Genomic DNA, 113,787 nt, shown 5'->3' on the forward strand with positions numbered 1-113,787 from the left:
AAAGCAACCTTGAGCAGTGTCGATCCGGTCAGCACCAGCGTGCTCTCGTCCATGCGCCAATTGGGCACCGACAACCTGCGCGCGCGCAATAATGCACCACGGGTGGCGGCCGGCAGCGAAGACAATGGCCGGCTCTGGCTGCAGGCACTCGGCCACGGCGGAAAACTGGATCGCGATATTGAGCCCATGCAACATTCGACCAAAGGCCTGCTCATTGGCGCGGATTGGAACATCGACGAGGAATGGCGCCTGGGGGTGATGGGCGGCAAATCACGGACTCAACTGGATAGCCGCGAACTCGATGGCGATCTCGACAGCTGGCACTTGGGTGCCTATGCATTGCGGCAGAACGGCCCGATGTCGTTTCGGCTGGGCGCGACTTATAGCAATCACGACGGCAGCACAGCACGCCGGGTAGCTTTCACAGGTTTCAGTGACCGCCCGAAAGGTCGTTATGACGCCAGCACCCAGCAAGCTTTCGCTGAAGTGGGATACAACCTGGGCCGAGCCAATGTCAGCATCGAGCCGTTTGCCAGCCTTGGGTTCCAGCGCTATCAGCGCGATGGCTACACCGAAAAAGGTGGAGCGGCGGCGTTGAAAGTCCATGAGCAAGCCCAAAGCAACCTGAACAGCACTTTCGGCCTGAGGCTGGCGAAAGTCGAAACCCTGGATAACGGTATGCGCCTGACGCCACGATTCAGTGCCGGGTGGAAACACACTTACGGTGACACCTACACTTCCACGCGCCAACGACTGGTCACTGGCGGCAACAACTACACCGTTTACGGTGCGGAGTTGGATCGCAACAGCCTGCTAGTGGATGCCGGCTTGGATCTTGGGGTTTCGGCCAGTCACAGCGTAGGCGTTGGCCTCAGCGGTGAGATCGGCAGTGACAGCCGCAATCACGGTGTCATGGGTCAGTGGCGGATGGCGTTCTGATTAACGACTGACACCACAATCCCTGTAGGAGCAGAGCTTGCTCGCGAAAGCGGTGGTTCTATCGCCATCAGTGCAGCCTGTTCCACCGCCATCGCGAGCAAGCTCTGCTCCAACGGGGGTCGAGGTGGATCATGTACAGGCAAAAAAAAAGGGGAGCACATGCCCCCCCGAGGTTTAAAGCGTTGTATCGAGGCTGTTAAATCAGCCTTCGATCTCGATCAGGATTTCGCCCGGGTTCACCCGGTCGCCCTTGGCCACGTGGATGGCGGTGACTTTGCCGGCGATGGCTGATTGGACTTCGGTTTCCATCTTCATCGCTTCGGTGATCAGCACGGCTTGCCCTGCTTTCACGGTGTCGCCTTCCTTGACCAGCACATCGACGATGTTGCCCGGCATGGTGGTGCTGACGTGACCCGGCGCGGTGGCTTGCTTGCGCTTGCTGCTGCCGCCGCTGACGAATTCGTTGAGCGGTTCGAACACCACTTCTTCCGGCATGCCATCGATGGACAGGTAGAAGTGACGCTTGCCTTCCGCCTTCACGCCGACACCGGTGATGTCGACGCGGTAGGTTTCACCGTGGACGTCGATGACGAACTCGGTCGGCACGCCTTCGCCACCGGCCGAGGCCACGCCGCCGGCTTCTGGAATCGGCAGCAGCACTTCAGGTGTCAGGGTGCCGGCAGCGCGTTCTTCGAGGAACTTGCGACCGATGTCCGGGAACATGGCGTAAGTCAGCACGTCTTCTTCGGACTTGGCCACAGCGCCGATTTCAGCACGCAGTTTGGTCATTTCCGGCTTCAGCAGATCGGCTGGACGAACGTCGATCACTTCTTCGCTACCGATGGCCTGGCGACGCAGTTGTTCGTTCACGGTGCCTGGCGCCTTGCCGTAGCCGCCTTGCAGGTAGAGCTTCACTTCGTTGGTAATGGTCTTGTAGCGCTCGCCGGCCAACACGTTGAAGAACGCCTGAGTGCCAACGATTTGCGAGGTCGGGGTAACCAGCGGCGGGAAGCCGAGGTCTTCACGAACCCGCGGGATTTCTGCCAGCACCTCGGCCATGCGGTTCAGGGCGCCCTGCTCTTTCAACTGGTTGGCCAGGTTGGAAATCATCCCGCCCGGTACCTGGTTGACTTGAACACGGGTGTCGACGGCGGTGAATTCGCTTTCGAACTGGTGGTACTTCTTACGCACGGCGTAGAAGTACAGGCCGATCTCTTGCAGCAGTTCCAGGTTCAGGCCGGTGTCGAACTCGGTGCCTTTAAGGGCCGCAACCATCGACTCGGTGCCTGGGTGGCTGGTGCCGGATGCGAAGCTGGAGATCGCGGTGTCGATGTGATCGGCGCCGTTTTCGATAGCTTTGAGTTGGCACATGGTGGCCATGCCAGAGGTATCGTGCGAGTGAATGAACACTGGCAACGACTGCTCGGATTTCAACGCATTGACCAATTCGCCCGTGGCGTATGGCGTCAGCAGGCCGGCCATGTCCTTGATCGCCACCGAGTCGCAACCCATGGCTTCCATTTGTCTGGCTTGCGCCACGAACGCGTCGATGGTGTGCACCGGGCTGGTGGTGTAAGCGATGGTGCCCTGAGCGTGTTTGCCGGCCGCTTTTACCGCTTCGATGGCCACGCGCAGGTTACGCACGTCGTTCATGGCGTCGAAGATGCGGAACACGTCGATGCCGTTAACCGCGGCCTTGGCGACGAAGGCTCTGACCACGTCGTCACTGTAGTGGCGGTAGCCCAGCAGGTTCTGGCCACGCAGAAGCATTTGCAGACGCGTGTTAGGCAGCGCCGCGCGCAGTTGGCGCAGACGCTCCCACGGGTCTTCTTTGAGGAAGCGGACGCAGGCGTCGAAGGTTGCGCCGCCCCAGCATTCCAGCGACCAGTAGCCGACTTTGTCGAGCTTGTCGCAGATCGGCAGCATGTCTTCAGTGCGCATACGGGTGGCGAGCAGCGATTGGTGGGCGTCGCGCAGGATTGTGTCGGTAACGTGGATTTGCTTGCTCATTGTTATATTCCTCACAGGCCTGCGTGGGCGGCGATGGCGGCGGCGATGGCCAGGGCCAGCTCTTCGGGTTTGCGCTTGATCGAGTAGTTGGTCAGTTCAGGGTGGCTTTCAACGAAGCTGGTGTTGAACTGGCCGCTACGGAATTCCGGGTTTCGCAGGATTTCCTGGTAGTACGCGGCGGTGGTCTTGACCCCTTGCAGACGCATGTCGTCGAGGGCGCGCAAGCCACGGTCCATCGCCTCTTCCCAGGTCAGCGCCCACACCACCAGTTTCAGGCACATGGAGTCGTAGAACGGTGGAATGGTGTAACCGGTGTAGATCGCCGTGTCGGTCCGCACGCCTGGACCGCCGGGCGCGTAATAACGGGTGATCTTGCCGAAGCTCGGCAGGAAGTTGTTTTTCGGGTCTTCGGCGTTGATCCGGAACTGCAACGCAAAACCGCGGTGCTGGATGTCTTCCTGTTTCACCGAAAGTGGCAGGCCGGACGCGATGCGGATCTGCTCACGCACGATGTCGATGCCGGTGATTTCTTCGGTGATGGTGTGTTCCACCTGCACCCGGGTGTTCATCTCCATGAAGTACACCTCGCCCTCGGCGAGCAGGAACTCCACGGTACCGGCATTCTCGTAACCCACGGCCTTGGCTGCACGCACTGACAGATCACCGATGTAGGCGCGCTGTTCCGGGGTCAGTTGTGGGCTCGGGGCGATCTCGATCAGTTTCTGGTTGCGTCGCTGGATCGAGCAATCACGCTCGAACAGGTGCACCACGTTGCCGAAGCTGTCGCCGAGAATCTGCGCTTCGATGTGCTTTGGATTGACGATGCATTTTTCCAGGAACACTTCTGCCGAGCCGAATGCCTTGGTGGCTTCCGAGATCACGCGAGGGAACGCTTGTTCGAGTTCTTCGCGGCTGTCGCAGCGACGGATACCACGACCACCACCACCGGAGGTTGCCTTGAGCATCACCGGGTAACCAATACGGTCGCCTTCGACCAAGGCTTCGGCGATGTCCGCGACGTTGCCTTCGGTGCCCGGCGTGACCGGCACGCCGGCCTTGATCATGCTGCGGCGGGCTTCAGTCTTGTCGCCCATGCGGCGTATGACTTCAGCCGATGGACCAATGAACTTGATGCCGCGCTCTGCGCAGATATCGGCCAGTTCAGCGTTTTCCGAGAGGAATCCGTAGCCGGGATGCAACGCATCACAACCGGTTTCCACCGCCAGGTTCACCAGTTTTCGCGCATTCAGGTAGCCAGCCAATGGCTCGGCACCGATGCTGTGGGCCTCGTCCGCGCGCTTCACATGCAAGGCATGACGGTCGGCGTCGGAATAGATCGCGACCGAGCGAATGCCCATCTCGGCGCAGGCACGCACGATTCGTACGGCAATCTCACCACGGTTGGCGATCAGGATCTTTTTTATCACTTTTGGAGGTTCCCTTGAGCCGGTGGTAACCACGACCCGGTAGACCAGGTCGACGCGTGACCAAATGTTTCAATTCAGTCGCAGGGCCACACTAGCCCCCGCAAGGGATTAACAAAAATGAATAATTATTGGGTTAGGCATAAGTAAAGACTTATAGTCGTGGCATCAGCCCGTGCCGAGAGTGACTAGATAATGCGTAAGTCATTGATGCGTATGACATTGCGTCAATTGCAGATTTTCAATGAAGTCTGTGATTTGCGGTCCTACAGCCGGGCAGCCGACGAAATGTCGCTCACACAACCGGCCGTCAGCCTACAGATCCGGCAACTTGAGGAGCTGATTGGTCAGCCCTTGTTTGATTACGTCGGCAAAAAACTCTACATGACTGAGGCCGCCGAAGCACTCCAGCGCGCCAGCCGGGATATTTTCGGGCGCCTGGAAAACCTCGACATGCAGCTTTCGGACATGCAGGGCTCACTGCAAGGGCAGCTGAAACTGGCGGTGGAGTCCAGCGCCAAGTATTTCGTCCCGCACCTGTTTGCCGCCTTTAAACGCCAACATCCCGAGGTTAATCTGCAACTGACGGTCGTCAATCGGGGGCAAGTGATTCGACGCCTGTCAGATAACCGCGATGACTTGGTCATTATGTCGATGGTGCCGCAGGACATGGGGTTGGAGTTCCTGCCGTTCCTCAACAACCCGATTGTGGCGGTGGCGCCGCCGGATCATCCGCTGTGCCACATGGGGCCGCTGCGCCTGCAAGACCTTGAGCCTTACACCCTGCTGATGCGCGAATCCGGTTCCGGGACGCGACTGGCGTGCGAAGAGTATTTCAAGGAAAAGCGCGTGCACTTCAACCAGACCCAGGAAGTCTCGTCAGCCGAAGCTCAGCGGGAATGTGTGCTGGCGGGTCTGGGCGTAGCGCTGTTGACGCGGCACGCCCTGAACCTTGAGTTGGCGACCGGCGGCTTGATTGAGTTGCCGGTCGAAGAGTTGCCGCTCTACCGCAGCTGGTGCCTGGTTCAAGCCAAGGCCAAACGGCTGTCACCGGTGGCGCACGCGTTCCTTGCGTTTATTCGTAGCGAGCGGGTGCAGATCAGCGCGCTGGTTGAGCGTTTCGACGGGAAGTTGTCGGTGCCGCCTGCCAGTAATTGAGTTCCAGCTCTGGGAAATCACCAATCTCGGCCAGCAGTTGGCGGCGTTCGCAGCGATCTTCGATGGCGCGACGGAATTCCATGCGGCGTTGATCTTCTTGCTGACGACGGGTTTTGGCGGCGCTGTTGCGTTCTTCGTAGGGCTGGGCCATTTCGAGTCTCCCAAGGCGATTACGGGAGTTTCAAGATAGGCGCGAGGGATGACGGTTTGGCGGCGGGTGGGTTACAGGGATGTGAACATTACCCAAGGATGTGGCGAAGCTGAAGACGCCTTCGCGAGCAAGCCCGCTCCCACATTTGAAATACATTCCAATGTGGGAGCGGGCTTGCTCGCGATTAAGGTCGGAACGACCTTACGACGACGTCAGTCGTCCAGCGCTTTCACCGATTTGGGCGACAGCCGCAAGCTGCGAAGGCTGCGTTTGACGCTCTTGAGGTGATTGACCAGGCTCGGTCCGCGCGCCATGGCCACGCCCATCGCCAACACGTCGATCACCACCAGGTGAGCGATACGCGAGGTTAGCGGGGTATAGATTTCGGTGTCTTCGTGCACATCGATTGCCAGGTTGACGGTCGACAGTTCAGCCAATGGCGTCTGACTCGGGCACAAAGTGATCAGCGAGGCGCCGCTTTCACGCACCAGATTCGCCGTGATCAGCAGATCCTTGGAGCGCCCGGACTGGGATATACAGATCGCCACGTCGGTCGGCTTCAACGTCACGGCCGACATCGCTTGCATGTGCGGGTCGGAATACGCCGCCGCGGTCAGCAGCAAACGGAAGAATTTATGCTGGGCATCGGCTGCCACGGCACCCGACGCACCAAAGCCATAGAACTCGACGCGCTGGGCCTGGGACATCAGCGACACAGCCCGCTGCAACTCCACCGGATCGAGCTTCTCGCGAACTTCCATCAAGGTATGCAAGGTGGTATCGAAGATTTTCAGGCTGTAGTCGGCGACGGAATCGTCTTCATGGATCGCAAACTGACCGAAGCTGGCACCGGCGGCCAGGCTCTGCGCCAGCTTCAGTTTCAGGTCCTGAAAACCGGAACAACCGATGGCGCGACAGAAGCGCACGATGGTCGGCTCGCTGATGCCGACGCTGTGGGCCAGGTCGGCCATGGAGCTGTGCATCACCGCCGCAGGATCAAGCAGCACGTGGTCGGCGACCTTGAGCTCCGACTTGCGTAAGAGATGGCGTGACTGGGCGATGTGTTGCAGCAGATTCAAAGGGCTGGACTCTTTGTTATTGGCAGTTGCCGGGGATGTAGCAAGCTTGTAGTTATACTACAAGAATTCGCTTTTTGCCTGCTCAATGCGTAACTCCATGTCCCCATTCCACGCCACATGCGCTCCATGTAGCCCCTCGGCAGCTGCTACAAGGAGTTTGTGTCGTGACGTAAAAGTACAGCCAGATCATTGGCCTCGACCGGCCGACTAATCAAATAGCCTTGCACTTCATCGCAGCGCTCGGCTTTCAAAAACTCCAGCTGCTCCTGCCGCTCAACGCCTTCGGCCACCACTTTCAGCGACAAACCATGCGCCATCGCAATGATCGCCCGGGTGATCGCCGCATCCACAGTGCCCTCCCCCAGCCCACGGATAAACGCCTGATCGATCTTCACGTAGTCCACCGGAATACGCTTGAGGTAGCTCAGGGACGAATACCCGGTGCCAAAATCGTCGATCGCCAACTTCACCCCCAGATCCCGCAGCTGCTGGAAGGTCGCGATGATGTGCTCGACGCTGTCCAGCAATTGGCTTTCGGTGAGCTCCAGCTCCAGGTAGTGCGGCGCCAGGCCGGTTTCTTCCAGCACCTGACGCACCAGGCTGACCAGCTTGCCCTGACGCAATTGATGCACCGACAGGTTGACCGACACCCGGATCGGTTCCAGCCCCTGCCGCTGCCATTCACAGGCTTGCCAGCAGGCTTGGCGCAAAACGAATTCGCCAATCGGGCCGATCAGCCCGGTTTCCTCGGCCAGACCGATAAAGTCCCCTGGCGGCACCCGGCCCATGGTCGGATGATCCCAGCGCACCAGCGCTTCGGCGGCATTCAAGCGGCCCGTGGCGAGGCAGCGTTTGGGCTGGTAATAGACTTTCAGCTGCTTTTCTTCGATGGCTTTGCGCAGCTGGTTTTCCAGCTGCAAACGCTCCAGTGTGCTGGCTTGCAGGCTTTCGGTATAAAACTGAAAGTTGTCGCCGCCCAAGTGCTTGGCGTGCTGCATGGCCATGTTCGACTGACTGACCAGCGCGGAAATTTCCCGCGCGTTATCCGGCAACATGCTGATGCCCATGGACGCACTGATGACCAATTCATGGCCATCGACGGAGACCGGTAATCGCAGCTTGGTCGACAACCGCGTCGCCACCCGCGCCAGGCTCGACAGGTTGCCATAGGTATCAAACAGCACCGCAAACTCGTCGCCGGAAAGCCTGGCGATCGTGTCGGCCTCTGGCAGCGCGTTGACCAGACGCCGGGACATCTTTTGCAGCAGTTGGTCGGCGACGTCATGGCCCAGGCTGTCATTGAGCAGTTTGAAACGATCCAGATTGATGTGCAGCAACGCCAGGCTACGCCCGCCCTGGCGCACCCGCTGATGCGCCTCGCGCAACCGTTCCCGGAACAACGAGCGGTTCGCCAGGCCCGTCAGTTCGTCATAGTGGGTCAAATAACGCATGCGCTCTTCGGATTCGCGGCGAGCCGACAGATCGGCGAAGAAGCCGACAATATGGCTCACATTTCCTCGGGTATCGCGCACTGCGTTCAGTTGCAGCCATTGCGGATAGAGCTCGCCGTTTTTACGGGTCTCGACCAATTCGCCTTGCCACGTCCCGTGCTGCGCCAGCGCCTGATGGATAGCGCCGTAGTGGCGGCGAGCATCGCGACTGCAGGGGAGCTCGACGACGTTGCGTCCCAGCATGTCACCGATGTCATAACCGGTGACTCGACTGAAGGCCTGATTAACGGCGATCAAGGCGTAATCGGGATCGAAAATCACGATGCCTTCGCTGGCGGCTTCGAACACGGTCGCGGCCAGTTGGCGTTGTTCTTCCTGGCCTTTGCTCGCGCTGATGTCGCGACGGGTGCCGACCATGCGGATCACCCGACCCGTTTTGCTGCGCTCGACGGCCCGGCCGCGGTCCTCGATCCAGACCCAGTGGCCGTCGCCATGCCGCACACGGTACTCGATCTGGTAATCCTCGCTGCGCCCCTTCAAATGCTCGACCAGCGCGCGCTTCAGCGCTGGCAGGTCTTCGGGGTGCAATCGCGGTCGAAGGTGGCGGAGCATGGCTGTCACATATTCCGGCGCGAGGCCGAACAATTCCTGGATCTGCGTGTGATGGACTTCGTCGGTTTGCAGGTTCCAGTCCCACAGCCCCAGTTCGCTGGCCTTCAACGCCAACGCCAGCCGCGCTTCACTCTTACTCAGAGCCTGGTTGGCGACGTCGAGCTCCAGGCTGCGCTGGGCGACACGGTTTTCCAGCTCGACCTGGGCTTCACGCAGTTTTTCTTCGGCGCATCGACGGTGATCGATCTCTTTGGCTAACTCGTGATTGAGCTGGTCGCCGCAGCTTTGCGCTTGCTGCAAATGCTCGATCAACGCCTGATTCTGGAAACGCCGCAGCAATCCGCTGTCGATCAGTCGGTTGACCTGCCAGGCAATCACGCTGAGTGCGCCCAACAAAATCAAGCCGAACCAGCCCCAGCCATGGTCCTGCGCATCGCCGCCCCAGAATAAATAGGCGATGGCCGGCAACAGGCAAGGCAAGGTAAAGGACAGAAACGCCGGCAGGCTGACAGCGTAGGCCACGCTGGCAGAAAGGCCGGCCGCACCAATCAGGCCGAATACCCAGGCTTGCTGCATGAAATTGTCGGCGGGCACCAGGGCAATACCGGCACCGGCGAGGGTAAGGCCAGTGAGGCCAGAGCCGAGCAAAAACATGCGACGCCAGATCGGATGCGCCTGGCGGTTGGGAATCGCAGAATCGAAGGCCGCGACTTGAATCACCCGCAACGCCACCAGCGACAACAGCCACACCAGCCAGACGCTGACCAGGAAATAGCGCTGCGGGCTCCAGAGCAAACCGGCGCAGACCAGACCATTGATCAACATGAATAATGTGGGCAGCAGTGACCCCTGATAGAGCAGGCGCGTGCGTTCGACCGCCATTTCCATGGCGTACTGCTTGCGGATAACCCGCGGCTCCACCGTGGGGCCCGACAGGTCGGTGCTGAGGGTCATAGGCAATGTTCTTGTTCTTATAATGATGAGCATGAGCCCGAAACGTCGACGGAGCATACACAAGCCAATGCCCTTACCAAACTGCCCCAGATCATTAATTCGACAATATTTACGCCGCCCGTGACCCTACCAAAACCCTTGGAGCGCGGCCCGCCAACGGCTGCGACCAGTGACTGACCGGTCGTCCTTCGTGGATCTTTCATCGGCTAATGCAAAGCTCGGTTTGCCCGGTGTCTCGGCGCACCCTAGAATGCCCCGATGCGCGATGATCTCTCCCTTCTGCTGAACTCCCTCAACGATGCCCAACGCCAGGCCGTAGCTGCCCGCGTGGGTCGTCAGTTGGTCCTGGCCGGTGCTGGTTCCGGTAAAACCCGAGTGCTGGTGCACCGTATCGCCTGGTTGATCCAGGTCGAAAACGCCTCGCCGCACTCAATCCTGTCGGTGACCTTCACCAACAAGGCCGCGGCTGAGATGCGTCAACGCATCGAGCAGCTGATGGGGCTCAACCCCGCCGGCATGTGGGTCGGCACCTTCCACGGCCTGGCGCACCGCTTGCTGCGGGCGCACTGGCAGGAAGCCGGGCTGAGCCAAACGTTCCAGATTCTCGACAGCGACGACCAGCAACGTTTGGTCAAACGCGTGATCCGCGAGCTGGGCCTGGACGAGCAACGCTGGCCGGCCCGTCAGGCCCAGTGGTTCATCAACGGGCAGAAAGACGAAGGTCTGCGTCCACAACACATTCAAGCCAGCGGCGATCTGTTCCTGGCGACCATGCGCAGCATTTATGAGGCCTACGAGGCTGCCTGCCTGCGCGCTGGCGTGATCGACTTCTCCGAATTGCTGCTGCGTGCCCTTGACCTGTGGCGCGACCACCCGGGCTTGCTGGCTCATTATCAGAAACGCTTCCGCCACATCCTGGTAGACGAATTCCAGGACACCAACGCCGTGCAGTACGCCTGGTTGCGCTTGCTGGCCAAGGGCGGCGACAGCCTGATGGTGGTCGGTGACGACGACCAGTCGATCTACGGCTGGCGCGGGGCGAAAATCGAGAACATCTATCAGTACTCCGACGACTTCCCTGACGCCGAGACCATTCGCCTGGAGCAGAACTATCGCTCCACCGCCGGTATTCTCAAGGCCGCCAACGCCCTGATTGCCAACAACACCGGGCGCATGGGCAAAGAGCTGTGGACTGATGGCGGTGAAGGCGAAGCGATCAACTTGTACGCCGCGTTCAACGAACACGACGAAGCACGTTACGTGGTGGAAACCATCGAAAGCGCGCTGAAAACCGGCTTGGCTCGCAGCGATATCGCGATTTTGTACCGCTCCAACGCCCAATCCCGCGTTTTGGAAGAAGCCCTGCTGCGTGAACGCATTCCGTACCGCATCTATGGCGGTCAGCGCTTCTTCGAGCGGGCAGAAATCAAAAACGCCATGGCTTACCTGCGCTTGCTGGAAGGCCGAGGCAACGATGCGGCACTGGAACGGGTGATCAACGTCCCGGCCCGTGGCATTGGCGAAAAAACCGTCGAAGCCATCCGCGACCATGCCCGTCATAGCGATGTGTCGATGTGGGAAGCCATGCGCCTGCTGGTCGCCAATAAAGGCCTGACCGGCCGCGCGGCTGGCGCGCTCGGTGCCTTTATCGAGTTGATCGAGAACCTCGCTGCCAAGTGCATGGAAATGCCCCTGCACCTGATGACCCAGACGGTCATCGAGCAATCCGGGCTGATCGCCTATCACCAGGCGGAAAAAGGCGAAAAGGGCCAGGCTCGGGTAGAAAACCTTGAGGAACTGGTCAGCGCCGCGCGCAACTTCGAAAACGCCGAAGAAGACGAAGACCTGACGCCACTGGCGGCGTTCCTTGGCCATGCGTCGCTGGAGGCCGGTGATACTCAGGCCGAAGAGCACGAAGACAGCATTCAGCTGATGACCTTGCACAGCGCCAAGGGCCTGGAATTCCCTTACGTGTTCCTGGTGGGCATGGAAGAAGGCCTGTTCCCGCACAAGATGAGCCTGGAAGAGCCCGGCCGTCTTGAGGAAGAACGCCGCCTGGCCTACGTCGGCATCACCCGGGCGATGCAGAATCTGGTGATGACCTATGCTGAAACCCGACGCCTGTATGGCAGCGAAACCTACAACAAGGTCTCGCGTTTCGTACGGGAAGTGCCGAAAGGTTTGATCCAGGAAGTACGTCTGTCCAACAGCGTCAGCCGTCCTTTCGGCGGCAATCAATCGATGAGCGGCAGTAACTTGTTCAGCGGCAGCGAGATTCCGGAAACCGGCTTCAGCCTGGGTCAGACGGTAAGGCACTCGATCTTTGGTGATGGTGTGATCCTGAATTTCGAAGGGGCCGGGGCTCAGGCGCGGGTGCAGGTGAACTTCAGTGAAGGCAGCAAGTGGCTGATGCTGGGTTACGCGAAGCTGGAAGCTGTTTAGGGTTTACTGATCGTTCCCACGCTCTGCGTGGTAACGCCGCCGTGGACGCTCTGCGACCACTGTGACGCGGAGCGTCACTGGATGCATTCCCCCGCAGAGCGAGGGAACGATTATCAGAGGAATATGTATGGGCTCAGGCTTCTTTTCTTCCTGGACATTCTGGGCCCTGATGTCGGCGGCGTTTGCCGCCATGACCGCGATCTTCGCCAAAATCGGCATCGAAAACGTCAATTCCGACTTCGCCACCCTGCTACGCACCGTAGTGGTATTGGTCAGCCTGGCCTTGATTTTGTACGCCACGGGCCAATATCAGTCATTAGGATCGATCTCGGCGAAGAGCTACCTGTTCTTGCTGCTGTCGGGACTGGCCACCGGCGCCTCGTGGATCTGCTACTTCCGCGCGCTGAAACTGGGGCCGGCCTCGCTGGTGGCGCCGGTGGACAAGCTCAGCGTGGTGCTGGTGGCGGTGCTCGGCGTGATCCTGCTGGGCGAAAAACTCGACCTGCGCCAATGGGGCGGAATCGGCCTGATCACGGCCGGTGTGGTCATGCTGGCGCTGCGACGCTAGGCATCCTTCCTACAGAAGCTATCCACTCGTCCCACGGACCGAAATCAAAAGGCCTTATTGCGCTGACTGAAGCTGAACGCAACCTGTCAGGCAAAAGCCCGAAACACTCTGCCGCTAGCCAGTAACACTTCAGCTGTGCAACATGGCGCGCGTGCCATCCACAAATGGGATTACCCTTTATGAAACGTTTTCTTAGCATCGCCATGGCGCTGTGCATCGGCCTGACGATGAGCCTCGACGCCAACGCCAAGCGCTTTGGTGGCGGCAAAAGCGTCGGCGCTGCGCCGACCCACCAGACCAGCCAAATGGCGCCTTCTTCTCCAGGCATGGGCGGCGCTGCGGCGACCGCTGGTGCTGCCGGTGCCGCGGGCGCTGCGGCCAAGGCTGGCGGTGCTTCGCGCTGGCTCGGCCCTCTCGCCGGCATCGCTGCCGGTGGCCTGCTGGCCTCCATGTTCATGGGCGGCGGCTTCCAGGGCATGCAGATCTTCGACATCCTGATCATGGCGGTCATCGCCTTCCTGATCTTCCGCTTCATCGCCGCTCGTCGTCGCAAGCAACAGGAGCACATGGCTCCAGCTGGCCACGCGCCAATGCAACGTGAAGCGTTCGATCAAAAGCCTGCTGGCGGTTCGATCTTCGGCGGTTCGGCTGCACCGGTTGCCGCTCGTCCGGTCATCAATGCGCCGGCCTGGTTCAATGAACAGAACTTCATTGAAGCGGCCCGCAACCACTTCCAGTCCCTGCAGCAGCATTGGGACGCCAACGAAATGGACAAGATTGCCGAGTTCGTGACCCCGCAAATGCTCGAGTTCCTCAAGCGCGAACGCGCTGACCTGGGCGAAGGCTTCCAGTCCACCTACATCGATAACCTCAATGTACAACTGGACGGCGTGGATGATCGTGCCGACAAGACCATCGCCACCCTGACCTTCAGCGGCGTGTCGAAAACTTCGCGCTTCGACCAGGGCGAAGTGTTCAGCGAAAGCTGGAACATGGAACGGCCACAGGGCGAAAACCAGCCTTGGCTGGTCGCTGGTATCCGCCAGAACGGCTGATCCCAAGGCGTTAAGCATGTTGTAATAAAAACCCCAGCCTCGGCTGGGGTTTTCTATTTCGCGGTTGCATCTATAGCGAGCTACTGTATAAACCGCCCCAACTAAACCGCGCCATCAAGCAAGAGGATCCCGGACGTGGAAGAAATCATCGAACAACTGCGTGAAGCCAACGAACCGGTACCGGTCCCCTTGGAGCTGCCCGACGAAGACCAGATCGTGGAAATCGAAGAACAACTGTTCATCGATATTCCATTCGTCTTCAGAGAATTTTTGCTGACCGTCAGCGACGTGGTCTACGGCAGCCTGGAGCCGGTGACTGTCACCGACCCGCAATCCCACACCTACCTGCCAGACGTTGCCGCCAACGCCTGGGACGCTGGCGTTGACCGCAGCATGATCCCGATCTGCCAGGACGGTGACGACTACTACCTGGTCGAAGAAGACGGCACCGTGGTGCTGTGGCAAGCAGAAGAAGAACTGATCGCCGAGGAAACCTGGGAATCTGTGTGGCACTGGGCGCGGGACGTCTGGCTGGAAAGCTGAGTCGCCTCGGCTTTGTAGCAGGTGTAGTGTCAGTGGCCGGATGCATCGTTGTGGTTGTCTAACGTTTCGAGCAGGGCTACCTGCATCCGCGTGTGCACGCGGATGAACCAGCGCCAGAGCAATGCGGCCACGGCGGCGGCGACCACGATGATCAATACCAGCAACTTGTTGGTCGGCAGAATACTGGCCGACAAGGCTGCCAGTAGCAGGAAAATCACCAGCAGCGAGAGGATCGGAATCACTTCGGCGATCACCCGACGCACTCGCTGCGTGTGGCGCCCGGCCATTTCCGGCTTCACGCCCATCTCCGCCAACAGCAGCGATAGCGCCTTGAGCTTGCGATAGGCGGCGATCAGGAACGGCAGCGACACCAGCAGCGCCCCACCCCAAATCAATGCTTTCTGCCAGCTCGGGTCGTTGATCCAGTCTTGAAAATAGACGGACACGCGCTCGGCGAAGAATGCCCCCGAGAAGAAAATCGCAATCACCAACGCCAGATTGACCCCCACCTGCAACAAAATCCGCCGAATCATCGACGCCAGCAGCGCGCCCTCGCCCTGCGGCTGAATGCTGCGCAGCCATTCGCCGTACATCCCAAACACCCTGCCCAGCCGTTGCGGCATCACCGCAGCCAGCTTGATCGACAGCGGATCGGCCGCGCGAATCAGGTACGGAGTCAGCAGCGTAGTGATCACCGAAACCGCCACGGCGACCGGGTAGAGGAAATTGCTGGTGACCTGCAGCGTCATGCCCAGCGCGGCGATGATGAAAGAAAATTCGCCAATCTGCGAAAGCCCCATCCCCACGCGCAGTGAGGTGCGTCCGTCATTGCCGGCGATAAACGCACCGAGTCCGCAGGACAGCATCTTTCCAAGCACCACAGCCACGGTGATCACGGCGATTGGCCAGGCGTATTGCAGGAGGATCATCGGGTCCAGCATCAGGCCGATGGCGACGAAGAAGATGGCGCTGAACAAGTCGCGAACGGGCTCGATCAGGCGCTCTATTTTCAACAGTTGCCGAGACTCGGCCATGATCGCGCCAATCAAAAACGCGCCGAGCACCATGCTGTATTCCAGCTTCACCACCAACAGGCAGAAACCGAAACACAACCCCAGCACGGTGATTAGCAGCATCTCGTTGCTGTCGAATTTGGCCACGTAAGCCAACAGCCGCGGCACCAGCAAAATCCCGATGACCAACGCGACAATCATGAACAGCGAGAGCTTGCCGACCGTGGAAAACACTTCGCCGGAGCTGACTGTGCCGCTGACGGCGATGCTCGACAGCAACGCGATGATGCCGATGCCCAGGATGTCTTCAACGATCAGCACACCGAAGATCAACTGCGCGAAGCGCTCGTTTTTCATCTTCAGGTCGTTGAGGGCCTTGACGATGATGGTGGTCGAGGAAATCGCCAGGATCGCGCCGAGGAACAGCGAATCCATGGTGTTCCAGTCAAACCAGCGACCGATCTCGTAGCCGATCCAAATCATCAGCACGATTTCAAGGAACGCTGCGATGAATGCCGTGGCGCCAACCTTGAATAACTTGCGCAGACTGAATTCGAGGCCGAGGCAGAACATCAGGAAGATCACCCCAAGCTCCGCGAGGGTCTTGATGGTCTCTTCGTCGTGGATCAGGCCGAACGGCGGTGTGTGCGGGCCGATGATGAAACCGGCAACGATGTAGCCCAGCACCACCGGCTGCTTGAAGCGATGGAATAGCACGGTCACCACGCCCGCGATCAACATGATCACTGCCAAATCCTGAATGAAACTGATGGCATGCATGGCGTGTGCTCCTTAAGGGGGGGACTTTTGGAGGTTAACACCGGGACTTGCGCCGCAAAGGCGGTGCAATATATGGAAACAGATCGAAACAGGCGTGACGGCAGCCACCTGCCCGGCGTCCCGATAACTGTTGGTTTTGAAAAGCTGACAAGGCACCCGCAGAGGTGCGCCCCTGAAATTCTGCCTTGAACCGTGAGAACGCTATGGAACCCGGAAACGCACAACTGTCGATGACGGTATTGATGACCCCCGACATGGCCAACTTCTCTGGCAATGTCCACGGCGGTACTTTGCTCAAGTACCTCGACGAAGTCGCGTATGCATGCGCCAGCCGTTATGCCGGTCGCTACGTGGTGACGCTGTCGGTGGACCAGGTTATTTTCCGCGAGCCGATTCATGTCGGCGAACTGGTGACCTTCCTGGCTTCGGTCAACTACACCGGCAACACCTCCATGGAAGTGGGGATCAAGGTGGTGACCGAAAACATCCGCGAGCGCTCGGTGCGCCACACCAATAGCTGCTTTTTCACCATGGTCGCGGTGGATGACGACCGCAAACCGGCTGTTGTCCCGCCACTGCAACCGCAGAACAGCGAAGACAAACGCCGCTTCATGCAGGCCCAGCAGCGTCGGCAGATTCGTCAGGAACTGGAAAAGCGCTATCAGGAAATCAAGGGTGATGCCTGATAGTTGTGACCTGTTTTAGATAGCCATCGCGAGCAAGCTCGCTCCCACATTGAATTTGTGAACGGCACAGATCAAGTGTGCGAGCGAGCCTGCTCGCGATTGGGATCAACGCCGAATCAGAGACTGATCGCCGTCGCCTCAAACCGCACCCGCGGATGAGCAATCCGGTCCTGCGCCCGCACCAATTCGAGCTCATAGCTGGCACAGGCCTGAGTCTCCAGCAGCACCTCATGAACCGCTGCGGCCGTAAACTCAAACGCAGCGACCAGACTGTCGCCCAACAACACCCGCGCCAGAAACAGCCCGGACGTCAGGTCCCCCACGCCCACCGGCTTACGCGGAAACGCCAGCAGCGGGCGACGCAGGTGCCAGCTGCCTTCAGTGGTCACCAGCAACATCTCGAAGCCATCCGCCGGTTTACCGGGATAGTCCAGATGCTTGACCAGCACCGCCTTCGGCCCGCGCGCCAACAGTGCTCGCGCCATGGCCAGACAATCGAATAGTGACTGTGGTTTACGTCCAGAGAAGCTGTCCAGTTCCAACTGGTTCGGGCACATGAAGTCAGCCACAGACGCCGCTTCTTCCAGCAGGAAATCGCTGACTTCGGCCGGTACGCTACAACCTTTCTCCGGATGGCCCATCACCGGGTCGCACAAATACAGTGCTTTGGGATTCACCGACTTGATGCGCGCCACGCCGGTCAGGATCGCCCGGCCCTGCGCAGCACTGCCCAGGTAGCCGGACAGCACCGCATCGCAGTTGCCCAGCTCGCCAATCGCGGCAATGCCTTCGACCAACTCAGGGATATGGTGCGGCGCCAGCACTTCACCCGTCCACTGGCCGTACTGGGTGTGGTTGGAGAACTGCACCGTATTGAGCGGCCAGACATTCACCCCGACCCGCTGCATCGGGAAAACCGCGGCGCTGTTGCCAGCGTGGCCGAACACCACGTGGGACTGAATGGCGAGCAGATGGGGCGTACGTTTCATGCGGTGAGTTTTCCGTAAAACGATTGAAATTCAAGTCGCGCAGTATGCGACGAAACGCAGCCTGTACGACAGACCGGCGACGCAGTTAAGCTGACACTATCTAGTTGGAGCACCCTGTTAATGCTGACCCTCGGAAATATCTTCGTGCTAATGCTGCTCGCCACCGGTGGCGCGTGGTTGTGGCATAACCACGGCTTGCGCGAGCGCGCGCTGGAACGGGTCAAGCAGCATTGCGCCAAGCTCGGTATCGAGTTGCTGGACGGCAACGTGGCCCTGAAAAAGATCGCGTTCATCAAAGACGCCAACGGCCGGCGGCGCCTGGCTCGCGTGTACAACTTTGAGTTCACCGTGACCGGCGAAACCCGCCACAATGGCACCATCACCCAATTCGGCGCCCACAGCGCGCAGATTGAACTGGCGCCCTACCCGATGCCGTTCGACGACACGCCAGCGGTCGTCGATGTGGTGAAGCCCCGCGCCGAGGTGATCGAGTTGAGCCAGTGGCGGCAAGAACACACCAAGTGGCGCCCTTAAACTGACCGACAGCCGGCCAGAGCGCTTTGCAGTGAATCAACCTCCTGCAGCTCGCTGAAAATCAGTTCTATCCGCGAATCCTGGCGCCATTCGCTGGGCTTCCATTCCAGTTCCGAATTATCCAGCGCATTGGCTGACACCCAACCGTCGACGCTGTGGATAACCAGCTTCGCCCGCCGCCAGGACAGGCTTTCAAGCCATTGGCCGATTCGAGCCTTATCGAACCTCTGGCTTGGGTGCCAACGCCAGCCGATGCTCCAGCCCCCCTCCTGTTCCTGACTCAAGCAAATCGGCAGCGCGGGATCGGTCCAGATGGCCGGCATTTGCGCCAGCCCCTTGGGCACGATGAAGTTATCCACACCCGCTACCGCCTGAGCCTGGAACCCCGGCAAGTTGCTCAATGGCAACTGAGCGTGCTGCGTCCAGTACAGAGGACGAGGCAGTAACTGCGCGGCGATACGCTGGCGATCATCGACGTCGAGATCTTCTGCCTTGTTCAACACCAACAAGCCGGCACTGTTCAATGTCTCCCGTTGCGCGGCAGGTAGCGGTTTGCCAGCCGCGAGCGCTTCAGCATCCAATACCAGTACGCAGGGTTGTACCGCCAGTACACCGACCCACGGCGCCTCATTCAACTGCTCAAGCAGCCGGGCCGGATGTCCAAGACCGGAGGGTTCGATGAACAGCCGATCCGGTTTCGCCTTGCGCAGCAAGCGCCCGAGCCCGATCTGAAACGGCGCACCATTGACGCAACACAAACAGCCGCCGGCCACTTCGCCCAGTGCGATACCATCGGCATCCGAGGTCAACAGCGCAGCGTCGAGGCCGATCTGCCCGAATTCGTTGATCAGCACCGCCCAGCGCTCGCCCACCGGCCGCTGCGTCAACAGGTGCTTGATCAGGCTGGTTTTGCCGGCGCCCAAAGGACCCGCAATGACGTGAGTGGGAATGTTCTGCAACATGGTCGGCACTTTCTGAGGAGGTAAAAGATGCGGTGGATGGGATTGTCGTTACTGCTGGCGCTGGTTTCCGGCGAGGTGTTTGCCCAGGCTTGCGTGGTACATACCACATCCGCGAGATTAGACGTAAAAGTTTGCCAGCAAAACCGCAACATCCCGGAAAAGCTCTTCGCCGACGGCTTCTGCCAGCCGAACCTGGCCGGGCAAACAGTCGACGTGCAGTACGTTGACCAATGCCCAACCGGCGCATTCGGGGTGTGCAGCAACGCTCAAGTCGCCAATATGCCTTACCGGCAGGACATTCACTATTACGGCGTGGCCACCGATGCGGCCTATTTGAAGCCGTTTTGCGAAACGCAGAGCCAGGGCATCTGGCTCAAGCCTTGAGGCGTTAGCCGAGCCAATCGAGGGTCAGGATCAAACGACACTCGCCCGGAGCCGGTTGCGGCGAGCGATGGATCAGGCCAAACCCTTCGTTGCCGTGCCACTTCTCACCTTTGAACAGCGCCACGTCCCCGCTGGCGAGCTGCTCGATCAGCGAATTCTGTACCGGCTCAGCCTCAGGTTGGCCCAATTGGCGACGGTCCATAACGCCCTCTCGCAGCCACTGACTGCCGATGCCGGAATACGTAGTGATCAACCGCACCGGCACATGATCGACGTGGAAACGCGGGCACATGGCCGTGTCCAGCGCCCGCATACGCAGGCCGATGCGCTTGGCGCCCAGCAAACAGGCAAACGCACTGACCAGCCACGACACATCGGCAACGAACCCCTCATACCCTTGTAGATCGCTGAAACCTGGAACCAGCCCCCCGCAAATCGGGTTCTACGTCATCGCTGGGCAGCTCCAGGACCAGCGACTCGGCTAACGGTACGTTGAGGGACAGCAACAGCTGGCCGAAATCTGCGATATGCACCGGAAGCTGGCGCTGCCAAATGGCGAGGTTTACGTCGTCATCGAGGATTCTGGCGAGTGTTTGCGGCGATTCGCCCTGGACAGGATGAACGACCGAACGCTGCTTCAGACTCGGCGCCAACATCAGGCGGCGGCCTCTTCGTGCCACGGGCCAAACGGGTCTGGCAGCAATCGCCAACCTTCGACACCCAAGGCCATTTCGGCCTCCGTCAGCAGACAATCGTCCAGTTCGGCAGTGAGTTGCGCGAAGTCGATGTTTTGACCGATGAACACCAATTCCTGACGGCAATCACCGGTGGCGGCGGTCCAGTTCTGCATGATCCCGGCGGTGCTTTCTTCGTTCTGCGGCCACTGGGTTTTCGGCACAAAACGCCACCAGCGCCCCGCGAAACCATGACGCATCAAGCCACCCGCCTGGGACCAGCTGCCGGCGTCCATGGGCTTACTCGCCAGCCAGAAAAAGCCTTTGGAGCGCAGCAATTTTCCATTCACCCAAGGGCGGTCGACGAAACTGAAAAAGCGTTGCGGATGAAAGGGTCGGCGGGCCCGGTAAGCGGTCGAGGCGATGCCATATTCCTCGGTTTCCGGTACGTGCTCGCCACGCAATTCCTGCAACCATCCCGGCGCCTGAGCGGCTTTCTCAAAGTCGAAGCGACCGGTATTGAGGATTTTTTCCAGGGGCACCTCACCCATGACCATGGGGATAATGTCCGCCTGCGCGTTGAGGCGTTGAAGAATCGCGATCAGCTCCTCGCGTTCGCGGCGGCTGATCAGGTCGATCTTGCTGATCAGGATGACGTCGGCGAATTCGATCTGCTCGATCAACAGGTCAGTGATTGAGCGCTCATCCTCCTCACCCAACGTTTCGCCTCGGGAAGCGAGGCTTTCGGCAGCCTGATAGTCGAGCAGGAAGTTCATGCCATCCACCACCGTGACCATGGTGTCGAGCCGCGCAATGTCGGCCAGGCTTTGCCCTTCTTCATCACGAAAGGTAAAGGTTTCCGCCACGGGCAGTGGTTCGGAGATGCCGGTGGATTCGATCAACAGGTAGTCGAAACGTCCGTCCCTGGCGAGTTTGCCGACTTCTTCGAGCAGGTCTTCGCGCAAGGTGCAGCAAATGCAGCCGTTGCTCATTTCGATGAGTTTCTCTTCGGCGCGGTTCAGGCTGACATCACGCTGGACTTCGCTGCCATCGATATTGATCTCGCTCATATCGTTGACGATGACGGCGACCCGCAGGTTGTCGCGATTGCGCAGGACGTAGTTGAGCAACGTACTTTTTCCGGCGCCGAGAAAGCCCGACAAAACGGTTACGGGTAGACGATTGGGCATCAGGTATTCCTCACAAGGATGCCCGGTCGCAGTGTCGGGCTTGATATGATGTTATAGTATAACAATGCAATCAAGCCACTCTCCTCTTGCCCATGACGACAAAGCGTCCGATGCTGAAGGCCGTTCAGTCCTCGAGAAATCCCATGCGAACTGCCCTGAAACTGGCGCTGATAAGTCTTTCGCTGCTGATGGCTTCACAGGCCTGGGCGCAGATTCCGAACCTGGCCCAATGTACCCGTAGCGCCAATCTGCTGGCCTGTGTGGATGTCGACGGCAATGCCTACAGCGTCAACACCGCTGGCAGCACGATCTATCTGCGCGGCTTCGAAATGGCGGGTAAGCGCTACTGGGCACAGACCAACAGCCGCTACGGGCAACTGACCTTTTTCACCGGCATCGCTTCCGACGGCGAAGCCTGGGTTGGCTACAACCGTCGGGTGGGCTGGACCACCATCAATCGCTTCTCCAGCTCGGGCGGCAGCAGCGCCAAATTCACCTGCAGCCGGATTACCGGCTGTTAGACCTGCGCTTTTTTCTGCGCTTGTTGCCAGGCGATGTAGCTGTTGGTGGGCGGATTTTTCTGGAAATAGCGCTGCAACCCTTCGAATAAACCGTTCGCCACGGCCTGTTGATGACGTGCAGTGACCAGTCGCTGACTGTCGCGCGCATTGGAAATGAAGCCGGTTTCCACCAAAATCGACGGCACGTCCGGCGACTTCAACACCGCAAATCCGGCTTGTTCCACGCGCTTTTGATGCAGCGTGGTGATCCCCGCCAAGCTGCCGAGGACCGTGCTACCCAACTGCAAACTGGCGGCCAGGGTGGCGTTCATCGACATATCGAGAATGACCCCGGCGAGCATCGGGTCCTTGTCCTTGAGATTGAGCAAACGGGTGGCGCCCAGCAGGTCCGCGCCGTTCTCGCGTTGCGCCATGAAACGTGCCGTGGCCGAGGTCGCACCGCCTTCAGACAGGCAATACACCGAGGCGCCGGACGCGGTCAGACGCGGGGCGGCGTCCGCGTGCACCGAGATGAACATGTCAGCGTTGTGCTTTCGGGCGATCTCTACCCGTTTGCGCAGCGGAACAAAGAAGTCGTCGTTGCGCACCAGCTTCACGTCAAAGCCCTTCTCGCGTTTCAGACGCTTGGCCAGCAGCTGAGCGATGGACAACACCACGTCTTTCTCTCGCTCCCCCTTGGCGCCGACCGCGCCAGGGTCTTTCCCGCCGTGACCAGGGTCGACCACCACGATGATGTCGCGTTTGGGGTGCGTCGTGTCCTGGATCGCCTCGGAGGGCAGCGCAACGGGCAATGACGCAACGGTCTTCAGATCGAGCACCAGCCGATGGCCTTGGCCCTCCTGCGGTGGGAGCAAGAAGCTGTTGAGCTGCACCGGGCCGCTGAGGTCGAGGACGATTCGCGTATCCCCCAGACCAAAATGCCCGGAGCGAATTGAGCGGATCACCGTATTGGCGAGGGATAGCTGACTGAAATCGCCACTGAGGTTGGCGCCACTCAGATCAATGATCAGCCGCTCCGGCGCACTGAGGGAAAAGGTTTTGTAGTGCACCGGCCCGCTCAGATCAAACACCAGTCGCAGCTTGTCATCCGACCGCCACAGCCGTGCGTTGCGAATTTGCGTGGCCGAGACACCAAAAGGCAACGCGAAGGCTGCGCTGGCCAGAATCAGATTGAGCAAGTGACGTCTGTGCATGAAAAGAACCGCTCGAGAAAAAGGCGTAGTCGAATTTAATGTAATAACATAACATGCCGAATCGATTCCCACGATGGACCTGCTCATGAATGCGCTGACTCTGCCGGATATCGCCGCGCAAGCCTCTCGCCAAGCCCTGCCACTCGATTGGGTAGGCATGTGCGGCATCGCTCTTCCTGTTCTGTTCGATGGCCAACGTCTGAGCGCAAAAGCTGATGCGGGTGTGAGCCTCGATGAAGGAGAGGCACGCGGGATTCATATGTCGCGGCTGTATCTGGCGCTGGAAATGCTTGAGCAGGAAAACCTGACACCGGCTTTGTTGCGGAAAATCCTGCAGAGTTTTCTCGACAGTCATCAAGGACTGTCCCGCAGCGCTTACTTAAAAATTCACGCTGATTTACTGCTCAAAAGGCCTGCGCTAATCAGCCCGTTGGCTGGCTGGAAAAGCTATCCGGTGAGCATCGAAGCACGACTGAAAAACGCAATGTTCCACGTGGAACTAAAAATCGACATTGCTTATTCTTCGACGTGCCCGTGTTCAGCCGCACTGTCCCGGCAGCTGATTCAGCAGCAATTCGTCGATGACTTTGCCAATCGGTCACTGCAGCACGCCGATGTATTGGCGTGGCTCGGTTCAACCAAAGGCATCGTTGCGACGCCCCACAGTCAACGCAGCACAGCGCATCTAAGCCTGCGTCTAGACGATCATCTGGATGACCTGCCACTGATGGCTCTCATCAATGACGCCGAAGCCGCACTCGGCACCCCCGTCCAAACCGCGGTCAAGCGCGCCGACGAACAAGCTTTCGCCTTGGCCAATGGTCAGAACCTGATGTTCTGCGAAGACGCCGCGCGCCGCCTGAACCCTGCCCTGAAACGCTCACCTGGAATCCACGCCTTCCACATCCGAGTCGTCCACGCCGAAAGCCTGCACGCCCACGATGCCGTTGCAGAGAGCCGCTGGAATGGGGAGGCCGCATGATCCGCTGCCAGGCATTGCGCTGGGGCGCCCCCGGCCAACCACTGACACCTCCCGTGGATTTCGAACTGCTCAAGGGAAGCCTGACCGCCGTGATCGGTGCCAACGGCTCGGGCAAAAGCAGCTTGCTGAAAGTCATCGCCGGCCTGCAAAAACAACTCACAGGCAAAGTCTTCCTCGATGTTCCACGCAAGGGCTCGCTGTCCTTCCTCCCCCAGCAACAACACCTGGACCGGCAATTTCCCATCAGCCTCCAAGAGTTGGTAGCCGCCGGATTTTGGGGCAGCAAGCAATCACCCGAACTGCGCAGTCAACGCCTCAACACCGCGCTGGAAGATTGGTGCCTCAGCGGGCTGGAACACCGCCCATTGATGGCCTTGTCCGGAGGAGAACTACAACGCGCCCTGCTCGCCCGATTGAGCCTTGCGCAAACGCCACTGCTGTTGCTCGACGAACCGCACGCGGCGCTCGATGAACTCGGTCAATCGCTGCTCTGGAAACACATCCACCAATGGCATGCCGAGGGTCGAACGTTGGTTGTGGTGTGCCATGACCTGGCCGCCGTTCGCCAACACATTCCACACACGCTACTGATCAAAAGCAGCGGCTGCCTGTTCGGATCGAGTACCGAGTTGATCGACCCACAACCGCTAACGCAGGTGGCCTGATGCTCGCCGCCACTCAGCTTTGGCAACCCTTCCACGAGTTTGTGTTCATGCGTCGGGCACTTATCGGCGGTCTCGTCCTGGCGTGCAGCACAGCACCGCTGGGTGTGTTTCTGATCTTGCGGCGCATGAGCCTGATCGGCGATGCCGTCGCTCACGGCATCTTGCCCGGCGCCGCACTCGGCTTCTGGTTCGCAGGCTTGAGTTTGCCGGCATTGACCTTCGGCGGCTTGGGCGCAGGTTTGAGCATGGCCGGACTGGCAGCGTGGATCACCCGCCGCACCGGATTGCGAGAAGACGCCAGTCTTGCCGCGATCTACCCGATCTCCCTCGCCAGCGGTGTCCTGATCCTCGGCATCGCCGGCAAACGCCTGGACCTTTTGCACTTGCTGTTTGGCTCCGCTCTGGCGGTCGATGGCCCGACGCTGACCGGCATGTTGTGGGTCTCGGGCATCAGCCTGATCGCCATGGCGCTGATCTATAAAGCGCTGTTGCTGGACACCCTCGACCCTCTCTTCCTGCAAACCGTCAGTCGCCTCGGGCCGCTGGTCCATGGCGTGTTCCTGACACTCGTGGTGCTGAATCTGGTGATCGGTTTCCAGGCCATTGGCGCACTGATGGTGGTCGGTCTGATGATGTTGCCCGCCGCCGCATCGCGTTTCTGGAGCCGTCGTTTACCCGTGTTGATTGCCATTGCCGCCATGCTCGGCTGCCTCTCGGTGTGGCTCGGATTACTGCTGTCGTTCTATTACTCGCTGCCCAGCGGACCGGCGATTGTGCTGGTTGCCGGCGGCTTTTATTTGTTGTCCGTAGTGTTCGGGCCAGTGCACGGCTTGTTGCGCCGCCCGCCTTTGCTCACATCCCAATGAGGTGTTTCCCGATGCGCGCTTTACTCGTGCTGTTCAGTTTGATGCTGTCGATGTCGCTGTCTGCGGCGGAAAAACTTCGGGTGGTGACGAGCTTCAGCATCCTCGCCGACATGACCCATCAGGTCGGCGGCGAGCATATCCAGATCACCAACATGGTCGGCCCGGACGCCGATGCCCACACCTACGAGCCGACACCGGACGACGCCAAGGCGCTGCTCAGCGCCCAACTGATCATCAAGAATGGATTGGGTTTTGAGCCATGGCTGGATCGTCTGGTGAGCAGCACCGAAACCAAAGCGCCGGTGATCAGCGCCAGTCACGGCGTCATCCCGCGCTCGCTGGATGAAGACGGTGAGACCATTCCTGACCCTCACGCCTGGCACAACCTGGCGAACACCGAGCTGTACATCGCCAACATCACCAAGGCGTTGATCGCCGCCGACCCGGCGAACACGGCCGACTACCAACGCAACAGTCAGGCCTACCTGAAACAAATCTACGCCCTGCTTGCCGAAGCCAAGGCCAAGCTCGGCTCGCTGCCACCGGGCAATCGCAAAATCGTCACCTCCCATGACGCCTTCGGCTATCTCGGCCAGGCCTACGGGATCGACTTCATGGCCCCTCAAGGGTTGTCCACCGAACGTGAACCGTCGGCTGCCGAAGTCGCTGCGCTGATCACGCAGATTCGCCAGGCGAAGGTCAAAGCGGTGTTCATGGAAAACATCAAGGACGCCCGCTTGCTGAAACAGATAGCCGACGAAAGCGGCGCGCAAATCGGTGGCACGCTGTACTCAGACGCACTCTCCGCCACCGGGCCGGCCAGCACTTTTGCCGGGCTGTTCAAATACAACCTCAACACCCTCTACCAAGCGTTGAGCAAGCCCTGATCCGCAAGAACCCTTCAGGGGATTTACCGCAGGTCGCGGAGTCCGCCTGTAAAGCGCTGCAAAAAAAGTTCTGACCATGAGCCGTGTGCGGATGGCCGTCTTGCTGGGATTAATGGCAAACGAAGTCCTGCCGATAACCACCCTCATGGCCAAAACCTGGCGCGCGAACAGAAGCACTCGAGAGCATCACAATGATTCAGATCCGCCTCCCCGATGGTTCATTGCGTGAATACAACCAGCCGTTGTCCGTGTATGAACTCGCCGCGAGTATCAGCATCGGGCTGGCCAAAGCTGCGGTGGCCGGTCGGGTGGACGGAGTGTTGGTGGACTGCGAATACGTGATCAGGGGTGATGCGCGCGTGAGCATCGTCACGCCTCAAGAGCCCGACGGCCTGGAGATTCTTCGACGCTCCTGCGCGTTGATATTGGCAATGGCGATCAAGCAACTGCATCCCCATGTTCGGTTGCAGTCTGGATCGTCGCTGGGTGACGGATTCTTTTATGGATTTAGCGTCAAGCATCCGTTCACCCGGTCCGACCTGCCCCTCATCGAAGCCCGCATGCAGCTGCTGGCCGCGACCAACCACTCGATCCGTCGACAGACAATCAAGTCAGCAGAGCAGTTGTCGCTGTATCGCCTGGGAGACTTCGAACACTTGACGACAGGTCCACAGGTTCCAGCCACGAAGGTGTTGCAGGCGTTCTCCCTCGACCACATCAACGGTACGTTTGAGCAGCGGATCTACGGCACGTGCTGGTCTTGCCAACAGGAACTGGACAGCTGGCGAGCACCGCCCCTGGTCATGATTGTCAGCATGGCGGAGCGCCAGGCGAGTTATGTCCAGTCGGTGACCGAGGCATTGCGTCGAAGCGGTGTTCACGTCCATGTGGATCTGCGGCATGAAAAGGTCCGCCACAAGATTCGCGAACACGGTCAAAAAGTGCCGTACCTGATGGTCGTGGGCGAGAAGGAACAGGAAGGGGAGTTCGTCAGTTTGCGCAGCGGTGCCGGTGAGGATTTTGGCAGGATGGGGGTTGAGGCGGCGTGTCAGTGGCTGAATCAGACCCGCTCCCACACGAATGTATAGGGAGCGGGAGCGGGTCTATCGCTGAAGGTCTTTAAGCGCGAGGCTTGACCGTCCCGCAATCCTGTCCCAGCCAGACGGCGCGACTTTCCAGGCTGCCCTTTTGCTGGATGCCGGTGGCGTTGAAGGTGCCGTTGACCTTGGTGGTGAACTCACGGTCGCTGAGGAACGTAGCAACACCCGCCCCTTGCGCCTTCGGACAGCTGAAACGGAATTTCCACTGGTTGCCAGTACGGTCGGTGATTTCCTGTTTGCAGCCCGATTGCGGGTCGGTCAGAGGAATGTTGTCGGTCTTCACCTGTTCGGGCGTCAGGCACGCCCGAATCCCTTTGCCGCCCATAGTGATCCCCTGCTTCTCCAATTGCGCGCGCTGTTGCGGGGTCATCTGGCTCTGCAACTGTCCAAGGATCAGCTGCAAGTCCGGCAGATTCTGGTTATCGACCTGCATGTTGCTGGTGGTCAATTCCCACAACCCGGGTTGCAGCATCTGTGCCTGAGCCGCCACAGGAAGTGACACACCAATTGCCATGGCCAAACCCAGCAGACGAACGTTCATCGAGTAACTCCTGATCAGTTGTGGCCGTTAGACGCCGAGCATCGGCTTCAGTTCATGGGCCAATTAAATAGCGACATTTTGCACGGAACATGGTCTGTTAAGCACTGAATCTTCAGGAGCAAGGCTGCCCCCATGGATTACTTTGGACCGCACATTTTCGGCTACACCATTGCACTGCTTCACACACTGGGCCTGATCGCTGCCATCCACGCGGTGCTCACCGTCCGCACCGCCCAGGGATCGATCGCCTGGGCGCTTTCGCTGGTGTTCATGCCTTACCTCACGCTCATCCCGTATCTGGTCTTCGGCCGCAGTACCTTCGATGGCTACATCAAGGCGCGGCGCCAAGCCAACGAAGAGATGCGCAAGGCCATCTCCGAGCTCAACTGGCGCCCCTGGGTCGAGGAGGCACTGACCGCTCGCGCCTCCAATGCCTACGCGTCGTTACGGGCGATGCCGAAGCTGGGCCGAATGCCATGCCTGGCGAACAACGAAGTGCACTTGTTGATCAACGGCCAAGCCACGTTTGATTCGATTTTCGACGCCATCAGCCAGGCGAAAGAGGCCGTGCTGATTCAGTTTTTCATCATCCACGATGATCGTCTCGGCCAGCGCCTGCAAAATCTGCTGCTGAAAAAAGCGGCCGAGGGCGTCGCTATTTACCTGCTATATGACCGCATCGGCAGCCATACCCTGCCCCATAGTTATGTGCAGTCGTTGCGCGATGCCGGCGTCGAAGTCAAAGCGTTCGCCACTCGCAGTGGCTGGCTTAACCGCTTCCAGGTGAATTTCCGCAACCACCGCAAGATCGTGGTGGTCGATGGCGTGCTGGGATTCGTTGGCGGGCATAACGTTGGCGACGAGTACATGGGCGAGAAACCACCGCTGGCGCCTTGGCGCGATACCCATGTTCGAGCGCGCGGCCCGGTGGTCGCCTGCATGCAGGAGTCTTTTGCCGAAGACTGGTTCTGGGCTGCACGCTCATTGCCGCCGCTGATCCTCCCGGACGTCTATCCAGACGACGGCGTACTGTGCCAATTGCTGGCGAGCGGCCCGGCGGATTCCTACGAAACCTGTTCGTTGTTCTTCGTCGAAGCCATCCATGCCGCCACCGAACGGGTATGGATCACCAGCCCCTACTTCATCCCCGACGAAGCGGTGTTCGCCGCTCTCAGGCTGGCAGTGCTGCGAGGTGTCGATGTGCGGCTGCTGCTGCCCTCGCGCCCGGACCACCGTATCGTCTACGCCGCTTCCAGCCTGTACGCCTTCGAAGCCGTACGTGCCGGCGTGCGGGTGTTCCGCTACGAGCCCGGTTTCCTGCATCAGAAGGTGGTGTTGATCGACAGTGAAATCAGCGCTATCGGCAGTGCCAACATGGACAACCGCTCATTCCGGCTCAACTTCGAAGTGATGTTGTTGACGGTCGACAGCGCGTTTGCCGCCGAGGTGGAACAGATGCTGAACGATGACTTCGATCAGGCTCATGAAATCGCCAAAGAAGAAAGCCGGGAGACCCACCGCCTGCAACAAGTGGGCATGCGGGTCGCCCGGCTGATTTCACCGATTCTCTAAGGGTTGTAGATGTCGTCGCGGGTCCATGGCAATTCATGGCTGCCATCGGGATGAGCCTTGACCGCGAGGATCTGGTGCAGGTTGATCCACCCTCGGGCAAACGCATAAGCGCATCCCGCCAGGTACAGCCGCCAAATCCGCAAGGCTTGCTCTGGCACTTGCCTGGACGCCGCCACCAGATTGTCTTCCAGACGCTCGCTCCAGTGGTCCAGGGTGCGCGCGTAATGCAGGCGCAGGCTTTCGACGTCGACAATCTCCAGACCTACTTCACTGATTTCGGCCGAGATCATCGACAGGTGCGGCAGCTCGCCGTTAGGGAATACGTATTTCTCAATGAAGTCGCCGGCACCACGTCCCACCGGACGGCCATCGATGTGCTTGGCGGTGATCCCGTGGTTCATCACCAGCCCGCCCTCTTTTACCGCGCCGAACAGGGTTTTGCAGTACGCAGCGAGGTTGGCATGGCCGACGTGTTCGAACATGCCGACACTGACCACTTTGTCGAAGCGCCCGTCTTGAGGCAGGTCGCGGTAGTCGAGCAACTGAAGCTCGACCAAATCCTCCAGGCCTTCCTCTTTCACGCGTTCACGGGCCAGGGCGAGTTGCTCCTTGCTGAGCGTAATACCGAACACTTTCGCGCCGAACTCTCGTGCCGCGTAGCGCGCCAGTCCGCCCCAACCGCAACCGACGTCCAGCAGGTATTCACCCGGTTGCAACCGCAACTTGCGGCACAAGTGACGGAATTTGGCCTGTTGCGCCTGCTCCAGAGTTTCACTGCCGGTCTCGAAGTACGCGCAGGAATACGCCATGTCACTGTCGAGCCACAGCTGGTAAAACTCATTGGACAGGTCGTAGTGGTAGGAGATGGCTTTGGCGTCGGTTTCCTTGTCGTGGGCGGTACGAACCGGCTGATCGTCGTCGTTTTCGTTCAACATCGCCTGGCTCCACTCATCGCAGACGCGGATAACGTCGCTGATGGAGCCTTCCAGCTCAAGCTTGCCCTCGACAAACGCCGCTCCAAGCGCGTCCAGGCTTGGATGGGTGAACTGGGTAACCATTTGTGGATCCTTGACCACAATCGTGACGCTGGGCGTCGGCCCCAGATTGAACTCATGGCCGTCCCAGAGTCGCAGGCGTAACGGTAACTGCAGATTCTGTAAGGCCGGTGGGAGATGCGCGAGCATGGAGTGTTCCCCTGGTTTCAGACGTCTGATGTGAGGGTAGACGATTCTGAAAAATTAGCTGGCTATCGAATTAATAGCCATTTCCTATGATTTTCCACGCTGCAACCAACCGTCGTGAATCCACTGCTTGAGCCAGGTCACAGCTTGAAGTGGTGCGCCCTCTCCATAGATGACTGTCAATTCAGAGCACAGTTCAGCAAAGTTCCAGTCCCGTTCAAACAGGCCTTTTATTGCATTGGCTTCTTCAGGCTCCAGGCTTCGATATTGGCAAACGAGCTCGTTCCGACAGATCACCACAACGCAGGGAGTGTTGAGTCCCGTACTGCCAGGGAACGGTGTTTCTTCCTTGGCCGATCGCCAAAGCGCCACACTGTTGAAAGCACACTCAAGCCATTGCAGCGAAGGGCTGGGGCTGACCTTCAGAGTCGGCCAGTCGTGCGGTGCCAGTTCCGCCATGTCCTGCACACTCAACGGCGTTCCCGGTGGCGCATCGAATGCCAGTGTGAAAGCCCACTCCAGGGCGGCGAGTTCGGCCAGTGGTGCACTTTGCTCAGGCACCAGGTGCTGGCGAATAAACGCTTCGAAGCCTTTGCCGAACCAGCGAAGGCTGTAGTGAACCGAGGGATTCTGGCGGATGTACGCGGCGGCAAGCCGTTCGAACTCCTCGTCACCCAGCCAGTTAAGGACGGCGGAATAGTCGCCGCGCAGCACTTCCTGCAGACGGGCTTGATAAGCATTGTGATAAATCGCCAGCCCGGTGCGGACGTTCAGCGTCGGTCCGCCGATGAGGCTGGCGCCAAGCGCCACATTCGCCGCCGAAGACGCTCCCGACAGATAACGTTCAAAGGACTGTTGCCATTCGTTCAGGCGCATTTCTGTCTCCGGGCCAGCACACTCTCGCCCAACTCCCGGGCTTTTTGCAGCTCAGTGAGCAGTTCTTCAAACGGCGGAAAATGGTCATCGCGCTCCAGCAGCGTGGCGACCGGGCCGAGGTAATCGAGGGTTTTTTGGTAAAGCGCCCAGACCGGATCGCTGACGGGATGGTCATGGGTGTCGATGACGTAATCGCCGTAATCGCTATGGCCCGCCAGGTGAAGTTGGCGAATCTTGTGTGCCGGCAAACCTTGAATGAAGGTCCACGGATCGAAGCCATGATTGCGTGAGCTGACATAGACATTGTTGACGTCCAGCAACAGCTCGCAATCGCTCAGCCGACTCAGGGCTTCGAGAAACTCCCACTCGCTGAAATCATCGCCAGCACTGCGCACATAGCTGGAGACATTCTCCAATACCAATGGACGCTGCAATACGTCTTGCACCTGGCGCACCCGGCCAGCCACGTAATGAAGACTTTCTTCGGTGTACGGTAACGGCAACAAATCATGAAGCTGGTGGGCGTTGCCACGGCTCCAGCACAAGTGATCGGAAATCCACGCCGGTTTGACGCGATCAGCCAGCCGCTTCAGCTGTTGCAGATAGTCCGGATCGAGGGCATGCGGCCCGCCGATGGACAGCGACACGCCATGCATCACCAGCGGAAAACGCTCGGCGATGGCGTCAAGGTAGTAGAGGGCTTTGCCGCCCGGCACCATGAAATTTTCGGAGACGACTTCGAACCAGTCCACGGACGGCGACTGATCAAGAATCTGTTGGTAGTAAGCACTGCGTAAACCCAGGCCATAGCCCAGACAAGGAAGGGATGCAGACATTTGCGGACTCCTCGCAAAAAGGCCGCAGTGGCCAAGGGTAAGCCACTGCGGCGCCAAGCAGCGGTCGGTTATTCGCCGACCTTGCCACCGGCTTTCATGCACTCGGTCTGAGTCATCGCCTTGAAGCCGTGACCTTTGCAAACGCCCTGACCTTTACAGGCGTGTTCTGCGGTTTTGCAATCGTTCATGCCTTTGCACGAGGTCACGCCGTAGCAGTGAACCTGAGGCGCGTCGGCCGCCTGAGCCTGGGTGGCAACACCGGCAAACATTGTTGCAGCGGCGAATGCGAGAGCGGCGCCAGCGGTAGCGGATTTGAAGTTCATTTTTGTATCCTCGGTGATCGTCAGGGTTGTCGGCTGGAACGTTGTTCAGTCCCGACACAGCACTAGAGAGCGCTGCCCCCAACGGCGTTACAGAGGCCTGCAAAAAAGTTTTCGATGGGTTCAGCTGTCGTCTTTGAGCTTGAGCAAAGGCTCCTGAAACCTCAGTAAACGCCCGGCGTTGCCCAGCACCAGCAATGTGCTCAAGTTATGCAGCAACGCTGCAATCATCGCCCCTGCCGCACCGAGCCAGCCAAAAGCGGCGAAGGCCACAATCGCCAGGGTCCAGCCCAAGCCGATGATCACATTGACCTGCAAGGTCTGGCGGCATTGGCGACTCAAACGCACACAGGTGCCGAGCCGACGCAGGTCACTGCCAATCAACACGATGTCAGCCGAGGCCAATGCGATGTCCGCCCCGCCCGCGCCCATCGCGACACCGACGACACCGGCCTTGAGCGCCAGGGAGTCGTTGATCCCGTCCCCCACCACCATCGGCCGAAAGCCCCTGCCGATTTCCTTAAGCACGCGGTTGAGTTTGTCCTCCGGCAACGCCTGCGCCTCGACATCGCTGATGCCGACGTCGCGCGCCAGCGTGTGCGCGACGCTCTGCCGATCCCCGGTGAGCAGCAACTGCCGACCCAGACCCAATTCACGCAACTCACTCAAGGCAAATCGCGCCTCGGGTTTGACACTGTCAGCCAGCAACAGCCAGGCGAGAAATTCACCGTCAAGCGCCAGCCCGGCAATCGGGCCGTCATGTTCAGGAACCGCCGACGTGGCGATGCCCAATTGCGCGAACAGCTCCGGACGACCGAGGGCGGCCTCGCCCTGCTCGGTCATCGCTACCACGCCCAATCCCTGTCGCTCGTGGATGTCCGACAGCAATAGAAAATGTTCCTGCGTGACCAACCCGGCGAGCGCACGACTGACCGGATGACTGCTGGCAGAACCGAGGCTGGCGGCCAGTTTCAGGACATGACTGCGGTCTTCCAGCGGACTGTCGATCGACTGCAAGCGCAGGGTGCCGAACGTCAGCGTGCCCGTCTTATCGACCACCAGCGACGTCAGGTCCGCCAGCTCTTCAAGGAACGCCGAACTGCGAATCAGAATGCCGTGCCGCGCCGCCACCGCCACCCCGGCAATAGCTGTCGCAGGAGCCGACAGCACCAGCGCACAGGGACACGCCGCGACCAGCACCGCGAGCATGGCCTGCGCGTCATTGGTGACAAACCAGGTCACCGCCGCCAGCAGTAAAACCAGCACCATGTAGCTGCCGGCATAACGTTCCAGCAAGCGAGTAATCGGCGGCTTCGAGCGCTCGGCGCTTTGCATCAACGCGATGACTTTGCCCAACGTCGATTCGTTGCCGGTGCGGGTCACTTCAATGCGCAGCAGACCATCGAGGTTAATCGCCCCGCCGAATACCGTCATGCCCACGCCTGCTTCGACAGGCACCGACTCACCGGTAATCGACGCGGTATCGAGGCTCGCCTGACCGGACAACACCCGACCGTCCGCCGGCACGCGATCACCGGCTCGCACCTCAACCAGGTCGCCGGCCTTGAGTGTGCTGTTGTCGACTTCGAGAATCGAACCATCCGCCTGCACCTTGCGCGCATGGCTGCGGGTCAGTTTGCCAAGGGCATGAATCGCCTCCTGAGAACCGATCACGCTGCGCTCTTCCAGCACGTGGCCGAAGATCATGATGATCGGCAACAACGCGGCGGTCAGCAGATCACCTGTGGCCCAGGCGCCGAGCATGGCGAGCGCGATCAACTGGTCGGTGATCCCGTGCAAACTTGGGTAGCGCAGGCTGTACCACGCCGAGCGCATGACCGGCACGGCCACCAATAGCGAAGCAAAGCCGAGCAGCAATTGACTGACGCCGGTCTGCTCCGGTGACAGCCAGCGCCAGATCAGACCGAGCCCGAGCAGGCCCAGTGCGAGCATCGCCAGCGTCAGTTGGCGAGCAGCGCTGCGTTGTTCGGCCGAGGACAACATGCTCGGTGCAGCGGCGGATTGCGCGGTCATTGTGCAGCTCCCTGAATGATCAGGCGGGAATCGTCTTTCGGATCAACCGTGGTCACGGAGCCGGCCTGGCCGAGAATCTTCGGCATCCGTTCGCGGTAAATGCGCAGTAGCATTTGCGGGTCGGTGCCCTGCTGTTGCGCCGTGGCCAGGCTCAATACGGTGGCCGTATCGGCAGACGCTTTCGCCAAACGTTCGCTGGCCTGGGCATGGGCCACTTGCAGCGTTCGATCCGCTTGTTCGTTGGCGGCCTGGGTGGCCTTCTCGGCTTCGGTACGCGCGTTCGCCACGGCTTTGTCGGCCTGCTGACTTGCGGTCAGTACTGCGTTGAAGGCGTTCACCGCAGGACCGGGCAAACTCGATTGCACATCGACTCGCGCGACTTCGATACCCAACCCCTGCCCTGTTGCTTTCAGTTCGGCCAACCGTTGATTGATGCCCTGCACCAGATCACCGCGCAGACGTTCACGGCGTTCGGCCGCCTGATTATCGGCGCCTATCAGTTCCGGACGCGCCACCAGAATGGTGTCCAGATCCCGCGCGGCGGTCAGGGCCACGGCACTGCGGGTGACCAGCCGATCCAGCGCCGGCAGTACATGTTCACCTTGCAGTACGAACGCGTAGGGCTCGGTGACTTTGTAGAAAACCCGCACATCGAGTTGCACCACGCCGGCGTCGCCCGTCAGTAAATAACCGGAACCGGCGAGTGCATCACTGAGCGGTGTGGCGAACGTGGCGACGCGATCAGCCTGCAAGGCGACATCGCTGCGCAACAGATTTTCCACCCGACGCTCGATGACCCTATCTGCCGAGGGCAGTAAAACCACCTGCTCAAAAGGTCGCGGCCAAGCCAATAACAACCCGGCATTCTGAATGCGATCCAGCGCACCGAAATGCAGGACTACCGCGCGATTCTGCGGATCAATCTGCCGCACATTGGAGAACGCCCAGGCTAACGCAGCCAGAACGGTGACGGCATACAGGGCCAAAAAAGCCAGGCGCCCGGCCTGAATCCAGGGGCTGCTTAACTCATGTGTTCCACGTGGAACTAAATTCATGGCTGCGACCCGAACTTGTTTTCGAGGGTCGGCGGTCCGTCAACCAACACCCGGAATGGCGCAGCATCGGTGCGCAATATCAATTTGGTGCCCGGCGAAACGATGGTGCCCAAGGTGTCGAGGGAACGCAGCAAGTTGTAAAGCTGCGGAGAGCCGGCGTACGCACGGCCGTAGATCTGCGCTGCCTCAACCCGCGATTGGGCTTCGATATCAGCGGCTTTCACCGTGGCATCGGCTTGCACGATTCGCGCATCTCGCTCGGCAGCGGAACGAATTTGCGCAGCTTCACGTTTGCCAATGGCGGTGCGTTCTGTCGCAATGGTTTCACGCTCGGCGCGCATGCGATCAACCGTGGCGGTCAAGGTTACCGACGGCAGGGTCAAACGCTCGATCCCGACTTGCAGCACGCGCACGCCATAAGTGGTGAGCAATTGCTGATCAATCTGATGACGAAGTTGCGCCTCAAACTCGGCAATGTGTACTTGATTGGCGTCGGTGTTGACCAGGTTCGCCAAGTCAAAACTGGCGGCCGTCGTTTCCAGCGCAGAGCCGACAAACGTGCGGATCTGCCGTGCCGCTTCATCCGGCTGGTTCTGCACCGCGCGCATGAAGCGTTGCACATTGTCCGGATCGCCCTGCACCTGCCACGCCACGTAAGCCTGAACAATGATCCGCAGACCGTCGCGGGTGCCGACATCCTGCAAACCACTGGAGGTGGTGCGCAGCCGCAAGTCGACAGGAATGGCCGCTTCAAACGGTGCCGGCCAGCGCCAGCCAAGCCCCGGCTCCAACAAAACCCGCGATGGATTGCCGAAGCGCGTGATCACGGTGGCCTCCCCCGAGCGCACTTGGACAAGGCTTGCGGCAGCTATGGCAAAGGCCACGAGCAACGCCGCCCAGCCCATGCGCCGCCAAGGAAATGATCCGGCCTCTTGTGGATCACCGTGGTGGTGATGATGGTGACCGTGGTGATGCCCATGTCCGGCATGACCGTGATCGTGGCCGGCGAGGTCATCGTGATCGTGTGTGTGCGACTGGCTCAATGGGTAGCTCCTGGCTGGGCGCTCGTACGCGGCGACGCAGGATCAGCCGGCAACGTGAAAGTACGGAGGTCGATGGTCGGCGCATTACTGCTGCCACCCAGACGATGATCAAGAATCAGCAGCTTGGCGTTGGCCAGGCCTTGGCTCAGTTGGCTGAGGTATTGCTCCAGCACAAACGCCTGGCCGGCGCTGGCGTAGGCTTTCCGTTCAGCACTGAACTTCAGGTCTGCCGCCTGTGCCGTGGCGTTGATTTCATGGGCGCTGGCCGTTGCTTGATCGCGCGCAATGCTCGCCTGCATTTGCGCCTGATTGGTCGCCTCCGCAGCCGCACCGCGTTCCCGCGAGATCAATGCTTGCGCGCCAATCTGCGCAGCCTGCACGCCGTGATAGGCATTGGCGGCACCGGCCGGTGGATGAATCGCTTCGACCACGGTGGCAAGAATTTCCACACCGCTGTTGAGTTTCTGCAAGTCGGCTTGCACCGCCCGGCCAATCTCTTCAGCAAGCCCTACCCTGTCCTCGCCAAGCAAACCGTCAAGGGTTCGCGAAGCGAAGTCATGCACCAGAATCCGGCTGGCGGTGCTGCGAATCAGCGTCGGCAGGTCCGCGCTGTTGTAGGTCGCCGCCAGCGCCGCTTGATCGGTCAGGCCGATGCGATAGACGAAACGCACGTCCATGTTGACGATCTGGAAGCTCTGTTCGTCGGCGCGGCTGCTGGCAATGACCTGGGATTTATCGTTAACGTGGCTCGCGTCCCATAGCCGATTGGCAATCGCCGGCGCCGGGCCTTCGGCAGGCTCGGGTACGACCGGGGCCGATGCTTCGCCAACACTGGTTGCCAACTCGTGAACCACGCCATTTTCAATATTCAGCACACGGCCCAACGGCCACGGTAAACCCGCGTGCAAACCAGGACCCAACACCTCCACCGGTTTGCCGAATCGTTCATAAATGCCCCGCCCTTGCAATGGTATTTCGTGAATGCCGGTGAGTGACCAGCCGACGAAGGCAACCACCGCCAGCACCGGCAAAAACGCTCGACGCATGTAAGTGAAAGCCCAGATCTGCCGCAAGTCGATGCCAAAGCGGTTGTGCAATTCGTGCTGCAACGCGAGCAGCGGTTGTGGCGGCCAGCGCAGCATGTCGGCGACAAAACTGCGCGCCAGCAACGTCGGTTCCAGTTGATCGCGCTGCGGGCTGAACAGCGACAGCACCGCACGCAGCAGCAACTCGACGGCGACCAAGCCCGGCAGCAAACCAATCAGCACCGCCAGACGCACCGGCCAGACCGAGGTTTCACTGGCGAACAACAGGCACAACGCACCGATCACCAGGCAAATGATTGCCACCCGCGTCAGTTGCGCCAATGCGCCGGCTTCCGGCCATTGGGCGACGTTTTCCTGGGCCAGTTGTCGCTCGACCACCAGCAGACCAAACGCCAGCAGCAACGCCAGCGCCGCGCCGACACTGGCCGATAACCCCAACGCGGCGGGCGGTAACGCGAGGTTCCAGAACTGACTGATGCTGAACAGCGTCAACAGCGCCCAGCCGCCGAGCCAGAGTGTCGGCGCGCCGATCTGGCCAAGCATGCTCACCGAGCCCTGACTGAGTCGCTCCAGCAGTCGCTCATACCACCCTTGCGGCGCAGCGGGTTCTTCAACAACGACCACGGGCAGCGGCGGGTTCATCGCTTGTGCGCGCCAGCGGGTCACCCACCAGGCGGATTGCAGACCGGCGACCAGCACCAGTAAAGCGGCGCTCTGACTCACCAATAACGCGCCCCACAATGACTGCGGCGCAAACAACCCGACAAACAACGCCAGCACCAGCCCGGACGCCGCCAAAGCACTCAGGCCAATGGCGAACTGGCGCAATCGCCGCCCCTGAAAGAGCGCCTGTTGAAAGCGCGGCAGCCCTGCTACCTGCGCGCCATCGACTTCGAGATCGACTTGCATACCACCCCAGTGCTTATTCAATGCGGACATCGCGTTTCGTTACGATATAACGAAAGCGGTGAAATTTTTGTACGAAATCCTTCTATCTAAAGACGCGGAACCTGTCGCTAGGCTGAAGGCTTGACCGAAACCGCGCGATACGCACATATTACGTTCGTAATTTTTACCAACTACTATTTTTAACCAGCCCGATCCCTTCACTTCAGGAGTACATCCATGAGCAGCTACGACGTCGTGATTCTTGGCGGTGGGCCCGGTGGTTATAACGCCGCAATCCGTGCCGGCCAGCTGGGTTTGAAAGCGGCCTGCGTCGAAGGTCGCGTGACCCTCGGCGGCACTTGCCTCAACGTCGGCTGCATGCCGTCCAAGGCGCTGTTGCACGCATCCGAACTCTACGACGCGGCCATGGGCGCGGAATTCGCCAACCTGGGCATCGAGGTCAAACCCACCCTCAACCTCGCCCAGATGATGAAACAAAAGGATGAAAGCGTTACCGGGCTGACCAAGGGCATCGAGTTTCTGTTTCGCAAAAACAAAGTCGACTGGATCAAGGGCTGGGGCCACATCGACGGGCCGGGTAAAGTCACGGTCACCGACAGTGCCGGCGGCAAGACCGAGCTGAGCGCCAAGGACATCATCATCGCCACCGGCTCCGAGCCCACTCCCCTGCCGGGCGTCGACATCGATAACCAACGCATCCTCGATTCCACCGGGGCGCTGTCGCTGGCCGAAGTGCCCAAGCACCTGGTGGTCATTGGTGCCGGCGTCATCGGCCTGGAGCTGGGCTCCGTGTGGCGGCGCCTGGGTGCTCAAGTCACGGTAGTCGAATTTCTCGATCGCATCTGTCCGGGGGTGGACGTCGAGGCTGGCAAAACCCTTCAGCGTTCGCTGAGTAAACAGGGCATCACCTTCAAGTTGAGTTCTAAAGTCACCCGCGCCACGTCAACGGCGAGCGGTGTTCAGCTCAGCATCGAACCGGCGGCCGGCGGCACCGCCGAGTTGCTGGAAGCCGATTACGTGCTGGTCTCGATCGGGCGCCGGCCGTACACCCAAGGCCTGGGTCTTGAAAACGTCGGCCTCGCAACAGACAAGCGCGGCATGCTCGCCAACAAGGGTCACCGCACCGAAGCGCCAGGCATCTGGGTGATCGGCGACGTCACGTCCGGGCCGATGCTCGCCCACAAGGCTGAAGACGAGGCCATGGCCTGCGTGGAACAGATTGTCGGCAAGGCTGGCGAAGTGAATTACAACCTGATTCCCAGCGTGGTCTACACCAAACCGGAGCTGGCCAGCGTCGGCAAGACTGAAGAGCAGCTCAAGGCCGAAGGTCGCGCGTACAAGGTCGGTAAATTCCCGTTCACCGCCAACAGCCGGGCCAAGATCAACCACGAAACCGAAGGCTTCGCCAAAGTGCTGGCGGATGAACGCACCGATGAAATTCTCGGCGTGCATCTCGTAGGCCCGAGTGTCAGTGAAATGATTGGCGAGTATTGCGTGGCGATGGAATTCAGCGCCTCGGCCGAGGACATTGCGCTGACGTGCCATCCGCACCCGACACGGTCCGAGGCGTTGCGCCAGGCGGCGATGAATGTGGAGGGGATGGCGACGCAGATGTAAGGCTTTGAGTCTTGCGTAATCAGGTCTGGCCTCTTCGCGAGCAAGCCCGCTCCCACATTTGATTTGTGGCGTTCACAAAACCAGTGTGGGAGCGGGCTTGCTCGCGAAAGGGTCGAATCGGTTTAAGGCAAATGCCCCAACGGCAACACCCCCGGCGTCTTCACCGTGTGAATCGCAAAGTTGCTGCGGATATCGCTCACACCCGGCAACTTCAGCAGCCGCTCGGTCAGAAATCGGTCATACCCACGCAAATCCGGCACCACCACCTGCAGTAGAAAATCCGATTCCCCCGACACCAGAAACGCCGAAATCACTTCCGGCAGCGCCGTCACCGCCACGCGGAACGCTTCGGCTTGCGCATCGTTGTGACGCTCGACCTTGACCCCGACAAACACCGTCAGCCCTAGCCCCACTTCGTCGCGATCCAGATTGGCCTGATACCCGCGAATCACCCCGGCTTCTTCCAGCATCCGCACTCGACGCAAACAGGGCGAAGCAGACAAACCGATTTCATCGGCCAGTTGCACATTGCTCAGTCGACCGTCCCGTTGCAGGGCCGCGAGAATCTTGCGGTCGTAGGCGTCCAGTTTCATGGTTTGGCAGATCCTGATGGTTCGATCGTGTGAAGCAGCAGGTTATGCCAATTTCTCCTGCTTTAGAAGCTGACTACGCAACCACCTGCCCTGCCCTTGCGCCCTAGACTGAGCCACCGAATCGACAACGAATGGGGCGCAACATGGCAGGACTCTGGCTGTTTTTCATGGCATTGGCGGTGGTGTATTTGTTGCCCGGGCCGGACATGATCCTGCTGCTGCAAACCGGCGCCCGTCAGGGAAAAGGGGCGGCATTGGCAACGGCAGTTGGTTTGGGTATTGCCCGTGGCTGCCATGTGGCGTTGGCCGCGTTGGGGTTGGCGGCGTTGTTCAAAGCGGCGCCCTGGACGTTCGATGTGGTACGTCTGGCCGGGGCCGCGTATTTGCTGTGGATTGGTATTCAATGCCTGCGGACTACGATGCTGCCGAACCTGAATGGCACTGACGCCACAACCGCAAAACTTCGCTGGGCGTCGTCGATCAAACGCGGTCTGTTTACCAACCTGCTCAACCCCAAAGCATTGCTGTTTTGTTCGGTGCTGCTGCCACAGTTCATCGACCCACACGCCGGATCAGTCCTCACCCAATTCGCAATCCTGGGCATGGCGCTGGTCAGTGTCGGCTTCCTCTTCGACAGCGCCTATGCGCTGGTCGGCGCGGCGCTGGGCCGTTGGCTGCAACGCAGTCCTTCGGCCCAGCGGCTCCAGCAGTGGCTGTTTGGCAGCCTGTTGATCGGCTTCGCCGTGCGGCTGACTTTTGTGCAACAGGCGTAAGCCTTACTGCGTCCGACGGCGACGACGGTTGATCAGCAGCAACGCCACCGCCGTCACGCCGACGACACCGCCGATCTGCAGCGGCCACTTGTAGGGCCGCAGCACCGCACGCGTCGCGTCAGCAGCCTGGGTGACATAACGCTTGCTGGCGTTCTCAAAGTCGGGATAAGGGCACTGGTGACCAAAATCCACCGCCCAATCCACATAAGGCCCCTCTTTCACATAGCGTTGGTACAGAGCGCTTTGATCTTCAAGGCTACTGTTCCAGCCCGCCGCCGAGCACAGCACCGCCGCAAAGGCCTGACTGGTGTGCGGCAAGTTATCGGCGGCACGATTGGCCAAGGCCGTGGCCACAAACCGATAGTGATAACGCTCATCGGGTTTAGCGGCGCTGGCTTGCTGGCGCAGGACTTCACCTTCAGCGACTAACGGCCCGACCTTCAGCTCCGTGGTTTCGAGGCTGTAATTGCCGCCAAACGTGGCGTAGTCCGGAGCCATTTCATAGCCGAGAATGTCCATCCCCCACTCGCGCGCCGTCCAGGCAGCATTGAACAGGGCGGCGGCGCGTTTGGTCGGCCACCACGCTGCATCGGCCAGCTGACGCTGTTGCGCGTACAACCGGGCTTTTTTCTGCAGATCGGGATTGTCGAAGTACGCCAGCGCTTCGTCGTAACGCTCTTCGCGCAACAATCGACGACCGAGCAGATTGCGCAGTTGCGCCGCCACCGGCAGTGGCACGTAATTGTCACGATCCTGCTGGGTCAACGGCGGTGGCGCGGGCACCTGCGTGTCGACGTAATGCTTGAGTTCATCGACGGTCAGTACCCGTTCGGCCACCGTCGCGGCATCGAACCAATAGAGGCTTTGGCTGCGAAACAGCTGATCGAACGCTTGCAGATAATCCCCGCGTTGCAGCGCCAGAATCGCACTTTCGCCTTCGACCCGGCACTTGGGCTGAAGCGTTTCGTAGTCGTAGTCCGGCGTGCGCCGCTCACCCCACGATTCATTCTGCGGGAAGGCCTGAGCCGCTTTGGCATACGCTGCAGCCGCCGCGTTTTTATCGCCATCGCGCAACGCCAGTTTCGCTCGCAACCACCACGCCAGGCCGCCGTCCCCGGCGTGTTCAAGGAAGGACTTGGCGCTGGCGTAGTCGCCTTGTTGATAATTCATCGCGGCCAGTCGATCCGCGTTATCGAGGCTGCCGCGGGTGCTGCTTTGCAGCAGTTTGATCAGTTTCAATTCGTTCGGTGGCTGATCACCAAATGACCAGCCCAGGCGGCTGATCAAGGACGCGGTGACCAGTTGTTGCACCGGTTTACCCTTGAGCAACGCGGTCAATTGATCGTCAGGCATCGCCAGCAGATCGGCCATCAGCAGCTTCAACGAGGTGTAACCGACCGCCGAACCGTGGAGGTTTTGCGTGGCGTAGAGATCGATGGCGCTGTCCCAGTCGCCAGCAGTACGGGCCACGCGCGCTTCTTCGCCGAGGCTGGCGACACCCAGTTCCAGCGGATCGCTGAAGCCATCGATACTCAGCTGACGCGTCTGCCCGAACGCCTTGCGCGCCTGCGCCAGCAGATCGGGTGATGTGCCCGCCTCGCTGCTGATGGCGAACAGCGCCCGCCCCAGCGAATACGCGGCCCAGGTGCTGCGCAAGGCGCGTTGATCGGCCGGCAGCGCCAGCACTTTTTCGAAGTATTCGGCGGCCAAACGATGATCGCCCGCACTGAACGCTGCAGCGCCCGCCAGATACAGCGTGAGCTCGGCGGGCAGGCTCGCGCCTTGTTCTTCGACCTGATGCGCGTCCGTCAGGCTGCGCAGTTGTTTCACCAGCGCCTGCTGCTGCGCCGTCAGCCCGGCCTGCTCAGCAGCGTCTCGCTGTTCTGCGTAATCAGTCGCTTCCATGCTGTAGGTCGACTGCGCGACATTCTTGAGCCCCGCGATCGCATGGCCGAGACGGTTGATCTCAAACTGGAAGTTGCCTTCCGGCAGCTCCGCCAGCGACTGGCCGCGGTTGTCCAGCAGACGCATCGGGAAGTCCGGCCCGCAAGCCAGCGCCGAACCCAGCGGCAAGCTGAGGCTCAGGCAGAGCAGATTGCGGGGCCAGTTACGGGTGAACATTCGAACCTCCTTGATCAATTTTTGTGCAGCGTGCCCAACCGATTGCGCGCTGCCCACCGGCGGCTATTCGGCCGGCGCTTAGGCGGGTGAAGGTAAGCAGATCGGGGCTTTGTTGCAACGCATAACCGGCCAGCGCATCAGCGCCGTCACAGCCCTGCACGGCCAGGGTCACGCGTTCGGGCCATGGGCTGTCGAGGTTGCCCTGGTTGCTGACGCTGATGTCATAGAGGCCGTCTTGCGCACTAAATTTCACGCTCAAGCGGCTGTCGAGCGTGTCACCGCGAGCTACCGCCCCCAGGGTTGTCAGGCTCCAGGCCCGACGGTCCCCCGCCAGCGGCAGGCGAAACCAGATCAGGCCGGCCAGATGAGCAGGCGGGTCGGCGCGTAAATCCATGGCGAGTGTGCGCAGTTGCAGTGGATCCGCCAGCAATTCCCGGCGTTCGCCGCCGCGTCCCACCGGTACTTCGCTTTCCACCACCGGTGCGCCACTGGTGCCGGGCAGCAAAGCCACGCCGTAGGCCGGGAGTGCCAGGTAGAAAGGCTTCGTTGTGATGCGCCCCCAGCCCTTGGCCCACTTTCGCGCCTGATCCGGATCGAACAACCCGTGCCGAGGATCGCTCACCGCGTGCACTTGCAACACGCTGCTGTCGACGGTCGATAACAGCGATGACAGTTCGGGGCTGTCCAGCCAGGCGGGCAGCGCGGTGATGCTCAGCGGTAACGTCGCCGGTAAAACCGCGCGCAGGTGCGTTAGAAATGCTCGATAAGCCGGTAACCGGGCGTTGCCCGCATCGTGGTCAATTTCCACACCGGCCAGCGTCAGCCCCTTGCCTTGCCAGTCGCTGAGCAGCTGTTGGATTTGCGCCGTGACTTCATCCTGGTCCAGCGACTGGAGCTGACCATCCAGGCGAATCACCGCAATCAGCGGCCGACCATCGCGTTTGAGCAGCGCCGGATCGATCCGCGCACGCCGCCATCCGACCTGGGGGAATGCCTGCAAGGCCAACACCCGTAACGTCGAAAAGTCCGCGCGACTGTCGCGCAGGGCGGCGTCGTGGGCAGGCGTCCATTGCCGTTGCCAGACGTAGAGTTGCTGATCGAGCGGCGGCGCGTCCTGTTGCTCGCAGCCGTTGAGCAGCACTGCAACAAGCAGGGCCGAGAGACGAACGAAAGACACCATGAAATCCCTGATCCCTACAAACACAGGGCTACAGGGTACACAAAACCTGTGGCGAGGGAGCTTGCTCCCGCTAGGCTGCGCAGCCGCCTTAAACCTGTGCATGAGGTGAGTCTGAAAGATCGAGGGTTGCCTACTTGGGGCTGCTGCGCAGTCCAGCGGGAGCAAGCTCCCTCGCCACAGGGAATCTTCCAGGTATTGATTAATCAGCCATAGGCTTGCGGGCAATGATCACCTGACTTTTCGCCACGACGGCGTCCAGCGCCTGTTTGATCTGCGCACCGCGAGGGGAAGCCAGAACGGCCTGCCAGGTGTCGGCCCAGTGGTTGAGCAATGGGTGGTCGGCATTGCTGAAGTCGACCTTGGCTTCCCAGAACAACAACATCCACATCGACCAGTAAAACCCGTACTGGCTGTGGCTGAGCACTTCCAGGCCGGCGTCGCTGACCATCGCCTTGAACTGCTCTTCGCTGATGATGCGAATGTGGTTGGGTTTCTGGAAATACTCCGGTGCGGCGATGTCCTTTTGCAGGTCTTCGGAGCTCGGGTGCGGAACGCTGAGCAAATACAGCGCGCCCGGCTTGCCGACTCGCACCAGTTCGCTGAGGAACTGCGCCGGATCGTCCACATGCTCGATGACTTCGGTGGACACCACGCGGGTGGCCGTGGCGTCGGCAATCGGCAGCGGATTGCAGTCGGTGACGTGGCATTCGATGTCGCGTGCCGGCGTGTCACCCAGGCGCTGACGGGTGGCTTCGACCTTGGCCGCGTCGATGTCGGCGATGATGATCTTCGCCCCGCGCATGCCGCAGAAATGCACGTTGCCGCCGTCACCACAGCCCACGTCCAGCAGCGTGTCTTCGGCTCTCACTGGAAAACCGGTGAACAGCTCGCCGGTTTGCTGATTGAACCAGCCACTGAGCATCGCGTCGTGCAGGCCGAGCATGTACGGGTCGACTTTCTCGACCTTGTCTGCCGCAGGCGTCGCGGGAGCGGGCGCGCCCGCCGTGAGTTTCTTCAAAAGTCTCAGCATGAGGTAGCTCCAGAGGATGGGACGGCTGTTCGGGACGGGCTCAGGCGTTTGACCAGCGAGGCGCCGCGGTTGCGCATGGGCATTTCGATGTAGCGGTAGTTGAGTTCACTCAGCAGCACGATCAGGCCACCAGCCATCAGCAACGTCAGGATCGGATGGCCTGCCGGACTGGGCAGGCCGGCAGCCTGTAAACGAAAGGTGAATTCGCGCACCAGCAAGTAGGCCGGAATGTGGATCAGGTAAATCCCGTAGGAGCGGCTACCGACCCAGGTCATCAGATTCTTCAGCAGGCCACGAGGCAACAGATAATCACGGTTGTAGGACGCGACCCAAACCAGCACCGCGCACAACACGGCAATCACACCGATGCGGTATTGAGTGAACGTGAAGCGATCAGTCGCCATGAAACTGAGCGCCAGCGATAGCACAATCAGCGCCGAAACTCCGGCCCATGGGCGACGCAAAAACGTCGGTTCCCAACGCAGGTACGAAGGTTGCGCACTCCACATTGCCAACAACACGCCGAGGGCCAGCGCATCGGTGCGAACCACCATCAGGATCGGCGTGCGCAACGTGAACAATTGCACCGCGACCAGCGCCAGCAAGGCCCAGACCAGGTGCTTGCGGCAGACCAGGATCAGCAGCGGAAACAGCAGGTAGAACTGCTCTTCCAATGACAGGCTCCAGTACACAAAACTGGTGCCGTATTCGTAGTGATAGAAGCTGTCGGCGAAGCGGAAGTTGGCGTATTGCGCCACACCGGCCAGCGTTGCCTGTACGTTGGCGTGCAGCGTACCGAACGCGCCGGAGCGGTTTAGAAAGAGACACGCCAGCAACATCAGCGCCAGCCACAACCAGGCCGAAGGCAACAATCGAAAGGCCCGGCGCAGCCAGAAATTACGCGTCTGCTGCCAGTACTCCTGACGGGTGCTACAACCCTGCAACGCCGGAATCAAACTGCGCGCGATGACAAATCCCGAGATCGCGAAAAACAGATCGACGCCCCACCACGGCTGGCCGAACGCGGTGATGGTGTGCAGCAACGGCACCGAGGCGGCAAAGAGGCTGTCTTGCAGGTGATGAAACAGCACGCCGAGTACCGCAATGCCGCGCAACAACTCGATGTCCATGATCCGTCTGTCAGTACTCATGCCGTCCTCCTGGACGCTGCATCGGCATCCATCGGTTTGCGCGCGATGATCACCTGACTCTTGGGCATGAACTGATCGAGCATCTGCTTGATCGCCAGGCCGTCGGGTTGCGCCAGCAGGTCCTGCCAGGTTTTTGCCCAGCTCTCCATCAGTGGCGGGTACGGTGCCTGGATGCGGTCACGCACCGCGCCGCCCAAATCCCGACCGGCAGCGCGCTCACTGGCCCAGAAAAAGATCATGCCCATCACCCAGAAAAACCCGGTGGCCTGGCGATGCTCAATCACCAGCCCAGCGTCCTCCACCAGTGCGGCGAAGCGTTCCTCGGTGAAAATCTGTACGTGATTGGGCGATTGGAAGTAGCTCGTCGGGGCGATGCCCTTTTGCAAATGTTCGCCCACCGGCGCTGGAACGCTGAGCAGATACAACGCGCCGGGCCGGCCCATGCGCACCAACTCGGCCATGAACGGCTCGGGTTGATCGATATGCTCCAGCACTTCCATGCACACGACCTTGCTCGCACAACCGTCTGCCAGCGGTAAGGGCAGGCTGTTGCTGACCAGACCGAGATTGGCTTTATCCGACTGCGCTTCCACCTGCCGCGCCAGGTCGCGGACCTTGTCGTGCTCGCTGTCGGTGAAGATTACCGACGCGCCCTGGCGCACCGCGAACAACGTCGCGACCCCTTCGCCACAGCCGACATCCAGCAAAGTGTCGTCGGCGGTAATGGCGAACCCCTTGAGCAATTCGCCGCTGTCACCCGAAAACCATCCGTCATGAATTGCATCGTGCAAGCCCACGTCTCTTGGCGACACCCGGGTGGGCTCAACCGGCAGCGGCGCGGGTTCTGGCTTCGCTTCAGGAAAGAAACGTCTGACCAATGCGCGGATCATGCCTCGAGGGTTTCCGCGGCGCGGGTTTCGAGTAGCCGGGCAAAAAAGGCCGTCAGGCGCTGCTCGGCAGTGGCCTGGCTGCAGAATTTTTCCAGGCTGGCCACGGCGTGAGTGGACATCTGCGCGTAACGTTCGGGGTCGTTCATGGCCACGTCGTAGCTTGTCCGGTAAGCGCTGCACAATGACGCCCAGTTGGTCACGTAACGCAACGTCCGGAACGCCCGGCGCGGGTCGTGGGGCCAAGCGGTCAGTTCATCCGTGGAGTCGATGAGAAACGCATTATCGGCATCCAGGTAATCGATCATTGCTGTGGTCCGTGGCGCCACGGCCGGTTTGCCGCAGGACATGAATTCCATCAGCGGCAAGCACTGGCCTTCGCCGTAGGACGTGTTGACCACGTAACTCGTCGCCTGCACCAGACGCTCGTAGTCGGCATCCGCCAGGTAGCCGTGAATCAGCACGATGCGGCAGCGATAAGACTGGTTTTTGTACAAGTGGTGAAGGATGTCGGTCAGCGCGGCTTCGGCATCGTGGTGAGTCAATTTGAGCACCAGCGTCGCGTCGTCCACCTCGCGGAACGTCACGCAAAAAGCGCTGAGCATGTCTTCCCAGTTCTTGCGCCCGTCGCCGGGGTTGAACACCGAGGTGTAGATCACCCCGTCGAGGACCAGCTCGTGATCACTCGGCGGGGCTTCGAAGTCGATGCCCACGCCTTCGCGCGATGACGCAGGCCCGAAGGCCCGCAAGTCGAGTTCGCGGCTGTCTGCCAGCAATCCTTTGATCTTCAATCGCACCTGACTGGCCAGGGGCTGACGCTGCAATTGCGCACCGCGCTCGCAAAACCTGTCCCACACTGGGGCCGGCACCGCGACGATCGGGTAGTCGGCTCCCATCGCCTCGCGCACCGCCGTCACGGTGTAGCTGGAATGAGTAATCGCCGCACCCGCTGCCCGCAACACCGTGCGCCAGTCATTGAGCGGGTCACCGGCAAAGGGTTCGTTGGGGATAGTGCTGAATTCCCAGGCGAACACCGGCAGCGTCGGGCAAGCAAGATTGACCGGCGTGCGATGAGGTGGCGAGAACGACAGGAACACGCAGTCTTCGCCTCGGGACAGGCACTCCCGGTACAAGGCATCGACTTCGGTCTGCGGATCACGGACTTCCACCACTCGCCCCAGCCGCTCCAGCACGGGGCGGTATTCCTTGAGCACGAAGTAGTAGCTGTATTCCGCACGGCCCAGGTTCTGGGCGATGGTGTGCTGGTTGGTTTCCGAATGAATGATGATCAGCATGCGGCGTTATCCGTTGCAGTCGCTGCCGGCAAAGCCTGTGGCGCCAGCCCGAAAAAATCCGCCAGGCGCTTTTGCACCGGGGAGAAAGCGCAGTAGTCGTGCATGCGCTCGACGGCGGCGAGGGACATGCGCTGATAGTCCTGCGGCTGCGCCTTGGCTATCCGGTAGCTGTTTTCATAGGCGGTTTTTAGTGAACCCCAGTCCGGTCGATAGCGCAGGGTACGGTAAATGATCCGGGTGTCCTGCGGCCAGATGGTCAGCTCTTCGCTGGACTTGACCACAAACGCCACGCGCTCATCGATGTAGTCCTCCATGGCCGTGTGGTCCGGGGCGATCACCGGTTTACCGCTGGCCATGAACTCCATCAGCGGCAGGCACAGCCCTTCGCAGCGCGAGGCATTGACGTAGTAACTGGCGGCTGCATAAAGCCGGGCGTATTGCGGATCGTCCAGGTAACCATGCATCACCACCACCCGACAGGCGAATGGCGAGAGCTGCGCGAGCAAGGTCATCAACTCGTCGTAATAGGACGACAGGTCGCTTTGGGTAATTTTCAGCACCAGCGTGGCGTCGGACGTTTCGCGAAAGGCCCAGCAAAACGCAGTGATCAATTGATGCCAGTTCTTGCGCCCGTCACGTGGGTTGAACACGGTGACATAGACCACACCGTCCACCGTGGTTTCAACCAATGAAGAGGTGTCTGGCCATTGGCGCGGCTCAGGCTCTGGCACCTCCACCGTTTGCGGGCCGGCGATGGCTGGCAGGTATTCGGCGAGACGCGCATGTGCCGCGTCCGAGAGCAAATCGCGAATGCCTTCCAAGTACCACTGCCTCAGAAAGTGCGTGCGATGCACCGGAACCGGCAACGTTTTGCCCATGTCCCGGCGCCACATGTGCAGGAAATGGCGGGCAATCACGAAGCGGCGTTTCAGTGTCAGTGGTGGTGGCTTCAACGCCTCCAGCTCAGCCTCGCGCGCGGCCAGCTCCTCGGCGGTCGGCACCACGGGAATCAGCGCATCGGCGCTGAGCCCGAGGGTACGCGTATCGAAAATGCAGCCCTTGATGTCCAGCATCGAACCGGCATTCACCGGGACGCTGGTGTGCTGACTGCGGATGGCCGCAAAGTTTTCCCACAACGGTGTCGGCAACACCAGCACCGGGAAGTCTTCACCCATGGATCGACGAATTGCCCGGGCGGTATGACTGGAAAGCGTGATCACCCGGCCCTGGCGCGCGAGCATCTGTGTCCAGTCCTGACGCGGGTCGTTGTCCCACTGTTCATCGGGAATCGAGTCGAACTCCCAGGCCACCACACAGATCGTCGGGCACTCAAGGTCGTTCGGGGTTTTCTGTGGCGGCGTAAAAGACAGGAACAGACTGTCCTCGCCAGCGGCCAACAGTTTTTTGTAGAGGGGATCGACCTCGGCGGTGGCGGTCACCACATGCACGCGCCCAAGGCTTTCGAGCACTGGGCGATACGCCTTGAGAACGAAGTAGTAACTGTATTCGGGACGACCGAGACTCTGGCTGATGGAGCTGTCGTTGACGTCCGAGTAAAGAATGAAATTCATGGCATCCCACGATGAAACCGCCATCCCGGCGGCCCCACTCTATGACGGCAAAGCAAACGGAGAGCCGGTGTTTGCCGGTCATCGTCCATCGTCTTTTTGCTCGTCTACGTTCTTGTTTTAATGGTCAGCTTCGTAGGGTCCGGGAACAACCCGCACGAACGCTGGATAATCGTGACGAGGGGCATTCTAAACACATCCGCCGAGGATTCGTGAACCGCCCGGCGAGAATAATTCAGGCTACGCTAACGAGAACTGACCGGTCACGGTTGGACCTGTTGAAATTGCCGAGCAATTGGCACAGATTGGCTACCAAACAACTACAACAAAATATTTCGCCTGTCTTTCGACCAACAAATCCACTCGGTCTGTCAGACATCTCCTTAAAGCCTGTGGGGAAACGGACGAAATGAATGACCAAGGGGCCTCTGTTTGAAAAAGCGTCTGTTCGTGACGGGTCTCAGTGGATTCGTCGGGCAACACATCCAATCTCGCCTGAACGCTGATGCCTCGGAATGGGCGCTTCTGCCTGCCAATTCCCGTTACGATCTTGCTGAGCCCGGCAGCCTCGAAGGCCTGTGGTCCGAGATGCCCGACGCGGTCATTCACCTGGCCGGCCAGACGTTCGTGCCCGAAGCCTTCCGCGATCCGGCGCGCACGCTCAGCATCAACCTGCTCGGCACCCTGAACCTGCTGCAAGCGCTGAAGGCCCGCGGCTTCAGCGGTACGTTTCTGTACGTCAGCTCTGGCGACGTCTACGGTCAGGTCACCGAAACCGATCTGCCCATCACCGAACACCAGCCACCCTGCCCGCGCAATCCTTATGCCGTGAGCAAACTGTCGGCGGAATTCCTCAGCCTGCAATGGGGCCTGAGCGAAGGCTGGCCGGTCATGGTCGCCCGCCCGTTCAACCATATTGGCACCGGCCAGAACGAAAGCTTTGTGATTGCCAGCGCTGCGCGGCAAATCAACCGAATCAAACAAGGCCTGCAAGCGCCGCAACTGGAAGTCGGTGACATCGACGTCACGCGCGACTTCCTCGACGTTGACGACGTGATTTCGGCCTACCTGGCGCTGCTGGAGAAGGGCGTGCCGGGACAGGTCTACAACATCTGCTCGGGGCACGAGCAGAGCATTCGCAGTTTGATCGAACAATTGGGGGACCTCGCCCAGGTCGACATGCAATTGATTCAAGACCCCGCGCGCCTTCGTCGCGCGGATCAGCGTCGCGTTTGTGGCAGCCATGCCAAGCTCGCCCAGACCACAGGATGGACGCCGCAAATCACAACACAACAATCCCTGCGGGCGATCCTGTCCGACTGGGAGAAGCGAGTACGACAAGAATGACTAAAAGTGCACTGATCACAGGGATCACCGGCCAGGACGGCGCGTATCTGGCCAAACTGCTGCTCGACAAGGGGTATAAAGTCCACGGTCTGGTGGCGCGGCGCAGCAGCGATTCGCGCTGGCGCCTGCGTGAGATGGGCGTCGAGGGCGACATCGTTTACCTGGATGGCGACATGGCCGATGCCTGCTCGGTGCAGCGCGCGGTCATCAAGTCGGCCCCGGACGAAGTCTATAACCTGGCCGCGCAAAGTTTCGTCGCCGCCTCCTGGGACCAACCGGTCACCACCGGCATCGTCGACGGTCTGGGCGTGACTCACCTGCTCGAAGCCATTCGCCAATTCAGTCCGCACACGCGTTTTTACCAGGCGTCCACCAGCGAAATGTTTGGCCTGATCCAGGCCGAGCAACAGGACGAGAACACCCCGTTCTATCCGCGTAGCCCGTACGGCGTGGCCAAGCTGTATGGCCACTGGATCACCGTGAACTACCGCGAAAGCTTCAACCTGCACGCCAGCAGCGGGATCCTGTTCAACCACGAATCCCCCCTGCGTGGCATCGAGTTCGTGACCCGTAAAGTTACCGACGCAGCCTCCCGTATCAAGCAGGGCAAACAACAGGAACTTCTGCTGGGCAACATCGATGCGAAACGTGACTGGGGGTTTGCCGGCGACTACGTCGAAGCCATGTGGCTGATGCTGCAACAGGACAAGCCCGATGACTTTGTGGTTGCCACCGGCATCACCACCACCGTGCGCGAGATGTGCCGGATCGCCTTCGAACACGTCGACCTGAACTACCGCGACTTTGTAAAAATCGACCCGGCGTTTTTCCGCCCGGCCGAAGTGGAAGTATTGCTGGGCAACCCGGCCAAAGCCCAGCGCGTGCTGGGCTGGAAGCCGAAGACCGATCTGGATACCTTGATCCGCATGATGATGGATGCGGACATGAAACGCGTCGCCAAGGAGTAGGCCATGCTGATTCCTGTGATTCTCTCCGGCGGTGCCGGTACTCGCTTGTGGCCGGTGTCCCGCGAGGGCCATCCCAAGCCGTTCATGACCCTGCCCGACGGCCAGTCGCTGCTGGGCAAGACCTATCGGCGGGCCGCCGGCCTGCTCGATGGCCGGGGCGATATCGTCACGGTGACCAACCGCGACTACTACTTCCAGAGCAAGGATCACTATCACGAGGCGCAGCTCAGCCGTCATCGCGGGCACTTCATGCTGGAACCGACGGGCCGCAACACCGCCCCGGCCATTGCGGCGGCAGCGCTGTCGCTGCAAGCGCTGCACGGCGATGACGCGATCATGTTGGTGATGCCCGCCGACCATTTGATCCTCAACGAAGATGCGTTAAAGACCGCCGTGGAACACGCCGTGGCGCTGGCCAAGGATGGTTTCCTGGTGACCTTCGGCGTGGTGCCGACCGCGCCGGATACCGGTTTCGGCTACATCGAAACCGGCGCTGCGCTGGACGGAAAAGGCGCGGCCAAGGTGCAGCGTTTCGTCGAAAAGCCTGATTTGCAGACCGCGACGCATTACCTGGAGAGCGGCAATTTCCTGTGGAACTCCGGGATGTTCTGCTTCTCGATCGGCACCGTGTTGGCCGAATTGCAGATCCATGCCCCCGAGTTACTTGAGCAGACGAGAATCTGCATGACGGCCAGCAGCCCGGTGGAAACCGTCGGCTGCCTGCAACAGGAATTGTCCCCGACGCTGTTCGCCGAGATCACCGACATTTCCATCGACTACGCCTTGATGGAGCGCTCGGACAAAGTGGTCGTGGTGCCCGCCCAATTCGACTGGAGCGACATCGGTTCCTGGGGCGCAGTGGCCGCGCTGGTGCCGGCCGATGCACAGAACAATCGCGCCAGCGGCGATGCCGTGTTCGTCGACAGCCACAACAACTTCGTCCAGAGCGAAGACCGGCTGGTAGCAGCCGTGGGTGTGGATAACCTGATCATCATCGACACCGCCGACGCCGTGTTGGTCGCCCATGCCGATCGCGCGCAGGACGTGCGTCGGGTGGCCAAGCAGCTCAAGGACAAGAAGCACGAAGCCTATCGCCTGCACCGTACGGTCAGCCGGCCTTGGGGCACCTACACCGTGCTCGAAGAAGGCCCGCGCTTCAAAATCAAACGCATCGTGGTCAAGCCCGGTGGTAAGTTGTCGCTGCAAATGCACCACCATCGCAATGAGCATTGGGTCGTGGTCGAAGGCATGGCCAAGGTCACCAACAACGGCACCGGTACTCATCTGGTCGCGAAGAACGAATCCACGTTCATTGCCGCTGGCCACCGGCATCGCCTGGAAAACCCCGGCGTAATCGACCTGGTGATCATCGAAGTGCAAAGCGGCGAATACCTGGGAGAGGACGATATCGTTCGCTTCGAAGACCAATACGGCAGGACGGTTTGAATGCTGCTTTCTTTGTACCGCGCGCTGTGGGGCTATCGAGGGTTCATCCTCGGTAGCGTCAAGCGAGAATTCCAGGCGCGTTCCCGCAATTCGTTGTTCGGTGCCCTGCTGATGTTGGAAAACACACCATGACGCGCCTTCTGGTCGAATGCACCCACGTCTTCCAGCACCCCAAGGTCAACTCGGGTATTCAGCGCGTGGTGCGTAACGTCATCAACCAACTGCCTGAATCGGTCGAGGGTGTCGAATGCATCCCGGTGGTGATGCTCGAGGGCAAACTCTATCGAGTGTTGATGCTCGGCGCGCTGAACATCCCGTTTTTCGATCACCTGATGATCTTCGGTGGACGGCTGGGACGCCTGGCGCACCGTTTCTGGCAACTGCATCAACGCCTGCACAACCACAGCAACTCACGAGTGATCAAGCGATTGCTGCACGTGGCCTACCGGGTGACGGCAATCACCTGCTTCAGTTTTCCGCTGCGGATAATCGATGGCATCAACCAGTATCAACTGCCCAAACGCTGCACGCCGTTGCAGCATCAGGCGGGGGATCAACTGGTGTTGCTGGATTCGTCCTGGCACACCGACTTTTTCCCGTTTGCCGAACAGCTCAAACGCGACGGCGTGGGCATCGTTTCAGTGATCTACGACCTGATTCCCGTGACGCATCCGCAGTTCTACGACACCCGGCTGGTGCAGGTTTTCAACGAGTGGTTCGACTGGATCACCCGAACGGCCGATGGCTACGTGGCGATTTCTGCCACCGTGCGTGATCAGGTACGCGAGGAATTGCAGCGCCGCCTCGGTCCGGCCAAGGCCAATGAATTGTGGTTTGATTATTTCCACCTCGGCTCCGAACTCGACCTCAGCGAAGCCACCGCCGCCGTAGAGCCGCGCCTTTCCAAGCTGTTCGAGGCGCCGGAGCCGGTGTTCTTGATGGTCAGTACCATCGAGCCGCGCAAGAACCATGATTACCTGCTGGACGCCTTCGAACGGGCCTGGGCGGCGGGTTCCAAAGCCCGGTTGTGCATTGCCGGTCGAATCGGCTGGAAGTGCGACGCACTGCTCGCCCGGGTACGCAATCACCCGCAACTGAATCAGCGTCTGTTCATGTTCAACGACCTGAGCGACACCAGCCTCGAACACGCTTACAGCCATGCTCGCTCGCTGGTGTTTCCGTCCTATGTCGAAGGCTTCGGCCTGCCGCTGGTGGAAGCCATGCAGCGCGGACTGCCGGCGATGGGCAGCGATATTCCGGTCTTTCGCGAAATCGGCGGCGACTTCATGGCGTATTTCGATCTGGCCGAGCCACAAAGCCTCGCTGATCTGGTCGTGGGTTTCGAGCGCAGCGGTCAGTTCCCGGCCACCCGTGACGTCGCGGACTGGCGCTGGATCGGCTGGCGTGAAGCCAGTGCGCAACTGGCCGAACGAACCCTGCGCAATCTTGTAGAAGCGCCGGTCATGCCAGAGAGGCAACATGCGAATTGCCCTTAATGCCCGGATCCTCCAGGCACCGCGCACCGGCATCGGCCACTACGTCGCCGAACTGGCGAACGCCCTTGCCGCAGAGCCGGATATTGAACTGGCGCTGTTTCATGGCTGGGGCTGGAGTTCGACGCTGCCGGAAGCGGCCATGCCCGGTTATTCGCGACTGACACCGTTGCTGCGACAAATTCCGGGGGCCTATCAGGCCCGGCGCTGGCTGGAGCAAAAGCGTTTCGATCAAGGCCGTGCGCATTCCATCGACCTCTACCACGAGCCGAGCTTGTGGCCACTGTCGTTCGATGGCCCGACAGTCATCACCTTGCATGACCTGACTCACCTGCATTATCCCGACACACAGCCGCCCGCACGCTTGCGGGAAATCGAACGGCGGCTGGCCGACGGCGTGCGCCAGGCGAACCTGATTCTCACTGACTCGCAGTACATTGCTGACGAAGCCCAGGCACATTTCGGGTTACCGGCCGAGCGATTTGTCGTTGCACCACTGGGCGTAGCGGCGCGATTCCACCCGCGGGCGCCCGAGGCCATCGACGCCGTGCTCAAGGCTCATGGTGTCGAAGCGCGAGAATATTTTCTCTGCGTCGGCACCCTGGAGCCGCGCAAGAACCTGACCTTGGCCCTGCGCGCCCACGCTTTATTGCCGGAAGCTGTGCGCCAGCGTTTTCCGCTGCTGATCGTCGGCATGGCTGGCTGGCAACGCGAACAGTTCAGCGAAGAACTGCAGCAGGCCCTGGCCAGCGGTCACGTCTGTTTGCTGGGTTACCTTCCCGACGAGCAAGTCGCGCAGCTGTTGGCCGGCGCTCGGGCGTTGATTTTCCCATCGCTCTACGAAGGCTTCGGCCTCCCGGTGCTGGAAGCCATGGCCTGCGGCACACCCGTCATTCTGACCCGGCGTTCGGCCATGCCCGAGGTGGCAGGCGCTGCGGGCAACTATATTGAACCTGACGAACCCGAGGGCTTGCGTGATGCCATGAACCGTCTGATCGAAGATCAAGCGCATTGGCAGACATGCACGGACGCAGGATTACTTCAGGCAAGGCTTTTTACCTGGGAGCGTTGTGCGCAGGTCACGGCACGCGCCTACCGCCAGGTCATGGGAGGTTGAATGCGAGTTCTTCATTTTTTCAAGACGTACTTGCCGGATTCGGTCGGCGGGATCGAACAAGTGATCTTCCAGTTGTGCGAAAGCGGCGCCCAGCACGGTGTTGAAGGCCAGGTGCTGACGCTCAGTGCCGATCCGACACCACCGGTGGTAAAGCTCGGCCAACACGAAGTCCATCGGGCCAGACTCGATATCCAATTCGCTTCAACGGGTTTTTCCTGGAGTGTCTTCAAACAGTTTCGTGAGTTGGCGGCAGAAGCCGACGTGGTCAATTACCACTTCCCATGGCCGTTCATGGACCTGGTGCATTTCGCCAGCGGCATGAACAAACCGAGCGTGGTGACGTACCACTCGGACATCATTCGCCAGAAACACCTGCTCAAACTCTACCGGCCGCTGATGAACCGCTTTCTGGCCAGCGCCGACAGAATCGTCGCCGCCTCGCCGAACTATTTGCACACCAGCGATGTGTTGCAACAGTTTCAAGACAAGACCCGAGTGATTCCCTACGGCCTGAACAAGGCCGGTTATCCACAGGCCGACAATGAGCGGATGGCGCATTGGCGGCAGAAGCTTGGGGATAAGTTTTTTCTGTTTGTTGGTGTGATGCGTTATTACAAGGGTTTGCACATCCTGCTCGACGCCTTGAAGGACCTGGATTACCCCACGGTGATTGTCGGGGCCGGTCCTCTGGAAGCAGAGCTTCACGCTCAGGCGATGGCCTTGGGGCTGCGCAATATTCACTTCCTCGGGCGTCTGGGGGACGAAGATAAAGTGGCGCTGCTGGAGCTGAGCTACGCCATCGTGTTCCCGTCGCACCTACGCTCCGAAGCGTTCGGCATTTCACTGCTGGAAGGGGCAATGTACGGCAAACCGATGATCTCCAGCGAGATCGGCACCGGCACCAGCTACATCAATATTCACAATGAAACCGGGCTGGTGGTGCCTCCCAGTCATCCACAGGCGTTTCGTGAAGCGATGCGCACGCTGTGGGAAAACCCGACGCGGGCGGCAGAAATGGGCGTCAAGGCTGAGGCGCGTTATCGGCAGTTATTCACCGCTGACGACATGGGCCGCAAGTGGACCGAGTTGTACGAAGAGCTACTTGAAGAAAAGTCCCTGTCCTACGCGTAAATGCTTTTCTGTAGGAGCCGGGCTTCCCCGCGATGGCGGCGTGTCAGTCAACATGAATGTTGAATGTTAACCCGTCATCGCGGGCAAGCCCGGCTCCCACAGGGGTTCAGCCGCAGGACCAGCGGTTACAGATCCAGCACCAACGGCTGCGATCCCTGAGCCGGCACTGCACAACAGATCAGCACCTCACCTGCACCCGGGATTTCTGCCGGCATCTGTGGATAAGTTACTTCGCCGCTGATCAGGCGCGTCTTGCAGGTCCCGCAGGAACCGCCACGGCAACTGAATTCCGGGCGCAAGCCACGGCTTTCAGCCAACTCCAGCAAACTGCCGCTATCGGGTTTCCAGCGCGCTTCTTTGGCTGAGCGCTCGAACACCACCGGTACCGACGTCGTGGCGGCCGGTGGTTGCTCGATGACCACCGCATCCGGATCGAGTACCCGGCGCAACGTCGACGGACCAAAGGTCTCGGCGTGAATTCTTGAATCGCGGATATCCATGTCACGCAGGCTGTCGTAAATCGCCTGGGTAAATGCGCCGGGACCGCAGAGGACGAAATCCAGCTGATCGTAGTCTTCCACCTCCAGCATGTTCTTGAGCAGGTCGGCGTCGATGCGCCCGGTCAGGTCGAAATCTTCACCTTCGCGCGCCTCGGGCTCCGGCTGACTGAGCAAACGCAGGACTCGCACCGCGTCACCGAGCCCGTCCAGCAAGCGGTTCAGCTCAGGGCGAAACGGTTGATCGGCCAGGGTTCGCGAGCTCTGGATGAACCAGGTCGGGCGGATGCTCCGCGTGCGCAAGCCTTGATAAACCACCTCGCGCACCATCGACAGCAGCGGCGTGATGCCCACGCCAGCCGCCAGCAACACCAGCGGTCGCCGCTCATGCGGTGCCACCGTGAAATGCCCTTGGGGCGCACGGGCTTCCAGCACATCACCGACACGAATCCGCTCATGCAGGTGGGATGACACCAACCCGTCACGCTTCACGCTGATACGGAAAAAGTCATCGGACGGCGCACTCGACAGGCTGTACGTGCGGATATGCACGTCACCGTCAATGTTGAACCGCAAAGGCAAATGTTGCCCGGCCTGAAACACCGGCAACCCGGCGCCATCGGCAGGCTCTAAATAAATCGAACGGATGCCTTGGCTTTCCTGTTCGATGCGCGTCACCCGCAGCGACCGCCAGTGATCGCCCAAGGCCTTCGCTTGCAGGCGTGCATTGGCCTGCGCCCAGGTGCCGGTCAACAGACTGGTGGGCGACACGCCGTCAAAGCGCCAGCGCAAGGCCAGTGCCGCAGGACGGCGCACCACGTGCTCGACCTCAAAGGTCCACAGTCGCTCGGCACCTTGAAAGGCTTCGATTAGCGGGCCGTCGAGGATGATTTCAGTGCGCCCGCTGAGGTGCAGCAGGTCGCCTGAATTGAAATCGATGAACAACAAACCGGCGCGGGGATTGATCAGCAGATTGCCCAGCGTATTGAAATGCAGGTTGCCGGCGAAGTCCGGGATCGTCAGGCGATTACCTTCCACTTGTACGAAACCGGCCTGGCCTCCCCGGTGAGAAACATCCACCGAACGTTGGCCATCGACGTCCACATAGCTGGCGACAAAGAACGTGTCCGCCTCGACGATCATGGCCCTGGCCGTGTCATCCAGTTCCGTCAGGTGCTGTGCAACGCGATTCGCTGGGTCCGCCAAGGGCACCGAGCGAAACTGGCGCAATTGAATGTACTGCGGGCAGTTGCCGAACGATTGCTCCACCGTCACGCCGAATCCGCTGGCCGTAACGGCACTGACTCGGCCATTGAGGCGATTGCGACGCCGCGTGTGCAACTCAATACCGAGCAGACCGATGGCAGCACCGTCCTGCAGTTGTGCGGGGTCATCGGCACGCGGCAGGTGGTCGAACTGCAACAGCGATGGGTCGGGGGAATGAGCGAAGCCCGGTTCCCCTTCAAGAATGCTCGCCCAGGGGTTGCCATCGGCATCAACGGCGCCGTACAGCATGAACGGCAGTTGCTGATAGAACGTGCGGTGTTGATCCGGCATCTGACTGCGAATCACCTTACGTCCGAACGCCTCCATTCGCTCGGCAACACCCACATGAGCCTGCAACTGTTTCTCGCCAGCGTGCCAAGGTGAATGTTCCATAACGACTTCTCCCCTGCGCCCATTGCGCATCGTGAACGGCCCGACTGAATCGGGCCGTGAGCATCAGGCAGTTTTTTGCAGGCCTGCGACGGTCCGCGGCATGCCGACAAACCCTGGCAAGGCTTCGATGCGCGCCAGCCAGGCGCGGATATTGGTGTAGTCGTCGAGCGAGACATTACCTTCCGGCGCATGGGCGATGTAACTGTAGGCCGAGACATCGGCGATGGTCGGCTCGGTCCCAACCAGATACGGCGTGTCGGACAGTTCCTGATCGATGATTTTCAGCAAGGCGTGGGAATTGGCGATCACCTCTTCAGCGTTGTAGGACGCGCCGAACACGGTGATCAACCTGGCTCTGGCCACACCAAAGGCAATCGGCCCGGCAGCAATCGATAACCAGCGCTGAACCTTGGCGGCGCCGACAGGATCAGTCGGTAGCCAGCGACCGTTGCCATACTTCTGCGCCAAATACACCAGGATCGCATTGGAGTCGGCCAACACGACACCTTGGTCATCAATGGCAGGTACCTGACCCATCGGGTTGATCGCCAGGTAATCCGGCTGCTTGTGCGCCCCCTTGGCCAGATCGACAAAGATCAGCTCGGTCGGCAATTGCAGCAGGGAGAGCATCAGCTCCACACGGTGAGCATGGCCAGAGCGTGGGAAGTTGTAGAGTTTGATCGCTTGCATGGTCGACTCCATTGGGTGGTGGCGCCGATCAGGAAAGATCAGCACCGATGGCCGCTATCTTCCACTCTCAACCAAAACAACAGAATAACCAGCAAACGCAATCCATTGTTTCATCCAGCGCAATAACCAACTAACGGCTCAGGGCTGGATGCTCCCTTAACGTCTTCACCGCGAAGTCGACAAAACTACGGACTCGCACTGGTGCCTTGCGGCCCCCTTGGTAGACCACATGAATGGGCAGTGGAGGCTGTTCGAAGTCAGCCAGCACGACTTCCAGTTCTCCGGCGGCTACCTTGCTCGCCACTTGATAAGACAGGACCCGGGTGAATCCCAGGCCCATGGAGGCCGCCGTGATCGCAGCCTGATTGGCGGTGACCACAAGACGCGGCTCCGGGCGAACACTCAACGGCTCGCCCGCTTCAAGAAATGGCCAGGCTCTGAGCTGCCCGATGGACGACGTCGCGATAATCGGGGCACCGCTGAGCTCATTCGGGTGCAGTGGCCTGCCACGGGCCGTCAAAAACGCCGGGGACGCACAGATCACTCGCCGCACCTCGCCCACGCGAATCGCGTGTTGATTGCTGTCAGGCAGCTCACCGATTCGCACCGCCACATCAATGCCCTCTTCAACCATGCTCACGACTCGGTCGACCAATAAGGCATTGATGCTGACTTCAGGAAATTGGGTGAGATAACCGACCATGGCCGGCGTGACGAACAGCTCACCGAACAACACCGGCGCCGTAATCGTCAGTTGCCCACGGGGTTGTGCGTGACTGCCCGCCGCCGAATCCTCTGCTTCCTGCACCTCGACAAGAATCCTCCGACAATCCTCCAGATAACGCTGCCCCGCTTCGCTCAAATGCACGCTGCGGGTCGTCCGGGTGATCAACTGCGTGCCAATGCGCTGCTCCAGCGCCGCGACGGCCCGGGTGACGCTCGCCGCCGACATCCCCAGGCTTCGCGCCGCCGCCGAGAAACCTTGCGCCTTGGCGACGGCGGCGAAGACCTGCATTTCCTGGAATCGGTCCATGGGTGTGTCCTCATTAAAAATCAAAAGATCGGCGCTGCGGCAGCTTCTTACAGGTTAATTCTGATTCAGCGTCAACCAGGAAGCAGAACTCTATAGCCTTGAGGGTGGGATCGAACGATATCTGGCGATCTACCCTGATGAACAACAGATCGTAGTTTCTTTATCGCCCCTGCTCTTGCAGTAACCCCTATCTGGATCAAAGGCATATCAATGACTCCAAATTTTTCAGGTATTACGTGGGGATTTCCCGGCATCGACCGGCGTCTGTTGAAAGTGCAATTCAGCTTTTTGCTGATGGTTCTGGGGGGACGGTGCAATCAACTGGCGGTGGCGTGGTGGGCCTTGCAGGAAACAGGCTCTGCGCTCTATTTCGCCAACATGATTGCCTGTTCCATTGCGGCGGAGGTATTAGCCAAACCCCTGTTGGGATGGCTGGGGGATAAGTACAACAAAATCCTGATCATCAAGCTGGCCTCATGGATCAGCCTGCTGACGGCGCTACTGATGGTGGTGCTGTCCGCCATGGGGGCATTCAACCCCTGGACGGTGGGCGCGCTGATGATAATCAGCAGTGCGATTGTCGGCGTGCGCGACCCTCTCCAAGCGTCGATCATTCCACTGTTCGCAGACGACGATAAAGTCTCCCTGGCCTTTCGGACCAAAAGCGTGATGTCGTCCTTTTCGATTCTGCTGGGACCGGTACTGGCCAGCGGGTTGATTTATAAGTTCGGTATCACATTCGCCTTCGCTGCCGATTTTTTTGCAATTCTCATCGCCGGGGCACTGATCGCGACCATCCCGAGCCGCATCGGTGCCACTGGACAAGGCGAAAAAGCCTTGAAAGCCAGCGGCTTCAGCATGATTTATTCCGGCTTCAAAGTTGTTTACAGAGTGAAAGTCGAATTTTACCTGGCCATCATTGCGATGCTTATCAACTTCGCCCTGTTTCCGTTCTTCACCATCCTGATTCCACTGTACGTAAAGGACGTGGTTCAGTACCCGGTCACTTACATTGGTCTTCTGGATTCTTGCTTCGGACTGGGCATTCTGGCGGGCAGTTACAAGATCATCGGCTGGTTATCCGACCGTGTCCCCCGGGACATGTGTGTGTCCGCAGGTTTTGCATTACTGGGGTGCAACCTGGTGGTGGTCGGCACCGTTTCATCCTCGATCATAGTTCCCGTGGCCTTTTTCTGCGGCGGCATAGGCCTGATGTTGATCAACATCCCCACCTGCGCAGTGAGGTTGCTTGCGACGCCCAAGCTCCATCGCAACCGGATTTTTGCCACAGTTTCATTTTTGTCTGCGGCGGCCAGCCCCTTGGGCAGTTTTGCGATGAACACCCTGATTGCCTATCTAGGAATCGCAATGACAATCACGCTGCTGGGCGTGATGGTTCTGCTGTTGTCTCTGCTGGTTTTTCTGGTACCCGATTTCAAAACTTTCATGCGTTCTCCGGATACGCAGCTCAATGATGCCTACCTGGCCAAATACCCTGAGGCGTTTGCGCACTGACGTTTTATCTGGCTTTCAGCGTTTTCCAGTTTGTTTATTACGGGGGTATTTCGCGGATTTTTTCGGGGATTTTTCTACAGCGTTTGAGTGCATAAATAGAAAAACAGGGGCACGGTTCGTGCCCCTGCGTCTTTCGACTTATTCCACCGTCACCGACTTCGCCAGGTTACGCGGCTGGTCAACGTCCGTGCCTTTGAGCACAGCAACGTAGTACGACAGCAACTGTAGCGGGATGGTGTAGAGGATCGGCGACAGAATGTCGTGGATGTGCGGCATGTGCACAACGTGCGTGCCTTCACCATTGGTCATGCCAGAGCGTTCGTCGGCGAAGACGATCAGTTGGCCGCCACGGGCGCGGACTTCCTGGAGATTGGATTTCAACTTCTCCAGCAGCTCGTTGTTTGGCGCCACGGTAACCACGGGCATGTCGTTATCCACAAGCGCCAACGGGCCGTGTTTCAGTTCGCCAGCCGGGTAGGCTTCGGCGTGGATATAGGAGATTTCCTTGAGTTTCAGGGCGCCTTCCATCGCTACCGGGAATTGCGCACCACGGCCGAGGAACAGCGTGTGGTTTTTCTCGGCGAACAGCTCGGCGATTTTCTCTACGGTGCTGTCCATGGCCAGGGCTTCGCCCAAGCGGGTTGGCAGACGACGCAGTTCTTCAACCAATGTGGCTTCTACGCCCTTGGCCAAGGTGCCGCGAACCTGACCCAAGGACAGGGTCAGCAACAGCAGGCCTACCAGTTGAGTGGTGAAGGCTTTGGTCGAGGCCACGCCGATTTCGCGACCGGCCTGGGTCAGCAGGGTCAGGTCGGATTCACGCACCAGCGAACTGATGCCGACGTTGCAGATCGCCAGGCTTGCGAGGTAGCCCCCTTCTTCTCTTGAAAGCTCCTTGGCGTTACGCAGGGCAGCCAAAGTGTCGGCGGTTTCGCCAGACTGGGAAATGGTCACGAACAGCGTGTCGGGTTGCACCACGACTTTGCGGTAGCGGAATTCGCTGGCAACTTCGACCTGGCACGGGATTCCGGCCAGTTCTTCGAGCCAATAACGGGCCACCATCCCGGCGTGATAGCTGGTGCCGCAGGCAACGATCTGCACGTTGCGCACTTTGGCGAACAGTTCGGCAGCCTGTGGACCGAATGCCTGTACCAACACGCCGTTCGGGCTCAGACGACCTTCGAGGGTGCGCTGAACAACAGACGGTTGCTCATGGATCTCCTTGAGCATGAAGTGGCGGAACTCGCCCTTGTCGGCGGCTTCGGCACCGTCGCGGTACTGCACGGTTTCGCGCTCGACAGCTTTGCCGTCAACGTCCCAGATATGCACGCTGTCGCGGCGAATCTCGGCGATATCACCTTCTTCCAGGTACATGAAACGGTCAGTGACCTGACGCAGGGCCAGTTGATCGGAAGCGAGGAAGTTTTCACCCAGGCCCAGACCAATCACCAACGGGCTGCCACTGCGAGCGGCGACCAGGCGATCCGGCTGCTTGGCGCTGATGACCGCCAGGCCGTAAGCACCGTGCAACTCTTTGACGGTGGTTTTGAGGGCCGCGGTCAGGTCGGGCAAATCCTTGAGTTTGTGGTTCAGCAAGTGAGCGATGACTTCGGTGTCGGTATCCGAGGTGAACACGTAACCCAGGGCTTTCAGCTGCTCTCGCAAGGCTTCGTGGTTTTCGATGATGCCGTTGTGCACCACAGCCAGGTCGCCGGAGAAATGCGGGTGGGCGTTGCGCTCGCACGGTGCGCCGTGTGTGGCCCAACGGGTGTGGGCGATGCCGAGGCGACCGACCAGAGGCTCGGCTTCGAGCGCGTTTTCCAGCTCGCTGACCTTACCCGGGCGACGCATGCGCTCGAGTTTTTCGTCGTTGGTGAAGACCGCCACACCGGCGCTGTCATAGCCACGGTATTCCAGGCGCTTGAGGCCTTCGAGCAAGATGGCGGTGATGTTACGTTCTGCGACTGCGCCGACAATTCCACACATGCTATTTCTCCTGACTGACAGCCGCGCAAATCAAATTGATGCCGCGGGCCTGAATCTGATCGCGTGCCTCCAGCGGCAAGCGATCATCGGTAATAAGGGTATGGACGCTGCTCCAGGGCAGTTCCAGGTTGGGGATTTTGCGGCCGATCTTGTCGGCCTCCACCATCACGACGACTTCACGGGCGACTTCGGCCATGACCCGGCTGAGCCCCAGCAATTCGTTGAAGGTGGTGGTACCGCGGACGAGATCGATGCCATCGGCACCGATAAACAACTGATCAAAGTCGTAAGAGCGTAGTACCTGCTCAGCGACCTGCCCCTGAAAGGACTCCGAATGCGGGTCCCAGGTGCCACCGGTCATCAACAGCACCGGTTCGTGCTCGAGCTCGCTCAAGGCATTGGCCACGTGCAACGAGTTGGTCATCACCACAAGTCCCGGTTGCTGACCGAGTTCCGGAATCATGGCCGCCGTGGTACTGCCGCTGTCGATAATGATCCGCGCATGCTCGCGAATCCGCGTGACGGCGACGCGAGCAATGGCTTGTTTGTATTTGGAGACGGGTTGGCCGATGTCAGCCACCAGTTCCTGAGGCATGGTGATCGCTCCGCCGTAACGACGTAGCAGCAGGCCATTACTCTCGAGCGCCGCCAGATCCTTGCGAATCGTAACTTCCGACGTCTCGAAGCGCTTTGCTAGCTCATCCACACTGACTTCGCCCTGCTCGTTGAGCAAGGTGAGGATATTGTGGCGGCGTTGGGGTGTATTGCGCTTCGACATGGGCTAGTAAGTTTCGATTCGAAAGATAACGGAAGCAATCAAAACCTATCGGCGAAAGTTCGTCAAGCGTGTTGCGATAAAAAGGCCTGTGTATAACCAAAAAAATCGCAGCCTGGGGTTAGGGCTCTGAAGGCCTGTCTCAGACTACGATTTTTTAGTTTGGAAGGGCTGTGGATAACTCAGCTCTTCTTGACCTTCTCCGGCCGCTTCCAACCGTCGATATTCTTCTGCCGTGCCCGGCCTACCGCCAACTGTGCGTTATCCACATTTTGCGTAATGGTCGAACCAGCAGCCGTGGTCGCACCGGAAGAGATATCCACAGGCGCTACCAACGAGTTGTTGGAACCGATGAAGACGTCTTCACCCAGCACGGTTTTCCACTTGTTGGCGCCGTCGTAGTTGCAGGTGATGGTGCCCGCGCCAATGTTGGTACGCGCACCGACCTCGGCATCACCCAGGTAAGTCAGATGACCGGCCTTGGCGCCTTCGCCCAAATGCGCGTTCTTCAGTTCAACGAAGTTACCCACATGCGCGCGCGCCTCAAGCACGGTGCCCGGACGCAGGCGTGCAAACGGGCCGGCATCGCTGCCTTCTCCCAGAATGGAACCTTCGATATGGCTGTTGGCCTTGATCACCACGCCTTTGCGCAAGGTGCTGTCCTTGATCACACAGTTCGGGCCGATCACCACGTCATCTTCGATGACGACGTTGCCTTCGAGGATCACGTTGATGTCGATCAGCACATCGCGGCCGACGGTGACTTCGCCGCGCACATCGAAACGGGCCGGATCGCGCAGGGTTACGCCCTGGGCCATCAAACGGCGACCGGCGCGCAACTGATAGTGACGCTCGAGTTCGGAAAGTTGCTTGCGGTCGTTGGCGCCCTGCACTTCCATGGCGTCGTGCGGCTGCTCGGTGGCGACGACCAAACCATCGTTGACCGCCATGGCGATCACGTCGGTCAGGTAATACTCGCCTTGGGCATTGTTGTTGGAGAGACGGCTCATCCAGCCACCCAGTTGGGCGAAAGGCAGGGCGAGAATCCCGGTGTTGCCTTCAGTGATTGCACGCTCGACTTCGTTGGCATCTTTCTGCTCAACGATGGCCGTGACCTTGCCAGCGGCATCGCGGACGATGCGGCCATAACCGGTCGGGTCGTCCAGCTCAACAGTCAACAGGCCCAGTTGCTGCGGCGCGACTTTCTTGAGCAAGCGTTGCAGGGTGTCGACTTCAATCAGCGGCACGTCGCCGTAGAGAATCAGTACGGTATCGGACTCAATGAACGGCACGGCCTGAGCCACCGCATGACCGGTACCCAATTGTTTGTCCTGAAGAACGAAATTCAAGTCGTCTGCCGCCAGGCGCTCACGTACGGCTTCGGCACCATGGCCGATCACCACGTGGATGCGCTGTGGATCAAGTTGGCGGGCGCTGTGGATAACATGGCCAAGCATCGAGTTGCCGGCAATCGGGTGCAGCACTTTCGGCAGTGCCGAACGCATGCGAGTGCCTTGGCCGGCAGCGAGAATAACGATTTCTAGAGACATGACTGGCTACCAATCCTGGGTGGTCAGCGGATGCGACCAGGTTATGAAAATCGAAAAAGAAAAAAGGGTAGCCGAGGCTACCCTTTTTAATCAATCGCGCAACAAGTCGATGACGGATTAACCGCCGAACTTTTTGCGGATCTGCTGGACGGTGCGCAGCTGAGCTGTCGCCTCGGCCAGACGTGCAGCAGCAGAACCGTAATCGAATTCTGCGCCACGTTCATGCAAGGCCTTCTCGGCAGCCTTAACGGCTTCCTGAGCGGAGGCTTCATCCAGGTCGGCAGCACGTTGCACGGTATCGGCAAGAACCTTGACCATGTTCGGCTGAACCTCGAGGAAACCACCCGAGATGTAAAACACCTCGGCTTCCCCGCCCTGCTTGATCAGGCGGATCGGACCCGGCTTGAGATTAGTGATCAGCGGCGCGTGACCCAGGGCGATACCAAGATCACCCAGTGCACCGTGCGCAATCACCATCTCGACCAGGCCGGAAAAGATTTCCCCTTCCGCGCTGACGATATCGCAATGGACTGTCATAGCCATCTGATTGCCTCAACCTAAATTAGCGCCCGTTTCCGGGCGCCGGGATTACAGTTTCTTGGCTTTCTCGATCGCTTCTTCGATGCCGCCGACCATGTAGAACGCTTGTTCTGGCAGGTGGTCGTAGTCACCGTTGAGGATGCCTTTGAAGCCAGCAATGGTGTCTTTCAGGGAAACGTATTTACCCGATGCACCGGTGAAGACTTCAGCCACGAAGAACGGCTGCGACAAGAAACGCTGGATCTTACGAGCACGGTTTACCAACTGCTTATCGGTTTCCGACAGCTCGTCCATACCCAGGATCGCAATGATGTCCTTCAGTTCTTTGTAACGCTGCAGAACATACTGTACACCGCGAGCAGTGTCGTAGTGGTCCTGGCCGATTACGTTCGGGTCCAGCTGGCGCGAAGTCGAGTCGAGTGGATCGACCGCTGGGTAGATACCCAGGGAAGCGATGTCACGGGACAGAACGACGGTGGCGTCCAAGTGGGCGAAAGTGGTCGCTGGCGACGGGTCAGTCAAGTCATCCGCAGGTACGTATACCGCTTGGATCGAGGTGATCGAACCGTTTTTGGTCGAAGTGATACGCTCTTGCAGAGTACCCATCTCTTCGGCCAGGGTCGGCTGGTAACCTACTGCGGAAGGCATACGGCCCAGCAGTGCGGATACTTCAGTACCGGCCAGGGTGTAACGATAGATGTTGTCGACGAACAGCAGAACGTCGTTACCTTCGTCACGGAACTTCTCGGCCATGGTCAGGCCGGTCAGTGCTACGCGCAGACGGTTACCCGGCGGCTCGTTCATCTGACCGTAAACCAGTGCCACTTTGTCCAGAACGTTGGAATCCTTCATCTCGTGGTAGAAGTCGTTACCCTCACGAGTACGCTCACCCACACCGGCGAACACGGAATAACCGCTGTGCTCGATGGCGATGTTACGGATCAGTTCCATCATGTTTACGGTTTTGCCTACACCGGCACCACCGAACAGACCGACTTTACCGCCCTTGGCGAACGGGCAAACCAAGTCGATAACCTTGATGCCGGTTTCCAGCAGGTCGTTGCCGCCCGCTTGTTCAGCGAAGGTTGGCGCAGGACGGTGAATGCCCCAGCGCTCTTCGGTGTCGATCGGGCCAGCTTCGTCGATCGGGTTACCGAGGACGTCCATGATCCGGCCCAGGGTCGCTTTACCGACTGGTACGGAGATGGCTGCGCCAGAGTCAGTGACTTCCAGACCGCGCTTCAAGCCTTCGGTGGAACCCATCGCAATGGTACGAACCACGCCATCGCCCAGCTGCTGCTGAACTTCCAGGGTGGTTTCAGCCGCGCTCACTACTTTCAGCGCGTTGTAGATGCTCGGTACGCTGTCGCGTGGAAATTCCACGTCGATAACGGCGCCGATGATTTGAACGATACGTCCGCTACTCATAGCTGGATCCTCTGAATATTTGAACCGTTAAACCGCGGCAGCGCCGCCGACGATTTCCGAGATCTCTTGGGTGATCGCAGCCTGACGCGCCTTGTTGTAGATCAGCTGCAAATCGCTGATCAAATCACCGGCGTTGTCGGTAGCGTTCTTCATCGCGATCATCCGCGCAGCTTGTTCAGCCGCGTTGTTCTCGACCACCGCCTGGTAGACCTGCGACTCCACGTAGCGAACCATCAAGCCGTCAAGCAGCTCTTTGGCGTCCGGTTCGTAGAGATAGTCCCAGTGGTGCTTGAGTTCTTGATCCGGGGTTGCCACCAATGGAATCAACTGCTCCACGGTAGGCTGCTGCGTCATGGTGTTGATGAACTTGTTGGACACAACGCTCAGACGGTCGATACGACCATCCAGGTAGGCATCCAGCATCACCTTGACGCTGCCAATCAGATCATTGATCGACGGCTCTTCACCCAAGTGGCTGATAGCTGCTACGACGTTACCGCCGAAGTTGCGGAAGAAAGCCGCACCCTTGCTACCAACAACACACAGATCGATCTCGACGCCGTTTTCACGGTTTTTCGCCATGTCCTTGACCAAGGCCTTGAACAGGTTGGTGTTCAAGCCACCACACAGACCACGGTCACTGCTCACGACGACATAACCAACACGCTTGATTTCACGGTCGATCATGAACGGGTGGCGATATTCCGGGTTAGCGTTGGCCAAATGACCAATAACCTGGCGGATGCGCTCCGCATAAGGACGGCTAGCAGCCATGCGCATTTGTGCCTTGCGCATTTTACTGACCGCCACTTTTTCCATGGCGCTGGTAATCTTTTGCGTGCTTTTGATGCTCGCAATCTTACTGCGAATCTCTTTTGCGCCTGCCATGTAACACCTATCAGGTTAGCAAGCGGGAGCCTTGCGGCTCCCGCTGCGGCTTACCAGGTTTGGGTGGCCTTGAACTTCTCGATACCGGCTTTCATGCCAGCGTCGATTTCGTCATTGAAGTCACCCTTCACGTTGATCTTCGCCATCAAATCGGCGTGATCGCGGTTGAAGAAAGCAATCAGCGCTTGTTCAAAGCTGCCGATCTTGGTGATTTCGACGTCAGTCAGGAACCCGCGCTCAGCGGCATACAGCGACAGCGCCATGTCAGCGATCGACATTGGTGCGTATTGCTTCTGCTTCATCAGCTCGGTAACGCGCTGACCATGCTCAAGTTGCTTACGGGTCGCTTCGTCCAGGTCAGAAGCGAACTGGGCGAATGCCGCCAGTTCACGGTACTGAGCCAGAGCGGTACGGATACCACCGGAGAGCTTCTTGATGATCTTGGTCTGAGCGGCACCACCCACACGGGATACCGAAACACCGGCGTTCACAGCAGGACGGATCCCGGAGTTGAACATGGCCGATTCCAGGAAGATCTGACCGTCGGTGATGGAAATCACGTTGGTCGGAACGAACGCGGAAACGTCGCCAGCCTGGGTTTCGATGATCGGCAGTGCGGTCAGGGAACCGGTTTTGCCGGTCACTGCGCCGTTGGTGAACTTCTCTACGTACTCTTCCGAAACGCGGGATGCGCGCTCCAGCAGACGGGAGTGGAGATAGAACACGTCGCCTGGGTAAGCTTCACGGCCTGGTGGACGGCGCAGCAGCAGGGAAATCTGGCGGTAAGCCACTGCTTGCTTGGACAGATCGTCATAAACGATCAGCGCGTCTTCACCGCGGTCGCGGAAGAATTCACCCATGGTGCAACCGGAGTACGGTGCCAGGAATTGCAGTGCTGCAGATTCCGAAGCGCTCGCAGCCACGACGATGGTGTTAGCCAGTGCGCCGTTTTCTTCCAGCTTGCGAACCACGTTGGCGATGGTCGATTGTTTCTGACCAATGGCTACGTAGACGCAGAAAATGCCGCTGTCTTTCTGGTTGATGATCGCGTCGATCGCCAGAGCGGTTTTACCGATCTGACGGTCACCGATGATCAGCTCACGCTGGCCACGGCCGACTGGGATCATGGCATCGACAGCCTTGTAGCCAGTCTGTACAGGCTGGTCTACCGACTTACGCCAGATCACGCCTGGAGCAACTTTCTCGACCGCATCGGTCAAGGTGTTGTTCAGCGGACCTTTGCCGTCAACCGGGTTACCCAGTGCGTCGACTACGCGACCCAGCAGTTCCTTACCAACCGGAACTTCGAGGATGCGGCCGGTGCACTTGGCGCTCATGCCTTCAGCCAGAGACTGGTAGGAGCCCAATACAACGGCGCCTACAGAGTCTTGCTCAAGGTTGAGGGCCATGCCGAAGACGCCGCCCGGAAACTCGATCATCTCGCCGTACATGACGTCGGCCAGACCGTGAATCCGCACGATACCGTCAGATACGCTGACGACAGTGCCTTCGTTACGGGCTTGGGAGGTCACATCGAGCTTGTCGATGCGGCCCTTGATAATTTCACTTATTTCGGAAGGATTGAGTTGCTGCATTGCTCTGCTGCCCCTTCAAACTCAAGATTTCAATGCTTCGGCAAGGCTCGCGAGTTTGCCGCGAACCGAGCCATCGATAACCAGGTCGCCGGCGCGGATGACAATGCCCCCAATAAGGGATTTGTCTTCCTCGACTTGCAGGCGCACTTCCCGGTTGAGTCGTGCACTGAGAACCTTGGCGAGTTTGTCTTGCTGTTCTTGGTTCAATGCAAAAGCACTGGTCACTTCAACGTCTACCGACTTCTCTTGTTCAGCCTTGTACAGGTCGAACAGAGCGGCGATCTCCGGCAACAGCGGGAGACGGTCGTTTTCGGCAACGACGTGGATGAAGTTCTGTGCCTTGGCATCAAACTTGTCGCCGCACACGTCAATAAACGTGGCGGCCTTGTCTGCGCTCGTCAGTCGCGGGGCCTTGAGCACGCGCTGCATGGTGTCGTCTTGCGACACTGCTGCAGCCAGGCCGAGCATGGCTGACCAAGAGGCCAGTTGCTGGTGGGCCTGGGCGTGCTCGAAGGCTGCCTTAGCGTAAGGTCGGGCCAACGTGGTCAATTCTGCCATGATCGCCCTCGCTTAAATTTCAGCAGCCAGTTTGTTTACCAGCTCCGCGTGCGCGTTTTGATCGATTGTGGAACCCAGGATCTTCTCGGCGCCGGAGACTGCCAGGCTACCCAATTGGGCACGCAGCGCGTCTTTGACACTGTTCAGTTCCTGCTCGATCTCGGCCTGAGCCTGAACCTTCACACGGTCAGCGTCGATACGGGCTTTTTCAACAGCCTCTTCAACGATCTGGTTACCGCGTTTCTTGGCTTGCTCAATGATTTCGGCTGCCTGAGCTTTAGCTTCGCGCAGTTGTTGACCCGCTTTATCTTGGGCCAATTCCAGGTCGCGAGCTGCTCGGGCGGCAGCGTCCAGTCCATCCGCAATCTTCTTCTGACGTTCGTGCAAAGCCGCGATGACCGGAGGCCACACGAACTTCATGCAAAACAGTACAAAAATGAAGAACGCAACGGACTGGCCAATCAGGGTTGCATTAATGTTCACGCCAACACCTCGCTCGTTCGTTACACATCACACCAATTACTCGAAGGTTCGAGTAATTAGCCAGCGAGTTGACCAACGAATGGGTTCGCGAAGGTGAAGAACAGAGCGATACCAACACCGATCATGGTTACGGCGTCGAGCAGACCGGCAACGATGAACATTTTAACTTGCAGCATTGGAACCATTTCTGGCTGACGCGCTGCGCCTTCCAGGAACTTGCCGCCCAACAGGCCGAAACCAATTGCGGTACCCAGTGCGCCCAGGCCGATCAACAGTGCAACAGCGATAGCGGTTAGACCAACTACAGTTTCCATCTTTCCTCCCGACTTTTACGTCGTATGGTTTAGGTTTTTTAGATTTTAAAGCGGTAAAACAAATCGTTTCATAGCCCTGTTCGGGCACCCAATCGTTTGACCGAGTGGGACATCAGACTAGTCGAGACTGGCCTTAATGGTTCTCTTCGTGCGCCATCGACAAGTAAACGATGGTCAGCATCATGAAGATAAACGCCTGCAGGGTGATGATCAGGATGTGGAACACAGCCCACGCCCACTGCAGAACAATGCCCAGGCCGCTAAGCCAGAGCAGACCGCTGCCGAACATCACAGCAATCAGAATGAAGACCAGCTCGCCGGCGTACATGTTGCCGAACAGACGCAGTGCCAGCGAGATTGGCTTGGCGATCAGGGTGACGAATTCCAGCAGGAAGTTCACCGGGATCAGCAGCGCTTGCAGGAAAATGTTCTTGCTGCCGAACGGGTGCAGGGTCAGTTCGCCGATGAAGCCGCCGATGCCCTTGACCTTGATGCTGTAGAAAATGATCAGCGCGAACACCGACAAGGCCATGCCCAGGGTCGCGTTCGGGTCAGTGGTCGACACTGCACGGAACGGAATGTGATGGTCGCCAGTGATCAGGATGGCCAGTTGAGGAATCCAGTCGACCGGGATCAGGTCGACGGCGTTCATCAGGAACACCCAGACGAAGATGGTCAGTGCCAGCGGTGCAATCACCGGGCTACGGCCATGGAAGCTGTCTTTCACGCTGCCATCGACGAATTCGACCAATACTTCAACGAAGTTCTGCAAAGCACCAGGCTGACCTGAAGTCGCCTTCTTTGCCGCCATGCGGAAAAGAAGTACGAAGATCAGACCCAACGCGACCGACCAGCCGAGGGTATCGACGTGGAAAGCCCAGAAGCCCATTTCCTTGGCTTCTGCTGCGGTGTGGGCAAAACCCCACCCGCCAGTTGGGAGCTGACCGAAAGTCAGGTTCTGCAAGTGGTGCTGGATATAGCCCGAAGCGGTTGTTTCTGCCATGGTTGCCTCAAACGCCCTAAGGTCTCGAAAGTCTTGTTCTCATCAGCAGGGGCGCGAACCAGCTGACCAGTTGGGTCAACACGAAGACGCCGAATACAGCTAGCGGCGCCAATGGCTTCACACCTGCAAACGTCAATGCAAAGAGCACTGCCGTCAAAATCAGTTTGCCCGCCTCGCCGGCATAAAATGACCGGACGATGGCTTGAGCTGCTCGGGCGCCGGAAAACCGAAATGCCCTGTGAGCGAAATAAACATTGGGAAGCAAGGCTATCAGGCCTCCGCAAAGTCCTGAGTACCCGGCAACGACTCCATGCCATTGCCAAAGCGCCAAAGCAGCTATCAGCAAAACGACAAATTGAGCCATTAACACCGGAAAAACTGCCAGGCGATGGAACGGCAAGCGGTTTGGCGTGCGTCTTTCCATCACGTTTACTCTCCAATGGTCGGCTGCCAGAAATCAATAACTTGGCATAATTTGTGCCGACAAAATGCGCGCAGAGTATAGGGGCGGTTCAGCCCCTATTCAACTGTCAGGTAGTGATTTCCGACTGCACGCTACATGAGGAAATGTTTCAACGAATGTGTGCGAGCACACCTTGGAGTTCGTCGAGGGAGTTGTACCCAATGACCAACTGCCCTTTCCCCTTCTTACCGTGGCGAATCTGCACCGCAGAGCCTAGGCGTTCGGCCAGGCGCTGTTCGAGTCGGGCTATATCCGGGTCCGGTTTTACCGGTTCGGCAGGCTCCTGTTTACCACTCAACCACTGGCGAACCAGTGCTTCAGTTTGGCGCACTGTCAGCCCCCGTGCGACAACATGTCGCGCCCCTTCTACCTGTTGATTCTCCGGCAAACCGAGCAAAGCACGCGCATGACCCATTTCCAGGTCACCGTGCGACAGCATGGTTTTGATAACTTCCGGCAACGCGATCAAGCGTAGCAGGTTGGCCACGGTCACGCGGGATTTGCCCACCGCTTCCGCAACCTGTTGCTGAGTCAGCTGAAATTCCTGCTGCAAACGCTGCAACGCGACGGCTTCTTCGATCGGATTGAGGTCTTCGCGCTGGATGTTCTCGATAAGCGCCATGGCAATAGCCGTTTCATCCGGCACATCGCGAACCATCGCCGGGATGGTTTCCTGGCCAGCCTGCTGGCTCGCGCGCCAGCGGCGTTCACCGGCAATGATTTCGAAGCGCCCGCTGCCAATCGGGCGAACCACGATCGGCTGCATCACGCCCTGGGCCTTGATCGACTGCGCCAACTCTTCCAGCGCTTGAGGATCCATATCCCGGCGGGGTTGGTACTTGCCGCGCTGGATCAGGTCCAGGGGCAGGTGCTGCAGCTCACGCTGGTCAGCTTGCACCGCTTGTTCTTCCAGCGAGCTGACTGTCGGACCACTCAGCAGTGCATCCAGTCCACGTCCGAGACCTCGTTTCTTGACGGCCATGGGGATTCCTTAAGTTGCCTGAGCGGCGGCGGTGCGTGAGTTTTTGCGCTGACGGCGAACCATTTCGCCTGCCAAGGCGAGATAGGCAATGGCGCCCCGTGATGTTTTGTCGTATGCCAATGCCGGCATACCATAACTTGGCGCTTCGGCCAGGCGAATGTTGCGCGGAATCACGGTGTCGTAGAGCTGCTCGCCAAAGTGTTCCTTAAGCTGCGCAGACACATCGTTCATCAGGCTCAGGCGTGGGTCATACATGGTCCGCAGCAGGCCTTCGACTTTCAGGTTCGGGTTCAGCAGTTCGGCGATGCGCTTGATGTTATCCACAAGGTCGCTCAAACCTTCGAGCGCGAAGTATTCGCACTGCATGGGGATAATTACCCCATCGGCGGCTACCAGTGCGTTCAGCGTGAGCATCGACAACGACGGTGGGCAGTCGATCAAAATGTAATCGTAGTTTTCACGGATCGGCGCCAATGCACTGCGCAGGCGGCTTTCCTTCATCTGCATTTCCAGCAGAACAACTTCGGCCGCCGTCAGGTCGCGGTTGGCCGGCAACAGCTGGTAACCACCGTGCTCGGAGTAGTGCATGGCCTGGGCCAGGTCGCATTCGCCGATCAGCAGGTCGTAGACCGAATTTTCCAGACCGTGTTTATCCACACCGCTACCCATGGTGGCGTTGCCCTGTGGATCGAGATCGATCAGCAACACCCGACGCTTGGTAGCGACCAGGGAAGCTGCGAGGTTGATGCAGGTGGTGGTTTTACCCACACCACCCTTTTGGTTCGCAATCGCGAATACCTTAGCCATTCTTGCTTGTGTTCCCAATCATGCCGTGCGGCGCAGTATCAGCAGATGGCGTTGGCCTTGGCAACCAGGGACGGCCAGGGCATGTTCGCTATCGAGGTGGAAGTCTGCCGGCAATGCTACCAGCTCATCGGCCGGATGAACGCCCTTCATTGCCAGCCAGCGTGTATTGGCATCGCCGAGGTGGCGAGTCCAGTTACTGAAGTTTTCCATGCTGCTGAACGCCCGGGAAACAATCCCGTTGAATGGCTGTGCAGGCTGGAAGGCTTCGACGCGACTGTGGATAACTTGCAGGTTATCCAGTTTGAGTTCGAGTTTGACCTGGGTCAGAAAGCGGGTTTTCTTGCCGTTGCTGTCCAGGCAAGTCACTTGGGACTCGGGAAACAGGATGGCCAACGGAATACCCGGCATGCCGCCACCGCTGCCAACGTCCAGCCAGCGACCGTTTTCAATGAACGACATCACGCTCAAACTATCGAGCAGGTGGCGAGAGACCATTTCGTCCGGATCGCGCACGGCGGTCAGGTTGTAGGCCTTGTTCCATTTGATCAACAGGGCCAGATAACCCAGCAATTGCGCGTGCTGGGTTTCTGTCAGTGTGACACCGAGCTGGCGAGCACCTGTGGATAACTCTTCGGCGTGTTGCGAGGTGACCAACGAACTCAAGCGCTTTGCTCCAACTGACGGCCCGCGCCGCGTTTTTTCAAATGAATCATCAACAGCGAAATGGCCGCCGGGGTGACGCCCGGGATACGTGACGCCTGGCCCAAGGTTTCAGGACGGGTCGCGCCGAGCTTGCTCTGGATCTCTTTGGAGAGACCGGAAATGTTTGTGTAATCGATATCCACAGGCAGTTTGGTGTCTTCGCTGGCTCGAAGGCGTGCGATTTCATCCTGCTGACGGTCGATGTAACCGGCGTACTTGGTCTTGATTTCGACCTGTTCGGCGACCTGTTGATCTTCTGCGCCCCCACCGGTCACGGCAATCAGGCCAGCGTAGTCGATTTCAGGACGGCTCAGCAGGTTGAGCAAATTGTATTCGTGGGTCAGCGGCGTACCGAACTTCTCTGAAATCGCGTCGCCCTGCTCGGTGCCCGGGCGAACCCAGGTACTTTTCAGACGTTGTTCTTCCAGGTCGATGCTTTCGCGCTTCTTGCAGAACGCCGTCCAACGCGCGTCATCGACCAGACCCAACTCGCGACCTTTTTCGGTCAAACGCAGGTCGGCGTTGTCTTCACGCAGGATCAGGCGGTACTCGGCACGGGACGTGAACATCCGGTACGGCTCTTGAGTACCGAGGGTAATCAGGTCGTCGACCAATACGCCGATGTACGCCTCGTCGCGACGCGGGCACCAGGCGTCTTTGCCCTGTGCACGCAGTGCGGCGTTGGCGCCGGCCAGCAAACCCTGGGCGCCGGCTTCTTCGTAACCAGTGGTGCCGTTGATTTGACCGGCGAAAAACAGCCCGCCAATCACTTTGGTTTCCAGGCTGTATTTCAGGTCACGTGGGTCGAAATAGTCGTACTCGATGGCGTAGCCCGGACGCACGATGTGCGCGTTTTCCATGCCACGGATCGATTGCACGATCTGCAATTGCACGTCGAACGGCAGGGATGTGGATATCCCGTTCGGGTACAGCTCGTGGGTGGTCAAACCTTCCGGCTCGATAAAGACCTGATGGCTTTCCTTGTCGGCAAAGCGGTGAATCTTGTCTTCGATCGACGGGCAATAACGCGGGCCGATGCCTTCGATCAATCCCGCGTCGGAATACATCGGCGATCGATCGAGGTTCGCGGCAATGATTTCGTGGGTTCGGGCGTTGGTGTGGGTAATCCAGCAGCTCACCTGTTTCGGGTGTTGCTCTTTGGAGCCCATGAACGACATCACCGGGATCGGGGTATCGCCTGCTTGCTCGGTCATTACCGAGAAATCCACAGAACGACCGTCGATACGCGGCGGCGTACCGGTTTTCAAACGACCCACACGCAACGGCAATTCACGCAGACGGTGAGCCAGGGCGATCGATGGCGGATCACCGGCGCGGCCGCCGGAGTAATTCTGCATGCCGATGTGGATAAGTCCGCCGAGGAAGGTGCCAGTGGTCAACACCACGGAATCCGCGAGGAAACGCAGACCCATTTGGGTGACAACACCGCGCACTTGTTCCTGTTCGACGATCAGGTCATCAGCGGCTTGTTGAAATATCCACAGGTTCGGCTGGTTTTCCAATGCTTCGCGGACAGCGGCCTTGTACAGAACCCGGTCTGCCTGAGCGCGAGTTGCACGCACGGCCGGGCCTTTGCGGCTGTTCAACACGCGAAATTGAATACCACCTTTGTCGGTGGCCATGGCCATCGCGCCGCCAAGGGCGTCGATTTCTTTAACCAGGTGGCTTTTACCGATCCCACCAATGGCGGGGTTGCAACTCATTGCTCCGAGGGTTTCCACGTTATGCGTCAGCAACAGGGTTTTTGCACCCATACGTGCTGAGGCCAGTGCTGCCTCGGTACCGGCATGACCGCCGCCGATGACGATCACTTCAAAACGGGAAGGGAAATCCACCACGCACCTCGTGCCTGCTTCAGTTAGGTAATCAGGAATAGTTTGAGCTCAGGTTTCTGGACCTGGTCGACAAGTATAGGGACTTCGCCCTTCCTAAAGAACCCTTTGCACAAAATTTAACCAGCTGTGGAGAAGTCGGGGTTATAGAAATTAAAAAGAGAGAAATTTATTAAATCTTTGTTTTTATGTTTATTTCTACTGAGCCACCTTTCTGTGGATAGATTGCTACAGACCTTTAAATTCAATGTGTACAGAGATTCAAAACCCTGTGGTCATATGGCAAAGAGACCCTTGGATAACCGGTTTAAGCCTGTGGATGAAAGGCATGGTTATCCACAGAGACGGTTATCTTCAGTTTTCAGGCCCTGTTATCAACTGCCCTTAGAGGCACTTATTCACAGGGCTTAATCCACAGAAAAGCGCCCATAAGGTAAATTCCGGACAAAGAAAAACCGCTGAAGCAGAAATTATCTGCTCGGCACTGAGGGAAGATTTTTCAAAAAGAGGGGACAGACAGGCGCGAATGGCCTGTCTGTGGACAACGGAAGGGTTATTTACCGATGCAGAAGCTGGAAAAGATTCGTCCCAACAGGTCATCGGAGCTGAATGCACCGGTGATTTCACCCAGCGAATGCTGAGCCTGACGCAAATCCTCGGCCAACAGCTCGCCGGCACCTGCCAGGGTCAATTGCGCGCGGCCATGCTCAAGGGATGCACTGGCATGACGCAGGGCCTCAAGGTGACGCCTGCGTGCGCTGAAGCTGCTTTCCGACGTCTGCTCGTAACCCATGCAGGCCTTCAGATGGTCGCGCAGTAACTCCAGGCCTTCGCCTGCTGACTTGGCACTCAAGCTAATGGTGACGTGGCCATCTTCACTGACTTCCAGGGCAATCGCTTCCCCCGTCAGATCAGCCTTGTTACGAATCAGCGTGACTTTCGCGGGATCCGGGCGGATTTCGAGGAATTCCGGCCACAACGCGAAAGGGTCCAAGGCTTCAGGTGCCGTCGCATCGACGACCAGCAACACGCGATCCGCTTCGCCGATTGCTTTCAGTGCGCGTTCTACGCCGATTTTTTCCACGTGATCGTCGGTATCTCGCAGACCAGCGGTATCAACGACGTGCAGCGGCATGCCATCAATGTGGATATGTTCGCGAAGAATGTCCCGGGTAGTGCCGGCAATTTCAGTCACGATCGCTGCTTCCCTACCCGCCAAGGCATTCAACAGGCTGGATTTACCAGCATTCGGCCGACCGGCAATCACCACAGTCATGCCGTCACGCAGCAATGCGCCTTGCCCGGCTTCGCGAAGTACTGTGGATAATTCATCGCGCACTTTGTCGAGCATGGCCAAGACATGACCATCGGCAAGGAAGTCGATTTCTTCCTCTGGAAAGTCGATGGCGGCCTCGACATAGATACGCAGGCCAATCAGTTGCTCGGTGAGGTTATGCACACGCAGAGAAAATGCACCTTGCAAGGAACGCAGCGCGTTTCGAGCCGCTTGTGCAGAACTCGCCTCGATCAAGTCGGCGATGGCTTCTGCCTGAGCCAGGTCGAGTTTGTCATTGAGGAAGGCCCGTTCACTGAATTCGCCGGGACGGGCGAGACGACAACCCAGTTCCAGACAACGCTTGAGCAACATATCCAGAACAATCGGCCCGCCATGTCCCTGCAGTTCCAGCACGTCTTCGCCGGTAAAGGAGTTCGGTCCCGGGAAATACAGCGCAATGCCTTCGTCCAGCACCTCTCCGTTACCACTGAGGAACGGGCCGTAATGGGCAAACCGCGGTTTCAACTCCCGACCGCTGATGGCCTTGGCCGCAAGGCTCGCCAACGGTCCGGAAATACGGACGATGCCCACACCGCCGCGACCTTGGGCGGTGGCGACAGCTGCGATGGTTTCACGAGGAACGCTCATAAACCGGTATCCAGACAAAAGTGACAGATAGCAAAACGCCCCACTAGGGGGCGTTTTGAGTGGTTATCCACAGTGTAAATCAAGCGGCTGCTTTGGTAGCCCGTTCGATTTTACGAGTGATGTACCACTGTTGAGTGATGGACAGGCAGTTGTTCACTACCCAGTACAGCACCAGACCAGCCGGGAACCACAGGAAGAAGAAGGTGAAGATGATTGGCATCAGCTTCATCACCTTGGCCTGCATCGGATCCGGAGGTGTCGGGTTCAACTGCTGCTGGATGAACATGGTGGCGCCCATGATGATCGGCAGAATGAAGAACGGATCCTTGATCGACAGGTCAGTAATCCACAGCATGAACGGCGCTTGGCGCATTTCAACGCTTTCCAGCAGAACCCAGTACAGCGATAGGAAAACCGGCATCTGCACGAGGATTGGCAAGCAACCACCCAGCGGATTGATCTTCTCTTTCTTGTACAGCTCCATCATGGCTTGCGACATTTTCTGCCGATCATCGCCATGTTGCTCTTTCAGCGCGGCCAGTTTCGGTGCCACTGCACGCATGCGTGCCATGGATTTGTAGCTGGCGGCGGACAGAGGGAAGAACAAACCCTTGATCAGCATGGTCAGGAAAATGATCGACCAGCCCCAGTTACCGACGATGGCGTGGATATGTTGCAGCAACCAGAAGATGGGTTGGGCAATAAACCACAGGATGCCGTAGTCGACGGTCAGTTCCAGACCTGGGGACAACTCTTTCAGCACTGCCTGGCTTTTCGGGCCGGCGTACAGAACAGCGCTGACTTCAGCTTTCGCACCTGGCGCAACAGTCAATGCCGGGGCGGTGTAGCCGATGATGTAGTTGCCTTTGCTGTCTTTACGGGTCTGGACGACATTGTTTTCGCCCTTCGCCGGAATCCACGCGGTCACGAAGTAGTGTTGCAACCAGGCAACCCAACCACCGTTGACGGTTTCTTTCAGCTGAGCCTTGTCCATGTCCTTCATCGACACTTTCTTGTACGGCTCGTTACTTGTCCACAGGGCGGCGCCCAGGTAAGTCGCGGTGCCGGTGGCAGTGCTGGAAGAAGGATCGGAGCTGGCGTCACGCTTCAGCTGGGCGAACATCGCGCCTGACCAAGGCTTGGCGCTTTCGTTGTCGATCAGGTAGGAAACGGTTACGTCATACAGGCCGCGTTTCAGTGTGAAACGCTTGATGTAGTTGACGCCGTCCTTGCTGAACTTCAGGTCTACGACCAATTGGTCCTGACCGTCAGCCAGCTGATAAACCTTCTTCTCCGAGGAGTAAACCGGACGACCGGCAGGACTTGCGTCCGGACCGTCGGTGCCGATCAAACCGCTTTGAGCCAGATAAGTCCGCTCGTTGCCGTTATCGAACAACTGGAACGGGATTTCCGGATGGTCCTGGCGACGTGGATACAGCGGCAGCGTCAGCTGGGCAACATCACCACCTTGTGGATCGATGGCCAGGTTGAGCACATCCGTTTTGATCTGGATGAGGTCTTTGCTTGCAGCTACTGGCGTTTCAGCAGGTGCAGCGGCACTGGTATCGCTTGCGGCGCGTGGAATGTCGTCACTGACAGAAGCATTATTGCCAGTAGCCGTATCCGGTAGGCCCGGTGCGGTAGTACTGGAAGCAACATTCTGAGTCGGCAGGGCAGCCTGGCCATAGTCCTGGTTCCATTTAAGAACCATAACGTAGGACACGATTGCCAGGGCGACGATCAGGATCGTGCGTTTGATATCCATGATTACTCGGCCATCGAAGAAGAACGGGAGGTAGGGATAGGTGGAACCGGGTCATAACCACCGGGATTCCACGGATGACAGCGACCTAAACGACGAAAGGCCAGCCAGCCACCGCGCAGAAGACCATGATTTTCTATGGCCTCTAACGCGTAGCAGGAACAACTGGGGTAGAAGCGACAGTGGTTGGCCATCAGGGGACTAATGGCATAGCGGTAAAACTGGATCGGAACGAGTGCCAGTTTACGCATCGGGACTGTCTACCCCTACAGTTTCGGTTTTGACTGCTGGTACTGGCGTGCTGCGTGCCAGACGCTTCCAGAGTTTGCCGAAATGCTGAATCAATTCGGGGTTTTCTACGTCACCCAAACCTTTGCGCGCGACGATAACGATGTCCCAGCCGACCAGTGAATCCTGGTGCAGACGGAACGATTCGCGCATCAGACGTTTGAGGCGATTGCGCTCGACGGAGAGCTTTACGCTCTTTTTCCCGATAACCAACCCGAGACGGGGGTGATCAAGATCGTTGTTGCGCGCAAGGAGCAGGAGATTTTTCCCCGGAACCTTGCCGGTAGGGGAGTCAAAGACTGCCTTGAAATGCCGGGGAGTAAGCAGACGCTTTTCCCGACTGAAGTCCTGACTCACCTCCAGTGCCGGCTTATCAAACTGCCAGACGCGCACGACCTTTGGCGCGGCGACGCGACAGAACGGCACGGCCGTTCTTGGTAGCCATGCGAGCACGGAAACCGTGGGTACGAGCGCGTTTGATAGTGCTTGGTTGGAAAGTACGTTTCATTGTCGTGTTACCTGGTTCGTCCACAACGGGCCGGAATGGCCCCCGTTTTAAGAGACCGGGGATTCTAGAGAAAGCAAGCCTCTAGGTCAATTTCCAACCAGCGTTTCCTTATAAATAGATCTGAGGAGGTTTTGTTCGTGATTAACCCTTCGTTAGAAATAGAAATAAGAAAGGAATTATTTAAAGCTTTTCTGTAAAGCTTATAAAAGCTAGGCAGGCGACCATCTGTGGATAACTAGCTCCAGGCCTTATATTACGGGCTGTACAGAGAATGACAACTACCGTGGAAAACAGGGGGCAGCCTGTGCTGCGCTGTCGGATAACCTGTGGGTGAAAGGGCTTGTTATCCACAGGCTGGTTATCCACCGAATTTCCCCCCTACTTGTGCAACGACCTTAGACCCGGTTATCCACAGGGCTTATGCACAGACCGCTGGTCGTCTTTTTTGCGTATAAAACATTGATTCTTCTTGTTCAGTGCTCCAGCTACGTGTGGATAAGTCAGCGTCTGGTCGCTACAATGGCCGCTTGTTTTTGCCTCACCGGCTTTCAACTTAGGGGATATCCGTGTCAGTGGAACTTTGGCAGCAGTGCGTGGAGCTTTTGCGCGAAGAGCTGCCTGCCCAACAATTCAACACTTGGATCCGTCCACTACAGGTCGAAGCCGAAGGCGACGAGCTGCGTGTCTACGCACCGAATCGTTTTGTTCTCGACTGGGTCAACGAAAAGTACCTGGGCCGCGTTCTTGAACTGCTGGATGAGCATGGCAACGGCTTGGCGCCGGTGCTGTCCTTATTAATAGGCAGCAAACGCAGTTCGGCACCGCGCGCCGCGCCAAATGCGCCGTTGGCTGCCGCTGCCTCTCAGGCCCAGGCTGCTCAAGCACCTGTCAGCGCTCCGGCGCCAGCGCCGACTGCCAGCGCACCGACCAAGCGCGCGACGCAAAAAGTGGCCGAGATCAATGAAGAGCCGTCTCGCGACAGCTTCGACCCGATGGCCGGCGCCAGCTCGCAGCAAGCTCCGATTCGCTCCGAGCAACGCACGGTGCAGGTCGAAGGCGCGCTCAAGCACACCAGTTACCTGAATCGCACCTTCACCTTCGAAAACTTCGTCGAAGGTAAGTCGAACCAACTGGCCCGGGCCGCAGCCTGGCAGGTGGCGGACAATCCCAAGCACGGTTACAACCCGCTCTTCCTTTATGGTGGCGTCGGCTTGGGTAAAACCCACTTGATGCACGCTGTGGGTAACCACCTACTAAAGAAGAACCCGAATGCCAAGGTCGTTTACCTGCATTCGGAGCGTTTCGTGGCCGACATGGTCAAGGCACTGCAACTGAACGCCATCAACGAATTCAAGCGCTTCTACCGTTCGGTGGATGCGTTGCTCATCGATGACATTCAATTCTTCGCCCGAAAGGAACGTTCGCAGGAAGAGTTTTTCCACACCTTCAACGCCCTGCTTGAAGGTGGCCAGCAGGTCATTCTCACCAGTGACCGCTACCCGAAAGAAATCGAAGGCCTTGAAGAGCGCCTCAAATCCCGCTTCGGCTGGGGCCTGACGGTTGCCGTCGAGCCGCCGGAGCTGGAAACCCGCGTGGCGATCTTGATGAAAAAGGCCGACCAGGCCAAAGTCGATCTGCCACATGACGCGGCGTTCTTCATTGCCCAGCGTATTCGCTCCAACGTCCGAGAGCTGGAAGGCGCGCTGAAACGCGTGATCGCCCACTCGCACTTCATGGGCCGCGACATCACCATCGAGCTGATTCGTGAATCCCTGAAAGACCTGTTGGCGCTGCAAGACAAATTGGTCTCTGTGGATAACATTCAGCGCACGGTCGCCGAGTATTACAAGATCAAGATCTCCGACCTGCTGTCCAAGCGTCGTTCACGCTCGGTCGCACGTCCGCGTCAGGTTGCAATGGCATTGTCCAAAGAGTTGACTAACCACAGCCTGCCGGAAATCGGCGATGTGTTTGGCGGCCGCGACCATACGACTGTTTTGCACGCCTGTCGCAAGATCAACGAGCTTAAGGAATCCGACGCGGACATCCGCGAGGACTACAAGAACCTGCTGCGTACACTGACCACTTGATGAACACCAGCGCAGCTTATTAAGGCAAGGGACTAGACCATGCATTTCACCATTCAACGCGAAGCCCTGTTGAAACCCCTGCAACTGGTCGCAGGCGTCGTCGAGCGCCGACAGACCTTGCCGGTGCTCTCCAACGTGCTGCTGGTTGTCGAAGGCCAGCAATTGTCGCTGACCGGTACCGACCTGGAAGTCGAGCTGGTCGGTCGTGTGCAACTTGAAGAGCCGGCAGATCCTGGTTCCATCACCGTGCCTGCGCGCAAGCTGATGGACATCTGCAAGAGCCTGCCGAACGATGCGCTGATCGACATCAAGGTCGATGAGCAGAAGCTGGTGGTGAAGGCGGGTCGTAGCCGCTTCACCCTGTCGACCCTGCCGGCCAACGATTTTCCGACAGTGGAAGAAGGCCCGGGCTCGCTGACCTGCAGCCTGGAACAAAGTAAACTGCGTCGTCTGATCGAACGCACCAGCTTCGCCATGGCCCAGCAAGACGTTCGTTACTACCTGAACGGCATGCTGCTGGAAGTTTCGGCCGGAATCATTCGCGCCGTGGCCACCGACGGTCACCGTCTGGCCATGTGCTCGATGCAGGCCGATATCGGTCAGCCGGATCGCCATCAGGTCATCGTTCCGCGCAAGGGCATCCTCGAACTGGCGCGCCTGCTGACTGAGCCGGACGGCATCGTCAGCATCGTCCTGGGTCAACACCACATCCGCGCGACCACCGGCGAATTCACCTTCACCTCGAAACTGGTCGACGGTAAATTCCCGGATTACGAGCGTGTTCTGCCAAAAGGCGGCGACAAGCTGGTACTCGGCGACCGTCAGGCGCTGCGTGAAGCCTTCAGCCGCACCGCGATTCTGTCCAACGAGAAGTACCGTGGCATCCGTCTGCAACTGGCTAACGGTCAGCTGAAAATCCAGGCGAACAATCCGGAGCAGGAAGAAGCGGAAGAAGAAGTCGGCGTTGAATACAACGGCGGCAATCTGGAAATCGGCTTCAACGTCAGCTATCTGCTCGACGTACTGGGTGTGATGACCACCGAGCAAGTGCGCTTGATCCTGTCCGATTCCAACAGCAGTGCGCTGGTGCAGGAATCCGACAACGACGACTCGGCTTACGTTGTCATGCCGATGCGTCTGTAATCATGTTCAGCAGAAGCTAGATGTCGCTCAGTCGCGTCTCGGTCACCGCGGTGCGCAATTTGCACCCGGTGACCTTCTCCCCCTCCCCCCGAATCAACATTCTTTACGGCGCCAACGGCAGCGGCAAAACCAGTGTTCTGGAAGCCATTCATCTGCTGGGGCTTGCCCGTTCGTTCCGTAGCAGCCGTCTGTTGCCGGTCATTCAATACGAGCAATTGGCGTGCACGGTGTTTGGCCAGGTTGAGTTGGCTGAGGGCGGACACAGCGCATTAGGTATCTCGCGCGACCGTCAGGGTGAGTTTCAGATCCGCATCGACGGTCAGAACGCCCGCAGCGCGGCGCAACTGGCGGAGATCCTGCCACTCCAGCTGATCAACCCTGACAGTTTTCGCTTGCTTGAAGGTGCGCCGAAGATACGCCGACAGTTTCTCGACTGGGGCGTATTCCATGTGGAACCGCGATTTATGTCCACCTGGCAGCGCTTGCAGAAGGCTCTGCGCCAGAGAAACTCTTGGCTGCGACATGGTACACTTGACGCCGTTTCGCAAGCGGTTTGGGACAGGGAACTGTGCCAGGCCAGCGCTGAAATCGATGAATACCGCCGCGCCTACATCAAAGCCTTGAAACCAGTCTTTGAACAGACCTTGAGCGAACTGGTCGAGCTTGAAGGCTTGACCCTCAGCTATTACCGAGGCTGGGACAAAGACCGCGAACTGAGTGCCGTACTCGCAGGGTCCCTTCAACGGGACCAGCAAATGGGTCACACCCAGGCCGGACCACAACGCGCTGATTTGCGTCTCAGACTGGGCGCACATAATGCTGCGGACATCTTGTCCCGGGGTCAGCAGAAGTTGGTGGTTTGTGCATTGCGGATTGCCCAAGGGCACCTGGTTAGCCAGGCCCGACGCGGACAGTGTATTTATCTGGTGGATGACCTGCCGTCGGAACTGGACGAGCACCACCGACGCGCGCTTTGCCGCTTGCTGGAAGACTTACGCTGCCAGGTCTTTATCACCTGTGTAGATCACGAATTATTGAGGGAAGGCTGGCAGACGGAAACGCCAGTCGCTTTGTTCCACGTGGAACAGGGCCGTATCACCCAGACCCACGACCATCGGGAGTGAAGGCATTGAGCGAAGAAAATACGTACGACTCAACGAGCATTAAAGTGCTGAAAGGCCTGGATGCCGTACGCAAACGTCCCGGTATGTACATTGGTGACACCGACGATGGCAGCGGTCTGCACCACATGGTATTCGAAGTGGTCGATAACTCGATCGACGAAGCTCTCGCCGGCCACTGCGACGACATCAGCATCATCATTCACCCGGATGAGTCCATCACCGTTCGCGACAACGGCCGTGGCATCCCGGTAGACGTGCACAAAGAAGAAGGCGTTTCCGCAGCCGAGGTCATCATGACCGTGCTGCACGCCGGCGGTAAGTTCGACGATAACTCCTACAAAGTTTCCGGCGGTCTGCACGGTGTAGGTGTGTCGGTGGTGAACGCACTGTCCAAAGAACTGATCCTGACCGTTCGCCGCAGCGGCAAGATTTGGGAACAGACGTACATCCACGGTGTTCCGCAAGAGCCGATGAAGATCGTTGGCGAGAGCGAAAGCACGGGCACCCAGATTCACTTCAAGCCCTCGGCTGAAACCTTCAAGAATATCCATTTCAGCTGGGACATCCTGGCCAAGCGGATCCGTGAACTGTCCTTCCTCAACTCCGGTGTCGGCATCGTCCTCAAGGATGAGCGCAGCGGCAAGGAAGAGCTGTTCAAGTACGAAGGCGGCCTGCGTGCGTTCGTTGAATACCTGAACACCAACAAGACTGCGGTCAATCAGGTGTTCCACTTCAACATCCAGCGTGAAGATGGCATCGGCGTGGAAATCGCCCTGCAGTGGAACGACAGCTTCAACGAGAACCTGTTGTGCTTCACTAACAACATTCCACAGCGCGATGGCGGTACTCACCTGGTGGGTTTCCGTTCCGCACTGACGCGTAACCTGAACACCTACATTGAAGCTGAAGGTCTGGCGAAGAAGCACAAAGTCGCGACCACTGGTGACGATGCCCGTGAAGGCCTGACCGCGATCATTTCGGTAAAAGTACCGGATCCGAAGTTCAGCTCCCAGACCAAAGACAAGCTGGTTTCTTCCGAAGTGAAGACCGCGGTCGAACAGGAAATGGGCAAGTACTTCTCCGACTTCCTGCTGGAAAACCCGAACGAAGCCAAACTGGTCGTCGGCAAGATGATCGACGCGGCGCGTGCGCGTGAAGCGGCGCGTAAAGCCCGGGAAATGACCCGTCGTAAAGGCGCGCTGGATATCGCCGGCCTGCCGGGCAAACTGGCTGACTGCCAGGAAAAAGACCCTGCCCTGTCCGAACTGTACCTGGTGGAAGGTGACTCTGCTGGTGGCTCCGCCAAGCAGGGACGTAACCGCCGCACCCAGGCCATCCTGCCGCTGAAGGGCAAGATCCTGAACGTCGAGAAAGCACGCTTCGACAAGATGATTTCTTCGCAAGAAGTGGGCACTTTGATCACCGCGCTGGGCTGTGGCATTGGCCGCGACGAGTACAACATTGCGAAGCTGCGTTATCACAACATCATCATCATGACCGATGCTGACGTCGACGGTTCGCACATCCGTACCCTGCTGCTGACCTTCTTCTTCCGTCAGTTGCCGGAGCTGATCGAGCGCGGCTACATCTACATCGCTCAGCCGCCGCTGTACAAGGTCAAGAAAGGCAAGCAAGAGCAATACATCAAAGACGACGATGCCATGGAAGAGTACATGACGCAGTCGGCCCTGGAAGACGCGAGCCTGCACCTGAACGAAGATGCCCCGGGTATCTCCGGACCAGCGCTTGAGCGCCTGGTGAATGACTTCCGTCTGGTGATGAAGACCCTCAAGCGTCTGTCGCGCCTGTACCCACAGGAGTTGACCGAGCACTTCATCTACCTGCCTGCGGTGAGCATGGATCAACTGTCCGATCATGCAGCGATGCAGGATTGGCTGGCTCAATACGAAGTTCGCCTGCGCACCGTCGAGAAGTCCGGCCTGGTCTACAAAGCCAGCCTGCGTGAAGACCGTGAACGTAACGTCTGGCTGCCAGAGGTCGAACTGATCTCCCACGGCCTGTCGAACTACGTCACGTTCAACCGCGACTTCTTCGGCAGCAACGATTACCGGACGGTTGTTTCGCTGGGCGCTCAACTGAGCACCTTGCTGGACGACGGTGCGTACATCCAGCGCGGCGAGCGCAAGAAGCCGGTCACCGAGTTCAAGGAAGCCCTTGAATGGCTGATGGCTGAAAGCACCAAGCGTCACACCATCCAGCGATACAAAGGTCTGGGTGAGATGAACCCGGATCAGCTGTGGGAAACCACCATGGACCCCGCACAGCGCCGGATGCTCAAAGTGACTATCGAAGACGCCATTGGTGCGGACCAGATCTTCAACACCCTGATGGGTGATGCGGTCGAACCTCGTCGTGACTTCATCGAAAGCAACGCCCTGGCGGTTTCGAACCTGGACTTCTGATTCAGCGAACCTGCCAAAACAAAAAAGGCCAACGCTCAGCGTTGGCCTTTTTTATTACCTGTTTTTCGCATGCGATCACGCCGGATTTCGTTCGTCATTCCCTTTAGTACATGGAGTGGAAAATCGCAAATTCCGGGCATAAAAAACCGGCTATATCAGCCGGTTTTTTTGCTCCCGAAAAAAACTTATGCACCATTTTCCGTGTTTTATGTGTTTAAGAAATATGTATATAAATCAATAACTTATAAAACGATATTGCTGCTTTTCGAGAAAACGGTACACAGGTTATCCACAGAATCTCAGACAGCCACTTGATCATTTGCGGCCGGCGCTGCCGGGGCCGCTGGCAGTGAACCCATTTCCCGTTGCATCTGCTCGTTCCAGGCTTGTACCCGGTCGTTCAGATCAGCGATGGCGCGAGGCCCGCTGCCCACGGCGTACATCGGTTCGCCGATGATTACGGTGATGACACCCTGCTTCTTTGCCCAACCGGTTTTAGGCCAGAACTTGCCGGCATTGTGCGCAATCGGCAGGACAGGAAGCTCGGCGTTGACGGCCAACGCGGTGCCACCGCGCGAGAACTTGCCGATAGTGCCAAAAGGAACGCGAGTCCCCTCAGGGAAGATCAGCACCCAGACGCCATCCTTCAGCAGCTCATCGCCCTTCTTCGCAACATGCTTAAGCGCGGCTTTCGGATTGTCGCGGTCGATGGCAATCGGTCGCAGCATGGCCATGGCCCAGCCGAAGAACGGTACATACAGCAATGAACGCTTGAGCACCTGGCTCAAAGGTTCGAAGTAAGCCGAGAGAAAGAACGTCTCCCAGGTGCTCTGGTGGTTCGATTGAATCACGCAGGGCTGGTCAGGCACGTTCTCGGCGCCTTTGATTTCGTAGCTGATGCCCAGAAAGACTTTGCTCAGCCACAAGGCGCAGCGGCACCAGTACACGTTGATAAAACGATAACGCGCCTTGAACGGCAAAAACGGCGCGATAAAAAAGCTCAGGCTGCACCAGAGCAAAGAGCTGGTGCCCAGCAACAGATAAAAGAGGAATGTTCTGATGGCCTGCAGTATCGACATGGTGACGTTTACCGTGCGGGCTCTGCCCGTCTATATAAAGCGCAATCCCGATCAATCCTTGGTCAGGAATCTCGAAACGCTCTAATTGTGGATAAGTTCTGCGGCAATCGCCGCCAGATCGTCAAAAATCAAGGTGCCCACCGGAAGGGTCTTGCCCAAAGTCTTTTCGCCTTTCCCGGTCTTTACCAAAACTGGCTGAGAATCGACGGCTTTGGCGGCTTCCAGGTCACCAAGGCTGTCGCCGACGAACCAAAGATGGGTCAGCGACACGTTGTAATGCTCGGCGATGGTTTTCAGCATCCCGGGTTTCGGCTTGCGACAATCGCAGCCTTCGTCCGGCCCGTGCGGGCAATAGACGATCAGCCCGACTTCACCGCCCTGCTCCGCGACCAACGAGCGCAAGCGCTCGTGCATGGCGTCCAGGGTGGCGATGTCGTAATAGCCGCGAGCGATGCCCGACTGGTTGGTAGCGACCGCTACCGTCCAGCCGGCCTTGCTCAACTGCGCGATGGCTTCGATCGAACCGGGGAGTGGAATCCACTCCTCCACCGACTTGATGTAAGCGTCGGAGTCGTAATTGATCACCCCGTCGCGATCGAGAATCAGCAGTTTCAACAGCAGCCCCTTAGCTCAGCAGCGAAATATCAGCGACGCCGAGGAACAGGCCACGCAGACGCGCCAGCAAGGCATAACGGTTGGCGCGGACCTTGGCATCTTCCGCGTTGACCATCACCGCTTCGAAGAACGCATCCACTGGCTCGCGCAACGCGGCCAGGCGTGCCAGCGATTCGCTGTACTGACGCGCAGCGGCCATTGGCTGGACAGCCTGGTCCGCCTGCTGGATCGCCGAGTACAGGGAGAACTCGTTGGCATTGTCGAAGTACTTGGCTTCCACCACCGATGGAATCGAACCTTCGGCCTTGCTCAACAAGTTCGATACGCGTTTGTTCACCGCAGCCAGGGCCGCGGCTTCCGGCAATTTGCGGAAGGCTTCTACCGCTTGAACACGCTGGTCGAAGTCCAGTGCCGAACCCGGCTTCAGGGCGCGAACCGACAGGTAAGTCGCGACGTCGACACCTTCGTCTTCGTAACGGGCACGCAGACGGTCGAAGATGAACTCCAGCACCGCGTCGTTGAGGCCGGCAGCCTTGACCTTGGCACCGAACGCATTCACGGCGAAAGCCACGGCGTCGTTCAGGTCCAGATCGAGCTTTTTGTCGATGAGGATACGCAGTACGCCGAGTGCAGCACGGCGCAAGGCGTACGGGTCTTTGCTGCCGGTTGGCAGCATGCCGATACCGAAAATGCCCACCAGGGTGTCGAGCTTGTCGGCGATCGCCACGGCCGCACCGGTCAGGGTGGTCGGCAGTTCAGCACCGGCACCGCGCGGCATGTACTGCTCGTTCAGCGCCAGGGCGACTTCTTGCGGCTCGCCGTCGTTGAGGGCGTAGTAGTAACCGGCGACACCTTGCATCTCCGGGAACTCACCGACCATTTCGGTCGACAGGTCGCACTTGGACAGCAGGCCGGCACGGGAAGCCCATGCAGTGTTGCCGCCAATGCGTTGCGCGATGAACGCAGCGAGTTTGGAAACGCGCTCGGCCTTGTCGTAAACGCTGCCGAGTTTTTCCTGGAACACCACGTTTTGCAGGCGCAGGTTGAAGTCTTCGAGTTTCTGCTTCTTGTCTTGCTTGAAGAAAAACTCGGCGTCGGTCAGGCGTGGGCGAACCACTTTCTCGTTACCGGCGATGATCTGTTGCGGGTCTTTGCTTTCGATGTTGGCCACGGTGATGAAACGTGGCAGCAACTTGCCGTCGGCATCCAGCAGGCAGAAATACTTCTGGTTGTCCTGCATGGTGGTGATCAGTGCTTCTTGCGGCACGTCGAGGAAACGCTCTTCAAACGAGCACACCAGCGGCACTGGCCATTCGACCAGCGCGGTCACTTCGTCGAGCAGTGCCGGCGGAACAATCGCCGTGCCTTCCTGACGGGTAGCCAGTTCTTCGGTGCGCTTGCTGATGATGTCGCGACGTTCGTTGGCATCGGCCAGAACATAAGCGGCACGCAAGTCGGCCAGGTAATTGGCCGGCGAGGTGATGCGCACGTTTTCCGGGTGATGGAAGCGGTGACCACGGGAATCGCGGCCAGCCTTCTGCGCGAGGATGGTGCAATCGATAACTTCGTCACCGAGCAGCATCACCAGCCATTGGGTCGGACGAACGAATTCTTCCTTGCGAGCGCCCCAACGCATGCGTTTCGGGATCGGCAGGTCGTTCAGCGAATCTTCGACGATAGTCGGTAGCAGGCTCGCAGTCGGCTTACCCGCGATGCTTTGGCTGTAACGCAGTTTCGGACCGCTCTGATCGATTTCGCTCAGCTCGACGCCGCACTTCTTGGCAAAACCCAGTGCTGCCTGGGTCGGGTTGCCTTCGGCATCGAATGCCGCCTGACGTGGCGGGCCATCGAGGTTGATGCTGCGATCAGGTTGCTGGGTGGCCAGCGAGGTGATCAGCACGGCCAGGCGGCGCGGCGCGGCGTAGACGGTTTTGGTCTCGTAGTTCAGGCCGGCGGCTTGCAGGCCCTTGTCGATACCGGCGAGGAACGCCTCGGCCAGAGTGTTCAGGGCTTTGGGTGGCAGTTCTTCAGTGCCCAGTTCAACCAGAAAATCCAGAGCACTCATTGTGCAGCCTCCAGCTTGGCCAGTACTTCATCACGCAGGTCCGGGGTCGCCATCGGGAAGCCCAGCTTGGCGCGAGCCAGCAGGTAGGCTTGCGCAACGGAACGCGCCAGGGTGCGCACACGCAGAATGTATTGCTGACGCGCAGTCACCGAAATCGCCCGGCGCGCATCCAGCAGGTTGAAAGTATGGGAGGCCTTCAACACCATTTCGTAGCTCGGCAGCGGCAGCGGCTGGTCGAGTTCGATCAGGCGCTTGGCTTCGCTTTCATAGAAGTCGAACAGTTCGAACAGCTTCTCGACGTTGGCGTGTTCGAAGTTGTAGGTCGACTGCTCCACTTCGTTTTGGTGGAAAACGTCGCCGTAGGTCACTTTGCCCATCGGGCCGTCAGCCCAGACCAGGTCGTAGACCGAGTCCACGCCTTGCAGGTACATGGCCAGACGCTCGAGACCGTAAGTGATCTCGCCGGTCACCGGGTAGCATTCGATGCCGCCCGCTTGCTGGAAGTAAGTGAATTGCGTCACTTCCATGCCGTTGAGCCAGACTTCCCAGCCCAGACCCCAGGCGCCGAGGGTCGGCGATTCCCAGTTGTCTTCGACGAAGCGGATGTCGTGGACCAACGGGTCCAGGCCGACGTGCTTGAGGGAGCCCAGGTACAGTTCCTGGAAGTTGTCCGGGTTCGGCTTCAACACCACCTGGAACTGGTAGTAGTGCTGCAGACGGTTCGGGTTTTCGCCGTAGCGGCCGTCAGTCGGGCGACGACTGGGCTGCACATAAGCGGCGTTCCAGGTTTCCGGGCCAATGGCACGCAGGAAAGTGGCAGTGTGGAAAGTGCCGGCGCCTACTTCCATATCGTAGGGCTGAAGTACCACACAACCTTGCTCGGCCCAGTATTGCTGGAGCGCGAGGATCAAGTCTTGGAAGGTACGCACGGCTGGCGTAGGCTGGCTCACGAAATTCACCTGTTTCTTGGGCTGCGATTTAAAGAGCGGGAGTATACCCGATTCATTGCTGCGCACGCCCCCTGGAGCCTTATGCCACGCTGCTTTTGGTGTTCCGAAGATCCGCTGTACATGGCTTATCACGACCAGGAGTGGGGCACGCCGCTACGCGATGCGCAGGGATTGTTCGAGTTGCTTTTGCTCGAAGGGTTCCAGGCCGGCCTCTCCTGGATCACGGTCTTGCGTAAACGTGAGCGTTATCGCGAGGTGTTGTTCGGCTTCGACGTACAGCGCGTGGCGCAGATGAGCGACGCCGAAATCGATGAATTGATGCTCGATCCGGGCATCATCCGCAACCGCCTCAAACTCAACGCCGCCCGGCGCAACGCCCAGGCCTGGCTGGCGCTGGAGGACCCGGTGGCGTTTCTCTGGTCCTTCGTCGACGGCACGCCCGTGATCAATCATTTCAAGGATCGCACCGAAGTCCCGGCGGTCACGCCAGTGGCGGTGGAAATGAGCAAAGGCCTGAAAAAGGCCGGCTTCACGTTCGTCGGTCCGACCATTTGCTACGCGCTGATGCAGGCCTCCGGCATGGTCATGGACCACACCCGCGATTGCGATCGCTACGCGACCTTGGCGAACGGCGGTTAGAATAGCCGCCTCGCGCACAGCACAAAATCAGGAGTGACCTGTGGATAAGTTTAAAGGCGCCTTGCTGGTAGGCGCTCTGCGGCTGTTTGCCCTGCTCCCGTGGCGGGCCGTGCAGGCCGTGGGCTCGGCGATTGGCTGGGTCATGTGGAAAACCCCGAACCGTTCCCGCGATGTGGTGCGGATCAACCTCGCCAAGTGTTTCCCCGAGATGGACCCGGCCGAGCGCGAGCGTCTGGTCGGCCAGAGCCTGAAAGACATCGGCAAGTCCCTGACCGAAAGCGCCTGCGCCTGGATCTGGCCAGCCCAGCGTTCCATCGACCTGGTGCGCGAAGTCGAAGGGCTCGACGTCTTGAAGGACGCCCTCGCTTCCGGCAAAGGGGTCGTGGGTATCACCAGCCACCTGGGCAATTGGGAAGTGTTGAATCACTTCTATTGCAACCAGTGCAAACCGATCATTTTCTATCGGCCACCGAAGTTGAAGGCTGTGGATGAATTGCTGCGCAAACAACGAGTGCAGTTGGGCAACCGGGTAGCCGCTTCCACCAAGGAAGGCATCCTCAGCGTCATCAAAGAGGTGCGCAAAGGTGGTGCAGTGGGCATTCCCGCTGACCCGGAACCGGCCGAATCCGCCGGGATCTTCGTGCCGTTCTTTGCCACCCAGGCCCTGACCAGCAAATTCGTGCCGAACATGCTCGCCGGCGGTAAAGCGGTCGGCGTGTTCCTGCATGCGCTGCGGTTGCCGGACGGTTCGGGGTACAAAGTGATCCTCGAAGCCGCACCGGAGGCCATGTACAGCACTGATACCGAGACGTCCTGCGCGGCCATGAGCCAAGTGGTCGAGCGTTATGTGCGGGCTTATCCCAGCCAGTACATGTGGAGCATGAAGCGCTTCAAGAAGCGTCCACCGGGTGAAGAACGCTGGTATTGATCAGGTTGGCATGATCTGTGGATAATTTTGCGGCCAGGGTTATCCACAACTGTTCATTAAAAGGGCGCAGCAGATGTCCGAACACCGCAAATCGTTTCGCATCAAGATCAGCCATGAAAGCTTCGGCGAATGCCTGGGCCAGACGCGCAACCTGACGACCACGGGCGTCTACGTCAAGCATCCGCGCCTGTCGTCGTTGCCCAAAGGCGCGGTGGTGTATGGGCAGGTGCAGGATTTACCCACAGGTGCGCCGCGTGTGCGCATGGAAGTGATTCAGGTCGATGCCGACGGGATAGACCTGCGTTACCTCTGATCAGTGAGCGTTGCGCTCGAGTTTCTTCAGAAACACCGCCATTTCCTTTTCTGCCTGCTTGTCTCCATGCGCGCGGGCGGCTTCCAGACCTTGTTCCCATGCCTGCCGGGCAGCCGCGAAATCTTCCTGCGCCAGATGGGCTTTGCCCAACAGCTTCCAGGCCGCGGAATACTTCGGATCGAATTCGACGCAGCGCTGGAAATGCTCGGCCGCCTTGGCGTTTTCCCCCAGGTCCAGGTAATCCTTGCCCAGGCCGAAGCGCAACAATGAGTTATCCACACCCTTGGCGAGCATTTTTTCCAGGGATTCGAGCATTGGGTGGATTCCTTGTTGAGGTGAATCAGTGAAGGATTTTTCTCTGAAAGACCGCCTTCGCGAGCAAGCCCGCTCCCACATTGAATCGTCTTCGTACACAGCATTAATTTCCACTGAAGATCTAATGTGGGAGCGGGCTTGCTCGCGAAGGGGCCAGTCTGCCCAGCGAAAATTCTGGATCAGAAGAAGCTCAGCCCCACATGAAACAGCTTCTCCACATCGCGAATATGCTTTTTATCCACAAGGAACAAAATCACATGGTCGCCCGTTTCGATCACCGTATCGTCATGGGCAATGATGACTTCCTCATCCCGAATGATCGCGCCAATCGTCGTTCCCGGCGGCAGACCGATGTTCTCGATAGCCTTGCCAATCACCTTGCTCGACTTCGCATCACCGTGGGCAATCGCCTCGATGGCCTCAGCCGCGCCTCGGCGCAACGAGTGCACGCTGACGATATCGCCGCGCCGTACGTGGGCCAGCAGCGTGCCGATGGTCGCCAGTTGCGGGCTGATGGCGATATCGATATCGCCGCCCTGAATCAAATCAACGTACGCCGGGTTGTTGATGATCGTCATCACCTTCTTCGCGCCCAGGCGCTTGGCCAGCAGCGAGGACATGATGTTGGCTTCGTCGTCGTTGGTCAGGGCCAGGAAGATATCGGCGTCGGCGATGTTCTCTTCCATCAACAAATCGCGGTCGGACGCACTGCCCTGCAACACCACGGTGCTGTCGAGGGTGTCCGAGAGATGACGACAGCGGGCCGGGTTCATCTCGATGATCTTCACCTGGTAACGGCTTTCGATGGCCTCGGCCAGTCGCTCACCGATCTGCCCACCGCCGGCAATGACGATGCGCTTGTAGGTTTCATCCAGCCGGCGCATTTCGCTCATCACCGCTCGGATATTGTCCTTGGCGGCGATGAAAAACACTTCGTCGTCGGCCTCGATGACGGTGTCACCCTGCGGCAGAATCGGCCGGTCACGGCGGAAAATCGCGGCGACGCGGGTTTCGACATTCGGCATGTGCTCACGCAATTGCCGCAGTTGCTGACCCACCAGCGGCCCGCCGTAATACGCCTTCACCGCGACCAGTTGCGCTTTGCCTTCGGCGAAGTCGATCACCTGCAAGGCGCCCGGATGCTCGATCAGGCGCTTGATGTAGTTGGTGACCACTTGTTCCGGGCTGATCAGCACATCCACCGGGATTGCGTCGTTATCCCACAGCTCGGGGCGCGTCAGGTACGCGGCTTCGCGAACCCGGGCGATTTTGGTCGGCGTATGAAACAGCGTGTGGGCGACCTGACAGGCCACCATGTTGGTTTCGTCACTGTTGGTCACGGCCACCAACATGTCGGCGTCGTCGGCGCCGGCCTGGCGCAGCACCGTCGGCAGTGAGCCGCGGCCCTGCACGGTGCGGATGTCCAGTCGATCACCGAGGTCGCGCAGGCGTTCGCCGTCGGTGTCGACCACCGTGATGTCGTTGGCTTCGCTGGCCAAGTGTTCCGCCAGCGAACCGCCGACCTGCCCCGCACCGAGGATGATGATTTTCATCCAGTCACTCCATTAAATCCGTTTAAGACCGCACAGCGGCAATCTTGATCAGCTTGGCGTAGTAGAACCCGTCGTGACCACCTTCCTGCGCGAGCAATTGCCGACCGTGAGGTTGCTTGATGCCGGCCGCCGTGGCGAGGTCCAGTTCACGGGCGCCCGGCGTGCGGGCGAGGAAGGCTTCGATGACTTCGGTGTTTTCGGTCGGCAGCGTCGAGCAGGTGGCGTAAAGCAGGATGCCGCCCACCTCCAGAGTTATCCACATAGCGTCGAGCAATTCGCCTTGCAGCACGGAGAGTGCGGCAATGTCGTCGGGTTGGCGGGTCAGCTTGATGTCCGGGTGACGACGGATGACCCCAGTCGCCGAGCACGGCGCGTCCAGCAGGATGCGCTGGAACGGTTTGCCGTCCCACCAGGTTTTAGTGTCGCGGCCATCGGCGGCGATCAGTTCGGCGCTGAGGCCCAGACGTGCAAGGTTTTCGCGCACCCGCACCAGACGTTTGGCTTCCAGGTCCACCGCGACAACACCGGCCAGTTTTGGCTCGGCTTCGAGGATGTGGCAGGTCTTGCCGCCCGGTGCACAGCAGGCGTCCAGCACCCGTTGGCCCGGCGCCAGGTCGAGCAGGTCGGCGGCCAGTTGCGCCGCCTCGTCCTGCACGCTGATCCAGCCATCGGCGAAGCCCGGCAGGCTACGTACGTCGGCGGCGGCTTCAAGGATGATGCCGTCCTGACTGTAGACGCACGGCGTCGCGGCGATCCCGGCTTCGGTCAGCAAACCGAGGTAAGCGTCGCGAGTGTGATGGCGACGGTTGACCCGCAGAATCATCGGCGGGTGCGCGTTGTTCGCTGCGCAAATGGCTTCCCATTGCTCGGGCCAGAATGCCTTCAGGGATTTTTGCAGCCAGCGTGGGTGGGCGGTGCGCACCACCGGGTCGTGTTCCAGCTCGGCCAGCAGCGCTTCGCTTTCACGCTGGGCACGACGCAACACGGCGTTGAGCAAGGCTTTGGCCCAAGGCTTTTTCAGCTTGTCGGCGCAACCGACCGTTTCACCGATGGCGGCGTGGGCCGGAACACGGGTGTAGAGCAGTTGATAGAGGCCGACCAACAACAGCGCTTCGACGTCTGCATCGGCAGCCTTGAAGGGCTTTTGCAGCAGTTTGGCCGCCAGTGCCGACAACCGTGGCTGCCAGCGCGCGGTGCCGAACGCCAAGTCCTGAGTGAAGCCGCGATCGCGATCTTCAACTTTGTCCATTTGTGTCGGCAGAGAACTGTTGAGCGAGGCTTTTCCGTTCAGAACGGCGGCGAGTGCCTTGGCGGCGGCCAGACGCGGGTTCATTGAGCGTCCGCCGCTTGACCGAGCACAGTGCCGACGGCGAATTTCTCTTTACGGCTGTTGAACAGATCGCTGAAGTTCAGTGCTTTGCCGCCGGGCAATTGCAGGCGGGTCAAGCACAAAGCCTGCTCACCGCAAGCGACGATCAAGCCGTCCTTGCTGGCGTTGAGGATTTCACCTGGCGCGCCCTTCCCTTCGGCTAGGCTCGCGGCCAGCACTTTCAGCGCTTCGCCATTCAGCGTGCTGTGGGTCACCGGCCATGGGTTGAAGGCGCGAACCAGACGTTCGAGCTCGATAGCCGGACGATTCCAGTCGATGCGCGCTTCGTCCTTGTTCAATTTGTGAGCATAAGTGGCGAGGCTGTCATCCTGCACTTCGCCTTCCAGCGTGCCAGCGGCGAGACCGGCAATTGCCTGAATCACGGCCGGTGGGCCCATCTCTGCCAGACGATCATGCAGGCTGCCGCCGGTGTCGTCAGCGCTGATCGGCGTGGCGACTTTGAGCAACATCGGCCCGGTGTCCAGGCCCAGTTCCATGCGCATCACAGTGACGCCACTTTCGCTGTCGCCCGCTTCGACGGCGCGCTGGATCGGCGCCGCCCCGCGCCAGCGAGGCAGCAGGGACGCGTGGCTGTTGATGCAGCCCAGCCGCGGAATATCCAGCACCACTTGCGGCAGGATCAGGCCGTAGGCGACCACCACCAGCAAGTCCGGCTTGAGCGCGGCCAGTTCAGCCTGAGCGTCTTCGTTGCGCAGGGTCGGCGGTTGCAACACCGGGATGTTGTTTTCCAACGCCAACTGCTTGACCGGGCTCGGCATCAGCTTTTGCCCACGACCCGCCGGACGGTCCGGTTGGGTGTAGACCGCGACGATCTCATAAGGGCTGTCGAGCAGGGCCTTGAGGTGGTCCGCGGCGAATTCCGGGGTGCCGGCAAAGACGATGCGCAATGGCTCAGTCATGTTAAAGGTCTCGCAAAAGAAAAAGGCTTGCCGCAGCAAGCCTTTGAAAGGAGGGCATCAAGCGTTCTGGCGATGGAGCTTTTCCAGTTTCTTCTTGATTCGGTCGCGTTTGAGACTGGACAGGTAGTCGACGAACAATTTGCCGTTCAGGTGGTCGCATTCATGCTGGATGCACACGGCGAGCAGGCCTTCGGCGATCAGTTCGTAAGGCTGGCCGTCGCGGTCCAGGGCCTTGATCTTGACCTTCTGTGGGCGATCGACGTTTTCGTAAAAGCCCGGCACCGAGAGGCAGCCTTCCTGGTATTGCTCCATCTCGTCGGTCAGGGTCTCGAACTCGGGGTTGATGAACACCCGCGGTTCGCTGCGGTCTTCGGAGAGGTCCATCACCACGATACGTTTGTGCACGTTGACCTGGGTTGCGGCGAGGCCGATGCCTGGCGCTTCATACATTGTTTCAAACATGTCATCGACCAACTGACGCACTTCGTCGTCCACTACGGCCACAGGTTTGGCGATAGTGCGCAGGCGCGAGTCGGGAAATTCGAGGATGTCTAAAATGGCCATAAGCTTGATTGCTGCACATGTGAGGAAAGTCGGGTCGATGGCCTGGCGGGTCCGAAGATGCAGGCTACCGTTGTAAAACGTAGCTCCCTTTTCTTAGTAAAGCACGGGGAGCGAGCCACGAAGGCTCTGGCGTTTTACGCGAACGCACATAATAAAGGGATTCACCGCATGAGGAAATCACTACTCGCCTTGCTCCTTCTGGCTTCGGCCGGTGTGGCGCACGGGCAAGTGCAACTCAAGGAAGGTTTTCCACAGCAATACACAGTGGTTACGGGGGACACACTCTGGGACATCTCCGGTAAATACCTGCGCCAGCCGTGGCAATGGCCCGAGCTGTGGCAAGCCAATCCGCAAATCGAAAACCCCAATCTCATCTATCCCGGCGATTCGCTGTCGCTGGTCTACGTCAACGGCCAGCCGCGGCTGACCCTCAATCGCGGTGAATCACGCGGCACGATCAAGCTGTCGCCTCGTGTGCGCAGTTCGGCGGTGGCCGAAGCCATTCCGAGCATTCCGCTACGATCGATCAACAGCTTTTTGCTGAGTAACCGCATCATCGACAATGTCGAGGATTTCAATAAGGCGCCGTACATCGTCGCCGGCGACGCCGAACGCGTGCTGAGCGGCACCGGCGACCGCATCTTCGCCCGTGGTCATTTCGATCCCGATCAACCGGTTTACGGGATCTTCCGTCAGGGCAAGGTCTACACCGACCCCGAAACCAAAGAATTTTTGGGAATTAATGCCGACGACATTGGTGGCGGGGAAATTGTTGCCACTGAAGGCGACGTCGCTACCCTCGCCTTGCAGCGCACGACCCAGGAAGTGCGCCTCGGCGACCGCTTGTTCAGCGGCGAAGAACGCTCGATCAACTCGACCTTCATGCCCAGCGCGCCGAAAACACCAGTCAACGGGCTGATCATCGATGTGCCGCGCGGGGTGACGCAGATTGGCGCGCTGGATGTGGTCACGCTGAACAAGGGGCAGCGTGATGGCCTTGTCGAAGGCAACGTGCTGGTGGTGATGAAAACCGGCGAAACCGTGCGCGACCGGATCACTGGCCAGCCCCTGAAGATCCCCGATGAGCAGGCCGGATTGCTGATGGTTTTCCGCACCTACGACAAGCTCAGCTACGGGCTGGTGCTGACCGCTTCGCGCTCGTTGGCCGTGATGGACAAGGTGCGAAATCCTTAGCCAGCTCCACAAGTTACCAACAGAGTTATCCACAGCTTATTCCCGTTTGAACGGGGCCCATAACGATCAAGGATGATCCATGTCGCTGCCTGCCGTTACACCGGTTTCCCCTGCGGAACTGGAAGCTCGTTTACGTTTGCACCGTTTGCCGGAACTCGGCCCGGCGCGTTTCAAGAAGCTGCTTGAAGCGTTCGGTTCGGCGTCCAAAGCCATCAGTGCGCCGGCCAGTGCCTGGCGGTCGCTGGGCTTGCCATTGGCGTGCGCCGAGGCTCGCCGCGCCAACGACGTGCGCGATGGCGCCAGTCATGCATTGGCCTGGCTAGAGCGTCCGGGCCAGCATTTACTGATGTGGGACCAGCCTGACTACCCGGCGCTGCTGGCGGAAATCAGTGACGCGCCGCCGCTGTTGTTCGTGGCGGGCGATCCGGGGATTCTGGAAAAACCGCAACTGGCGATGGTCGGCAGTCGTCGCGCTTCACGGCCGGGCATGGACACCGCTGCCGCATTTTCTCGCAGCCTGGCGGGTGCCGGTTTTGTCATCACCAGCGGTCTGGCGCTGGGCATTGATGCGGCCGCGCATCAAGCCGCGCTGGACGTGGGCGGGCGAACGGTCGGTGTACTTGGCACGGGACTTGAAAAGTTTTATCCACAGCGCAATCGACGACTGGCCGACGCCATGATTGCGTCGGGCAGTGCGGTGCTTTCGGAGTTCCCGCTGGACGCAGGCCCGACCGCCAGCAACTTCCCCCGGCGCAATCGAATCATCAGCGGTTTGTCGCTTGGCGTGCTGGTGGTCGAGGCCAGTGTGGCGAGTGGCTCGTTGATCACCGCGAGGCTGGCGGCGGAGCAAGGTCGGGAGGTGTATGCGATTCCTGGATCGATCCATCATCCCGGCGCCAAGGGCTGTCATCAGTTGATCCGGGACGGCGCGATGCTGGTGGAAACCATCGAACATATCCTCGAAGCCTTGCGCGGCTGGCAACAGTTGCCGTTGTACAGCGAGGCCCCTTCTGTTACTCATCCGTTGCTCATGCTGTTGCACGCGGCCCCACACACCAGTGAAGCGTTGTCCGTCAGCAGCGGCTGGGCTTTGCCCAAAGTGCTGGCGGCGCTGACCGAACTGGAAATGGAGGGCCGCGCCGTTTGCGAAAGCGGGCGCTGGTTTGCGCGGGTGAGCTAGGTTTTATAAGGAACATCGGTAAACTGCGCGGAGCCTTTTTTCGGAGAGTTTTTCATGGTCAACAGTTGGCGTGTGCAACAAGCCGCGCAAGCCGTTCGCGCAGGTGCGGTGATTGCCTATCCAACCGAAGCGGTCTGGGGGTTGGGTTGCGATCCGTGGGACGAACAGGCGGTGCATCGTCTACTGATGCTCAAGGGCCGGTCTTTGAACAAGGGGCTGATTCTGGTCGCCGACAACATCCGCCAGTTCGACTTCCTCTTCGAAGACTTCCCGGAACTGTGGATGGACCGCATGGCCAGCACCTGGCCCGGGCCGAACACCTGGCTGGTGCCGCACCAGAATCTTTTGCCGCAGTGGATCACTGGCGTGCACGAGACGGTGGCGCTCAGGGTCAGCGATCATCCGCTGGTGCGGGATTTGTGCGCAGCGGTCGGGCCGCTGGTTTCCACCTCGGCCAACCCGCAAGGACGCCCGGCGGCGCGTACGCGGATTCGTGTGGAGCAATATTTCCGCGGGCAGGTGGATTATGTGTTGGGCGGGAATCTGGGAGGGCGCAAGAATCCGAGCGTTATCCGGGATCTCGCGACCGGCCACGTTGTGCGCCCCGATTAAAACCGCGTCATCGTTCATCGCGGGCAAGCCCGGCTCCCACAGGTTTCGGTGATCCCTGTGGGAGCCGGGCTTGCCCGCGATGGGGCCCTCAAGGCAACAATACTGTCGAGCCAGTCGTGCGCCGCGCCGACAATTCGGTCTGCGCCTTCGCCGCGTCAGCCAACGGATACGTGTGACTGATGTCCACGTTCAACTTCCCGCTGATGATCATCTCAAACAACTCATCCGCCATCCGCTGCAGGTTTTCGGCATTGTTGGCGTAAGTCGCGAGCGTCGGTCGGGTCACGTACAGCGAACCTTTCGCCGACAATATCCCCAGATTGACCCCGTCTACCGCGCCTGAGGCGTTACCAAAACTCACCACCAGACCGCGTGGGGAAACGCTGTCCAGCGACGTCAGCCACGTGTCTTTGCCAACGCCGTCGTACACCACCGGCACCTTCTTCCCGTCGGTCAATTCCAGTACGCGTTGTGCGACGTTTTCATGGCTGTAATCGATGGTCGCCCAGGCACCGTTGGCCTTGGCCAGTGCGGCTTTCTCCGGCGAGCTGACCGTACCGATCAACTTCACGCCCAATGCCTTGGCCCATTGGCACGCCAGCGAACCGACACCCCCAGCGGCGGCGTGGAACAGAATGGTTTCGCCACCCTTGAGTTCATAGGTCTGACGCAGCAGGTACTGCACGGTCAGGCCCTTGAGCATCACCCCGGCCGCCGTTTCGAAGCTGATCGCCTCTGGCAGCAGCACCAGATTGGCCTCGGGCAACACATGAACATCGCTGTAGGCGCCCAGCGGGCCGCTGCCGTAAGCCACGCGATCGCCGATCTTGAAGCGGGTCACTTCGCTGCCCACCGCCTCGACGATGCCCGCGCCTTCCGAACCCAGGCCCGATGGCAGGGCTGGCGGCGGGTAGAGGCCGCTGCGGTAATAAGTGTCGATGAAGTTCAGGCCGATAGCCTTGTTGGCGACGCGGACTTGCTGCGGGCCGGGCTCAGCAGGTTGGAATTCGACGTACTCGAGCACTTCGGGGCCGCCATGGGCGCGGAACTGGATTCGCTTTGCCATCAGAACTCTCCTTAGGTCATTTGCCAAGCGCCCTATCGGACTCCTAACCCTGATCTTCGTCAACTGCGTTGGAGCAAGGTGCAGTGTTATCCTACGCAGCAATTTGCCGCCGGCCATTGATGCGCCGCGCCGCTTTGCCCGATCAAGGTGATGACATGACAACCCGCACCGAGGCCGTAAAAGCCTACCTGCTCGACCTGCAAGAGCGCATTTGCGCGGCCCTCGAAGCTGAAGACGGCGGCACACCCTTCGTTGAAGACGCCTGGATCCGGCCTGCCGGCGGTGGCGGTCGCACGCGAGTGATCGAAAACAGCGCAGTGATCGAAAAGGGCGGCGTGAACTTTTCCCACGTCTTCGGCAGCGGTCTCCCACCCTCCGCCAGCGCTCATCGGCCGGAATTGGCCGGCCGTGGCTTCGAAGCCCTCGGCGTGTCACTGGTGATCCACCCGCACAACCCGCATGTGCCGACTTCCCACGCCAATGTGCGCTTTTTCATCGCTGAAAAAGAAGGTGAAGAACCGGTCTGGTGGTTCGGCGGCGGCTTCGACCTGACCCCTTATTACGGCAATGAAGAAGACTGCGTGCACTGGCACCGCGTCGCCGAGCAGGCCTGTGCGCCGTTCGGGCCGGACGTCTATGCGCGCTACAAAGCCTGGTGCGACAGCTATTTCCACATCAAGCATCGCCACGAGCCGCGCGGCATTGGCGGTCTGTTTTTCGATGATTTGAACGAGTGGGACTTCGATACCAGCTTCGCCTTCATGCGCGCCATCGGCGACGCGTACATCGATGCCTATCTGCCGATCGTGCAACGCCGCAAAAATGATGCGTTCAGCGCCAAGCAGCGTGAATTCCAGGAATTCCGTCGTGGCCGTTACGTCGAATTCAACCTGGTCTACGACCGCGGCACCTTGTTCGGCCTGCAATCGGGCGGGCGTACCGAGTCGATCCTGATGTCGCTGCCGCCACAAGTGCGCTGGAGCTACGACTGGAAAGCCGAACCGGGCAGTGAAGAAGCGCGCCTGACCGAATACTTCCTGCAAGACCGCGATTGGTTGGCCGAGGCCTGAACGAGGAGTTCTGATGGACCGTTACGTCGTATTCGGTAACCCGATTGGCCACAGCAAGTCGCCGCTGATCCACCGTTTGTTCGCCGAGCAAACCGCTCAGCAACTGGACTACAGCACTTCGCTGGCGCCACTCGACGACTTTTCCGACTTCGCTCGGGCGTTTTTCCGCGAAGGTCGCGGCGCCAATGTGACGGTGCCTTTCAAGGAAGACGCGTTTCGCCTGGCCGACAGCCTGACGGAACGTGCGCAACGAGCTGGCGCGGTGAACACCTTGAGCAAACTCGCCGACGGCAGCCTGCTGGGGGATAACACCGACGGCGCCGGGCTGGTGCGGGACCTGACGGTTAACGCCGGTTTCAGCCTCAAGGGCAAACGCATTTTGCTGCTTGGTGCGGGCGGCGCAGTGCGCGGTGCACTGGAACCCTTGCTGGCCGAGCAACCGGCCTCGGTGATCATCGCCAACCGCACGGTGGAAAAAGCCGAGTTGCTGGCGGAATTGTTCGCGGACCTGGGGCCGGTATCGGCCAGCGGTTTCGATTGGCTGAAGGAATCGGTGGACCTGATCATCAACGCGACATCGGCGAGCCTGTCCGGTGATGTGCCGCCGATTGCCGGTAGTTTGATCGAACCGGGCAAGACAGTTTGCTACGACATGATGTATGGCAAGGAACCGACTTCGTTCTGCCGTTGGGCCACGGAACATGGCGCGGCAGTGTCGATGGATGGTTTAGGCATGCTCGCGGAGCAAGCGGCGGAAGCCTTCTTCCTGTGGCGCGGTGTGCGTCCGGATACGGCGCCGGTGCTGGCCGAACTCCGCCGGCAGCTCGCGCTCTAGGCTTTTGTGGCGAGGGGGCTTGCCCCCGTTCGGCCGCGAAGCGGTCGTGGCTTCTTGGAGGGACGGCTTCGCCGTCCAACGGGGGTAAGCCCCCTCGCCACAGGTTATGCTTTCGTCATCACAGCGTTGTTTCAGTCTTCAAACCGGATCGGGCACTTCTCTGCCCCTTCCAGCTTCCGCAACTCCTCCACCACCTGCGGCCGCGCGCGCCGCAGCGTCAGGCTGCGATCCTGCTTCAACAGCCGCCGTGCTTCTTGGTGCAGCATTTCCACACCTGAATAATCGATGAAGTTGATCTGCTGCGCCTCGATCACTACGCGCGCACCGTGCAGGCGTTGCAGGCGCACTTGCAGGTAATGGCTGGCGCCGAAAAAGATCGAACCCCCGACCCGCAGAATATCTTCATCCCCTTCGCGAGAATGCTGAACCCTCGGTTGTGAGGTGCGTTTGAGGTAGAAGAACAACGAGGCGAGCACCCCGGCATAAATCGCCGTCTGCAACTCCAGCAGCAACGTGGCGACACAGGTCAGCGCCATGACCAGGAATTCCGCGCGGCTGACGCGCAGCAGCGCACGAATACCGCGATGGTCGACCAACCCCCAGGCGATCAGCAGAATGCTGCCGGCCATCGCCGGAATCGGGATGTGAGCGATCAGCCCGGCGCCGAAAATCGCGAACAGTGCGACCCACATGGCCGAGAATACCCCTGCCATCGGTGAGCAGGCGCCGGCTTCATAACTCAAACCCGAACGGGTGAAAGATCCGGCTGACAGCGAACCGGAAAAAAACGCCCCGACGATGTTCGACAGGCCTTGAGCGCGGATTTCCTGATTGGCGTCGAGCAATTGCTGCGAGCGGGCCGACAAGGAGCGGGCAATCGACAGGCTGGTCACCAATCCCAGCATGCCCACCGCCACCGCGCTCGGTAGCAGGCGCAGGATCAGGTCCAGATCCAGCGGCACCGGGCTGAACGGCGGCAAGCGCCCGACAAAGGCGCTGACCAACTTCACATGGCCGAACATCGATGGCCACAGCCACACCAGAAGCCCGCCGAGGATCAGCGTGATCAACAACGTCGGCCAGCGCGGTAGCAACATTTTCAGCACCGCGCCGACTGCGACCGTCGCCAGGCCCAGCACCAACGACGGTTTATCCAAGGCACCGAGGTGCTTGAACAGCATCAGGAAGCTGTCCAGTGCGGTGGCCTGGCTGGGCAAGTCCAGCCCCAGCAAGTTCGGCAACTGCCCGATGGCAATTACCACCGCGGCACCGAGGGTGAAACCCAGCACCACCGAATGCGAGACGAAATTCACCAGGGCACCGAACCGCAGCATGCCCAGCAGCCATTGGAAAATACCGGCCAGGAGCGTCAGCAGCAGGATCAGCGTGATGTAGTCCTGTGACGCGGGGACGGCCAGTGGACTGACGCTGGCGAACAGGACAATGGAGATTGCCGCCGTAGGACCGCAGATCAGATGCCACGACGAACCCCACAGGCAGGCGATCAAAACCGGGATGATCGCGGCGTACAAGCCGTATTCCGGTGGGAGACCGGCGATCAGTGCGTAGGCAATGGACTGTGGTAACGCGAGAATCGCCCCGCTGAGGCCGACGATCAGGTCACGCCCGACGCTGGCGCGGGTTTGCCGGGGCATCCAACTGAGGAAGGGGAAGAGTGAATGGCGGCTGGGGAAGGCCATGGGTCCTCTCGGGTGGGGTTTTGGCGCAAGAGTATCAGGACCAATTGAACATTGTGGCGAGGGAGCTTGCTCCCGCTCGGCTGCGCAGCAGCCGCAAATCGGATAACTCGGTGAGAATGACAAACCGCGTTTGTCGATTTGGGAGCGCTGCGCACTCAAGCGGGAGCAAGCTCCCTCGCCACAGGTGACCGTTACAACTTGGCTTTAACCGCCGGCAACGCGTCCTTGCCGTCCGCTGTCTTCACGCCATCGAGCCATTTATCCAGCACCGCCGGATTGGCCTTGATCCACGCCTTGGCCGCGTCCGCATTGCTGACTTTCTTGTTCACCACCTCGGCCATGATGCTGTTCTCCATGTCCTGGGTGAAACTCAGGTTGGTCAGCAGTTTGCCCACATTCGGACAGGCTTCGGCGTACCCCTTGCGGGTCAGGGTGTGCACGCTGCCGGTGTCGCCGAAGTACTTCTCGCCGCCCTTCAGGTAATGCATTTTCAGCTGCACATTCATCGGGTGTGGGGTCCAGCCGAGGAAGGTCACGAATTTCTGTTTCTTCACTGCGCGAGACACTTCGGCCAACATCGCCTGTTCGCTGGACTCGACGAGTTTCCACTGGCCCATGTCGAAGTCGTTCTTCTTGATGATTTCCTGCAACGAGATATTCGCTGGCGCACCAGAGCCAATGCCGTAGATCTTCTTGTCGAACTTGTCGGCGAACTTGTTCAGGTCGGCAAAGTTATGCACACCCGCGTCCCACACATAATCCGGAACCGCGAGCGTAAATTCAGTGCCGTCGAGGTTTTTCGCCAATTGAGTGACATCGCCGGTGGCCACGAACTTGTCGTAGAAGCCCTGCTGCGCCGGCATCCAGTTACCCAAGAACACATCGACCTGGCCATCCTTCAGCCCGCCGAAGGTAATCGGCACCGCGAGGGTGTCGACCTTGGCCTTGTAGCCCATGCCATCCAGCAGAAACCCGGTGATGGCGTTGGTCGCGGCGATGTCGCTCCAGCCAGGGTCGGCCATTTTCACCGTCTCGCAGCTTTGATCGGCATAGGCCGATGCGCTGCCCAGAGCCAAAAGCCCGACTGTCAGTGCTGTGGATAACTTTTGCATGGACTTCCCCTTAACATTATTGGTTTTGGCAGGGTTGTGGATAACGTGCTTTGCGCTCCAGATCATCGAGGTCGATGTGGTTGCGCATGTACTGCTGACTGGCGTCCACCAGCGGCTGGTGATCCCAGCTCTTCAGCTTGCCGATGGTCAACGCCTCGGCAACGAAACGGCGGCGCCGCTGGCTGGCGAGCACTTGTTGGTGAATCGCCGGGATGTTCCATTTGGCGCGTGCTTCGGTCAGAAATTCTTCGAAAAGCTGAATATGTTGCGGCGATTGGCTGAGTTCTTCCAGTTCGCGCGAGTCGTTGTGTACGTCGAAGAGTAGGCAGGGATCATCTTCGCTGTAGATGAATTTGTAAGCGCCGCGACGGATCATCATCAACGGACTGATGGTGCCTTCGGCCATGTATTCGCCGAATACTTCGTCATGACCGCCCTGCCCTTGCAGGTGCGAAACCAGCGAGCGGCCGTCCAGCGGCAAGCCTGGCTCCAGTGAGCCGCCGGCAAGTTCCACGAAGGTCGGCAGCAGATCGGCGGTGGAGACCGCGGCGCTGACCCGTCCTGCACCGAACTGCCCGGGAGCACTTATCAACAGGGGCACGCGAGCGGCCATTTCGTACCAGTGCATTTTGTACCAAAGACCCCGTTCGCCGAGCATGTCGCCATGGTCGCCGGAGAATACGATGATGGTGTCGTCGATCAGCCCGGTTTCCTCGAGTGTTTGCAGGAGTTTGCCGACGTTGCTGTCGATATAGCTGCACGCACCGAAATAGGCGCGGCGTGCATCGCGGATCTTATCCACAGGCAGCGGTTTATCCCACAGGTCATAGACCTTCAATAAACGTTGGGAGTGCGGATCAAGTTCGGTTTGTGTCGGGGTTTCAGGCAACGGAATGTCGGCATCGTCGTACATGTCCCAGAAAGCCTTGGGGATCGTGTATGGATCGTGCGGGTGTGTCATTGAAACGGTCAGGCAAAACGGTTGATCGCCGTCCTCGCGGATGTGATCGAACAAGTATTGCTGGGCCTTGAACACCACCTCCTCGTCGAAATCCAGCTGATTGGTGCGCACGCACGGTCCCGCTTGCAGCACTGACGACATGTTGTGATACCAGGTCGGACGCACATCCGGCTCGTCCCAATTCACGGCCCAACCGTAGTCCGCCGGGTAGATGTCGCTCGTCAGGCGTTCTTCGTAGCCATGGAGCTGGTCCGGGCCGCAAAAGTGCATCTTGCCGGACAGCGCGGTGCGGTAACCGAGGCGACGCAGGTAATGGGCATAGGTTGGAACATCAGCGGGGAAATCAGCCGCGTTGTCGTAGGCGCCAATCTTGCTCGGCAATTGACCGCTGACCAAGGTAAAACGCGACGGCGCACACAGCGGGCTGTTGCAATAAGCGGCGTCGAACACCACGCCTTCGGCGGCGAGGCGGCTCAGATTCGGCAGTTTGATCGGCGAAGGACCGTAGAACGGCAACATTGGCGCGGCCATTTGATCGGCCATGATGAAAAGAATGTTCTTGCGCTTCATGTGATCGCGGCATTCCATAGTGAATATTTATGCGAGAGTGCTGCGATCGAGCATGTTACCCATGCACTTTGCGGTAAAGCCTATACCAGGCAATGACTAGGATTAGCCCAGCTTATGTATGACGCCCTTGGTGATTTGTCTCTCGATTTGCTTCGTGCCTTTGAAGCGGCTGCCCGTCATCGCAGCTTCACCGCGGCGGCAGTGGAGCTTGGCACCACGCAGCCGGCGGTCAGCCAGCAGATCAAGCGGTTGGAGAAACAACTCGGGACACGGTTGTTTGACCGCATATATCGCGGGATCGAATTGACCGAAGCCGGGACCATTCTCTTCGAGCAGGTTCAGCTGGGTTTGCAGAATATCGACACAGGATTGAGTGCGATCAGCGCACAGCAGCAACATGAGGTGTTGCAGGTCGCGACCGATTTCGCCTTCGCCGCCTATTGGCTGATGCCGCGTCTGCACCGCTTTCACCAAGCCAATCCACACGTGGATGTCAGCCTGGTCACCAGCGAGCGCTCTCACAACATGCTGCGCACCGATATCGATGTGGCGGTGTTGTTTGGCGACGGACGCTTTAAACAGGGTGAAAGCCATTGGCTATTTAGCGAAGAAGTGTTTCCGGTGTGCAGCCCGTTGTTGCTCAAGGATCGCC

General features: G+C 59.2%; 102 protein-coding genes and 2 pseudogenes (2 of these 104 running past the window's edge). 39 read left to right on the forward strand and 65 right to left on the reverse strand.

All coding sequences use genetic code 11. The features are described from left to right. On the forward strand, positions 1-939 hold the 3' portion of the coding sequence (locus tag EAH78_RS02360; protein WP_140665014.1) for an autotransporter outer membrane beta-barrel domain-containing protein. Its footprint begins 1,320 nt before the window's first position; only the last 939 of its 2,259 coding nucleotides appear in the window; its start codon lies off the left edge, out of view; the stop codon is at positions 937-939. A gap of 201 nt (positions 940-1,140) precedes the next feature. On the opposite strand, the gene oadA is transcribed toward EAH78_RS02360, so the two are convergent. Together oadA and EAH78_RS02370 are read right to left on the reverse strand one after the other, a co-directional pair. Further along, positions 1,141-2,949 (reverse strand): sodium-extruding oxaloacetate decarboxylase subunit alpha, encoded by a 1,809-nt coding sequence (oadA, locus tag EAH78_RS02365; protein ID WP_140665017.1) that lies wholly within the window; start codon positions 2,947-2,949, stop codon positions 1,141-1,143. 11 nt (positions 2,950-2,960) lie between these two features. Next, complete coding sequence (locus tag EAH78_RS02370; RefSeq protein WP_046030798.1) at positions 2,961-4,376, reverse strand: acetyl-CoA carboxylase biotin carboxylase subunit; 1,416 nt, start codon at positions 4,374-4,376, stop codon at positions 2,961-2,963. A gap of 192 nt (positions 4,377-4,568) precedes the next feature. Here EAH78_RS02370 and EAH78_RS02375 point away from each other — a divergent pair, with 192 nt between their 5' ends. Next, positions 4,569-5,531, forward strand: a complete 963-nt coding sequence (locus tag EAH78_RS02375) for a LysR family transcriptional regulator (RefSeq protein ID WP_027926272.1) — start codon at positions 4,569-4,571, stop codon at positions 5,529-5,531. Here the strand turns inward: EAH78_RS02375 and EAH78_RS02380 are convergent. The 3 genes from EAH78_RS02380 to EAH78_RS02395 form a co-directional block, all read right to left on the reverse strand. After that, positions 5,473-5,682, reverse strand: coding sequence for a PA3496 family putative envelope integrity protein (locus EAH78_RS02380; protein WP_027926271.1), 210 nt, complete (start codon positions 5,680-5,682; stop codon positions 5,473-5,475). The genes EAH78_RS02375 and EAH78_RS02380 overlap by 59 nt on opposite strands. Before the next feature lie 212 nt (positions 5,683-5,894). After that, complete coding sequence (hexR, locus tag EAH78_RS02390) at positions 5,895-6,761, reverse strand: transcriptional regulator HexR (RefSeq protein WP_008027445.1); 867 nt, start codon at positions 6,759-6,761, stop codon at positions 5,895-5,897. A 146-nt stretch (positions 6,762-6,907) separates the two neighbouring features. Then, on the reverse strand, positions 6,908-9,778 hold the full coding sequence (locus EAH78_RS02395) for an EAL domain-containing protein (RefSeq protein WP_140665025.1): 2,871 nt from the start codon (positions 9,776-9,778) through the stop codon (positions 6,908-6,910). A 258-nt stretch (positions 9,779-10,036) separates the two neighbouring features. Between EAH78_RS02395 and uvrD the strand changes: the two genes are divergently transcribed. From uvrD to EAH78_RS02415, 4 genes are all read left to right on the forward strand, one after another. Beyond that, positions 10,037-12,220, forward strand: coding sequence for a DNA helicase II (gene uvrD, locus EAH78_RS02400; RefSeq protein WP_140665028.1), 2,184 nt, complete (start codon positions 10,037-10,039; stop codon positions 12,218-12,220). Positions 12,221-12,347: 127 nt separating this feature from the next. Then, a complete protein-coding gene (locus tag EAH78_RS02405) occupies positions 12,348-12,788 on the forward strand; it encodes an EamA family transporter (protein WP_046030805.1) in 441 nt (146 codons plus the stop codon). Positions 12,789-12,967: 179 nt separating this feature from the next. After that, the gene (locus EAH78_RS02410; protein WP_140665032.1) at positions 12,968-13,843 is read left to right on the forward strand and encodes a Tim44 domain-containing protein; all 876 of its coding nucleotides are present in this window, start codon (positions 12,968-12,970) and stop codon (positions 13,841-13,843) included. A gap of 135 nt (positions 13,844-13,978) precedes the next feature. After that, on the forward strand, positions 13,979-14,386 hold the full coding sequence (locus EAH78_RS02415) for an SMI1/KNR4 family protein (protein WP_007943369.1): 408 nt from the start codon (positions 13,979-13,981) through the stop codon (positions 14,384-14,386). A 29-nt stretch (positions 14,387-14,415) separates the two neighbouring features. Here the strand turns inward: EAH78_RS02415 and EAH78_RS02420 are convergent, their stop codons facing one another. Beyond that, positions 14,416-16,179 carry a cation:proton antiporter gene (locus EAH78_RS02420; RefSeq protein ID WP_140665036.1) on the reverse strand — a complete coding sequence of 588 codons (1,764 nt, stop codon included), beginning with the start codon at positions 16,177-16,179 and terminating at the stop codon, positions 14,416-14,418. A 203-nt stretch (positions 16,180-16,382) separates the two neighbouring features. Here EAH78_RS02420 and EAH78_RS02425 point away from each other — a divergent pair, with 203 nt between their 5' ends. Further along, positions 16,383-16,865 (forward strand): acyl-CoA thioesterase, encoded by a 483-nt coding sequence (locus EAH78_RS02425; RefSeq protein WP_123433184.1) that lies wholly within the window; start codon positions 16,383-16,385, stop codon positions 16,863-16,865. A gap of 116 nt (positions 16,866-16,981) precedes the next feature. Here the strand turns inward: EAH78_RS02425 and pdxY are convergent, their stop codons facing one another. After that, on the reverse strand, positions 16,982-17,854 hold the full coding sequence (gene pdxY, locus EAH78_RS02430; protein ID WP_140665039.1) for a pyridoxal kinase PdxY: 873 nt from the start codon (positions 17,852-17,854) through the stop codon (positions 16,982-16,984). A gap of 120 nt (positions 17,855-17,974) precedes the next feature. On the opposite strand from pdxY, the gene EAH78_RS02435 reads away from it, so the two are divergent. After that, a complete protein-coding gene (locus EAH78_RS02435) occupies positions 17,975-18,388 on the forward strand; it encodes a DUF3301 domain-containing protein (RefSeq protein ID WP_123433186.1) in 414 nt (137 codons plus the stop codon). On the opposite strand, the gene EAH78_RS02440 is transcribed toward EAH78_RS02435, so the two are convergent. Continuing rightward, positions 18,385-19,350 carry a CobW family GTP-binding protein gene (locus EAH78_RS02440; RefSeq protein WP_140665042.1) on the reverse strand — a complete coding sequence of 322 codons (966 nt, stop codon included), beginning with the start codon at positions 19,348-19,350 and terminating at the stop codon, positions 18,385-18,387. The genes EAH78_RS02435 and EAH78_RS02440 overlap by 4 nt on opposite strands. Before the next feature lie 27 nt (positions 19,351-19,377). Here EAH78_RS02440 and EAH78_RS02445 point away from each other — a divergent pair, with 27 nt between their 5' ends. Continuing rightward, positions 19,378-19,734 carry an NADH:ubiquinone oxidoreductase gene (locus EAH78_RS02445; protein ID WP_140665045.1) on the forward strand — a complete coding sequence of 119 codons (357 nt, stop codon included), beginning with the start codon at positions 19,378-19,380 and terminating at the stop codon, positions 19,732-19,734. A 4-nt stretch (positions 19,735-19,738) separates the two neighbouring features. Here the strand turns inward: EAH78_RS02445 and EAH78_RS02450 are convergent. Then, positions 19,739-20,390, reverse strand: a pseudogene (locus EAH78_RS02450) (DUF1826 domain-containing protein). Further along, positions 20,390-21,598 (reverse strand): zinc metallochaperone GTPase ZigA, encoded by a 1,209-nt coding sequence (zigA, locus tag EAH78_RS02455; RefSeq protein WP_140665048.1) that lies wholly within the window; start codon positions 21,596-21,598, stop codon positions 20,390-20,392. The pseudogene EAH78_RS02450 and the gene zigA overlap by 1 nt, the downstream one beginning before the upstream one ends. A gap of 143 nt (positions 21,599-21,741) precedes the next feature. Here zigA and EAH78_RS02460 point away from each other — a divergent pair, with 143 nt between their 5' ends. Beyond that, positions 21,742-22,119: a glutamine synthetase gene (locus tag EAH78_RS02460; protein WP_140665051.1), complete on the forward strand. Its 378-nt coding sequence runs from the start codon at positions 21,742-21,744 to the stop codon at positions 22,117-22,119. Here EAH78_RS02460 and EAH78_RS02465 read toward each other — a convergent pair. Further along, positions 22,116-23,312 (reverse strand): N-acetylmuramoyl-L-alanine amidase, encoded by a 1,197-nt coding sequence (locus EAH78_RS02465; RefSeq protein WP_140665054.1) that lies wholly within the window; start codon positions 23,310-23,312, stop codon positions 22,116-22,118. The two genes, EAH78_RS02460 and EAH78_RS02465, sit on opposite strands and share 4 nt — an antisense overlap. Before the next feature lie 85 nt (positions 23,313-23,397). On the opposite strand from EAH78_RS02465, the gene folE2 reads away from it, so the two are divergent. From folE2 to EAH78_RS02490, 5 genes are all read left to right on the forward strand, one after another. After that, positions 23,398-24,294: a GTP cyclohydrolase FolE2 gene (folE2, locus tag EAH78_RS02470; RefSeq protein ID WP_140665058.1), complete on the forward strand. Its 897-nt coding sequence runs from the start codon at positions 23,398-23,400 to the stop codon at positions 24,292-24,294. Next, positions 24,291-24,959 (forward strand): metal ABC transporter ATP-binding protein, encoded by a 669-nt coding sequence (locus tag EAH78_RS02475; RefSeq protein ID WP_140665061.1) that lies wholly within the window; start codon positions 24,291-24,293, stop codon positions 24,957-24,959. The genes folE2 and EAH78_RS02475 overlap by 4 nt, the downstream gene beginning before the upstream one ends. Beyond that, positions 24,959-25,825 carry a metal ABC transporter permease gene (locus EAH78_RS02480; protein ID WP_140665065.1) on the forward strand — a complete coding sequence of 289 codons (867 nt, stop codon included), beginning with the start codon at positions 24,959-24,961 and terminating at the stop codon, positions 25,823-25,825. Before EAH78_RS02475 ends, EAH78_RS02480 begins: the two co-directional genes overlap by 1 nt. Before the next feature lie 11 nt (positions 25,826-25,836). Beyond that, complete coding sequence (locus EAH78_RS02485; RefSeq protein WP_140665070.1) at positions 25,837-26,712, forward strand: metal ABC transporter substrate-binding protein; 876 nt, start codon at positions 25,837-25,839, stop codon at positions 26,710-26,712. A gap of 191 nt (positions 26,713-26,903) precedes the next feature. Beyond that, on the forward strand, positions 26,904-27,800 hold the full coding sequence (locus tag EAH78_RS02490) for a His/Gly/Thr/Pro-type tRNA ligase C-terminal domain-containing protein (protein ID WP_140665073.1): 897 nt from the start codon (positions 26,904-26,906) through the stop codon (positions 27,798-27,800). Between the two features lie 31 nt (positions 27,801-27,831). Here EAH78_RS02490 and EAH78_RS02495 read toward each other — a convergent pair whose 3' ends face one another. Continuing rightward, positions 27,832-28,353, reverse strand: coding sequence for a DUF3617 domain-containing protein (locus tag EAH78_RS02495; protein ID WP_140665078.1), 522 nt, complete (start codon positions 28,351-28,353; stop codon positions 27,832-27,834). A 132-nt stretch (positions 28,354-28,485) separates the two neighbouring features. Here EAH78_RS02495 and cls point away from each other — a divergent pair, with 132 nt between their 5' ends. After that, the gene (gene cls, locus EAH78_RS02500) at positions 28,486-29,925 is read left to right on the forward strand and encodes a cardiolipin synthase (protein ID WP_140665082.1); all 1,440 of its coding nucleotides are present in this window, start codon (positions 28,486-28,488) and stop codon (positions 29,923-29,925) included. Here the strand turns inward: cls and cfaB are convergent. From cfaB to hflK (EAH78_RS02540), 8 genes are all read right to left on the reverse strand, one after another. Beyond that, complete coding sequence (cfaB, locus tag EAH78_RS02505) at positions 29,922-31,109, reverse strand: C17 cyclopropane fatty acid synthase CfaB (protein WP_140665085.1); 1,188 nt, start codon at positions 31,107-31,109, stop codon at positions 29,922-29,924. The genes cls and cfaB overlap by 4 nt on opposite strands. Positions 31,110-31,193: 84 nt before the next feature. After that, entirely contained in the window at positions 31,194-31,982 is a 789-nt protein-coding gene (locus EAH78_RS02510) for a DNA-binding domain-containing protein (protein WP_140665088.1), read from the reverse strand. Next, complete coding sequence (bufB, locus tag EAH78_RS02515) at positions 31,973-32,818, reverse strand: MNIO family bufferin maturase (RefSeq protein WP_140665091.1); 846 nt, start codon at positions 32,816-32,818, stop codon at positions 31,973-31,975. Before bufB ends, EAH78_RS02510 begins: the two co-directional genes overlap by 10 nt. A gap of 68 nt (positions 32,819-32,886) precedes the next feature. Continuing rightward, positions 32,887-33,141: a BufA2 family periplasmic bufferin-type metallophore gene (bufA2, locus tag EAH78_RS02520; protein WP_140665094.1), complete on the reverse strand. Its 255-nt coding sequence runs from the start codon at positions 33,139-33,141 to the stop codon at positions 32,887-32,889. A gap of 120 nt (positions 33,142-33,261) precedes the next feature. Then, positions 33,262-35,172, reverse strand: coding sequence for a cation-translocating P-type ATPase (locus EAH78_RS02525; RefSeq protein WP_140665097.1), 1,911 nt, complete (start codon positions 35,170-35,172; stop codon positions 33,262-33,264). Beyond that, positions 35,169-36,227 carry a protease modulator HflK gene (hflK, locus tag EAH78_RS02530; protein ID WP_140665100.1) on the reverse strand — a complete coding sequence of 353 codons (1,059 nt, stop codon included), beginning with the start codon at positions 36,225-36,227 and terminating at the stop codon, positions 35,169-35,171. The genes EAH78_RS02525 and hflK (EAH78_RS02530) overlap by 4 nt, the downstream gene beginning before the upstream one ends. Next, positions 36,224-37,270 carry a protease modulator HflC gene (hflC, locus tag EAH78_RS02535; RefSeq protein WP_140665103.1) on the reverse strand — a complete coding sequence of 349 codons (1,047 nt, stop codon included), beginning with the start codon at positions 37,268-37,270 and terminating at the stop codon, positions 36,224-36,226. Before hflC ends, hflK (EAH78_RS02530) begins: the two co-directional genes overlap by 4 nt. After that, complete coding sequence (gene hflK / locus EAH78_RS02540) at positions 37,267-39,225, reverse strand: protease modulator HflK (RefSeq protein ID WP_140665648.1); 1,959 nt, start codon at positions 39,223-39,225, stop codon at positions 37,267-37,269. The genes hflC and hflK (EAH78_RS02540) overlap by 4 nt, the downstream gene beginning before the upstream one ends. A 216-nt stretch (positions 39,226-39,441) precedes the next feature. Here hflK (EAH78_RS02540) and lpdA point away from each other — a divergent pair, with 216 nt between their 5' ends. Then, a complete protein-coding gene (lpdA, locus tag EAH78_RS02545; RefSeq protein WP_140665106.1) occupies positions 39,442-40,842 on the forward strand; it encodes a dihydrolipoyl dehydrogenase in 1,401 nt (466 codons plus the stop codon). A gap of 122 nt (positions 40,843-40,964) precedes the next feature. On the opposite strand, the gene EAH78_RS02550 is transcribed toward lpdA, so the two are convergent. Further along, positions 40,965-41,435 carry an Lrp/AsnC family transcriptional regulator gene (locus EAH78_RS02550; RefSeq protein ID WP_140665110.1) on the reverse strand — a complete coding sequence of 157 codons (471 nt, stop codon included), beginning with the start codon at positions 41,433-41,435 and terminating at the stop codon, positions 40,965-40,967. Positions 41,436-41,578: 143 nt separating this feature from the next. On the opposite strand from EAH78_RS02550, the gene EAH78_RS02555 reads away from it, so the two are divergent. Next, on the forward strand, positions 41,579-42,208 hold the full coding sequence (locus EAH78_RS02555) for a LysE family translocator (protein ID WP_140665113.1): 630 nt from the start codon (positions 41,579-41,581) through the stop codon (positions 42,206-42,208). 3 nt (positions 42,209-42,211) lie between these two features. Here the strand turns inward: EAH78_RS02555 and EAH78_RS02560 are convergent, their stop codons facing one another. The 7 genes from EAH78_RS02560 to EAH78_RS02590 form a co-directional block, all read right to left on the reverse strand. Continuing rightward, positions 42,212-44,329 (reverse strand): hypothetical protein, encoded by a 2,118-nt coding sequence (locus EAH78_RS02560; protein WP_140665116.1) that lies wholly within the window; start codon positions 44,327-44,329, stop codon positions 42,212-42,214. Next, a complete protein-coding gene (locus EAH78_RS02565; RefSeq protein WP_140665119.1) occupies positions 44,316-45,509 on the reverse strand; it encodes a DUF3142 domain-containing protein in 1,194 nt (397 codons plus the stop codon). Before EAH78_RS02565 ends, EAH78_RS02560 begins: the two co-directional genes overlap by 14 nt. A 199-nt stretch (positions 45,510-45,708) precedes the next feature. After that, positions 45,709-46,539: a class I SAM-dependent methyltransferase gene (locus EAH78_RS02570; protein WP_140665122.1), complete on the reverse strand. Its 831-nt coding sequence runs from the start codon at positions 46,537-46,539 to the stop codon at positions 45,709-45,711. Next, a complete protein-coding gene (locus tag EAH78_RS02575) occupies positions 46,533-47,690 on the reverse strand; it encodes an acyltransferase family protein (RefSeq protein WP_140665127.1) in 1,158 nt (385 codons plus the stop codon). Before EAH78_RS02575 ends, EAH78_RS02570 begins: the two co-directional genes overlap by 7 nt. Continuing rightward, on the reverse strand, positions 47,687-48,580 hold the full coding sequence (locus EAH78_RS02580) for a class I SAM-dependent methyltransferase (protein WP_140665132.1): 894 nt from the start codon (positions 48,578-48,580) through the stop codon (positions 47,687-47,689). Before EAH78_RS02580 ends, EAH78_RS02575 begins: the two co-directional genes overlap by 4 nt. Continuing rightward, positions 48,577-49,872, reverse strand: coding sequence for a glycosyltransferase (locus EAH78_RS02585; RefSeq protein WP_140665136.1), 1,296 nt, complete (start codon positions 49,870-49,872; stop codon positions 48,577-48,579). Before EAH78_RS02585 ends, EAH78_RS02580 begins: the two co-directional genes overlap by 4 nt. Then, on the reverse strand, positions 49,866-51,443 hold the full coding sequence (locus tag EAH78_RS02590) for a glycosyltransferase (RefSeq protein WP_240051838.1): 1,578 nt from the start codon (positions 51,441-51,443) through the stop codon (positions 49,866-49,868). Before EAH78_RS02590 ends, EAH78_RS02585 begins: the two co-directional genes overlap by 7 nt. 429 nt (positions 51,444-51,872) lie before the next feature. Here EAH78_RS02590 and EAH78_RS02595 point away from each other — a divergent pair, with 429 nt between their 5' ends. The 7 genes and pseudogenes from EAH78_RS02595 to EAH78_RS02625 all read left to right on the forward strand — a co-directional run bounded on the left by EAH78_RS02595 (position 51,873) and on the right by EAH78_RS02625 (position 58,942). Then, the gene (locus tag EAH78_RS02595; RefSeq protein ID WP_140665147.1) at positions 51,873-52,787 is read left to right on the forward strand and encodes a GDP-mannose 4,6-dehydratase; all 915 of its coding nucleotides are present in this window, start codon (positions 51,873-51,875) and stop codon (positions 52,785-52,787) included. Beyond that, the gene (gmd, locus tag EAH78_RS02600) at positions 52,784-53,755 is read left to right on the forward strand and encodes a GDP-mannose 4,6-dehydratase (RefSeq protein ID WP_140665150.1); all 972 of its coding nucleotides are present in this window, start codon (positions 52,784-52,786) and stop codon (positions 53,753-53,755) included. The genes EAH78_RS02595 and gmd overlap by 4 nt, the downstream gene beginning before the upstream one ends. Positions 53,756-53,758: 3 nt before the next feature. Beyond that, positions 53,759-55,201, forward strand: a complete 1,443-nt coding sequence (locus tag EAH78_RS02605; protein WP_140665155.1) for a mannose-1-phosphate guanylyltransferase/mannose-6-phosphate isomerase — start codon at positions 53,759-53,761, stop codon at positions 55,199-55,201. Further along, positions 55,202-55,324 (forward strand): annotated as a pseudogene (locus EAH78_RS02610) (ABC transporter permease); the annotation flags it as partial. A 5-nt stretch (positions 55,325-55,329) separates the two neighbouring features. Further along, entirely contained in the window at positions 55,330-56,697 is a 1,368-nt protein-coding gene (locus EAH78_RS02615) for a glycosyltransferase family 4 protein (protein WP_140665159.1), read from the forward strand. Then, the gene (locus EAH78_RS02620; protein ID WP_140665164.1) at positions 56,681-57,811 is read left to right on the forward strand and encodes a glycosyltransferase family 4 protein; all 1,131 of its coding nucleotides are present in this window, start codon (positions 56,681-56,683) and stop codon (positions 57,809-57,811) included. Before EAH78_RS02615 ends, EAH78_RS02620 begins: the two co-directional genes overlap by 17 nt. Continuing rightward, a complete protein-coding gene (locus tag EAH78_RS02625; protein ID WP_140665168.1) occupies positions 57,812-58,942 on the forward strand; it encodes a glycosyltransferase family 4 protein in 1,131 nt (376 codons plus the stop codon). It begins immediately after the preceding gene. 125 nt (positions 58,943-59,067) lie between these two features. Here the strand turns inward: EAH78_RS02625 and EAH78_RS02630 are convergent, their stop codons facing one another. From EAH78_RS02630 to EAH78_RS02640, 3 genes are all read right to left on the reverse strand, one after another. After that, the gene (locus tag EAH78_RS02630) at positions 59,068-61,098 is read right to left on the reverse strand and encodes a pyridoxamine 5'-phosphate oxidase family protein (RefSeq protein WP_140665171.1); all 2,031 of its coding nucleotides are present in this window, start codon (positions 61,096-61,098) and stop codon (positions 59,068-59,070) included. A 63-nt stretch (positions 61,099-61,161) separates the two neighbouring features. Then, positions 61,162-61,788, reverse strand: coding sequence for a glutathione S-transferase family protein (locus tag EAH78_RS02635; protein ID WP_140665176.1), 627 nt, complete (start codon positions 61,786-61,788; stop codon positions 61,162-61,164). 130 nt (positions 61,789-61,918) lie between these two features. Then, positions 61,919-62,821, reverse strand: a complete 903-nt coding sequence (locus EAH78_RS02640; protein ID WP_140665179.1) for a LysR family transcriptional regulator — start codon at positions 62,819-62,821, stop codon at positions 61,919-61,921. Between the two features lie 210 nt (positions 62,822-63,031). On the opposite strand from EAH78_RS02640, the gene EAH78_RS02645 reads away from it, so the two are divergent. Then, positions 63,032-64,336 (forward strand): MFS transporter, encoded by a 1,305-nt coding sequence (locus tag EAH78_RS02645; RefSeq protein WP_140665183.1) that lies wholly within the window; start codon positions 63,032-63,034, stop codon positions 64,334-64,336. 138 nt (positions 64,337-64,474) lie between these two features. Here EAH78_RS02645 and glmS read toward each other — a convergent pair whose 3' ends face one another. The 21 genes from glmS to rpmH form a co-directional block, all read right to left on the reverse strand. Next, on the reverse strand, positions 64,475-66,322 hold the full coding sequence (glmS, locus tag EAH78_RS02650) for a glutamine--fructose-6-phosphate transaminase (isomerizing) (RefSeq protein ID WP_140665188.1): 1,848 nt from the start codon (positions 66,320-66,322) through the stop codon (positions 64,475-64,477). 1 nt (position 66,323) lies between these two features. Then, the gene (locus EAH78_RS02655; RefSeq protein WP_140665192.1) at positions 66,324-67,100 is read right to left on the reverse strand and encodes a DeoR/GlpR family DNA-binding transcription regulator; all 777 of its coding nucleotides are present in this window, start codon (positions 67,098-67,100) and stop codon (positions 66,324-66,326) included. Between the two features lie 179 nt (positions 67,101-67,279). Further along, the gene (gene glmU, locus EAH78_RS02660; protein ID WP_140665195.1) at positions 67,280-68,647 is read right to left on the reverse strand and encodes a bifunctional UDP-N-acetylglucosamine diphosphorylase/glucosamine-1-phosphate N-acetyltransferase GlmU; all 1,368 of its coding nucleotides are present in this window, start codon (positions 68,645-68,647) and stop codon (positions 67,280-67,282) included. A 117-nt stretch (positions 68,648-68,764) separates the two neighbouring features. Then, entirely contained in the window at positions 68,765-69,190 is a 426-nt protein-coding gene (locus tag EAH78_RS02665; RefSeq protein ID WP_140665201.1) for a F0F1 ATP synthase subunit epsilon, read from the reverse strand. 45 nt (positions 69,191-69,235) lie between these two features. Beyond that, on the reverse strand, positions 69,236-70,615 hold the full coding sequence (gene atpD, locus EAH78_RS02670; RefSeq protein WP_140665206.1) for a F0F1 ATP synthase subunit beta: 1,380 nt from the start codon (positions 70,613-70,615) through the stop codon (positions 69,236-69,238). A 27-nt stretch (positions 70,616-70,642) separates the two neighbouring features. Next, a complete protein-coding gene (gene atpG, locus EAH78_RS02675) occupies positions 70,643-71,503 on the reverse strand; it encodes a F0F1 ATP synthase subunit gamma (RefSeq protein ID WP_054048164.1) in 861 nt (286 codons plus the stop codon). Between the two features lie 50 nt (positions 71,504-71,553). Beyond that, entirely contained in the window at positions 71,554-73,098 is a 1,545-nt protein-coding gene (atpA, locus tag EAH78_RS02680) for a F0F1 ATP synthase subunit alpha (protein ID WP_140665210.1), read from the reverse strand. Between the two features lie 21 nt (positions 73,099-73,119). Then, a complete protein-coding gene (locus EAH78_RS02685) occupies positions 73,120-73,656 on the reverse strand; it encodes a F0F1 ATP synthase subunit delta (RefSeq protein ID WP_109626976.1) in 537 nt (178 codons plus the stop codon). 12 nt (positions 73,657-73,668) lie between these two features. Next, the gene (locus tag EAH78_RS02690) at positions 73,669-74,139 is read right to left on the reverse strand and encodes a F0F1 ATP synthase subunit B (protein ID WP_007948090.1); all 471 of its coding nucleotides are present in this window, start codon (positions 74,137-74,139) and stop codon (positions 73,669-73,671) included. 56 nt (positions 74,140-74,195) lie between these two features. Next, complete coding sequence (atpE, locus tag EAH78_RS02695) at positions 74,196-74,453, reverse strand: F0F1 ATP synthase subunit C (RefSeq protein ID WP_002555987.1); 258 nt, start codon at positions 74,451-74,453, stop codon at positions 74,196-74,198. A 133-nt stretch (positions 74,454-74,586) separates the two neighbouring features. After that, on the reverse strand, positions 74,587-75,456 hold the full coding sequence (gene atpB / locus EAH78_RS02700) for a F0F1 ATP synthase subunit A (protein ID WP_140665213.1): 870 nt from the start codon (positions 75,454-75,456) through the stop codon (positions 74,587-74,589). A 16-nt stretch (positions 75,457-75,472) separates the two neighbouring features. Continuing rightward, positions 75,473-75,880 (reverse strand): F0F1 ATP synthase subunit I, encoded by a 408-nt coding sequence (locus EAH78_RS02705; protein ID WP_027926209.1) that lies wholly within the window; start codon positions 75,878-75,880, stop codon positions 75,473-75,475. Positions 75,881-76,028: 148 nt separating this feature from the next. Then, positions 76,029-76,901 (reverse strand): ParB/RepB/Spo0J family partition protein, encoded by an 873-nt coding sequence (locus tag EAH78_RS02710; RefSeq protein ID WP_008027541.1) that lies wholly within the window; start codon positions 76,899-76,901, stop codon positions 76,029-76,031. Positions 76,902-76,910: 9 nt separating this feature from the next. Next, entirely contained in the window at positions 76,911-77,708 is a 798-nt protein-coding gene (locus EAH78_RS02715; protein ID WP_027926208.1) for a ParA family protein, read from the reverse strand. 18 nt (positions 77,709-77,726) lie between these two features. Next, complete coding sequence (gene rsmG, locus EAH78_RS02720; RefSeq protein ID WP_140665216.1) at positions 77,727-78,371, reverse strand: 16S rRNA (guanine(527)-N(7))-methyltransferase RsmG; 645 nt, start codon at positions 78,369-78,371, stop codon at positions 77,727-77,729. Next, positions 78,368-80,266 (reverse strand): tRNA uridine-5-carboxymethylaminomethyl(34) synthesis enzyme MnmG, encoded by a 1,899-nt coding sequence (gene mnmG / locus EAH78_RS02725; protein ID WP_140665221.1) that lies wholly within the window; start codon positions 80,264-80,266, stop codon positions 78,368-78,370. The genes rsmG and mnmG overlap by 4 nt, the downstream gene beginning before the upstream one ends. Positions 80,267-80,816: 550 nt before the next feature. Then, positions 80,817-82,187, reverse strand: coding sequence for a tRNA uridine-5-carboxymethylaminomethyl(34) synthesis GTPase MnmE (gene mnmE / locus EAH78_RS02735; protein WP_140665224.1), 1,371 nt, complete (start codon positions 82,185-82,187; stop codon positions 80,817-80,819). A 79-nt stretch (positions 82,188-82,266) separates the two neighbouring features. Next, positions 82,267-83,952: a membrane protein insertase YidC gene (gene yidC / locus EAH78_RS02740; RefSeq protein ID WP_140665229.1), complete on the reverse strand. Its 1,686-nt coding sequence runs from the start codon at positions 83,950-83,952 to the stop codon at positions 82,267-82,269. A 2-nt stretch (positions 83,953-83,954) separates the two neighbouring features. Then, positions 83,955-84,200, reverse strand: a complete 246-nt coding sequence (gene yidD, locus EAH78_RS02745) for a membrane protein insertion efficiency factor YidD (RefSeq protein ID WP_077430980.1) — start codon at positions 84,198-84,200, stop codon at positions 83,955-83,957. Continuing rightward, on the reverse strand, positions 84,193-84,594 hold the full coding sequence (gene rnpA, locus EAH78_RS02750; protein ID WP_027926203.1) for a ribonuclease P protein component: 402 nt from the start codon (positions 84,592-84,594) through the stop codon (positions 84,193-84,195). The genes yidD and rnpA overlap by 8 nt, the downstream gene beginning before the upstream one ends. Positions 84,595-84,610: 16 nt before the next feature. Continuing rightward, positions 84,611-84,745: a 50S ribosomal protein L34 gene (gene rpmH, locus EAH78_RS02755; protein WP_003213577.1), complete on the reverse strand. Its 135-nt coding sequence runs from the start codon at positions 84,743-84,745 to the stop codon at positions 84,611-84,613. A gap of 566 nt (positions 84,746-85,311) precedes the next feature. Between rpmH and dnaA the strand changes: the two genes are divergently transcribed. Genes dnaA through gyrB form a run of 4 tightly spaced genes read left to right on the forward strand, consistent with a single transcriptional unit; the run spans position 85,312 to position 91,525 of the window. Beyond that, positions 85,312-86,835 carry a chromosomal replication initiator protein DnaA gene (dnaA, locus tag EAH78_RS02760; RefSeq protein ID WP_140665236.1) on the forward strand — a complete coding sequence of 508 codons (1,524 nt, stop codon included), beginning with the start codon at positions 85,312-85,314 and terminating at the stop codon, positions 86,833-86,835. Positions 86,836-86,874: 39 nt separating this feature from the next. Continuing rightward, the gene (gene dnaN / locus EAH78_RS02765; RefSeq protein WP_017341709.1) at positions 86,875-87,978 is read left to right on the forward strand and encodes a DNA polymerase III subunit beta; all 1,104 of its coding nucleotides are present in this window, start codon (positions 86,875-86,877) and stop codon (positions 87,976-87,978) included. A gap of 20 nt (positions 87,979-87,998) precedes the next feature. Then, the gene (recF, locus tag EAH78_RS02770; protein WP_008007898.1) at positions 87,999-89,102 is read left to right on the forward strand and encodes a DNA replication/repair protein RecF; all 1,104 of its coding nucleotides are present in this window, start codon (positions 87,999-88,001) and stop codon (positions 89,100-89,102) included. 5 nt (positions 89,103-89,107) lie between these two features. Continuing rightward, the gene (gyrB, locus tag EAH78_RS02775) at positions 89,108-91,525 is read left to right on the forward strand and encodes a DNA topoisomerase (ATP-hydrolyzing) subunit B (protein ID WP_140665241.1); all 2,418 of its coding nucleotides are present in this window, start codon (positions 89,108-89,110) and stop codon (positions 91,523-91,525) included. 299 nt (positions 91,526-91,824) lie between these two features. Here the strand turns inward: gyrB and EAH78_RS02780 are convergent, their stop codons facing one another. From EAH78_RS02780 to glyQ, 4 genes are all read right to left on the reverse strand, one after another. Next, positions 91,825-92,604, reverse strand: a complete 780-nt coding sequence (locus tag EAH78_RS02780; protein ID WP_140665246.1) for a lysophospholipid acyltransferase family protein — start codon at positions 92,602-92,604, stop codon at positions 91,825-91,827. Between the two features lie 81 nt (positions 92,605-92,685). Next, entirely contained in the window at positions 92,686-93,225 is a 540-nt protein-coding gene (gmhB, locus tag EAH78_RS02785) for a D-glycero-beta-D-manno-heptose 1,7-bisphosphate 7-phosphatase (protein WP_170219098.1), read from the reverse strand. A 4-nt stretch (positions 93,226-93,229) separates the two neighbouring features. Then, positions 93,230-95,284: a glycine--tRNA ligase subunit beta gene (gene glyS, locus EAH78_RS02790; RefSeq protein ID WP_140665255.1), complete on the reverse strand. Its 2,055-nt coding sequence runs from the start codon at positions 95,282-95,284 to the stop codon at positions 93,230-93,232. Next, a complete protein-coding gene (gene glyQ, locus EAH78_RS02795) occupies positions 95,281-96,234 on the reverse strand; it encodes a glycine--tRNA ligase subunit alpha (protein ID WP_008155694.1) in 954 nt (317 codons plus the stop codon). The genes glyS and glyQ overlap by 4 nt, the downstream gene beginning before the upstream one ends. Positions 96,235-96,315: 81 nt before the next feature. On the opposite strand from glyQ, the gene tag reads away from it, so the two are divergent. The 3 genes from tag (at position 96,316) to EAH78_RS02810 (ending at position 98,114) form a co-directional block, all read left to right on the forward strand. Beyond that, positions 96,316-96,873, forward strand: a complete 558-nt coding sequence (tag, locus tag EAH78_RS02800; protein ID WP_140665259.1) for a DNA-3-methyladenine glycosylase I — start codon at positions 96,316-96,318, stop codon at positions 96,871-96,873. 40 nt (positions 96,874-96,913) lie between these two features. After that, positions 96,914-97,801, forward strand: coding sequence for a lysophospholipid acyltransferase (locus tag EAH78_RS02805; RefSeq protein WP_140665263.1), 888 nt, complete (start codon positions 96,914-96,916; stop codon positions 97,799-97,801). A gap of 73 nt (positions 97,802-97,874) precedes the next feature. Then, a complete protein-coding gene (locus tag EAH78_RS02810) occupies positions 97,875-98,114 on the forward strand; it encodes a PilZ domain-containing protein (protein ID WP_140665268.1) in 240 nt (79 codons plus the stop codon). On the opposite strand, the gene EAH78_RS02815 is transcribed toward EAH78_RS02810, so the two are convergent. The 5 genes from EAH78_RS02815 to def form a co-directional block, all read right to left on the reverse strand. Beyond that, positions 98,115-98,429: a tetratricopeptide repeat protein gene (locus tag EAH78_RS02815; protein ID WP_140665271.1), complete on the reverse strand. Its 315-nt coding sequence runs from the start codon at positions 98,427-98,429 to the stop codon at positions 98,115-98,117. It abuts the gene before it with no gap. Between the two features lie 179 nt (positions 98,430-98,608). Then, complete coding sequence (gene trkA / locus EAH78_RS02820; protein ID WP_140665274.1) at positions 98,609-99,982, reverse strand: Trk system potassium transporter TrkA; 1,374 nt, start codon at positions 99,980-99,982, stop codon at positions 98,609-98,611. Positions 99,983-100,004: 22 nt separating this feature from the next. Next, positions 100,005-101,315 carry a 16S rRNA (cytosine(967)-C(5))-methyltransferase RsmB gene (rsmB, locus tag EAH78_RS02825; protein ID WP_140665278.1) on the reverse strand — a complete coding sequence of 437 codons (1,311 nt, stop codon included), beginning with the start codon at positions 101,313-101,315 and terminating at the stop codon, positions 100,005-100,007. Then, a complete protein-coding gene (gene fmt, locus EAH78_RS02830) occupies positions 101,312-102,271 on the reverse strand; it encodes a methionyl-tRNA formyltransferase (protein WP_140665283.1) in 960 nt (319 codons plus the stop codon). The genes rsmB and fmt overlap by 4 nt, the downstream gene beginning before the upstream one ends. Positions 102,272-102,328: 57 nt before the next feature. After that, positions 102,329-102,835: a peptide deformylase gene (def, locus tag EAH78_RS02835; protein ID WP_027926190.1), complete on the reverse strand. Its 507-nt coding sequence runs from the start codon at positions 102,833-102,835 to the stop codon at positions 102,329-102,331. A gap of 168 nt (positions 102,836-103,003) precedes the next feature. On the opposite strand from def, the gene EAH78_RS02840 reads away from it, so the two are divergent. From EAH78_RS02840 to EAH78_RS02850, 3 genes are all read left to right on the forward strand, one after another. Continuing rightward, entirely contained in the window at positions 103,004-104,029 is a 1,026-nt protein-coding gene (locus EAH78_RS02840) for a LysM peptidoglycan-binding domain-containing protein (protein ID WP_140665287.1), read from the forward strand. Positions 104,030-104,108: 79 nt separating this feature from the next. Further along, positions 104,109-105,209: a DNA-processing protein DprA gene (dprA, locus tag EAH78_RS02845; protein ID WP_140665290.1), complete on the forward strand. Its 1,101-nt coding sequence runs from the start codon at positions 104,109-104,111 to the stop codon at positions 105,207-105,209. Between the two features lie 54 nt (positions 105,210-105,263). Then, positions 105,264-105,821: an L-threonylcarbamoyladenylate synthase gene (locus EAH78_RS02850; RefSeq protein ID WP_140665294.1), complete on the forward strand. Its 558-nt coding sequence runs from the start codon at positions 105,264-105,266 to the stop codon at positions 105,819-105,821. Between the two features lie 88 nt (positions 105,822-105,909). Here EAH78_RS02850 and EAH78_RS02855 read toward each other — a convergent pair whose 3' ends face one another. After that, on the reverse strand, positions 105,910-106,887 hold the full coding sequence (locus EAH78_RS02855; RefSeq protein WP_140665297.1) for an NADPH:quinone reductase: 978 nt from the start codon (positions 106,885-106,887) through the stop codon (positions 105,910-105,912). A gap of 155 nt (positions 106,888-107,042) precedes the next feature. Here EAH78_RS02855 and hemF point away from each other — a divergent pair, with 155 nt between their 5' ends. After that, positions 107,043-107,957 carry an oxygen-dependent coproporphyrinogen oxidase gene (gene hemF, locus EAH78_RS02860; RefSeq protein WP_140665300.1) on the forward strand — a complete coding sequence of 305 codons (915 nt, stop codon included), beginning with the start codon at positions 107,043-107,045 and terminating at the stop codon, positions 107,955-107,957. Between the two features lie 13 nt (positions 107,958-107,970). Then, on the forward strand, positions 107,971-108,792 hold the full coding sequence (gene aroE / locus EAH78_RS02865; RefSeq protein ID WP_140665303.1) for a shikimate dehydrogenase: 822 nt from the start codon (positions 107,971-107,973) through the stop codon (positions 108,790-108,792). Between the two features lie 131 nt (positions 108,793-108,923). Here aroE and EAH78_RS02870 read toward each other — a convergent pair whose 3' ends face one another. The 3 genes from EAH78_RS02870 to betC form a co-directional block, all read right to left on the reverse strand. Beyond that, positions 108,924-110,492, reverse strand: a complete 1,569-nt coding sequence (locus tag EAH78_RS02870; RefSeq protein WP_140665308.1) for a SulP family inorganic anion transporter — start codon at positions 110,490-110,492, stop codon at positions 108,924-108,926. Between the two features lie 191 nt (positions 110,493-110,683). After that, positions 110,684-111,604, reverse strand: coding sequence for a choline ABC transporter substrate-binding protein (choX, locus tag EAH78_RS02875; RefSeq protein WP_140665312.1), 921 nt, complete (start codon positions 111,602-111,604; stop codon positions 110,684-110,686). 16 nt (positions 111,605-111,620) lie between these two features. Next, a complete protein-coding gene (betC, locus tag EAH78_RS02880; RefSeq protein ID WP_140665316.1) occupies positions 111,621-113,135 on the reverse strand; it encodes a choline-sulfatase in 1,515 nt (504 codons plus the stop codon). 114 nt (positions 113,136-113,249) lie between these two features. Between betC and EAH78_RS02885 the strand changes: the two genes are divergently transcribed. After that, positions 113,250-113,787 carry the 5' portion of a choline sulfate utilization transcriptional regulator gene (locus EAH78_RS02885; RefSeq protein ID WP_140665319.1) on the forward strand. It continues 413 nt past the right edge of the window, so 538 of the gene's 951 nt are visible here — the first part of the coding sequence; it begins with the start codon at positions 113,250-113,252; its stop codon lies off the right edge, out of view.

Origin of the sequence: Pseudomonas arsenicoxydans (genome assembly GCF_006438915.1) — a bacterium.
Classification (GTDB): Bacteria; Pseudomonadota; Gammaproteobacteria; order Pseudomonadales; family Pseudomonadaceae; genus Aquipseudomonas; species Aquipseudomonas arsenicoxydans_A.

What these genes read in the sequence shown, in the direction of transcription:
- atpA (WP_140665210.1), bottom strand. Translation starts at nt 73,098, where the DNA reads ATGCAGCAACTCAATCCTTCCGAAATAAGTGAAATTATCAAGGGCCGC.
- EAH78_RS02605 (WP_140665155.1), top strand. Translation starts at nt 53,759, where the DNA reads ATGCTGATTCCTGTGATTCTCTCCGGCGGTGCCGGTACTCGCTTGTGG.
- EAH78_RS02655 (WP_140665192.1), bottom strand. Translation starts at nt 67,100, where the DNA reads ATGTCGAAGCGCAATACACCCCAACGCCGCCACAATATCCTCACCTTG.
- uvrD (WP_140665028.1), top strand. Translation starts at nt 10,037, where the DNA reads ATGCGCGATGATCTCTCCCTTCTGCTGAACTCCCTCAACGATGCCCAA.
- EAH78_RS02480 (WP_140665065.1), top strand. Translation starts at nt 24,959, where the DNA reads ATGCTCGCCGCCACTCAGCTTTGGCAACCCTTCCACGAGTTTGTGTTC.
- EAH78_RS02525 (WP_140665097.1), bottom strand. Translation starts at nt 35,172, where the DNA reads ATGACCGCGCAATCCGCCGCTGCACCGAGCATGTTGTCCTCGGCCGAA.
- dprA (WP_140665290.1), top strand. Translation starts at nt 104,109, where the DNA reads ATGTCGCTGCCTGCCGTTACACCGGTTTCCCCTGCGGAACTGGAAGCT.
- trkA (WP_140665274.1), bottom strand. Translation starts at nt 99,982, where the DNA reads ATGAAAATCATCATCCTCGGTGCGGGGCAGGTCGGCGGTTCGCTGGCG.
- lpdA (WP_140665106.1), top strand. Translation starts at nt 39,442, where the DNA reads ATGAGCAGCTACGACGTCGTGATTCTTGGCGGTGGGCCCGGTGGTTAT.
- dnaN (WP_017341709.1), top strand. Translation starts at nt 86,875, where the DNA reads ATGCATTTCACCATTCAACGCGAAGCCCTGTTGAAACCCCTGCAACTG.
- EAH78_RS02440 (WP_140665042.1), bottom strand. Translation starts at nt 19,350, where the DNA reads ATGTTGCAGAACATTCCCACTCACGTCATTGCGGGTCCTTTGGGCGCC.
- EAH78_RS02475 (WP_140665061.1), top strand. Translation starts at nt 24,291, where the DNA reads ATGATCCGCTGCCAGGCATTGCGCTGGGGCGCCCCCGGCCAACCACTG.
- EAH78_RS02630 (WP_140665171.1), bottom strand. Translation starts at nt 61,098, where the DNA reads ATGGAACATTCACCTTGGCACGCTGGCGAGAAACAGTTGCAGGCTCAT.
- choX (WP_140665312.1), bottom strand. Translation starts at nt 111,604, where the DNA reads ATGCAAAAGTTATCCACAGCACTGACAGTCGGGCTTTTGGCTCTGGGC.
- EAH78_RS02510 (WP_140665088.1), bottom strand. Translation starts at nt 31,982, where the DNA reads ATGCGCCTGAACGAATGGCAACAGTCCTTTGAACGTTATCTGTCGGGA.
- hemF (WP_140665300.1), top strand. Translation starts at nt 107,043, where the DNA reads ATGACAACCCGCACCGAGGCCGTAAAAGCCTACCTGCTCGACCTGCAA.
- EAH78_RS02855 (WP_140665297.1), bottom strand. Translation starts at nt 106,887, where the DNA reads ATGGCAAAGCGAATCCAGTTCCGCGCCCATGGCGGCCCCGAAGTGCTC.
- EAH78_RS02640 (WP_140665179.1), bottom strand. Translation starts at nt 62,821, where the DNA reads ATGGACCGATTCCAGGAAATGCAGGTCTTCGCCGCCGTCGCCAAGGCG.
- gmd (WP_140665150.1), top strand. Translation starts at nt 52,784, where the DNA reads ATGACTAAAAGTGCACTGATCACAGGGATCACCGGCCAGGACGGCGCG.
- rpmH (WP_003213577.1), bottom strand. Translation starts at nt 84,745, where the DNA reads ATGAAACGTACTTTCCAACCAAGCACTATCAAACGCGCTCGTACCCAC.
- EAH78_RS02410 (WP_140665032.1), top strand. Translation starts at nt 12,968, where the DNA reads ATGAAACGTTTTCTTAGCATCGCCATGGCGCTGTGCATCGGCCTGACG.
- EAH78_RS02565 (WP_140665119.1), bottom strand. Translation starts at nt 45,509, where the DNA reads ATGGTGTCTTTCGTTCGTCTCTCGGCCCTGCTTGTTGCAGTGCTGCTC.
- EAH78_RS02590 (WP_240051838.1), bottom strand. Translation starts at nt 51,443, where the DNA reads ATGAATTTCATTCTTTACTCGGACGTCAACGACAGCTCCATCAGCCAG.
- EAH78_RS02435 (WP_123433186.1), top strand. Translation starts at nt 17,975, where the DNA reads ATGCTGACCCTCGGAAATATCTTCGTGCTAATGCTGCTCGCCACCGGT.
- EAH78_RS02580 (WP_140665132.1), bottom strand. Translation starts at nt 48,580, where the DNA reads ATGATCCGCGCATTGGTCAGACGTTTCTTTCCTGAAGCGAAGCCAGAA.
- EAH78_RS02870 (WP_140665308.1), bottom strand. Translation starts at nt 110,492, where the DNA reads ATGGCCTTCCCCAGCCGCCATTCACTCTTCCCCTTCCTCAGTTGGATG.
- EAH78_RS02445 (WP_140665045.1), top strand. Translation starts at nt 19,378, where the DNA reads ATGCGGTGGATGGGATTGTCGTTACTGCTGGCGCTGGTTTCCGGCGAG.
- yidD (WP_077430980.1), bottom strand. Translation starts at nt 84,200, where the DNA reads ATGCGTAAACTGGCACTCGTTCCGATCCAGTTTTACCGCTATGCCATT.
- EAH78_RS02380 (WP_027926271.1), bottom strand. Translation starts at nt 5,682, where the DNA reads ATGGCCCAGCCCTACGAAGAACGCAACAGCGCCGCCAAAACCCGTCGT.
- atpE (WP_002555987.1), bottom strand. Translation starts at nt 74,453, where the DNA reads ATGGAAACTGTAGTTGGTCTAACCGCTATCGCTGTTGCACTGTTGATC.
- EAH78_RS02460 (WP_140665051.1), top strand. Translation starts at nt 21,742, where the DNA reads ATGCGAACTGCCCTGAAACTGGCGCTGATAAGTCTTTCGCTGCTGATG.
- EAH78_RS02685 (WP_109626976.1), bottom strand. Translation starts at nt 73,656, where the DNA reads ATGGCAGAATTGACCACGTTGGCCCGACCTTACGCTAAGGCAGCCTTC.
- atpD (WP_140665206.1), bottom strand. Translation starts at nt 70,615, where the DNA reads ATGAGTAGCGGACGTATCGTTCAAATCATCGGCGCCGTTATCGACGTG.
- zigA (WP_140665048.1), bottom strand. Translation starts at nt 21,598, where the DNA reads ATGCCCAATCGTCTACCCGTAACCGTTTTGTCGGGCTTTCTCGGCGCC.
- tag (WP_140665259.1), top strand. Translation starts at nt 96,316, where the DNA reads ATGCCACGCTGCTTTTGGTGTTCCGAAGATCCGCTGTACATGGCTTAT.
- atpB (WP_140665213.1), bottom strand. Translation starts at nt 75,456, where the DNA reads ATGGCAGAAACAACCGCTTCGGGCTATATCCAGCACCACTTGCAGAAC.
- EAH78_RS02495 (WP_140665078.1), bottom strand. Translation starts at nt 28,353, where the DNA reads ATGAACGTTCGTCTGCTGGGTTTGGCCATGGCAATTGGTGTGTCACTT.
- bufB (WP_140665091.1), bottom strand. Translation starts at nt 32,818, where the DNA reads ATGTCTGCATCCCTTCCTTGTCTGGGCTATGGCCTGGGTTTACGCAGT.
- EAH78_RS02550 (WP_140665110.1), bottom strand. Translation starts at nt 41,435, where the DNA reads ATGAAACTGGACGCCTACGACCGCAAGATTCTCGCGGCCCTGCAACGG.
- EAH78_RS02780 (WP_140665246.1), bottom strand. Translation starts at nt 92,604, where the DNA reads ATGTCGATACTGCAGGCCATCAGAACATTCCTCTTTTATCTGTTGCTG.
- EAH78_RS02615 (WP_140665159.1), top strand. Translation starts at nt 55,330, where the DNA reads ATGACGCGCCTTCTGGTCGAATGCACCCACGTCTTCCAGCACCCCAAG.
- glyS (WP_140665255.1), bottom strand. Translation starts at nt 95,284, where the DNA reads ATGAGTGCTCTGGATTTTCTGGTTGAACTGGGCACTGAAGAACTGCCA.
- EAH78_RS02625 (WP_140665168.1), top strand. Translation starts at nt 57,812, where the DNA reads ATGCGAGTTCTTCATTTTTTCAAGACGTACTTGCCGGATTCGGTCGGC.
- glmS (WP_140665188.1), bottom strand. Translation starts at nt 66,322, where the DNA reads ATGTGTGGAATTGTCGGCGCAGTCGCAGAACGTAACATCACCGCCATC.
- aroE (WP_140665303.1), top strand. Translation starts at nt 107,971, where the DNA reads ATGGACCGTTACGTCGTATTCGGTAACCCGATTGGCCACAGCAAGTCG.
- EAH78_RS02850 (WP_140665294.1), top strand. Translation starts at nt 105,264, where the DNA reads ATGGTCAACAGTTGGCGTGTGCAACAAGCCGCGCAAGCCGTTCGCGCA.
- EAH78_RS02575 (WP_140665127.1), bottom strand. Translation starts at nt 47,690, where the DNA reads ATGAGTACTGACAGACGGATCATGGACATCGAGTTGTTGCGCGGCATT.
- cfaB (WP_140665085.1), bottom strand. Translation starts at nt 31,109, where the DNA reads ATGCTCGCGCATCTCCCACCGGCCTTACAGAATCTGCAGTTACCGTTA.
- EAH78_RS02635 (WP_140665176.1), bottom strand. Translation starts at nt 61,788, where the DNA reads ATGCAAGCGATCAAACTCTACAACTTCCCACGCTCTGGCCATGCTCAC.
- yidC (WP_140665229.1), bottom strand. Translation starts at nt 83,952, where the DNA reads ATGGATATCAAACGCACGATCCTGATCGTCGCCCTGGCAATCGTGTCC.
- EAH78_RS02405 (WP_046030805.1), top strand. Translation starts at nt 12,348, where the DNA reads ATGGGCTCAGGCTTCTTTTCTTCCTGGACATTCTGGGCCCTGATGTCG.
- EAH78_RS02570 (WP_140665122.1), bottom strand. Translation starts at nt 46,539, where the DNA reads ATGCTGAGACTTTTGAAGAAACTCACGGCGGGCGCGCCCGCTCCCGCG.
- EAH78_RS02705 (WP_027926209.1), bottom strand. Translation starts at nt 75,880, where the DNA reads ATGGAAAGACGCACGCCAAACCGCTTGCCGTTCCATCGCCTGGCAGTT.
- EAH78_RS02425 (WP_123433184.1), top strand. Translation starts at nt 16,383, where the DNA reads ATGGAACCCGGAAACGCACAACTGTCGATGACGGTATTGATGACCCCC.
- EAH78_RS02815 (WP_140665271.1), bottom strand. Translation starts at nt 98,429, where the DNA reads ATGCTCGAATCCCTGGAAAAAATGCTCGCCAAGGGTGTGGATAACTCA.
- mnmE (WP_140665224.1), bottom strand. Translation starts at nt 82,187, where the DNA reads ATGAGCGTTCCTCGTGAAACCATCGCAGCTGTCGCCACCGCCCAAGGT.
- EAH78_RS02420 (WP_140665036.1), bottom strand. Translation starts at nt 16,179, where the DNA reads ATGCATGCCATCAGTTTCATTCAGGATTTGGCAGTGATCATGTTGATC.
- rsmB (WP_140665278.1), bottom strand. Translation starts at nt 101,315, where the DNA reads ATGAACCCGCGTCTGGCCGCCGCCAAGGCACTCGCCGCCGTTCTGAAC.
- EAH78_RS02620 (WP_140665164.1), top strand. Translation starts at nt 56,681, where the DNA reads ATGCGAATTGCCCTTAATGCCCGGATCCTCCAGGCACCGCGCACCGGC.
- hflK (WP_140665648.1), bottom strand. Translation starts at nt 39,225, where the DNA reads ATGCAAGTCGATCTCGAAGTCGATGGCGCGCAGGTAGCAGGGCTGCCG.
- cls (WP_140665082.1), top strand. Translation starts at nt 28,486, where the DNA reads ATGGATTACTTTGGACCGCACATTTTCGGCTACACCATTGCACTGCTT.
- EAH78_RS02560 (WP_140665116.1), bottom strand. Translation starts at nt 44,329, where the DNA reads ATGTTCACCCGTAACTGGCCCCGCAATCTGCTCTGCCTGAGCCTCAGC.
- def (WP_027926190.1), bottom strand. Translation starts at nt 102,835, where the DNA reads ATGGCCATTTTAGACATCCTCGAATTTCCCGACTCGCGCCTGCGCACT.
- fmt (WP_140665283.1), bottom strand. Translation starts at nt 102,271, where the DNA reads ATGACTGAGCCATTGCGCATCGTCTTTGCCGGCACCCCGGAATTCGCC.
- atpG (WP_054048164.1), bottom strand. Translation starts at nt 71,503, where the DNA reads ATGGCAGGCGCAAAAGAGATTCGCAGTAAGATTGCGAGCATCAAAAGC.
- EAH78_RS02710 (WP_008027541.1), bottom strand. Translation starts at nt 76,901, where the DNA reads ATGGCCGTCAAGAAACGAGGTCTCGGACGTGGACTGGATGCACTGCTG.
- EAH78_RS02490 (WP_140665073.1), top strand. Translation starts at nt 26,904, where the DNA reads ATGATTCAGATCCGCCTCCCCGATGGTTCATTGCGTGAATACAACCAG.
- EAH78_RS02645 (WP_140665183.1), top strand. Translation starts at nt 63,032, where the DNA reads ATGACTCCAAATTTTTCAGGTATTACGTGGGGATTTCCCGGCATCGAC.
- pdxY (WP_140665039.1), bottom strand. Translation starts at nt 17,854, where the DNA reads ATGAAACGTACGCCCCATCTGCTCGCCATTCAGTCCCACGTGGTGTTC.
- EAH78_RS02555 (WP_140665113.1), top strand. Translation starts at nt 41,579, where the DNA reads ATGGCAGGACTCTGGCTGTTTTTCATGGCATTGGCGGTGGTGTATTTG.
- EAH78_RS02810 (WP_140665268.1), top strand. Translation starts at nt 97,875, where the DNA reads ATGTCCGAACACCGCAAATCGTTTCGCATCAAGATCAGCCATGAAAGC.
- recF (WP_008007898.1), top strand. Translation starts at nt 87,999, where the DNA reads ATGTCGCTCAGTCGCGTCTCGGTCACCGCGGTGCGCAATTTGCACCCG.
- EAH78_RS02665 (WP_140665201.1), bottom strand. Translation starts at nt 69,190, where the DNA reads ATGGCTATGACAGTCCATTGCGATATCGTCAGCGCGGAAGGGGAAATC.
- EAH78_RS02395 (WP_140665025.1), bottom strand. Translation starts at nt 9,778, where the DNA reads ATGACCCTCAGCACCGACCTGTCGGGCCCCACGGTGGAGCCGCGGGTT.
- EAH78_RS02715 (WP_027926208.1), bottom strand. Translation starts at nt 77,708, where the DNA reads ATGGCTAAGGTATTCGCGATTGCGAACCAAAAGGGTGGTGTGGGTAAA.
- EAH78_RS02840 (WP_140665287.1), top strand. Translation starts at nt 103,004, where the DNA reads ATGAGGAAATCACTACTCGCCTTGCTCCTTCTGGCTTCGGCCGGTGTG.
- folE2 (WP_140665058.1), top strand. Translation starts at nt 23,398, where the DNA reads ATGAATGCGCTGACTCTGCCGGATATCGCCGCGCAAGCCTCTCGCCAA.
- hflK (WP_140665100.1), bottom strand. Translation starts at nt 36,227, where the DNA reads ATGAATTTAGTTCCACGTGGAACACATGAGTTAAGCAGCCCCTGGATT.
- EAH78_RS02585 (WP_140665136.1), bottom strand. Translation starts at nt 49,872, where the DNA reads ATGCTGATCATCATTCATTCGGAAACCAACCAGCACACCATCGCCCAG.
- EAH78_RS02465 (WP_140665054.1), bottom strand. Translation starts at nt 23,312, where the DNA reads ATGCACAGACGTCACTTGCTCAATCTGATTCTGGCCAGCGCAGCCTTC.
- oadA (WP_140665017.1), bottom strand. Translation starts at nt 2,949, where the DNA reads ATGAGCAAGCAAATCCACGTTACCGACACAATCCTGCGCGACGCCCAC.
- betC (WP_140665316.1), bottom strand. Translation starts at nt 113,135, where the DNA reads ATGAAGCGCAAGAACATTCTTTTCATCATGGCCGATCAAATGGCCGCG.
- glmU (WP_140665195.1), bottom strand. Translation starts at nt 68,647, where the DNA reads ATGTCTCTAGAAATCGTTATTCTCGCTGCCGGCCAAGGCACTCGCATG.
- bufA2 (WP_140665094.1), bottom strand. Translation starts at nt 33,141, where the DNA reads ATGAACTTCAAATCCGCTACCGCTGGCGCCGCTCTCGCATTCGCCGCT.
- EAH78_RS02485 (WP_140665070.1), top strand. Translation starts at nt 25,837, where the DNA reads ATGCGCGCTTTACTCGTGCTGTTCAGTTTGATGCTGTCGATGTCGCTG.
- EAH78_RS02375 (WP_027926272.1), top strand. Translation starts at nt 4,569, where the DNA reads ATGCGTAAGTCATTGATGCGTATGACATTGCGTCAATTGCAGATTTTC.